Origin of the sequence: Rhizobium ruizarguesonis (assembly GCF_017357285.1) — a bacterium.
Classification (GTDB): domain Bacteria; phylum Pseudomonadota; class Alphaproteobacteria; order Rhizobiales; family Rhizobiaceae; genus Rhizobium; species Rhizobium ruizarguesonis.
Genome location: NZ_CP071678.1, coordinates 1866583 through 1981925, shown reverse-complemented (window position 1 = coordinate 1981925; position 115343 = coordinate 1866583). Strand labels below are relative to the sequence as shown.

General features: G+C 60.7%; 103 protein-coding genes, 3 tRNA genes, 1 pseudogene and 1 riboswitch (2 of these 108 only partly in view). Of the genes and pseudogenes, 45 read left to right on the top strand and 62 right to left on the bottom strand.

Annotation, left to right across the window (positions count from 1 at the left end; all coding sequences use genetic code 11):
- From J3P73_RS09775 to J3P73_RS09750, 6 genes are all read right to left on the bottom strand, one after another.
- On the bottom strand, nucleotides 1-855 hold the 5' portion of the coding sequence (locus J3P73_RS09775; protein WP_130688125.1) for a substrate-binding domain-containing protein. 132 nt of this gene lie to the left of the window's left edge; only the first 855 of its 987 coding nucleotides appear in the window; its start codon is at nucleotides 853-855; its stop codon lies off the left edge, out of view.
- An 88-nt stretch (nucleotides 856-943) separates the two neighbouring features.
- Nucleotides 944-1948 carry an ABC transporter permease gene (locus J3P73_RS09770; RefSeq protein WP_018069504.1) on the bottom strand — a complete coding sequence of 335 codons (1005 nt, stop codon included), beginning with the start codon at nucleotides 1946-1948 and terminating at the stop codon, nucleotides 944-946.
- Between the two features lie 43 nt (nucleotides 1949-1991).
- On the bottom strand, nucleotides 1992-3470 hold the full coding sequence (locus J3P73_RS09765) for a sugar ABC transporter ATP-binding protein (protein WP_024321093.1): 1479 nt from the start codon (nucleotides 3468-3470) through the stop codon (nucleotides 1992-1994).
- Nucleotides 3471-3960: 490 nt separating this feature from the next.
- A protein-coding gene (prfB, locus tag J3P73_RS09760; RefSeq protein ID WP_012756997.1) for a peptide chain release factor 2 occupies nucleotides 3961-5092 on the bottom strand; the annotation gives its coding sequence in 2 pieces (ribosomal slippage) (nucleotides 3961-5022 and nucleotides 5024-5092; 1131 coding nt in all).
- A gap of 102 nt (nucleotides 5093-5194) precedes the next feature.
- A complete protein-coding gene (locus J3P73_RS09755; protein ID WP_024321094.1) occupies nucleotides 5195-7654 on the bottom strand; it encodes a penicillin-binding protein 1A in 2460 nt (819 codons plus the stop codon).
- Nucleotides 7655-8029: 375 nt separating this feature from the next.
- On the bottom strand, nucleotides 8030-9286 hold the full coding sequence (locus J3P73_RS09750; protein WP_018069499.1) for an N-acetylmuramoyl-L-alanine amidase: 1257 nt from the start codon (nucleotides 9284-9286) through the stop codon (nucleotides 8030-8032).
- Between the two features lie 624 nt (nucleotides 9287-9910).
- Between J3P73_RS09750 and J3P73_RS09745 the strand changes: the two genes are divergently transcribed.
- Entirely contained in the window at nucleotides 9911-12772 is a 2862-nt protein-coding gene (locus J3P73_RS09745; protein ID WP_130655195.1) for an Rne/Rng family ribonuclease, read from the top strand.
- 169 nt (nucleotides 12773-12941) lie between these two features.
- Here the strand turns inward: J3P73_RS09745 and J3P73_RS09740 are convergent, their stop codons facing one another.
- Nucleotides 12942-14600: an acyl-CoA dehydrogenase family protein gene (locus tag J3P73_RS09740; RefSeq protein ID WP_029872820.1), complete on the bottom strand. Its 1659-nt coding sequence runs from the start codon at nucleotides 14598-14600 to the stop codon at nucleotides 12942-12944.
- Nucleotides 14601-14779: 179 nt separating this feature from the next.
- Between J3P73_RS09740 and J3P73_RS09735 the strand changes: the two genes are divergently transcribed.
- The 9 genes from J3P73_RS09735 (at nucleotide 14780) to rpmG (ending at nucleotide 26431) form a co-directional block, all read left to right on the top strand.
- On the top strand, nucleotides 14780-15736 hold the full coding sequence (locus tag J3P73_RS09735; RefSeq protein WP_018069495.1) for an aspartate carbamoyltransferase catalytic subunit: 957 nt from the start codon (nucleotides 14780-14782) through the stop codon (nucleotides 15734-15736).
- The gene (locus tag J3P73_RS09730; protein WP_130655194.1) at nucleotides 15733-17022 is read left to right on the top strand and encodes a dihydroorotase; all 1290 of its coding nucleotides are present in this window, start codon (nucleotides 15733-15735) and stop codon (nucleotides 17020-17022) included. Before J3P73_RS09735 ends, J3P73_RS09730 begins: the two co-directional genes overlap by 4 nt.
- A 78-nt stretch (nucleotides 17023-17100) precedes the next feature.
- Complete coding sequence (gene plsY / locus J3P73_RS09725) at nucleotides 17101-17721, top strand: glycerol-3-phosphate 1-O-acyltransferase PlsY (RefSeq protein WP_130655193.1); 621 nt, start codon at nucleotides 17101-17103, stop codon at nucleotides 17719-17721.
- Entirely contained in the window at nucleotides 17721-18863 is a 1143-nt protein-coding gene (gene dprA, locus J3P73_RS09720; protein ID WP_130691018.1) for a DNA-processing protein DprA, read from the top strand. Before plsY ends, dprA begins: the two co-directional genes overlap by 1 nt.
- Nucleotides 18864-19112: 249 nt before the next feature.
- Nucleotides 19113-21767, top strand: coding sequence for a type I DNA topoisomerase (gene topA / locus J3P73_RS09715; protein WP_130664418.1), 2655 nt, complete (start codon nucleotides 19113-19115; stop codon nucleotides 21765-21767).
- A gap of 1 nt (nucleotide 21768) precedes the next feature.
- Nucleotides 21769-24147: a ribonuclease R gene (gene rnr / locus J3P73_RS09710; protein WP_207579903.1), complete on the top strand. Its 2379-nt coding sequence runs from the start codon at nucleotides 21769-21771 to the stop codon at nucleotides 24145-24147.
- Between the two features lie 127 nt (nucleotides 24148-24274).
- Entirely contained in the window at nucleotides 24275-24727 is a 453-nt protein-coding gene (locus J3P73_RS09705) for a DUF983 domain-containing protein (RefSeq protein WP_024321100.1), read from the top strand.
- A gap of 259 nt (nucleotides 24728-24986) precedes the next feature.
- On the top strand, nucleotides 24987-26171 hold the full coding sequence (locus J3P73_RS09700) for an MFS transporter (protein ID WP_018069489.1): 1185 nt from the start codon (nucleotides 24987-24989) through the stop codon (nucleotides 26169-26171).
- A gap of 92 nt (nucleotides 26172-26263) precedes the next feature.
- On the top strand, nucleotides 26264-26431 hold the full coding sequence (rpmG, locus tag J3P73_RS09695) for a 50S ribosomal protein L33 (protein WP_003547442.1): 168 nt from the start codon (nucleotides 26264-26266) through the stop codon (nucleotides 26429-26431).
- A gap of 745 nt (nucleotides 26432-27176) precedes the next feature.
- On the opposite strand, the gene J3P73_RS09690 is transcribed toward rpmG, so the two are convergent.
- On the bottom strand, nucleotides 27177-28550 hold the full coding sequence (locus J3P73_RS09690) for a PleD family two-component system response regulator (protein WP_018069488.1): 1374 nt from the start codon (nucleotides 28548-28550) through the stop codon (nucleotides 27177-27179).
- Nucleotides 28551-28568: 18 nt separating this feature from the next.
- A complete protein-coding gene (locus J3P73_RS09685) occupies nucleotides 28569-28940 on the bottom strand; it encodes a response regulator (RefSeq protein WP_003547430.1) in 372 nt (123 codons plus the stop codon).
- Nucleotides 28941-29072: 132 nt separating this feature from the next.
- Between J3P73_RS09685 and J3P73_RS09680 the strand changes: the two genes are divergently transcribed.
- Both J3P73_RS09680 and J3P73_RS09675 read left to right on the top strand, forming a co-directional pair.
- Nucleotides 29073-29381 (top strand): DUF3572 domain-containing protein, encoded by a 309-nt coding sequence (locus J3P73_RS09680; protein ID WP_018494103.1) that lies wholly within the window; start codon nucleotides 29073-29075, stop codon nucleotides 29379-29381.
- A gap of 2 nt (nucleotides 29382-29383) precedes the next feature.
- Nucleotides 29384-30061 (top strand): hypothetical protein, encoded by a 678-nt coding sequence (locus J3P73_RS09675; RefSeq protein ID WP_018069486.1) that lies wholly within the window; start codon nucleotides 29384-29386, stop codon nucleotides 30059-30061.
- Here J3P73_RS09675 and J3P73_RS09670 read toward each other — a convergent pair.
- On the bottom strand, nucleotides 30036-30623 hold the full coding sequence (locus tag J3P73_RS09670; RefSeq protein WP_130655190.1) for a GNAT family N-acetyltransferase: 588 nt from the start codon (nucleotides 30621-30623) through the stop codon (nucleotides 30036-30038). The two genes, J3P73_RS09675 and J3P73_RS09670, sit on opposite strands and share 26 nt — an antisense overlap.
- Before the next feature lie 76 nt (nucleotides 30624-30699).
- Here J3P73_RS09670 and J3P73_RS09665 point away from each other — a divergent pair, with 76 nt between their 5' ends.
- Together J3P73_RS09665 and J3P73_RS09660 are read left to right on the top strand one after the other, a co-directional pair.
- Nucleotides 30700-31992: a DNA polymerase IV gene (locus J3P73_RS09665; protein WP_207580001.1), complete on the top strand. Its 1293-nt coding sequence runs from the start codon at nucleotides 30700-30702 to the stop codon at nucleotides 31990-31992.
- A 92-nt stretch (nucleotides 31993-32084) separates the two neighbouring features.
- A complete protein-coding gene (locus J3P73_RS09660) occupies nucleotides 32085-33341 on the top strand; it encodes a L,D-transpeptidase family protein (protein WP_018069483.1) in 1257 nt (418 codons plus the stop codon).
- 123 nt (nucleotides 33342-33464) lie between these two features.
- Here J3P73_RS09660 and dnaE read toward each other — a convergent pair whose 3' ends face one another.
- Nucleotides 33465-36959, bottom strand: coding sequence for a DNA polymerase III subunit alpha (gene dnaE, locus J3P73_RS09655; RefSeq protein WP_130691020.1), 3495 nt, complete (start codon nucleotides 36957-36959; stop codon nucleotides 33465-33467).
- A 501-nt stretch (nucleotides 36960-37460) separates the two neighbouring features.
- Between dnaE and J3P73_RS09650 the strand changes: the two genes are divergently transcribed.
- Nucleotides 37461-37925, top strand: a complete 465-nt coding sequence (locus tag J3P73_RS09650) for a DUF5680 domain-containing protein (protein WP_130691022.1) — start codon at nucleotides 37461-37463, stop codon at nucleotides 37923-37925.
- Nucleotides 37926-38235: 310 nt separating this feature from the next.
- On the opposite strand, the gene J3P73_RS09645 is transcribed toward J3P73_RS09650, so the two are convergent.
- Genes J3P73_RS09645 through proS form a run of 3 tightly spaced genes read right to left on the bottom strand, consistent with a single transcriptional unit; the run spans nucleotide 38236 to nucleotide 41576 of the window.
- The gene (locus J3P73_RS09645; RefSeq protein WP_075224175.1) at nucleotides 38236-38919 is read right to left on the bottom strand and encodes an ABC transporter ATP-binding protein; all 684 of its coding nucleotides are present in this window, start codon (nucleotides 38917-38919) and stop codon (nucleotides 38236-38238) included.
- Nucleotides 38920-38933: 14 nt separating this feature from the next.
- On the bottom strand, nucleotides 38934-40238 hold the full coding sequence (locus J3P73_RS09640) for a lipoprotein-releasing ABC transporter permease subunit (RefSeq protein WP_018069479.1): 1305 nt from the start codon (nucleotides 40236-40238) through the stop codon (nucleotides 38934-38936).
- Between the two features lie 15 nt (nucleotides 40239-40253).
- On the bottom strand, nucleotides 40254-41576 hold the full coding sequence (gene proS / locus J3P73_RS09635) for a proline--tRNA ligase (protein WP_012756974.1): 1323 nt from the start codon (nucleotides 41574-41576) through the stop codon (nucleotides 40254-40256).
- Here proS and J3P73_RS09630 point away from each other — a divergent pair.
- Nucleotides 41575-41763 (top strand): hypothetical protein, encoded by a 189-nt coding sequence (locus tag J3P73_RS09630; RefSeq protein ID WP_018069477.1) that lies wholly within the window; start codon nucleotides 41575-41577, stop codon nucleotides 41761-41763. The two genes, proS and J3P73_RS09630, sit on opposite strands and share 2 nt — an antisense overlap.
- 402 nt (nucleotides 41764-42165) lie before the next feature.
- Here the strand turns inward: J3P73_RS09630 and J3P73_RS09620 are convergent, their stop codons facing one another.
- The 22 genes from J3P73_RS09620 to J3P73_RS09515 form a co-directional block, all read right to left on the bottom strand.
- Complete coding sequence (locus tag J3P73_RS09620; RefSeq protein ID WP_018069476.1) at nucleotides 42166-42441, bottom strand: DUF1467 family protein; 276 nt, start codon at nucleotides 42439-42441, stop codon at nucleotides 42166-42168.
- A 114-nt stretch (nucleotides 42442-42555) separates the two neighbouring features.
- Complete coding sequence (gene mce / locus J3P73_RS09615) at nucleotides 42556-42960, bottom strand: methylmalonyl-CoA epimerase (RefSeq protein WP_018069475.1); 405 nt, start codon at nucleotides 42958-42960, stop codon at nucleotides 42556-42558.
- A 2-nt stretch (nucleotides 42961-42962) separates the two neighbouring features.
- Complete coding sequence (locus J3P73_RS09610) at nucleotides 42963-44633, bottom strand: ribonuclease J (RefSeq protein ID WP_018069474.1); 1671 nt, start codon at nucleotides 44631-44633, stop codon at nucleotides 42963-42965.
- Nucleotides 44634-44650: 17 nt separating this feature from the next.
- Nucleotides 44651-45415 carry a biotin--[acetyl-CoA-carboxylase] ligase gene (locus J3P73_RS09605; protein ID WP_130655189.1) on the bottom strand — a complete coding sequence of 255 codons (765 nt, stop codon included), beginning with the start codon at nucleotides 45413-45415 and terminating at the stop codon, nucleotides 44651-44653.
- Complete coding sequence (gene nuoN / locus J3P73_RS09600; protein ID WP_130691024.1) at nucleotides 45415-46860, bottom strand: NADH-quinone oxidoreductase subunit NuoN; 1446 nt, start codon at nucleotides 46858-46860, stop codon at nucleotides 45415-45417. The genes J3P73_RS09605 and nuoN overlap by 1 nt, the downstream gene beginning before the upstream one ends.
- Nucleotides 46861-46878: 18 nt before the next feature.
- Nucleotides 46879-48390 carry an NADH-quinone oxidoreductase subunit M gene (locus J3P73_RS09595; RefSeq protein ID WP_018069471.1) on the bottom strand — a complete coding sequence of 504 codons (1512 nt, stop codon included), beginning with the start codon at nucleotides 48388-48390 and terminating at the stop codon, nucleotides 46879-46881.
- Nucleotides 48390-50387, bottom strand: a complete 1998-nt coding sequence (nuoL, locus tag J3P73_RS09590; protein ID WP_130661359.1) for an NADH-quinone oxidoreductase subunit L — start codon at nucleotides 50385-50387, stop codon at nucleotides 48390-48392. The genes J3P73_RS09595 and nuoL overlap by 1 nt, the downstream gene beginning before the upstream one ends.
- Before the next feature lie 7 nt (nucleotides 50388-50394).
- Nucleotides 50395-50703, bottom strand: a complete 309-nt coding sequence (gene nuoK, locus J3P73_RS09585; RefSeq protein WP_003547388.1) for an NADH-quinone oxidoreductase subunit NuoK — start codon at nucleotides 50701-50703, stop codon at nucleotides 50395-50397.
- 23 nt (nucleotides 50704-50726) lie between these two features.
- A complete protein-coding gene (locus tag J3P73_RS09580) occupies nucleotides 50727-51341 on the bottom strand; it encodes an NADH-quinone oxidoreductase subunit J (protein WP_207579902.1) in 615 nt (204 codons plus the stop codon).
- A gap of 144 nt (nucleotides 51342-51485) precedes the next feature.
- Nucleotides 51486-51977, bottom strand: a complete 492-nt coding sequence (gene nuoI, locus J3P73_RS09575; protein ID WP_003547385.1) for an NADH-quinone oxidoreductase subunit NuoI — start codon at nucleotides 51975-51977, stop codon at nucleotides 51486-51488.
- A gap of 40 nt (nucleotides 51978-52017) precedes the next feature.
- On the bottom strand, nucleotides 52018-53061 hold the full coding sequence (gene nuoH, locus J3P73_RS09570; RefSeq protein WP_003547383.1) for an NADH-quinone oxidoreductase subunit NuoH: 1044 nt from the start codon (nucleotides 53059-53061) through the stop codon (nucleotides 52018-52020).
- 12 nt (nucleotides 53062-53073) lie between these two features.
- The gene (nuoG, locus tag J3P73_RS09565) at nucleotides 53074-55155 is read right to left on the bottom strand and encodes an NADH-quinone oxidoreductase subunit NuoG (protein ID WP_130691026.1); all 2082 of its coding nucleotides are present in this window, start codon (nucleotides 55153-55155) and stop codon (nucleotides 53074-53076) included.
- Nucleotides 55156-55373: 218 nt separating this feature from the next.
- The gene (locus J3P73_RS09560; protein WP_075224180.1) at nucleotides 55374-56057 is read right to left on the bottom strand and encodes an NADH-quinone oxidoreductase subunit E; all 684 of its coding nucleotides are present in this window, start codon (nucleotides 56055-56057) and stop codon (nucleotides 55374-55376) included.
- A 2-nt stretch (nucleotides 56058-56059) separates the two neighbouring features.
- Nucleotides 56060-57364, bottom strand: coding sequence for an NADH-quinone oxidoreductase subunit NuoF (gene nuoF, locus J3P73_RS09555; protein WP_003558451.1), 1305 nt, complete (start codon nucleotides 57362-57364; stop codon nucleotides 56060-56062).
- Nucleotides 57365-57374: 10 nt separating this feature from the next.
- Nucleotides 57375-58541 (bottom strand): NADH-quinone oxidoreductase subunit E, encoded by a 1167-nt coding sequence (locus J3P73_RS09550; protein ID WP_018069467.1) that lies wholly within the window; start codon nucleotides 58539-58541, stop codon nucleotides 57375-57377.
- A gap of 16 nt (nucleotides 58542-58557) precedes the next feature.
- A complete protein-coding gene (locus J3P73_RS09545; protein ID WP_003547374.1) occupies nucleotides 58558-58830 on the bottom strand; it encodes a hypothetical protein in 273 nt (90 codons plus the stop codon).
- Nucleotides 58830-60020 carry an NADH-quinone oxidoreductase subunit D gene (locus J3P73_RS09540; protein WP_018069465.1) on the bottom strand — a complete coding sequence of 397 codons (1191 nt, stop codon included), beginning with the start codon at nucleotides 60018-60020 and terminating at the stop codon, nucleotides 58830-58832. Before J3P73_RS09540 ends, J3P73_RS09545 begins: the two co-directional genes overlap by 1 nt.
- Nucleotides 60021-60085: 65 nt before the next feature.
- Nucleotides 60086-60688: an NADH-quinone oxidoreductase subunit C gene (locus J3P73_RS09535; RefSeq protein WP_018069464.1), complete on the bottom strand. Its 603-nt coding sequence runs from the start codon at nucleotides 60686-60688 to the stop codon at nucleotides 60086-60088.
- A gap of 18 nt (nucleotides 60689-60706) precedes the next feature.
- Complete coding sequence (locus J3P73_RS09530; protein ID WP_003547368.1) at nucleotides 60707-61291, bottom strand: NuoB/complex I 20 kDa subunit family protein; 585 nt, start codon at nucleotides 61289-61291, stop codon at nucleotides 60707-60709.
- A complete protein-coding gene (locus tag J3P73_RS09525; protein WP_010055493.1) occupies nucleotides 61282-61647 on the bottom strand; it encodes an NADH-quinone oxidoreductase subunit A in 366 nt (121 codons plus the stop codon). Before J3P73_RS09525 ends, J3P73_RS09530 begins: the two co-directional genes overlap by 10 nt.
- A 247-nt stretch (nucleotides 61648-61894) precedes the next feature.
- A tRNA-Asp gene (locus tag J3P73_RS09520) sits at nucleotides 61895-61971 on the bottom strand.
- Nucleotides 61972-62055: 84 nt separating this feature from the next.
- A tRNA-Asp gene (locus tag J3P73_RS09515) sits at nucleotides 62056-62132 on the bottom strand.
- Nucleotides 62133-62536: 404 nt separating this feature from the next.
- On the opposite strand from J3P73_RS09515, the gene J3P73_RS09510 reads away from it, so the two are divergent.
- Nucleotides 62537-62612, top strand: a tRNA-Val gene (locus J3P73_RS09510).
- Nucleotides 62613-62713: 101 nt separating this feature from the next.
- Nucleotides 62714-63112, top strand: a complete 399-nt coding sequence (locus J3P73_RS09505) for a hypothetical protein (protein ID WP_018069463.1) — start codon at nucleotides 62714-62716, stop codon at nucleotides 63110-63112.
- 59 nt (nucleotides 63113-63171) lie between these two features.
- On the opposite strand, the gene J3P73_RS09500 is transcribed toward J3P73_RS09505, so the two are convergent.
- A complete protein-coding gene (locus J3P73_RS09500) occupies nucleotides 63172-63720 on the bottom strand; it encodes a glutathione peroxidase (RefSeq protein ID WP_018069462.1) in 549 nt (182 codons plus the stop codon).
- 132 nt (nucleotides 63721-63852) lie between these two features.
- A complete protein-coding gene (locus J3P73_RS09495; protein WP_130661352.1) occupies nucleotides 63853-64206 on the bottom strand; it encodes a hypothetical protein in 354 nt (117 codons plus the stop codon).
- Between the two features lie 165 nt (nucleotides 64207-64371).
- Here J3P73_RS09495 and J3P73_RS09490 point away from each other — a divergent pair, with 165 nt between their 5' ends.
- Entirely contained in the window at nucleotides 64372-64977 is a 606-nt protein-coding gene (locus J3P73_RS09490) for a class I SAM-dependent methyltransferase (RefSeq protein ID WP_130691030.1), read from the top strand.
- 109 nt (nucleotides 64978-65086) lie between these two features.
- On the opposite strand, the gene J3P73_RS09485 is transcribed toward J3P73_RS09490, so the two are convergent.
- A complete protein-coding gene (locus J3P73_RS09485) occupies nucleotides 65087-65488 on the bottom strand; it encodes a (R)-mandelonitrile lyase (RefSeq protein ID WP_024321119.1) in 402 nt (133 codons plus the stop codon).
- Between the two features lie 236 nt (nucleotides 65489-65724).
- On the opposite strand from J3P73_RS09485, the gene J3P73_RS09480 reads away from it, so the two are divergent.
- Nucleotides 65725-66711 carry an aldo/keto reductase gene (locus tag J3P73_RS09480; protein ID WP_130691032.1) on the top strand — a complete coding sequence of 329 codons (987 nt, stop codon included), beginning with the start codon at nucleotides 65725-65727 and terminating at the stop codon, nucleotides 66709-66711.
- Between the two features lie 84 nt (nucleotides 66712-66795).
- On the opposite strand, the gene J3P73_RS09475 is transcribed toward J3P73_RS09480, so the two are convergent.
- The 6 genes from J3P73_RS09475 to clpP all read right to left on the bottom strand — a co-directional run bounded on the left by J3P73_RS09475 (nucleotide 66796) and on the right by clpP (nucleotide 75974).
- Nucleotides 66796-69006: an esterase-like activity of phytase family protein gene (locus J3P73_RS09475; protein WP_024321121.1), complete on the bottom strand. Its 2211-nt coding sequence runs from the start codon at nucleotides 69004-69006 to the stop codon at nucleotides 66796-66798.
- An 83-nt stretch (nucleotides 69007-69089) separates the two neighbouring features.
- Nucleotides 69090-69998, bottom strand: a complete 909-nt coding sequence (gene ribN / locus J3P73_RS09470) for a riboflavin transporter RibN (RefSeq protein WP_032989047.1) — start codon at nucleotides 69996-69998, stop codon at nucleotides 69090-69092.
- A 186-nt stretch (nucleotides 69999-70184) separates the two neighbouring features.
- Nucleotides 70185-70339, bottom strand: a riboswitch (FMN riboswitch).
- A gap of 122 nt (nucleotides 70340-70461) precedes the next feature.
- A complete protein-coding gene (gene hupB / locus J3P73_RS09465; RefSeq protein WP_003558438.1) occupies nucleotides 70462-70737 on the bottom strand; it encodes a DNA-binding protein HupB in 276 nt (91 codons plus the stop codon).
- Nucleotides 70738-70943: 206 nt separating this feature from the next.
- Complete coding sequence (lon, locus tag J3P73_RS09460; RefSeq protein ID WP_003547341.1) at nucleotides 70944-73361, bottom strand: endopeptidase La; 2418 nt, start codon at nucleotides 73359-73361, stop codon at nucleotides 70944-70946.
- 402 nt (nucleotides 73362-73763) lie between these two features.
- Nucleotides 73764-75041, bottom strand: coding sequence for an ATP-dependent Clp protease ATP-binding subunit ClpX (gene clpX / locus J3P73_RS09455; protein WP_003547337.1), 1278 nt, complete (start codon nucleotides 75039-75041; stop codon nucleotides 73764-73766).
- Between the two features lie 303 nt (nucleotides 75042-75344).
- A complete protein-coding gene (clpP, locus tag J3P73_RS09450; RefSeq protein ID WP_003547334.1) occupies nucleotides 75345-75974 on the bottom strand; it encodes an ATP-dependent Clp endopeptidase proteolytic subunit ClpP in 630 nt (209 codons plus the stop codon).
- Nucleotides 75975-76248: 274 nt separating this feature from the next.
- On the opposite strand from clpP, the gene J3P73_RS09445 reads away from it, so the two are divergent.
- Nucleotides 76249-77664, top strand: a complete 1416-nt coding sequence (locus J3P73_RS09445; protein ID WP_197726567.1) for a sensor domain-containing diguanylate cyclase — start codon at nucleotides 76249-76251, stop codon at nucleotides 77662-77664.
- 59 nt (nucleotides 77665-77723) lie between these two features.
- Nucleotides 77724-78968: a cytochrome P450 gene (locus tag J3P73_RS09440; RefSeq protein WP_130771335.1), complete on the top strand. Its 1245-nt coding sequence runs from the start codon at nucleotides 77724-77726 to the stop codon at nucleotides 78966-78968.
- A gap of 46 nt (nucleotides 78969-79014) precedes the next feature.
- Here the strand turns inward: J3P73_RS09440 and J3P73_RS09435 are convergent.
- The 3 genes and pseudogenes from J3P73_RS09435 to J3P73_RS09425 form a co-directional block, all read right to left on the bottom strand.
- Nucleotides 79015-79427, bottom strand: a pseudogene (locus J3P73_RS09435) (phosphate ABC transporter ATP-binding protein); the annotation flags it as partial.
- Nucleotides 79428-79439: 12 nt separating this feature from the next.
- The gene (locus J3P73_RS09430) at nucleotides 79440-81569 is read right to left on the bottom strand and encodes a bifunctional diguanylate cyclase/phosphodiesterase (protein WP_130691036.1); all 2130 of its coding nucleotides are present in this window, start codon (nucleotides 81567-81569) and stop codon (nucleotides 79440-79442) included.
- A gap of 221 nt (nucleotides 81570-81790) precedes the next feature.
- Complete coding sequence (locus J3P73_RS09425) at nucleotides 81791-82135, bottom strand: cupin domain-containing protein (RefSeq protein WP_018069453.1); 345 nt, start codon at nucleotides 82133-82135, stop codon at nucleotides 81791-81793.
- A 403-nt stretch (nucleotides 82136-82538) separates the two neighbouring features.
- On the opposite strand from J3P73_RS09425, the gene J3P73_RS09420 reads away from it, so the two are divergent.
- Together J3P73_RS09420 and J3P73_RS09415 are read left to right on the top strand one after the other, a co-directional pair.
- Nucleotides 82539-82832 (top strand): HdeA/HdeB family chaperone, encoded by a 294-nt coding sequence (locus tag J3P73_RS09420; RefSeq protein WP_018069452.1) that lies wholly within the window; start codon nucleotides 82539-82541, stop codon nucleotides 82830-82832.
- 197 nt (nucleotides 82833-83029) lie between these two features.
- On the top strand, nucleotides 83030-83287 hold the full coding sequence (locus J3P73_RS09415) for a hypothetical protein (protein ID WP_207579901.1): 258 nt from the start codon (nucleotides 83030-83032) through the stop codon (nucleotides 83285-83287).
- Between the two features lie 174 nt (nucleotides 83288-83461).
- Here J3P73_RS09415 and J3P73_RS09410 read toward each other — a convergent pair whose 3' ends face one another.
- Nucleotides 83462-84745, bottom strand: coding sequence for an O-acetylhomoserine aminocarboxypropyltransferase (locus tag J3P73_RS09410; protein WP_130691038.1), 1284 nt, complete (start codon nucleotides 84743-84745; stop codon nucleotides 83462-83464).
- A 118-nt stretch (nucleotides 84746-84863) separates the two neighbouring features.
- Nucleotides 84864-85292 carry a CoA-binding protein gene (locus tag J3P73_RS09405; RefSeq protein WP_130691040.1) on the bottom strand — a complete coding sequence of 143 codons (429 nt, stop codon included), beginning with the start codon at nucleotides 85290-85292 and terminating at the stop codon, nucleotides 84864-84866.
- Nucleotides 85293-85412: 120 nt separating this feature from the next.
- On the opposite strand from J3P73_RS09405, the gene J3P73_RS09400 reads away from it, so the two are divergent.
- Both J3P73_RS09400 and J3P73_RS09395 read left to right on the top strand, forming a co-directional pair.
- Nucleotides 85413-85736: a hypothetical protein gene (locus J3P73_RS09400; RefSeq protein WP_130686223.1), complete on the top strand. Its 324-nt coding sequence runs from the start codon at nucleotides 85413-85415 to the stop codon at nucleotides 85734-85736.
- Nucleotides 85737-86212: 476 nt separating this feature from the next.
- Nucleotides 86213-87049, top strand: a complete 837-nt coding sequence (locus J3P73_RS09395; RefSeq protein WP_130691042.1) for an EamA family transporter — start codon at nucleotides 86213-86215, stop codon at nucleotides 87047-87049.
- Here the strand turns inward: J3P73_RS09395 and J3P73_RS09390 are convergent, their stop codons facing one another.
- Both J3P73_RS09390 and J3P73_RS09385 read right to left on the bottom strand, forming a co-directional pair.
- Complete coding sequence (locus J3P73_RS09390; RefSeq protein WP_130691044.1) at nucleotides 87050-87880, bottom strand: enoyl-CoA hydratase; 831 nt, start codon at nucleotides 87878-87880, stop codon at nucleotides 87050-87052.
- Nucleotides 87881-87974: 94 nt separating this feature from the next.
- Nucleotides 87975-88205, bottom strand: coding sequence for a DUF1127 domain-containing protein (locus J3P73_RS09385; RefSeq protein ID WP_130691046.1), 231 nt, complete (start codon nucleotides 88203-88205; stop codon nucleotides 87975-87977).
- Between the two features lie 73 nt (nucleotides 88206-88278).
- Here J3P73_RS09385 and J3P73_RS09380 point away from each other — a divergent pair, with 73 nt between their 5' ends.
- The 7 genes from J3P73_RS09380 to J3P73_RS09350 all read left to right on the top strand — a co-directional run bounded on the left by J3P73_RS09380 (nucleotide 88279) and on the right by J3P73_RS09350 (nucleotide 95075).
- Complete coding sequence (locus tag J3P73_RS09380; RefSeq protein ID WP_197729674.1) at nucleotides 88279-89178, top strand: LysR family transcriptional regulator; 900 nt, start codon at nucleotides 88279-88281, stop codon at nucleotides 89176-89178.
- A 314-nt stretch (nucleotides 89179-89492) separates the two neighbouring features.
- Complete coding sequence (gene rplM / locus J3P73_RS09375; RefSeq protein WP_018069443.1) at nucleotides 89493-89957, top strand: 50S ribosomal protein L13; 465 nt, start codon at nucleotides 89493-89495, stop codon at nucleotides 89955-89957.
- 1 nt (nucleotide 89958) lies between these two features.
- The gene (rpsI, locus tag J3P73_RS09370) at nucleotides 89959-90426 is read left to right on the top strand and encodes a 30S ribosomal protein S9 (RefSeq protein ID WP_018069442.1); all 468 of its coding nucleotides are present in this window, start codon (nucleotides 89959-89961) and stop codon (nucleotides 90424-90426) included.
- A 308-nt stretch (nucleotides 90427-90734) separates the two neighbouring features.
- On the top strand, nucleotides 90735-91922 hold the full coding sequence (gene cml, locus J3P73_RS09365) for a CmlA/FloR family chloramphenicol efflux MFS transporter (protein ID WP_207579900.1): 1188 nt from the start codon (nucleotides 90735-90737) through the stop codon (nucleotides 91920-91922).
- A gap of 224 nt (nucleotides 91923-92146) precedes the next feature.
- On the top strand, nucleotides 92147-93109 hold the full coding sequence (speB, locus tag J3P73_RS09360) for an agmatinase (protein ID WP_018069440.1): 963 nt from the start codon (nucleotides 92147-92149) through the stop codon (nucleotides 93107-93109).
- Between the two features lie 60 nt (nucleotides 93110-93169).
- Nucleotides 93170-94102 (top strand): N-acetyl-gamma-glutamyl-phosphate reductase, encoded by a 933-nt coding sequence (gene argC, locus J3P73_RS09355; protein ID WP_130691052.1) that lies wholly within the window; start codon nucleotides 93170-93172, stop codon nucleotides 94100-94102.
- A 181-nt stretch (nucleotides 94103-94283) separates the two neighbouring features.
- Nucleotides 94284-95075, top strand: coding sequence for a sulfite exporter TauE/SafE family protein (locus J3P73_RS09350; RefSeq protein ID WP_018069438.1), 792 nt, complete (start codon nucleotides 94284-94286; stop codon nucleotides 95073-95075).
- Nucleotides 95076-95100: 25 nt separating this feature from the next.
- Here the strand turns inward: J3P73_RS09350 and J3P73_RS09345 are convergent, their stop codons facing one another.
- The gene (locus tag J3P73_RS09345) at nucleotides 95101-96204 is read right to left on the bottom strand and encodes a COX15/CtaA family protein (RefSeq protein WP_018483580.1); all 1104 of its coding nucleotides are present in this window, start codon (nucleotides 96202-96204) and stop codon (nucleotides 95101-95103) included.
- A 115-nt stretch (nucleotides 96205-96319) separates the two neighbouring features.
- Here J3P73_RS09345 and J3P73_RS09340 point away from each other — a divergent pair, with 115 nt between their 5' ends.
- The gene (locus J3P73_RS09340; RefSeq protein WP_018483581.1) at nucleotides 96320-96529 is read left to right on the top strand and encodes a DUF2842 domain-containing protein; all 210 of its coding nucleotides are present in this window, start codon (nucleotides 96320-96322) and stop codon (nucleotides 96527-96529) included.
- A gap of 223 nt (nucleotides 96530-96752) precedes the next feature.
- Nucleotides 96753-97991 carry a GNAT family N-acetyltransferase gene (locus tag J3P73_RS09335; RefSeq protein WP_207579899.1) on the top strand — a complete coding sequence of 413 codons (1239 nt, stop codon included), beginning with the start codon at nucleotides 96753-96755 and terminating at the stop codon, nucleotides 97989-97991.
- Nucleotides 97992-97995: 4 nt separating this feature from the next.
- Here the strand turns inward: J3P73_RS09335 and J3P73_RS09330 are convergent, their stop codons facing one another.
- A complete protein-coding gene (locus J3P73_RS09330) occupies nucleotides 97996-100176 on the bottom strand; it encodes a GumC family protein (RefSeq protein WP_130655165.1) in 2181 nt (726 codons plus the stop codon).
- Nucleotides 100177-100366: 190 nt separating this feature from the next.
- On the opposite strand from J3P73_RS09330, the gene J3P73_RS09325 reads away from it, so the two are divergent.
- Genes J3P73_RS09325 through J3P73_RS09310 form a run of 4 tightly spaced genes read left to right on the top strand, consistent with a single transcriptional unit; the run spans nucleotide 100367 to nucleotide 104973 of the window.
- Nucleotides 100367-100942 carry a polysaccharide biosynthesis/export family protein gene (locus J3P73_RS09325; RefSeq protein ID WP_130681477.1) on the top strand — a complete coding sequence of 192 codons (576 nt, stop codon included), beginning with the start codon at nucleotides 100367-100369 and terminating at the stop codon, nucleotides 100940-100942.
- Nucleotides 100943-100945: 3 nt separating this feature from the next.
- Nucleotides 100946-102115 carry a glycosyltransferase family 4 protein gene (locus J3P73_RS09320; protein WP_024321140.1) on the top strand — a complete coding sequence of 390 codons (1170 nt, stop codon included), beginning with the start codon at nucleotides 100946-100948 and terminating at the stop codon, nucleotides 102113-102115.
- Between the two features lie 57 nt (nucleotides 102116-102172).
- Nucleotides 102173-103735, top strand: a complete 1563-nt coding sequence (locus J3P73_RS09315; RefSeq protein ID WP_018069431.1) for an undecaprenyl-phosphate glucose phosphotransferase — start codon at nucleotides 102173-102175, stop codon at nucleotides 103733-103735.
- Nucleotides 103732-104973 carry an O-antigen ligase family protein gene (locus J3P73_RS09310; RefSeq protein ID WP_130691054.1) on the top strand — a complete coding sequence of 414 codons (1242 nt, stop codon included), beginning with the start codon at nucleotides 103732-103734 and terminating at the stop codon, nucleotides 104971-104973. The genes J3P73_RS09315 and J3P73_RS09310 overlap by 4 nt, the downstream gene beginning before the upstream one ends.
- Before the next feature lie 28 nt (nucleotides 104974-105001).
- On the opposite strand, the gene J3P73_RS09305 is transcribed toward J3P73_RS09310, so the two are convergent.
- From J3P73_RS09305 to J3P73_RS09295, 3 genes are all read right to left on the bottom strand, one after another.
- Nucleotides 105002-105835 carry a carbohydrate ABC transporter permease gene (locus J3P73_RS09305; protein WP_020397377.1) on the bottom strand — a complete coding sequence of 278 codons (834 nt, stop codon included), beginning with the start codon at nucleotides 105833-105835 and terminating at the stop codon, nucleotides 105002-105004.
- Nucleotides 105835-106728 carry a carbohydrate ABC transporter permease gene (locus tag J3P73_RS09300; protein ID WP_130665472.1) on the bottom strand — a complete coding sequence of 298 codons (894 nt, stop codon included), beginning with the start codon at nucleotides 106726-106728 and terminating at the stop codon, nucleotides 105835-105837. The genes J3P73_RS09305 and J3P73_RS09300 overlap by 1 nt, the downstream gene beginning before the upstream one ends.
- 125 nt (nucleotides 106729-106853) lie before the next feature.
- Nucleotides 106854-108191: an extracellular solute-binding protein gene (locus J3P73_RS09295; protein WP_018069427.1), complete on the bottom strand. Its 1338-nt coding sequence runs from the start codon at nucleotides 108189-108191 to the stop codon at nucleotides 106854-106856.
- A 177-nt stretch (nucleotides 108192-108368) separates the two neighbouring features.
- On the opposite strand from J3P73_RS09295, the gene J3P73_RS09290 reads away from it, so the two are divergent.
- From J3P73_RS09290 to J3P73_RS09275, 4 genes are all read left to right on the top strand, one after another.
- Complete coding sequence (locus tag J3P73_RS09290; RefSeq protein ID WP_020397376.1) at nucleotides 108369-108983, top strand: GNAT family N-acetyltransferase; 615 nt, start codon at nucleotides 108369-108371, stop codon at nucleotides 108981-108983.
- 551 nt (nucleotides 108984-109534) lie between these two features.
- Nucleotides 109535-110716 (top strand): ROK family transcriptional regulator, encoded by a 1182-nt coding sequence (locus tag J3P73_RS09285; RefSeq protein WP_130691056.1) that lies wholly within the window; start codon nucleotides 109535-109537, stop codon nucleotides 110714-110716.
- An 85-nt stretch (nucleotides 110717-110801) separates the two neighbouring features.
- Nucleotides 110802-111095, top strand: coding sequence for a helix-turn-helix domain-containing protein (locus tag J3P73_RS09280; RefSeq protein WP_018483592.1), 294 nt, complete (start codon nucleotides 110802-110804; stop codon nucleotides 111093-111095).
- Nucleotides 111096-111169: 74 nt separating this feature from the next.
- The gene (locus tag J3P73_RS09275) at nucleotides 111170-111319 is read left to right on the top strand and encodes a hypothetical protein (RefSeq protein WP_012756918.1); all 150 of its coding nucleotides are present in this window, start codon (nucleotides 111170-111172) and stop codon (nucleotides 111317-111319) included.
- Here J3P73_RS09275 and J3P73_RS09270 read toward each other — a convergent pair.
- Nucleotides 111316-111528: a hypothetical protein gene (locus J3P73_RS09270; RefSeq protein ID WP_003558379.1), complete on the bottom strand. Its 213-nt coding sequence runs from the start codon at nucleotides 111526-111528 to the stop codon at nucleotides 111316-111318. The genes J3P73_RS09275 and J3P73_RS09270 overlap by 4 nt on opposite strands.
- 196 nt (nucleotides 111529-111724) lie before the next feature.
- Between J3P73_RS09270 and J3P73_RS09265 the strand changes: the two genes are divergently transcribed.
- Complete coding sequence (locus tag J3P73_RS09265; protein ID WP_075224197.1) at nucleotides 111725-111958, top strand: DUF982 domain-containing protein; 234 nt, start codon at nucleotides 111725-111727, stop codon at nucleotides 111956-111958.
- Between the two features lie 6 nt (nucleotides 111959-111964).
- On the opposite strand, the gene J3P73_RS09260 is transcribed toward J3P73_RS09265, so the two are convergent.
- On the bottom strand, nucleotides 111965-112183 hold the full coding sequence (locus tag J3P73_RS09260; protein WP_018069421.1) for a hypothetical protein: 219 nt from the start codon (nucleotides 112181-112183) through the stop codon (nucleotides 111965-111967).
- A gap of 539 nt (nucleotides 112184-112722) precedes the next feature.
- Between J3P73_RS09260 and J3P73_RS09255 the strand changes: the two genes are divergently transcribed.
- The gene (locus tag J3P73_RS09255; RefSeq protein ID WP_130691060.1) at nucleotides 112723-113355 is read left to right on the top strand and encodes a class I SAM-dependent methyltransferase; all 633 of its coding nucleotides are present in this window, start codon (nucleotides 112723-112725) and stop codon (nucleotides 113353-113355) included.
- A 207-nt stretch (nucleotides 113356-113562) separates the two neighbouring features.
- Here J3P73_RS09255 and J3P73_RS09250 read toward each other — a convergent pair whose 3' ends face one another.
- The 3 genes from J3P73_RS09250 to J3P73_RS09240 all read right to left on the bottom strand — a co-directional run.
- Entirely contained in the window at nucleotides 113563-113970 is a 408-nt protein-coding gene (locus J3P73_RS09250) for a DUF2721 domain-containing protein (protein ID WP_245002722.1), read from the bottom strand.
- Nucleotides 113971-114025: 55 nt separating this feature from the next.
- The gene (locus J3P73_RS09245; protein WP_130691062.1) at nucleotides 114026-114685 is read right to left on the bottom strand and encodes a hypothetical protein; all 660 of its coding nucleotides are present in this window, start codon (nucleotides 114683-114685) and stop codon (nucleotides 114026-114028) included.
- Between the two features lie 84 nt (nucleotides 114686-114769).
- Nucleotides 114770-115343, bottom strand: the 3' end of a protein-coding gene (locus tag J3P73_RS09240; RefSeq protein ID WP_130717122.1) for an arylsulfatase. 1106 nt of this gene lie beyond the right edge of the window; the window shows 574 of its 1680 coding nt (coding positions 1107-1680); its start codon lies off the right edge, out of view; the stop codon is at nucleotides 114770-114772.

Below are 115343 nucleotides of genomic sequence, written 5' to 3'. Positions count from 1 at the left end.
GTAGTTGCCCTTCTTGGCATGGAAGATGGCAAGGTCGAGAGCGCCCTGAGCCTGAGCACGTGCGTCCTGCAGGATCGACGTCATCTCGCCGGCCTTGACGGCGCGAAGAGCGTCGGTGATGCCGTCGATGCCGGCGATCGCAAAGCTCTTCTCGTCGAGGCCCGCAGCCTTGATCGCCTCGATGGCGCCGAGCGCCATCTCGTCGTTCTGGCCGATCACGCCGTTGATCTGTTTCGGATGCGCGGTCAGCCAGTTCTCCATCAGCGTCTGGGCTTCGGCACGTGACCAGTTCGCCGTCTGGTCTTCGAGGACCTTCACCTCAGGGCATTCGGCGAGCGCCTTCTTATTGCCTTCCAGGCGCGAGATCTGTGCGGACTGACCGACCGGGCCTTCGAGGATGACGACATTGCCCTTGCAGCCGAGCTTGTCGAGGACGGTCTTGGCTTCCATGTAGCCCGAGATGGTATCGTCGGAACCGACATAGGAGGTCAGCAGGTCGGAATTGACGCGGGTGTTCGAACCGATCACCGGAATGCCGGCATCCGCCGCCGACTGTACGGCCGCCGCACCTGCATCGACGTCGATCGGTGCAAAGATGATCGCATTGTATTTCTGCGTGACCATCGTCTTGAACTGATCCTGCTGAACCAGCGCGTCATAGCGACCGTCGAAAACAGTCAGCTCGACCTCGCCGCTCTTGACGGCCGGGTGCTCCTGCATCGCTGCCGCCCAGATCTGCATGAACTCCGCATTGAGGCCGTAAGGGGCTGCCCCGATCTTGATCTTTTCCTGGGCCACGGCCGAGGAGGCCAGCAAGGCCGTTGCCGAAGCGAGCACAATCATAAGCTTTCTCATTTCAATTTCCTCCACTTTAAGTTTTAGCGGCCGGCATGGCTCGCCTCTGCAACGGGCCGGCAAGGGCCGGCACGGTTTCCGATGGGGCTCAGGCCCCGTAAGTTCGCTTCTGGTCGAGCATCACGGCGCCGACGATCAGGGCACCTTTCAGGACCTGCTGGTAGTAGGATTGGATCCCCATCAGATCGAGGCCGTTGTTCATGACGCCGATGATGAGCGCGCCGATCAGCGTACCCGTCACCCGGCCGACACCGCCCGACAGACTTGTGCCACCGATAACGACCGCCGCAATTGCGTCCAGCTCATAAGCAATGCCCGCCTGTGGCAGGGCCGATCCTGTACGGGCGCTGAGCAGCATGCCGGCCAGACCGGCAAGACCGCCGGAAATGACATAGACAATGAAACGGATGCGGCCGATGTCGATACCGGAGGTCTTCGCCGCATGCGGATTGCCTCCGACGGCATAGATGTAGCGGCCGAAGCGCGTCCGGCTGAGGATCCACCACGAAGCGGCGAAAACGACGGCGAGAATGATGACGGGGGCCGGAATGCCGATGACGTCGCCGGTGCCGATCCACCGGAAGGCCGGCGTCAGCGCGGGAACCGGGCGACCGCCGCCATAGATCAGCGTCAAGCCGCGCGCGGCCGAAAGCATGCCAAGAGTGGCGACGAAGGCCGGAACGGAAAATCGCGAGACGATCGCCCCCGATATCGCGCCGCAGGCAACGCCAACCAGAATGCCGACCGCAAGTCCGATGGCCACCGGATAGGGCGCACCGGCAATCGCCGCCGTGGCGGAGGTTGTCGAGAAGCTGGCGCTGACAATGCCGGCAAGCGCCACGACGGAACCGACCGAAAGATCGATGCCGCGCGTCAGGATCACGAAAGTCATGCCGATGGCAAGCACGCCGTTGATCGAAGTCTGCAGCAGCACATTGGAAATATTGCCGCCGGTCAGGAAGAACTCGTTCGAGAACGAAAGGACCACCACGAGAAGCAGAAAAGCGAGAAAGATACCGTATTCCTGAATCAACAGCCGCCGCCGATCCGAACTGAACCAGCCGCCGGCATTGCTATCGTCGCTCTCTGACACTCTTGCTCGCTCCTCTGGCGCCGTACGGATGACCTGATCCTGATCAGGTCGATAAGTGGACGAGTGATTGGGCATCCGTTTCCTCCCGGCTGTAAATTCCCGCGCTCCTGCCGGCGCGCATCACCATGATACGGTCCGACATGCCCAGAACTTCGTCGATTTCCGATGAGATCATCACGACCGTTCCGCCGGCCGCGGCAAAATCACAGATGATGCGGTAGATTTCGCGCTTGGCGCCGACATCGACGCCACGTGTCGGCTCATCGAGGAGCAGCACCTTCGGATTGCGCAGAAACCATTTTCCGAGCACCACTTTCTGCTGATTGCCGCCAGACAGGCCCGAGACCGGCATGGTGTCACGGGCGGCCTTGATCTGAAATTGCGCCTGTATCCGACGGCTGGCCTCGGCCTCGAGACGGCGGCTCATGGCAAAGGAAGGGCTCATCTCCGGTAAGCTTGCCATGCAGATGTTGGCACGAACGGAGTCGGAGAGATTGAGGCCCGTGAGCTTGCGATCCTCCGTCACCAGCGCCAGGCCATTTGCCATCGCATCCGCCGGCTTCGACACGGAGATGCGGGCACCGTCGACCACGATCCTGCCGTCGGAGGATTTTTCGAGGCCAAAAAGGCAATTGAAGATCTCGGTTCGCCCCGAGCCCATCAGCCCGTAGATGCCGAAGATCTCGCCCTTGCGGGCGGAGAAGGAAATGTCCTCGATCTTGTTCGGGCAACTCAGCGCCGTAACCTCGAGGCCGGTTTCGGATGTGGGCGTATTGGTCTTGACATATTCCTCGGCCAGCTCCCGGCCAACGATCATCCGGATGAGATCAGGACGGCTGATCTGCTTGAGGTCTCCGCTGCCGACATAGGCACCGTCGCGAAACACGGTATAGGAATCGGCGATCTGGAAGATTTCCGAAAGCCGGTGCGAGACATAGACGATGCCGCGTCCCTGCCCCTTCAGGCGCCGGATGGCCGCGAAGAGCTGCTGAGCCTCTTTCTCACCGATTGCCGAGGTTGGCTCATCCATGAAGATGACCTCGGCATCGTGGCTTAGCGCCTTGGCGATCTCGACGAGCTGCATCTGCGCAACGGAGAGGTTCATCATGTATTGGGTGGCGCGGATATCGAATTCGAGATCGTCGAGAAGCCCTTGGGCGGAGCGGTTCATCGTCCGGAAATCGATACCGCCGAAACGTGTCGAGGGCTCGCGGCCGAGATAGATGTTTTCCGCCACCGTCATGTGCGGAACCGGACTCAGCTCCTGCTCGATGATGGCAATGCCGGAGGCGAGGGCGTCGGCGGGACCGGCAAAGTCCACGTCCTTGCCACGACGGCGGATCGAGCCAGCATCGCGATTATGGATGCCCATGAGGATTTTGAGAAAGGTCGACTTGCCTGCGCCGTTACCGCCGCAAAGTGCGTGGACCGAGCCGGCGCGAAGTTCAAAGCGGCCGTCGCGCAATGCCGCGACACCACCAAAGGACTTCTTCAGCCCTTCCACATCCAGCAAAAGCTCCACCCTCTTCTCCTCCACACATGCACCGGCAACCGATTGGCGGGAGCCGATCGACATCGGTGATCTCCAGCCCCGATATCAATGATGACATTATTCGACACTGACTCGACAAATGTCAAGTCAGTGTCGAACATATAAATGCGAGGGCGGCCTCAGGGGCAAATCGCACCACGAGAATCCGCAGTGAGAAGACCTGCACTCACGGGCCAGGCGGAGGATCAATGAAAATCGGAAGACGCACAGGAAAGATCGCCATAGGCGCCGATAGCGCGGGCAAACCTCTTCTCGATGTCATTTATGCGCGTCTCGATGAGCTGAAGCGGTTGGTTATGCGTCGAGCAAGGGCTGTGATCGCCTCAACGATCTATAGCGCCGCGCGTCTTTTCAGACGCGCAAAGGACGCCCTTAACACTTTGAATGGACTTTCCAGGGCCTTTCAAAACAAAAGCCCCGTCTCCGGGGCTTTTGTTGTCTCAATCCATCGACAATCCGATCAGTCGACATCCTCGACGACCGCGTCGGCGGCGCCGCTGATCCGGTGGGCAAGGGCCGCTTCCATGAACTCGTTCAGATCGCCGTCGAGCACATCATCGGGCGCGCTGCTGGCAACGCCCGTGCGCAGGTCCTTGACCATCTGGTAGGGCTGCAGCACGTAGGAGCGGATCTGGTGGCCCCAGCCGATCTCGGTCTTGGAAGCGGCTTCGGCGCTGGCGGCATCCTCACGCTTCTTCAGTTCCGCTTCGTACATGCGGGCGCGCAGCATATCCCACGCCTTGGCGCGGTTCTTGTGCTGCGAGCGCTCCTGCTGGCACTGCACGACGATACCCGTCGGAATATGCGTAATGCGCACGGCCGAGTCGGTGGTGTTGACGTGCTGGCCGCCGGCACCCGAGGAACGGTAGGTGTCGATGCGGCAGTCGCTTTCGTTGATCTCGATCTGGATCGAGTCGTCGACAACCGGGTAGACCCAGATCGACGAAAAGGACGTATGACGACGCGCATTGCTGTCGTAGGGCGAGATGCGCACCAGGCGGTGTACGCCCGATTCAGTCTTCAACCAGCCATAGGCATTGTGTCCCTTGACGAGCAGGGTTGCAGACTTGATGCCCGCCTCTTCCCCGTCATGGACTTCGAGAAGCTCGACCTTGAAACGCTGGCGTTCGGCCCAGCGGGTGTACATGCGCAGAAGCATGTTCGCCCAGTCCTGGCTTTCAGTGCCGCCGGCGCCGGAATGGACTTCGAGATAGGTGTCGTTGCCATCGGCTTCGCCGGAGAGCATGGCTTCCACCTGGCGGCGCGCGGCCTCGGCCTTCAAGGCCTTCAGCGTATCCTCGGCTTCCTTGACGACGCTCTGGTCGCCCTCTTCCTCGCCAAGCTCGATCAGCTCGATATTGTCGTTCAGCTGCTGTTCGAGCTGCTTGACGCCGTTGATGCCGTCATCGAGCTGCTGGCGTTCGCGCATCAGCTTCTGCGCTTCGGAAGCGTCGTTCCAGAGGTTCGGATCCTCTGCCTTGTTGTTCAACCAGTCCAGCCGTCTTATCGCCTGGTCCCAGTCAAAGATGCCTCCTCAGCAGGGTGATAGCCTGCTTGGTTTCATCGACCACGTTTTCGATTTCCGCTCGCATTTTCCTGCTTCTCTGTCTCGGTCTTCTTCAGGTGCTGGTGACATAGAGACGCCCGCCGCGGATGTAAAGGGCCGCGGCGGGCGTGCAAAATTCAGGCCCCGGTCAGAACAGGCCGGGCGTGCCGGTCTGTACGGCCTGGTTCGCCTGCGGCGAGGTCTTCAGTATCTCTTCCGGCGCCATGGTGCTGTCCATGCCGATGACGGAGAAGCTGTCGGCCGGGCCGGTCCCCGGCTTGAAAGCCTCGATGATGGTGTTCGGATCGCCGTCGACGGCCGCCATGCCGGTCTTACGGTCGATCGAGATCAGATTCATGCCGGGCGGGATGACGAACTTCGATTCCGGCATGTCCTTGACGGCGGTCTGCATGAATTCGTTGAAGATCGGCGCCGAAAGTACGCCGCCGGTGCCGCCGCGGCCGAGCGGGGCCGGCGTATCGAAACCCATATAGAGGCCTGCGACCAGATCCGGCGTGAAGCCGACGAACCAGGCATCCTTCTCGTCATTGGTCGTGCCGGTCTTTCCGGCGACGTCGCGGCCGCCGAGATCGACCTTGCCGGCAGCCGTGCCGCGCTGGATAACGCCCTGCATCATCGAGGTGATCTGGTAGGCGGTCATCGGGTCGAGCACGGTTTCGCGGTTGTCGACGATATTCGGCTCTTCCTGGTTCTGCCAATCACCGGCATTGCAGCCCTCGCACAGACGCTCCTCATGCCTGAAGATGGTCTTGCCGTAGCGGTCCTGGATGCGGTCGATCAGCGTCGGCTTGATCTGCTTGCCGCCATTGGCAATGACCGAATAGGCCGAGACCATGCGCAGCACCGTCGTATCGCCAGCGCCGAGCGACATGGAGAGAACCGGCATCATGTGGTCGTAGATGCCGAAGCGTTCGGCATATTCTGCGACGATATTCATGCCGAGATCGTTGGCGAGGCGCACCGTCATCAGGTTGCGCGAATGCTCGATGCCCGAACGCAGCGTCGACGGGCCGCCGGATTCGCCGCCGTAGTTTTCCGGCCTCCAGACTTGGCCGCCCGAGACGATTTCGATCGGCGCGTCCATGATGACCGAAGCCGGCGTATAACCATTGTCCATTGCCGCCGCATAGACGAAAGGCTTGAACGAGGAGCCCGGCTGGCGCATCGCCTGGGTGGCGCGATTGAATTCGGACTGGGCATAGGAGAAGCCGCCGACCATGGCGAGCACGCGGCCGGTCTTCGGATCCATGGCGACCAGGCCACCTTGCACCTTCGGCGGCTGCTGCAGGCGATAGGAGGTCGACGCGTCGTCACCGAGCTTTGCGACATAGACAACGTCACCGGGGGACACGGCGCCGACCGGCGATTTCGTGGTCTTGCGGGCGCCGTCGGCCGAACGGAAGGCCCACTGCATGTTCTTGGCGTCGATTGTGCCGCGCTGGCGATCGGCCGCAACCTTGCCGCTGCCATCCTTGGCCGGCTGCAGGCCGATGTCGACGGTGCTGTCTGACACGGCGAGTACCACGGCAAGCCGCCATTCCGGCACATCGGACAGTGCGGGAATATCGGCAAGCGCCTTGCCCCAATCACCGCTCGCATCGATCTGCTTGATCGGGCCGTGGAAACCGCGGCGCTCGTCGTAAGTGACCAGACCGTCCTGCAGCGCCTTGCGGGCAGCGAGCTGCATCTGCGGATCGAGCGACGTGCGCACCGAAAGGCCGCCCTCATAGAGGACCTTTTCGCCGTACTGGTCGATCAGCTGGCGGCGCACGGCTTCGGCGAAAAAATCCGAAGCAAAGAGCGAGGGGCCGGTGGTGCGGGCGGTGACGCCGAGCGGCTGCTTCTTGGCTTCCTCGCCGTCAGGTTGGCTGACATAGCCGTTCTCGACCATCCGGTCGATCACCCAGTTGCGACGCTCGAGCGCTGCTTCCGGATGGCGGAAGGGATGATAATTGGCCGGGCCTTTCGGCAGCGATGCTAGATAGGCGGCTTCGGCGACGGTCAGTTCGGTGACGGACTTGTTGAAATAGGTGAGTGCTGCGCCGGCGATGCCATAGGAATTCAGACCGAAGAAGATCTCGTTCAGGTAGAGTTCGAGGATCTTGTCCTTGCTGTAGGCCTGCTCGATACGGAAGGAGAGGATCGCTTCCTTGATCTTGCGGTCGATCGTCTGGTCCGAGCTCAAAAGGAAGTTCTTGGCCACCTGCTGGGTAATTGTGGAGGCACCGACCGGGCGGCGGCCGGAACCGAAATTCTGCAAGTTGACGAGGATGGCGCGGCCGAGGCCGGTGAGATCAACGCCCGGATGATTGTAGAAATTCTTGTCTTCGGCCGACAGAAAAGCCGCCTTCACTCGGTCGGGAATAGCCTGGATCGGCAGGAAGAGACGCTTTTCCTTGGCGTACTCGGCCATCAGGGCGCCGTTGCCGGCATGGACGCGGGTCGTCACCGGCGGCGCATAGCTGTTCAGAACGGCATAGTCCGGGAGATCCTTCGCGACATTGGCGAGATAGATGGCAACACCCGCCGCCGCGACCAGAAACAGGACGCAGGCCATTCCGAAGAAATATCCAAAAAGTCTAACCATATTTCAGCTACCGGTCTCTTCGATCTTCAATCGGCGCAGCCGCAACGATTGCACAGATCAAGGCAATTTGCACGTTGCGCGGCTTACTCTATGAGCGCTACCGCCACAAGCCGATTTCGCGCCTCAGGCTGCGAAACATAAGCCGGAGTAACGGCGCGAATGTGAGCAAAATAGGGCTGTCTGCGCCGCATTCACCGCTGCGGCCGCGTTTCATTAGAACTGTCACATCCAAGCAACGCCCGTCCCCACCGCCAATCTGGGGTATCTTGCTCAGAATTTGATTCATGCGGCGCACTTAAATCTTTGTTTTTATGAATCTTTGTTTTTATGCGGGCCGCCGTGCCGCAACCGCTACAGATTTTTGGGCGGCGGCCGTCAGCCGCCATTCGCCATGACGGCGGCGCGGTATCGCTTCACTGCGTCGGTCAAGAGACCGGCGATCTTGCCGCGCCAGGCCTCGTCGAGCAGCAGCTTCTCGTCCTCGGCATTCGAGAGGAACCCGATCTCGAGAAGGATCGACGGCACGTCAGGGGCCTGCAGCACGCGGAAGCCGGCATGACGGTGCGGATTGTTGATGGTGCCGACCTGATCCTTGAAGGAATTCAGCACACTCTCGGCCAGTGAGATGGAGAAGGCCTGTGTCTCGCGCCGCGTCAGATCGAGCAGGATGTCGGCGACCTCGGGCGGCTCGGCAACCGTCTCCTTGCCGGCGATCTGGTCGGAGAGGTTTTCACGTTCGGCAAGGTCGGCGGCGAGCTTGTCGGATGCCCTGTCGGAGATCGTGTAGACGGTGGCGCCGCGGATATCCTTCTGCTTCAACGTGTCGGCATGCAGCGAAATGAAGAGGCCGGCATGGTTCTGGCGGGCGATCAGCACGCGCTGCGAAAGCGACAGGAACTCGTCATCCTCGCGCGTCAAGAAGGCCTTGATGCCTGGTTCCTTGTTCAGCCGGTCGGTCAAAGCCTTGGCGAAGGCAAGCGTCACCTGCTTTTCCTCGGTCTTGGTATCGACGCCGATCGCGCCGGTATCGATGCCGCCATGGCCGGCGTCGACGGCAATGACGAAATCGCCGGGAGCAGCTTTTTCCGGTGCCGGAATGGCGCTCGTCGTCTGCGCCGCCTCAGTCCGATCGCTCCAGGATTGCGTCTTCACCAATTCGGCAAAGGCCTCCTTGTCGATCATCTCGGCATCGAGCACGAGGCGATGGCCGTTGCCCGTCTCATCGGCCTGCACCTTGGCAAGCGCCAGCTTCACCGGCCCTGCCGTCGTCAGCACGATGCGGGCGCTCTCCTCGTCCATCTTGCCGTAGCGGATATCCTTGAACAGGCCGCGGGCGGCAAGATCCTTCGCCGGAAAACCGAAGGCGGTCGCCGGCAGGTCGACGACGATGCGTTCCGGATTGGCGATATAATGGACCGAGAAACGCGGCTCGCGATCGAAATCGATGACGATGCGGGTCCTTGCATCGTCGCCGACGATGCGCGCGCCATAGGCAAGCAGCGGATCCCTGGCCTCGACGGAGCTCGCAGCGACCGGCAGGAGACTGGCGGCCAAAAGCGCCGCCAGAACCCGCCTTGCGATTGTCGATCGCCGCGCTGCGGATTTCGCCGCGATCCGAGCCCTCTTAAACAATAAACCGCCACACCCTATTTGTATTGCAATGGACCCGACGCGGCTGCGGCGAACGTCGCTGTGACGAAACACCCGCTGCAGCCTGCCGAATCGCGATCACTTTATCCCCAGCTTCTATGCGTTGCGAAATCCATCAATATTATGGCACATTTGGCTTTTCCCTTGCTATTGTGACACAGAAAACATACAACGAATTTCAGGGTAAAGTGTTGACGGGATAGAGTCGCCGCAAAGGCTGCCAGCCAGATCAGGACCTGGCGCCACACCGGTCATCGTCCGCCGTCTCATGCGCTTAATCCCTAGAACTGGATCCTGATTTTCCGGCTTATTGTCGGAATTCATTGGTGGATCAGCCACCACGCTCTCAGGGAGCAAACTCATCGGACCCGAACGGGTCTTCGTATTTGTCGATCACGCTTGGTTGTTGATGGTTTCGCAGCAGGTTTTATCTGAAGTGTACAGGCCCCGGACCGAAATGGTTCCGGCTGCGGTCTGGCTGCTGCCCTCCCCCTCGCATCAGGCGCGACTTTCATTATCCGGCGCGGCCACTGCGGACCGCATTCTTTCTGTCTCAACAGCAGTCGGGAATGCGCTCTCGCGGCCACGCCGAGGAGCACAGCTTACATGGCAGACAAAATGCTTATCGATGCGTCTCACGAGGAAGAGACGCGCGTCGTTGTCGTTCGCGGGAACCGCATAGAAGAATTTGACTTCGAGTCCCAGCACAAGAAGCAGATCCGCGGCAACATCTATCTTGCAAAGGTAACGAGGGTCGAGCCCTCGCTGCAAGCCGCCTTCGTCGATTATGGCGGCAACCGGCACGGCTTCCTGGCCTTTGCCGAAATCCATCCCGACTATTATCAGATACCGCTTGCCGACCGTCAGGCGCTGCTTCGGGCCGAAGCCGAGGAGCATCGCCGCGACGAAGACGTCGAGCATGTCGAAACCGCACCGATGGTCGATCTTTCCAAGCAGGATCAGCCGGATGTCGGCATCGTTCCGGCGGAGGCGCCGGAAACGGCTGCCGTAACGGAAGAGACGGCAGCGGTAGAGACCGCGGCCGCCGAGGAAGCGCCTGCGAAGAAGGCAAGGCCGCGCCGCAGCCGCAAGAAGGTCGTAGAACCGGCCGCCGAAACGACCGCGACCGAGGACGCTGTTCCCACAGACGTCGAAGCCGAAGGCGCGTCGACTGTCGACAATGAGGATGACGGTTCGACCGGCGGCGCGATGGCCGCGATGGTGGAAACCGACTCGATCTCCGAAGACGTCGATACCAGCAAGCGTCGCCACGATGATGACGACGATGATGACGATCACGGCGAAGAGGAAGTCATCGAATCCGTCGGCGCCGAAGATGCGATGGAAGAAGTGCCGGACCGCGTGCAGCGCAAGCCGCGCAAGCAGTACCGCATCCAGGAAGTCATCAAGCGCCGCCAGATCCTGCTCGTGCAGGTTGCCAAGGAAGAGCGCGGCAACAAGGGCGCAGCCCTTACCACCTATCTTTCGCTCGCCGGCCGCTATTCAGTGCTGATGCCGAACACGGCGCGCGGCGGCGGCATTTCCCGCAAGATCACCAACCCTGCCGACCGCAAGCGCCTGAAGGAAATCGCGCGCCTGCTCGAGGTGCCGCAGGGCATGGGCGTCATCCTTCGCACCGCCGGTGCCAACCGCACCAAGGTCGAGGTCAAGCGCGACTTCGAATATCTGATGCGCCTGTGGGAGAATGTGCGCACGCTGACGCTGGCGTCCACCGCTCCCTGCCTCGTCTATGAGGAAGGCTCGCTGATCAAGCGCTCGATCCGCGACCTCTACAACAAGGATATCAGCGAAGTCATCGTTTCCGGCGAAGAAGGCTATCGTGAAGCGAAAGACTTCATGAAGATGCTGATGCCGAGCCATGCCAAGGTGGTTCAGCCCTACCGCGACATCCATCCGATCTTTTCACGTTCCGGCATCGAGGCTCAGCTCGACCGCATGCTGCAGCCGCAGGTGACGCTAAAGTCCGGCGGCTACCTGATCATGAACCAGACCGAAGCGCTGGTCTCGATCGACGTCAACTCCGGCCGCTCGACCCGCGAACATTCGATCGAAGACACCGCACTGCAGACGAATCTCGAGGCTGCAGACGAAGTCGCGCGCCAGCTTCGCCTTCGCGACCTTGCCGGCCTGATCGTCATCGACTTCATCGACATGGAAGAGAAGCGCAACAACCGCGCTGTCGAGAAGAAGCTGAAGGAATGCCTGAAGAACGACCGCGCTCGCATCCAGGTCGGCCGGATCTCGCATTTCGGTCTGCTCGAAATGTCGCGTCAGCGCATCCGAGCTTCGGTTCTCGAATCGACCACGCAGGTCTGCTCGCATTGCGGCGGCACCGGCCATGTGCGCTCGCAGTCCTCCGTCGCGCTGCATGTCTTGCGCGGCATCGAGGAATATCTGCTGAAGAATACCACGCACAACATCACCGTGCGCACCACGCCTGACATCGCGCTCTACCTGCTCAACCACAAGCGCCAGACGATCATCGATTACGAAAGCCGTTTCGGCGTCGCTATCGTCATCGATGCAGACGGTTCGGTCGGCGCACAGCATTTCGCGATCGATCGCGGCGATCCGGTGGAAAACCCGGTCAAGATCGAAACGCTCTTCAACTTCGCAGCCATTCCTGAGGACGACGACGACGATATCGTCATCGAAGTGGATGAGGAGGAAGACGAGGAACTCGAAGAAAAGACGGCCGTTGCCGAACGGCCCGTCGCAGCACGCTCGGAAGGCGAAGCTGACGGCAACCGCAAGCGCAAGCGCCGCAGGCGCCGCCGTGGCCGCAACGGCAATGCCGAGCAGCCGGCATCGGCAGCAGGCGAAGCCGGCGACGAGGATGAGGACGGTGACGACGAGGGCAGCGAAGGTGATGAAAACACCGAAGCTACGCCTGAGACACGCGCCGAAAGCGAGGAATCGCAGCGCCGCAAGCGCCGCCGTCGCGGCAAACGTGGCGGCCGTCGCAATCGCGCCGAGGATGGTTCCGAACTGACGGCTGGCGAAGCCGGTGAAGACAATGGCGGCGACGAGGACGATGGCGACGACGTTTCGAACGACGGCGCTCCGAGCGAAGCTGTAGCGGTCGAGGCGATTGCCGAGCAGGCTGACGAAGGTCAGGCCGCGATGGCAGCCGTCGAGAGCGTGGCTGTTATAACCGAAGAAGTGAAGCCCGCCCGTACCCGCGGCCGCCGCAAACCGGCCGCAGCGCCGGTCGAGGAACCAGTTGCAGAGACGGCACCTGTGGCCGAGGCCGAACCGGAATTGGTTGAAGCCTCCGCCGATCTCGAAACGCCAGTTCAGGAAGAGGCAAAGCCGGTTCGCGCCAACCGCGAATCCAACATCTCCTCCTCCGAGCCAACGGTGAAATCCACCCGCGTCGAGAATGGCGAAGGCGATGACGGCAAGCCGAAGAAAGCCGGCTGGTGGCAGCGCCGTGGCTTCTTCTGAACGCTGATTTTCGGACGTAAACACTGAAATCCGGCCGCGGCGACGCGGCCGGATTATTGTTTATGGCGAGGATTTGTCGCGACCGGCCCGATGATAAACGGTGATTATCGTCGACAGGTCAATCCGATGGCCGAGCAACTCGGCCTCAGGATCGCCTGACCCGCTGCGATCAGGCGGCTGGCGGATAGAGCAGGTCGACGATGTAGCTGGCGTCGAAGCGGGAATCGAGCATGCCGTAGGTGGAGCGCCAGCCGCCGGCAAGACGCGTTTCGATGAAGGCATCGGCAATGCGCCCTGCCCCAAGCCGATAGAGTTCGGCGGCACCGGCGGCGAGCGCCAGTTGTTCGACGAGCAGGCGCGCGGCGCCCTCATCCTGTTCACACAGCGCAATTGCGGCGCGCAGCACGTCGATCGTCTTCTTACCGGCGGGTCCGAGATCGCGGGCAAGGCCGGCAAAGACCGTTTCGAACAGATCCTTGCCACGGTTGAGCACGCGCAGCACGTCGAGCGCCATGACGTTGCCGGAGCCTTCCCAGATGGCGTTGACAGGAGCCTCGCGGTAATGGCGGGCAATCGGGCGTTCTTCGATGTAGCCATTGCCGCCGATGCATTCCATCGCCTCATAGATCAGCGCCGGCGCGATCTTGCAGCACCAGTATTTGGCGACCGGCGTCATGACGCGGGCATAGGCCGCTTCCTCGGCATTGCCGCGCGCCTTGTCGAAGGCGTCGGCCAGACGGAAGGACAGTGCCGTCGCGGCGGCAACATCGAGCGCCATGTCGGCGAGCACGCGCGTCATGATCGGCTGGTTGACGAGCATCTTGCCGAAGACGCTGCGGCCGCGGGTGTGGTGCACGGCTTCGGCGAGCGAGGCGCGCATCATGCCTGACGAGGCCAGCGCGCAGTCGAGCCGGGTCAGCGTCACCATGTCGAGGATCGTGCGGATGCCGGCATCCGGACCACCGAGCAGGAAACCAAACGTATCGGTGAACTCGACCTCGGACGAGGCGTTGGAGCGGTTGCCGACCTTGTCCTTCAGCCGCTGGAATTGCAGGCCGTTGGCGGAACCATCCTCCAGAAGGCGCGGCACGAGAAAACAGCCCATGCCCTCCTTCGTCTGCGCCAGCATGATGAAGGCATCGCTCATCGGCGCTGACATGAACCATTTATGGCCGGACAGCCGGTAGATGCCCTCGCTGACCTTTTCGGCAGCGCTCCTGTTGGCGCGCACATCTGTGCCGCCCTGTTTTTCCGTCATGCCCATGCCGATGGTCACGGCGGATTTCTGCATGGCGGGCTTGTTCGACGAATCATATTTGCGCGAGAGAATTTTTGGCGCCCAGTCCTTCTGGACCGCGGGCGAAGCCGAGAGCGCCGCAACGGAGGCGCTCGTCATCGTCAGCGGGCAGAGATGGCCGGATTCCAGCTGCGACGTCAGATAAAACCGCGCGGCACGAACCTTGTGGGCCTCGTCCTTGGCCTCGGTATCGGCCTGGGGATCCCAGACGGAGGAATGCAGGCCGACCGACATGGAGCGGCGCATCAATGCATGCCAGGCAGGATGGAATTCGACGACGTCGAGGCGCTCACCGCGCGGACCGTGGGTGCGCAGCTGCGGCGCGCCCTGGTTTGCCATGCGCGCCATCTCCTGCGCCTCCGGCGAGGTGACGTAGCGGCCCATGTTTTCCAGGTCTTCGCGGATGCCGCGCGGCAGGGCCGCCGTCAGATCGACGATCAGCGGATCGGATCGATAGGCATTGATGCCGGACCACAGGCTCGGCTGGTTGAGTTCTGCGAGTTTGTCGTCAGTCCGGTTGGCGGAGGTCATAATTCGCTTCTAGTGTAAGAACCCGGCAAAGGGAAACCGGAAGTTATGATTCGGTTCATTCTGCTCTATCGGAATTCGGGCGAAAATGCATGGGGACATAAGCCTTTGCCCACAGCACATGCTTGCCCCGGCGGGCAGCACTCTTTATAGACCCGCCAGAGACAGCAAGAGGCAGGGTCATGGTCTTTTTCCCCCACCGCCACCTCATCGGCATCAAGGGCCTCACCGAGCAGGATATCACCTATCTTCTCGACAAGGCGGACGAGGCCGTCAAGATCAGCCGCCAGAGAGAAAAGAAGACGTCGACGCTGCGCGGGCTGACGCAGATCAACCTCTTCTTTGAGGCATCGACTCGCACGCAGGCCTCCTTCGAGCTTGCCGGCAAGCGGCTGGGCGCCGACGTCATGAACATGTCGGTCGGCAATTCCTCGGTGAAGAAAGGCGAAACACTGATCGACACGGCGATGACGCTGAATGCGATGCGCCCCGATGTGCTGGTGATCCGCCATTCGAGCGCCGGTGCGGCCGCCCTTCTCGCCCAGAAGGTCTCCTGCTCGGTCGTCAATGCCGGTGATGGGCAGCATGAACATCCGACCCAGGCGCTGCTCGACGCGCTGACGATCCGCCGCGCCAAGGGCAAGCTGTCGCGCATCATCGTGGCGATCTGTGGCGACGTGCTGCATTCGCGGGTGGCGCGCTCCAATATCCTTCTGCTCAACGCGATGGGCGCCCGCGTGCGTGTCGTCGCGCCTGCGACCCTCCTGCCGGCCGGCATCGCCGAGATGGGTGTCGAGGTCTTCCATTCGATGCAGGAAGGGCTGAAGGACGCCGACGTCGTGATGATGCTGCGGCTGCAGCGCGAGCGCATGTCCGGCGCCTTCGTGCCTTCGGTGCGCGAATACTTTCACTTCTACGGTCTTGACGCCGAAACGCTGAAGGCAGCGAAGGACGATGCCCTGGTCATGCATCCCGGGCCAATGAACCGCGGCGTCGAGATCGCCTCGGAAGTAGCGGACGGGCCGCAGAGCGTGATCGCCGAACAGGTGGAAATGGGGGTCGCGGTGCGCATGGCCGTCATGGAGACGCTGCTCGTCTCGCAGAACCAGGGTCCCCGAAGCGAGGGAATGATGGCATGAGCAACCCAATCGTCCTCAAGAACGTCCGCATCATCGACCCGTCGCGCAATCTCGATGAGATCGGGACGATCATCGCCGAAAACGGCGTGATCATCGCCGCTGGCGGCAAGGCGCAGAACCAGGGCGCGCCTGATGGAGCCGTCATCCGCGACTGCACGGGCCTCGTCGCGACGCCCGGGCTCGTCGATGCGCGCGTCCATGTCGGCGAACCCGGCGGCGAACACCGTGAGACGATCGCCTCGGTGAGCCGGGCGGCGGCGGCCGGCGGCGTCACCTCGATCATCATGATGCCGGACACCGATCCTGTTATCGACGACATCGCGCTCGTCGAATTCGTCAAGAAGACGGCGCGGGATACGGCCGCCGTCAACGTCTATCCGGCAGCCGCCATCACCAAGGGCCTTGCCGGCGAGGAGATGACGGAGATCGGCCTGTTGATGCAGGCAGGCGCCGTCGCCTTTACCGACGCGCATTCCAGCGTCCACGACACGCAGGTGCTGCGCCGGATCATGACCTATGCGCGTGAATTCGGCGCCGTCGTCTCCTGCGAAACGCGCGACAAATATCTCGGCGCCAACGGCGTCATGCATGAGGGGCTTTTCGCCAGCTGGCTCGGGCTCTCCGGCATTCCAAAGGAAGCCGAGCTCATCCCGCTCGAACGCGATCTTAGGATCGCGCAGTTGACGCGCGGCCGTTATCACGCCGCGATGATCTCGGTGCCGGAATCGGTCGAGGCGATCGAGCGCGCCCGCAGCCGCGGCGCCAAGGTGACCTGCGGCATCTCGATCAACAATCTGGCGCTCAACGAAAACGACATCGGCGAATACCGCACCTTCTTCAAGCTCTATCCGCCGCTGCGCCCGGAAGATGACCGAGTGGCCATGGCCGACGCCCTTGCGAGCGGCGCGATCGATATCATCGTCTCCTCACACGACCCGCAGGATGTCGATACGAAGCGCCTGCCGTTCGGCGAGGCGGAGGACGGCGCGATTGGCCTCGAAACCATGCTGGCGGCAGCCCTCAGGCTTCACCATGGCGGCCAGGTGAGCCTGATGCGCCTGATCGACGCCATGTCCACCCGCCCCGCGCAAATCTTCGGTCTCGCGGCCGGCACGTTGAAGCCGGGCGCTGCGGCCGATATCGCGCTGATCGATCTCGATGAGCCTTGGCTTGTCGCTAAAGACATGCTTCTCTCCCGCTCGAAGAATACGCCGTTCGAGGATGCGCGCTTCAGCGGACGGGCGGTCGCAACATACGTCTCGGGAAAGCTTGTCCACGCAATTTAGGATCGACACCATCGCCGTCCATCCCGCAGCGGAAGAAGGTCGGACCTGAGGATAAGTCACGGAGGGGCTGAGGGGCATATGTTATCCAATCTCATGTCATGGCAGATCACGCTGCCGATCGCGCTTGCCGCCGCTGTTATCGGTTATCTCTTCGGCTCGATCCCTTTCGGCCTGATCCTCACACGTGCCGCCGGCCTCGGCGACGTGCGTAGCATCGGCTCCGGCAATATCGGCGCGACCAATGTGCTCAGAACAGGAAACCGGTCGCTCGCCGCGGCGACGCTGCTGCTCGATGCGCTGAAGGCATCGGCCGCGGCCTGGATCGTCGGCTATTTCCTCGGTGAGGAGGCCGCGATCATCGCCGGCTTCTTCGCCTTCATCGGCCATCTCTTCCCGGTCTGGATCGGCTTCAAGGGCGGCAAGGGTGTCGCCACCTATATCGGCACCCTGCTCGGCGTCGCGCCGATCATGGTCGTGCTCTTCGCTGCCGTCTGGCTGGCGGTCGCTTTCACCACCCGCTACTCCTCGCTGTCGGCGCTGGTCGCCATGCTTGTCATTCCGGTTGCGCTGTGGATACTGGGTAACGAAAAGGTTGCGGCTGTCATGGCGATCATGACCCTCATCTCCTACTGGAAGCACAAGGCGAATATTTCGCGCCTGATGGGCGGGACGGAAAGCAAGATCGGGGCAAAGGGATAATGGATGCGCTGAGCGCGGGACCAAAAGGCGTCGCGCTGACCGAACGGCAAAGAATTGCCTGGCTGCGCCTTATCCGTTCCGACAATATCGGCCCTGCCACCTTTCGCGACCTCATCAATCATTTCGGTTCGGCCGAGGCAGCGGTTGCCGCACTGCCGGAGCTTTCGGCGCGCGGCGGCGCCACTCGGGCAATCCGCATCGCCAGCGAGGCCGAGGCGCATCGGGAACTGGAGGCGGCGCATCGCTTCGGCGCCCGCTTCGTCGGCATCGGCGAGCCGGACTACCCGCAAGCGCTGAAACAGATCGACGGCGCGCCGCCGCTTCTGGCCGTCAAGGGCGCACTTGCCGCCGCCAAACGCCCGGCCGTCGGCATCGTCGGCTCGCGCAACGCCTCGATCGCAGGCGCGAAATTCGCGGCGATGGTGGCGCGCGACTGCGGTCGGGCGGGTTATACAGTGGTCTCCGGCCTGGCACGTGGCATCGACACATCAGCCCACCGGGCAAGCCTCGACACGGGCACGATCGCGGCGCTCGCCGGCGGCCTCGACCAGCCCTACCCACCGGAGAATATCGGCCTGCTCGATGAGATAACCGGCGGCAACGGCCTGGCGGTGAGCGAAATGCCTTTCGGTTGGGAGCCCCGCGCCCGCGATTTCCCGCGCAGGAACCGGTTGATCGCCGGTATCGCACTCGGTCTCGTCGTCATCGAAGCGGCATCGCGTTCGGGCTCGCTGATCACGGCACGGCTTGCCGGCGAGTTCGGCCGCCTGGTGTTTGCCGTGCCCGGCTCACCGCTCGATCCGCGCTGCCATGGCACCAACGGCCTGCTGAAGGAAAGTGCTTCGATCGTCACCGCGCCCGCCGATGTCATCGAGGCCCTGGCGCCGCTTACGCAATTCGACCTGTTCTCGTCATCGATGGCAGAGGAGCCTGCGCGTGACGGCAAGCCCATATCGGTGCCACCAGGCGATTCCGATCGAACCCGCATCATCGATGCGCTCGGGCCGACCCCGGTTGAGATAGACGACGTCATCCGTCATACCGGCCTCTCGGCATCCGCAGTCTATCTCATCCTTCTGGAACTCGATATATCAGGCAGACTGCACCGGCATCAGGGCGGCCTTGTCTCGCTTTCCGATTGAACCTTGCGCGACATCAGGCGGTGGCTTTGCGAATTGCCGAACCCTGTGTCGAAAAACCTTTGCCAACCCATCTAAAATTGTATTTTCCCGACAATCTCCTCTCGGCTGCAACAGATGCAAGAGGTAAAATTGTAGCAAACCCCTTGACCGCGGCGATTTCCCTGTCCATGTCGAAGGGCCGGTATCCAAGTTGCGGTGTGTGTTGCGCTGGTTTCAACGCTGGCGTCCTTTCCTTTTTAGAGAATCATGATGAATGTTGTAGTGGTGGAATCGCCTGCCAAGGCTAAGACGATCAACAAGTATCTGGGTCCGGGATACAAAGTGCTCGCCTCCTTCGGCCATGTGCGCGATCTGCCTGCCAAGGATGGCTCAGTCCTCCCCGATCAGGATTTCGAAATGCTTTGGGAGGTCGACAGCGCCTCCGCCAAGCGGATGAAGGACATTGCCGACGCGGTGAAATCTGCCGATGGCCTGTTTCTCGCGACCGACCCGGATCGCGAAGGCGAAGCGATTTCCTGGCACGTTCTCGACATGCTGAACAAGAAGCGCGTGCTGAACGGCAAGCCGGTCAAGCGCGTCGTCTTCAATGCGATCACCAAGAAGGCGGTGCTCGACGCGATGGCCGATCCGCGCGATATCGACGTGCCGCTGGTTGACGCTTATCTCGCGCGCCGCGCGCTCGATTATCTCGTTGGCTTCAATCTTTCGCCGGTGCTGTGGCGCAAGCTGCCCGGCGCACGTTCGGCCGGCCGCGTCCAGTCGGTGGCGCTTCGCCTCGTCTGCGACCGCGAATCCGAGATCGAGCGCTTCATTTCGGAAGAGTACTGGAACATCTCGGCGCTTCTGAAGACGCCGCGCGGCGACGAGTTTGAGGCAAGACTGGTTTCGGCGAATGGCAAACGGCTGCAGCCGCGCGCAATCGGCAACGGCGAGGATGCCGGCCGGCTCAAGGCCTTGCTCGAAGGTGCGAGCTATGTCGTCGATACGGTCGAGGCGAAGCCGGTCAAGCGCAACCCGGGACCGCCGTTTACGACCTCGACGCTGCAGCAGGCGGCTTCCTCCAATCTCGGCTTCTCCGCCTCGCGCACCATGCAGATCGCCCAGCGGCTCTATGAGGGCGTCGATATCGGCGGCGAGACGGTCGGTCTCATCACCTATATGCGAACCGACGGCGTGCAGATGGCGCCCGAGGCGATCGACGCGGCGCGCAGTGCCATCGTCGACCAGTTCGGCCAGCGCTACATGCCGGAAAAGCCGCGCTTCTACTCGACCAAGGCGAAAAACGCCCAGGAGGCGCACGAGGCGATCCGTCCAACCGATTTCTATCGTTCGCCCGACCGTGTCCGCAAATTCCTCGATGCCGACCAGATCCGGCTCTACGAGCTGATCTGGAAGCGCGGCATCGCCAGCCAGATGGCGTCGGCCGAGATCGAGCGCACGACGGCTGAAATCACCGCCGACAACAAGGGCGAGAAGGCCGGGCTTCGTGCCGTCGGTTCGGTCATCCGCTTCGATGGTTTCATCGCCGCCTATACCGACCAGAAGGAAGATGGCGAGCAGAGCGACGATGGCGACGAGGATGGGCGCCTGCCGGAGATCAATGCGCGCGAGGCGCTCGCCAAGCAGAAGATCAATTCGACGCAGCATTTCACCGAACCGCCGCCGCGCTATTCGGAAGCGACGCTGATCAAGAAGATGGAAGAGCTCGGCATCGGCCGCCCCTCCACCTATGCTGCGACGCTCGCAACGCTACGCGACCGCGACTATGTGACGATCGACAAGCGCAAGCTGATCCCGCAAGCCAAGGGCCGGTTGGTGACGGCTTTCCTCGAGAGCTTCTTCACCAAATATGTCGAATACGATTTCACCGCCGATCTCGAAGAGAAGCTTGACCGGATTTCCGCCGGCGAGTTGAACTGGAAGCAGGTGCTGCGCGATTTCTGGAAGGATTTCTTCGCCCAGATCGAGGACACCAAGGAACTGCGCGTCACCAACGTGCTCGATTCGCTGAACGAGGCGCTGGCACCACTCGTCTTCCCGAAACGAGAGGACGGCAGCGATCCGCGCATCTGCCAGGTCTGCGGCACCGGCAACTTGTCGCTGAAGCTCGGCAAATACGGCGCCTTCGTCGGCTGCTCGAACTATCCGGAATGCAATTACACGCGCCAGCTCTCCTCGGAAAATGGTGGAGAAGCGGACGGTGCTGCCCTCAACGAGCCGAAGAACCTCGGCACCGATCCGACCACCGGCGAGGAGCTGACGCTCCGTTCCGGCCGCTTCGGCCCCTATATCCAGCGCGGCGACGGCAAAGAAGCCAAACGCGCTTCGTTGCCGAAGGGCTGGAAGCCCGAGGACATCGATTATGAAAAGGCGATGGCGCTGATCTCGCTGCCGCGCGATATCGGCAAGCATCCTGAATCGGGCAAGATGATCTCGTCCGGCATCGGCCGCTATGGACCGTTCCTCCTGCATGACGGCTCCTATGCCAATCTGGAAACCGTCGAGGACGTGTTCTCGGTCGGCCTCAACCGCGCCGTGACTGTCATCGCCGAAAAGGCGAAACAGGCACCGGGCCGGGGTGCGCGCGGCACGCCAGCGGCACTGAAGACGCTCGGCGATCATCCTGATGGTGGCGCGATCACCGTTCGCGACGGCAAGTACGGCCCTTATGTCAACTGGGGCAAGGTCAACGCCACACTGCCGAAGGGCAAGGATCCCCAGGCGATCACCGTCGAGGAGGCGCTTGCGCTGATCGCCGAAAAGGCAGGCAAGGCACCTGTGGGCAAGGCGGCCAAGGCGAAAGCCAAGCCAAAGGCCGCAGCCGCCGAAACCAAGACCACCAAGACAGCCGCCAAGCCGAAGACAACGAAGGCGAAAGCGCCCGCGAAATCGAAAAAGAGCTGACGTGAGCAGAATACCACGTGAGAGAACGAACCCTGCGGGCAAGCGCCCGGGCAAGATCGGCCGCGCCGGCAAGGATGCTCCCGCCGTCGAGCCGCTGAACATCGTCCACGGCGCGCTGCCTTCGCGCGAGGTGATCTTGCGCTTCATCGCCGATCATCCACAGAAAGCGTCCAAGCGTGAACTCGCCAAGGCTTTCGGCCTGAAAGGCGACAACCGCGTCGAGCTCAAGCACATGTTGCAGGAGCTCGAGCAGGAAGGCATGCTGCAGAAGAACCGCAAGTCGCTGATCCGTCCCGGTGCGCTGCCGCCCGTCACGGTTCTCGATATCACCACGCGCGATAAGGATGGCGATCTGATCGGCCGGCCGGCGGAATGGCCGGAGGATCAGGGCGTGGCACCCGCCGTCGCCATCCGCCAGCAATCTCCAGCAGGCCGGCAGGGCAAGGGTAAGGCGCCGGTCGCAGGCCTCGGCGACCGTATCCTGGCGAAGATCTTCCCGGCTGTCGATCGCGGCGGGCCGGCCTATACGGCGCGGATCATCAAGGTGATCGACAGGCGCCGCGGCGCCTCGATGGGCGTCTTCCGCACAGCACCCGGCGGCGGCGGCCGGCTGCTGCCGATCGAACGGCGCGGCGAGGAGATGGTGATCGATCCCGAGTTCACCGGCGGCGCCACGGATGGCGACCTGGTCGAAGTCGAAGTCGAAATCGCCCGTCTCGGCCGTTTCGGTCTGCCGCGCGCCAAGGTGCTTTCCGTCGTCGGTTCCGTCGGTTCGGAAAAGGCGATCTCGATGATCGCGATCCATGCGCACGGCATCCCGCATGTCTTCCCGCCGGCTGTCATCGCCGAGGCGGAAGCCGCAAAACCGGCCAGCATGTCGCATCGCGAGGATTGGCGCGACGTGCCGCTGATCACCATCGACCCGGCCGATGCCAAGGATCATGACGACGCGGTTTATGCCGAGCTCGACCCCTCGCCCGACAATCCTGGCGGCGTCGTCGTCACCGTCGCGATTGCCGACGTCTCCTGGTATGTCCGCCCGAATTCGCCACTCGACCGCGAAGCGCTGAAACGCGGCAACTCGGTCTATTTCCCGGATCGCGTCGTGCCGATGCTGCCGGAGCGCATCTCCAACGATCTCTGCTCGCTGAAGGAAGGCGTCGACCGCCCGGCGCTCGCCGTGCGCATGAGCTTTTCTGGCGAAGGCCGCAAGATCGGCCACATTTTCCACCGCATCATGATGAAGAGCGCGGCCAAGCTGTCCTACCAGCAGGCGCAGGCGGCGATCGACGGCAAACCGGACGATCAGACCGGACCGATGCTCGAGCCGATCCTGAAGCCGCTCTGGCACGCCTATGAGGTGATGAAGCGCGGACGCGACAGGCGCCAGCCGCTGGAACTCGACATGCCGGAGCGCAAGATCCTGCTGAAGTCCAACGGCACGGTCGACCGGGTCGTCGTGCCGCCAAGGCTCGACGCGCATAAGCTGATCGAGGAGATGATGATCCAGGCAAACGTCTGCGCCGCCGAGACGCTGGAAAAGAAACGTCAGCCGCTGATCTACCGCATCCATGACGGCCCGACGCTTGCCAAGCAGGAAATCCTGCGCGAGTTCCTGGCCACGCTCGGCATCTCGCTTGCCAAGGGCGGCAACATGCGCGCCAACAACTTCAACGGCATTCTGGCGAAGGCGGACGGCACACCGCATCAGACCATGGTGAGCGAGATGGTGCTGCGTTCGCAGAGCCAGGCGATCTACGGTCCCGAGAATATCGGCCATTTTGGCCTCAACCTGATGAAATATGCCCACTTCACCTCGCCGATCCGCCGCTATGCCGATCTCATCGTGCATCGCGCCCTCGTCGGCTCGCTCGGCTTCGGCGAAGGCGGCATCACGCCCGACGAAGAGGCAGCGCTCGATGATATCGCCGCTGAAATCTCGACCTTCGAGCGCCGGGCCATGGCAGCCGAGCGCGAGACCGTCGACCGGTTGATCGCCCATCACCTCAGCGGCCGCGTCGGCGAAGAATTTGCCGGGCGGGTCTCGGGCGTGACGAAATCGGGACTTTTTGTCTCTCTGCCGGACTATGGCGCCGACGGTTTCGTCCCTATATCTACGCTCGGCAGCGATTATTTCATCTATGACGAGGCGCATCAGGCACTCTCGGGTGAACGAACAGGGCTCGGTTATCGCCTGGGCGATAGCGTCACCGTGAAACTTGCCGAAGCGATCCCGCTTGCCGGTGCGCTGCGTTTCGAGATGATCAGCGAGGGCCGCGAGATGCCGGCGGCGGTGCGCTCCTTCCACAAGGCGGGCCGCCGCGACAGGGGCCAGGTTCGCAAGAAGCCCGGAACGAGGCCGCCGCGCGGACGGCACTAAAGCGCGTCGCAATCGTTCAGATTGGCCCCCCGCGCTGTAGGTCCTTGTTTTTACGCATGTCGTTACCGCGAAACCGCTGCACAGTTTCGCGATAACGACATGTTTTAGATCCGAAGAGGAACATGCGATGAGCACACCGACCGATCCGGTTGCCCGCTACGGGGATACGCCCGAGGTCGAGCGTCCGCTTGGGCGCTCCATCATGCGCGGGCTGATGAACCGCTGCCCGGCCTGCGGCAGCGGTAAGCTCTTTCGCGCCTTCCTGAAGCCGGTCGATCATTGCGCGGCCTGCGGCGAGGCGATGCATCACCAACGCGCGGACGATCTGCCGCCCTATATCGTCATCCTCGTCCTCGGCCACGTCGTGGTCGGCGGCTATATGCTGACCGACATGACCTTCGTGCTGCCGGTTTGGGTCCATCTTGCCATCTGGGCGCCAATCACCATCATCACAGCGCTTGCCTCGATCCAGCCGATCAAGGGCGGAGTCATCGGCCTGCAATGGGCGCTGCGCATGCACGGCTTCGGTGGAGAGAGCGATGGCCCGGACGATTATGACATCCCCAGCCGGCCGGATTAACGCCTTCACCTTCCAGACATATTTAACGTGTAGTGCCAGCGTTCCACCGACCACCACCCACCCGAACGCGGCAGCCGACGATCCTCAACGACTTGACATGGTAAGCTTTTCTTGTCTGAACAGGCTTTACATTCCGTAGGTGGTCACTCACATCGGAAATACTGCGAAACGCTGCCCGTCACCTGGATTTGGCACGCCTGTGTCTTTCTGTGTGAGGTGACCGGCCGTTTCGCTCGCTTAGCTTTCTAAGGATGGATAAATGTCTCAGCCGAGAACCGGCACACCGGGCGATGTCGAAGAAATCCATTGGCCTTCTCTGGTGGCAGCCATCTCGTCCATATCAGCCGTTGGCATAGCAATTGGCCTCGGTCTGCCCCTCCTCAGCATCATCCTCGAAAAACGCGGCATCTCCTCCACCCTGATCGGGCTCAACACGGCGATGGCCGGGGTCGCGGCGATGGCGGCCGCACCTGTTACCACCAAGCTTGCCCATAAATACGGTGTTGCGCCGACAATGCTCTGGGCCGTGCTGATTTCGGCGCTGAGCGCGCTCGGTTTCTATTACGCCCAGGATTTCTGGATGTGGTTCCCGCTGCGTTTCGCCTTCCATGGCGCGACGACGACGCTGTTCATCCTCTCCGAATTCTGGATCAATGCGGCTTCGCCGCCTTCCAAGCGCGGTTTCGTGCTCGGCATCTATGCGACGGTGCTTTCCCTTGGCTTCGCGGCCGGACCCCTGCTCTTTTCGGTCCTCGGCAGCGACGGCATCTTCCCCTTCCTGATCGGCGCCGCCGCCATCCTGCTTGCGGCCATCCCGATCTTCATCGCCCGCGACGAGAGCCCGGTGCTCGAGGAAAAACCGGAGCTGCATTTCATGCGCTACGTTTTCCTGGTGCCGACGGCGACGGCGGCGGTCTTCATCTTCGGCGCGGTCGAAGCGGGCGGGCTGTCGCTTTTCCCGATCTTTGCCGTGCGCGCCCATTTCACCGAATCGCAGGCAGCACTTCTGCTCACCATGATGGGCGTCGGCAACGTCATCTTTCAGATCCCGCTCGGCCTGCTTTCCGACCGCATCGCCGACAAGCGGCCGCTTCTGGCCGGCATGGCGCTGATGGGCTTCATCGGCTCGATGATGTTACCGCTGTTGCTCAACAACTGGCTGCTAATGGCCGGGCTCCTGCTTTTCTGGGGCGGCTGCGTCTCAGGTCTCTATACGGTCGGCCTCAGCCATCTCGGCTCGCGGCTGACGGGCTCCGATCTTGCAGCGGCCAATGCTGCCTTCGTTTTCTGTTATGCGATGGGAACGGTGGCCGGGCCGCAGGCGATCGGCGCGGCGATCGATGTCGCTGGAAATAACGGTTTTGCCTGGGCGATTGCCGCTTTCTTCGGTCTTTACGCCCTACTTTCCGGCATCAGACTGATGTTCATTCGAAAACGGGCTTGACTTTTCGGGCGGGATTCGTAGTTTCGCGCCAGGATTTGCCGTGGAGCCCATCCGGCTTCCACGGCTTTCATTTTCTTAAAGGCAGGACGACCATGGCCAAGGCTACAACAATCAAGATCAAGCTGCTGTCGACAGCCGACACCGGTTTCTTCTACGTCACCACGAAGAACAGCCGTACGATGACGGACAAGATGACGAAGACGAAGTACGACCCGGTTGCAAAGAAGCATGTCGAGTTCAAGGAAACCAAGATCAAGTAATCACTTGGCCTGACGGATTTCACAAAAGCGCGCGCCTTCGGTGCGCGTTTTTCATTGCCGGTTTGTGGTCTTTGAAAAATGATAGCGCAAACAGACAAAACGCCGCCCTTCCATCTTCGGGAAGTGGCGGCGTTTTCTTGAAAGGGGGTCGGCCAGCATGCAAAACGGCACGAGGAACCGCTATAACTTGCCTACTAGCCGACCGACCCCACGACCCAGGAGATGCGGCGGACCTGAGCATCATGGGGTATCGACAACTCCTCAACGGGAGCGCTTCTCTTATGAGCCGATAATTTGCGCAAAAATGAAAGAAAATCAACAAATTCTTAATGATGAATTTTCTTATCTTGATTCTATGGTTAAAAGTCCAGATTTGGGACATACAAAGATTGATCGGCTCTGCTTGAGCTTGAAGCGTAGCGCTTCACCCCTCGAAGAAATTCGACAATATAACTTAACAACTTACGCCTGCCCTCCCCTTACGTGAGGTGACGTCGCCGCAATCTATTTGACCCGGTTGGCGGCAGGCATTTTTTATAGTCTTCGTTTCATTTTGAGCTACGGCCTGACGCTCTCAAGACTATCTAGCGCCAACACATCCGCAGCAACGCGGCGAGTCCATTTTTGGGCTATTGAATTCCAAATTTTTTGCCCCGCGTTGCACAGGCGAAGATTAAAAATCGGTAACAATTCGCTTACCGCAGTGGAAAACCCGCAAATGGCGCGTATGGCCGCAAGTGATTCGTCACGCCGCCGCGGCGACCACACGGTTGCGGCCGGTATTCTTGGCCTCGTAAAGAGCCAGATCCGCCTGCTTCATCAGCTGGTCCGGGGTCAGCACCGATGCAATACGCGAGGCGATGCCGAAGGAAGCAGTGACATTTAGCGCTTCACCGGAGTGTTTCAGCATAAAGGGAGCGCTTTCGATCGCCGCGCGCAGGCGCTCGGCGACAGTAGCGGCAATTTCCGGCGAGGTGTCGGGCATCACGACGACGAATTCCTCCCCACCATAGCGGCAGGCAAGATCGGCACCGCGGATGGTCGAACGGACGCGATTTGCGAATTCCCGCAGCACCTCGTCGCCGCCGTCATGGCCGTAGGTGTCGTTCACTTGCTTGAAGCGGTCGATATCGGTGATCAGCACCGAAAGCGGCCTGCCCCGCGCCATCGAACGGTTGAAGAGCACGTTCAGGTGATTGTCGAGATAGCGCCGGTTATAAAGGCCGGTCAGCGGATCGGTCACGGCAAGCTCGATCGTCTGCTTGACGCTGGCGCGCAGGCGGTCGTTGTAGCGCTTGCGGCGGATCTGCGTCAGGCTGCGGGCAACCAGTTCGTTGGGATCGACCGGGCGGATGATGTAGTCGTTGACGCCGAGATCGAGCGCGCGCACGACCATCTCGTCAGCGCCCTGCTCTGTGATGATCAGAATCGGCAGGAAACGGGTGCGCTCCAGCGAGCGCAGCTGCGAACAGAGGCGAAGCGGATCGTAATCGTCGAAGTTGGCGTTGACGATGACGAGATCAAACGCGCTTTCGGCCGCCTCGAACAGGGCGGCCTGCGGATCGGAGAGGGCAAGGACGTCGGCGACGGGCTTCAGCGCCTTGATGATGCGCTCCTGCGAATTGGCGCGGCCGTCGACGAGCAGGACCTGAGCGGTCTCGTCGGCGCGACCCTCCCCTGCCCGCGTGAGGTCGTCGATGCCCATCGTATGGGCGGTGTCGGCGCGGATGCGCAGCTCATCGCTCAACGTCTTCAGCCGTAGCAGGCTCTTCACCCGGGAAATCAGCTGCAGATCGTTGACCGGCTTGGTGAGAAAATCGTCAGCGCCAGCCTTCAGGCCGCGTACGCGATCGGTCGGCTGGTCGAGCGCGGTGACCATGACGACTGGAATATGGGCGGTCTTCTGGCTGGCCTTCAGCCGCTCGCAGACCTCGAAACCGTCTATGCCAGGCATCATGATGTCGAGCAGAATGAGATCGACCTGGTTGCGCTCGCAGATCGCCAGTGCCGTGTAGCCGTCTGCTGCGGTCATCACGTCGAAATACTCCGCAAGCAGCCGCGCTTCGAGCAGCTTCACGTTGGCCGGAATATCGTCAACCACCAGTATTCGCGCAGTCATAAGCGTCTTTCCGATGCGTCAGGCATCGCCCAGATAGGTCTTGATCGTCTCGATGAATTTCGGAACCGAGATCGGCTTTGAAACATAGGCCTCGCAGCCGCCTTGGCGGATCCGCTCCTCGTCCCCCTTCATCGCGAAAGCCGTCACGGCGATGACGGGAATCACGTGCAGCTCGTCGTCCTCCTTCAGCCATTTCGTAACTTCGAGGCCGGAGACCTCGGGAAGCTGAATATCCATCAGGATGAGGTCGGGGCGATGCTTGCGCGCCAGATCGAGCGCCTCCATGCCGTTTCTGGTCTGGATCGTCGTATAGCCGGACGCCTCGATGAGGTCGCGAAAGAGCTTCATGTTGAGCTCGTTATCTTCTACAATCATCACCTGTTTGGGCATGACAAGCTGTCCCTACGTCCGTTCGCGCAGCGGTTCGTCCCATGACAAAGGCACATGCGGACAAAAGCTGCGTGAAACCGATAGTGCACGCTACCGGTATTTGGTTGAAGAAAAGGTAACTTACCCAGCGAAATGCAAAGCAACTTCAAGACTTCGAAACAACAGGCTGCCGACCCGCACGAGACGGCGATCGCCGTGCTCGGCTGGCTTGCCGGTGATCCCGAAATGTTCGGCCGCTTTCTTGCCCTGACGGGTGTAGCGCCTGGCCAGGTGCGCAACGCCGTCAACGATCCGGGATTCCTCGCCGGCCTGATGGATTTCCTGATGAACCATGAACCGACGGCGATGGCCTTCTGCGCGGCGAGCGGGATCAGCCCAGAGACGGTGACGGCGGCCTGGCAACATTTCTCGTCGCCGGGCCTCGATTCCGGAGAATACTGACCGTGGCCTCCGCTCCAGAACTCGACATCTCGCATATCCGCCTCGGCGAACGGCCGTTGATCGTCTGTGACGTCGACGACGTCGTGCTGCAGTTCATCGGTCCCTTCCAGCTTTTCCTTCAGAGCCAGGGCCACGCGTTTCTGCCGCGATCGTTCCGGCTTCACGGCAACATCGTCTCGCAAGCGGACGGCGTGGAGATCGAGGATCAAGAGGTCAGCCGGCTGATCGAGGAATTCTTCGAGGCCCAAGAGCTGTGGCAGACGCCGCTCGACCGCGTCGTCGAAACGCTCGACCGGCTTTCGGAAGAGGCCGATATCCTTTTCCTGACGGCCATGCAGCCACGGTTCCAGGACCAGCGCCGTCGCCTTCTCGACAGGATGGGCCTGCTTTTTCCGCTGCTTGCCACCGAGCAACCCAAGGGGCCGATCGTTCACGCATTGCATGCCAGCCGCTCCCTTCCCGTCGTCTTCATCGATGATATGGCGCGCAATCTGCATTCCGTTAGGGATCACGTCACCGATTGCCTGCTGATTCACCTGATGCCGAACTCGCCCGTCCATCGTTTCGCACCGGCGGCCGCTGACGACATCACGCGCGCCACCGACTGGACGCATGCGGCCGCCCTCATCGAGGCGCATTTTGTTTCCGGCACTGTCACGCGCGCAGCTCCAGCCGCATGAGCGGACGGCCATCCTTACGCCGTGCTACAGTCTCGAAACCGGCGGCATCGAAGACTGCCGTCGAGCCGATGCAGAGCGTCACGGATTTCGACTGCTTCACATGATCGATCGGACAGGCTTCGAGCAGCCGCGCTCCCTGGCGCCGCGCGTAGTCGATCGCGCCGGCGAGCAGACGGTGGGCCATTCCCTTGCCACGCAGTTTGGGCAGCAGGAAGAAGCAACTGACGGCCCAGATGGATGGATCATGCGCATCGCCCTCATCCAGCGGCCGCGAGACGGTGCGCGGCGAATTGAACTGCGGCACGTCGTGGCGCGGCCCGACCTGCACCCAGGCGACCGGCACGCCGTCGGCATAACAGAGGATGCCAGGCGGCGGACCCGCCTCGATCCGCTCCCGCATATGCGCCTTGCGTTCGTCGGCCGCCATCTTCGTCCGTATCGCATGCGGCAGGCGCAATGCGACGCACCAGCAGTTATAGAAGGCACCCTGCGGCCCGAACACGATTTCGAAGTCGTCCCAGCGTTCTGGCGTTACCGGCTCGAAACGAAGATCGTTATCCAAAGGCAAAGCTCCCGGCCTCTCTTGAGACTCGGAAGCTTAAGGCGTAATGTCCGATCGTTCAATCTTTGTTCTCATCATGACGCCCGCGCCTGACAAGACACCCGGCTTCTGTCGCGACTGCCTTGCCGAGCAGAAGGGCGAGGCGCGCCGGTGCGTTTCCTGCGGCAGTCCCCGCCTCGTGCGCCATCGCGAACTCTATGCATTGACGCTGGCGCATATCGATTGCGACGCCTTCTACGCAGCGGTGGAGAAACGCGACAATCCTGATCTTGCCGACAAGCCTGTCATCATCGGCGGCGGCAAACGCGGTGTGGTTTCCACTGCCTGCTATATCGCCCGTATCCACGGCGTGCGTTCGGCCATGCCGATGTTCAAGGCGCTGGAGGCATGCCCTCAAGCGATCGTCATCCGCCCCGACATGGAGAAATATGTCCGGGTCGGGCGGCAGGTGCGCGCAATGATGCAGGATCTGACGCCGCTGGTGCAGCCGCTATCGATCGACGAGGCCTTCCTGGAGCTCGGCGGCACCGAGAGGCTGCATCACGATCCGCCGGCGCGCACGCTCGCCAAATTCGCCCGTCGCATCGAAAGGGAGATCGGCATCACCGTTTCGGTCGGGCTTTCCTATTGCAAATTTCTCGCCAAGGTCGCCTCCGATCTGCAGAAGCCGCGCGGCTTTTCGGTCATCGGCCGCGAGGAAGCGGTCGAGTTCCTGGCGCCGCGTCCCGTCACCACGATCTGGGGCGTCGGCAAGGCCTTTGCGGCGACGCTGGACGCGGACGGCATCCGCACCATCGGCCAGCTGCAGCAGATGGAGGAAAACGATCTGATGCGCCGCTACGGCAGTATCGGGCAGCGGCTCGCCCGGCTGTCGCGCGGCGTCGACGACCGCGAGGTGCATCTCAACGATGCGGCCAAGAGCGTATCGGCCGAGACGACCTTCTTCGAAGACATATCGCGCTACGACGATCTGGTGCCGATCCTGCGCAACCTTTCCGAAAAGGTGTCCTGGCGGCTAAAGAAAAACGGCATTGCCGGCCATACCGTCGTCCTGAAGATGAAGACCGCCGATTTCAAATCGCGCACCCGCAACCGCAAGCTCGAAGACCCGACCCAGCTTGCCGACAAGATCTTCCGCACCGGGCTCGAGCTTCTCGAAAAAGAGACAGACGGTACGAAGTTCCGCCTGATCGGCATCGGCGTCACCGATCTCGGCGATGCCGCCCGCGCCGATCCGCCCGATCTGATCGACCGGCAATCGGGCCGGCGGGCGGCAGCCGAAGCGGCGATGGACAAGCTGCGTGACAAGTTCGGCAAGAAAACGGTCGAGACCGGCTACACCTTCGGCAGCGGCAAGCGCGATCACTAACGCGTGAGGGCAGCCGGCGATCCAGCCTATAAAATCTTCCTTAAACTTCGTCTCATAATGTGCCGGGCAAGTATTGCGTATGGTTGGGTCTCATGTTCTCGCGTCTCGTCTTCGGCCTCGGCTTGCTGTCGGCCACCGCACTCGTGCACCCCGCTCTTGCCGCGGATGCGCGCACGCTGCAGATCATCGTCTCCAAGGACAAGCAGTCGCTTGTGGTCTATGACGGCACCGAGGTCGTCGCGACCTCGAAGGTCTCGACCGGCAAGGACGGCCACACGACGCCGAGCGGCATCTTCTCGGTGCTGGAAAAGCAGAAATACCACGAATCCAACCTCTATTCGGCGGCGCCGATGCCGTTCATGCAAAGGCTGACCTGGTCCGGCATCGCGCTGCACGAATCCAATTCGGTCCCGCGTTATCCGGCCTCACATGGCTGCGTGCGCATGCCGGGCGCTTTCGCAAAAATGCTTTATGGGATGACCGATCCCGGTGTCCCCGTCATTATCAGCGACGGTGAACTGGTGCCGCAGCCGATCGATCATCCGACCCTTTTCCATCCGGATGCACCGGCGGCGATGCCGCTGCTTTCGGATGTCGAACTGCGGCCCTCTATGCCCGACAGCCCCGAAAAGCCGGTGCAGGTGGCGATGAACGATACCGCTGCCATGCCGATGCCGGTAGCGCAGCCGATTGCAGCGCCCGAACCCGAGCCGCCGTCCGAGCCGATCAGCATGCTGATTACGCGCCGGACGCTGCGCGAGACGGTGATCGACATCCAGACCCTGCTCAACCAGCTCGGTTTTCCCGCCGGCAATCCGGACGGCTTGCTCGGTTCGTCGACCGTACAGGCGATAAAGGCTTTCAAGACGCTACGGCCGGCGGAATTTGCCGGCGACAGGAGCCTGGTCTCCGACACGCTCCTCAGAGAAGTCTATGCCGCGGCTGGCAAGGGCGAGCCGCCGAACGGCGTCATCATGGTGCGGCAGGCCTTCAAACCGATCTTCGAAGCGCCGGTGACGATCGCCGATCCGGGACTGGCGCTCGGCACACATTTCTTCACGCTGCATGCGGTCGATGAAAAGGCCGGCACCGCCGACTGGCTCGGCATCACGCTTGAGAACAATCTCTCCCGCGAGACGATGAAGCGGCTTGGCATCACCAATCAGGAAAGCTCGATCATTACAGGCAAGCCGATCGCCCGTTCGCTCAACAGGATTGCCATCCCCGACGAGACCCGCCACAAGATTGACGCCCTCATCGCGCCCGGCTCGACGCTGACGATCTCCGATACCGGCCTCGGCCGGGAGACCGGCGAAGGCACGGATTTCATCACGATCACCCGCGGGTGATGGCCATCACGCTAATGCGTGTCGCCCAAAAGTGCGCAGCGGTTTTGGGATAACGAAATGCATAAAACAAAGACTTAAAGCGCGGCGCATGAATCCTGATTGACGCGACGCGCTTTAGGCTGATCAGACAAGCTCGACGTCGATGACGCCGGGGGCGGCGCGAAGGGCGGCGGCGATCTCCGGTGTGATGCGGTATTTCTCCGGCAGTGCTACTTCCACCTCGCGTTTGCCCTCCTCCTTGATGACGATGAAGGAAACGAGGCCATCGCCCTTGGCGTTCAAATGGCCGGCAACCATTCTCAGCGGTCCGGAATCGCGAACATAGACGCGCAGCGCCTTCTGCATCTGCAGCGACTTTTCCTCCAGCGACTGGATCGTCTGGATGCGCAGGCCGATGCCCTCCGGCCGCTCCTCGCCCGTCGCGGTCAGCACGAAGGATTTGCCTGACTCCAACACGTCGCGATACTGGTTGAGCATCTCCGAAAAGAGCACCGCTTCGAACTGGCCCGAAGAATCGGAGAAGACGATGATGCCCATCTTGTTGCCGGTGCGAGTCTTGCGCTCCTGCTTCGAGATGACGGTACCGGCAAGGCGCGCATTGGCCGCGCCCTGCTTGATGGCGGCGGAAAACTCGGCAAAGGTCTGCACCCGCATCTTCTGCAGGATATTGTTGTAGGAATCGAGCGGGTGGGCTGTGAGATAAAAGCCCAGCACCTGGAACTCCTTGAGCAGCCGCTCGGAGGGGAGCCAGGGCGAGAACGGCGGCAGGGAGATTTTCTCAGGCCCCGACGTCAACGTACTGCCGAAAATGTCCGACTGGCCGCTCAGTTTGTTCTCCTGGGCGCGCTGGGCATAACCGAGAATGCGGTCGAGGCCGGCTGCTAGCTGGGCGCGGTCCATGTCGAAACAATCGAAGGCGCCGGCATAGATCAGGCTTTCGAGCACGCGACGATTGACCTGACGCGGATCGATACGCAGGCAGAAATCCTCGATGCTGGCAAAGGGCTTGTCGCCACGCACCCCAACAATATGGTCGACGGCGGATTCGCCGACGCCCTTGAGAGCGGCGAGCGCGTAATAGATGCGGTTGTCGCCGGTCTCGAAATGGCAGAAGGAGGTCTGCACCGAGGGTGCGATCACCTCAATGCCGAGGCGCTTGGCATCCTGACGGAAATCATTGACCTTTTCCGTGTTGGACATGTCGAGCGTCATCGAGGCGGCGAGGAATTCGACCGGGTAATGCGCCTTCATGTAGGCGGTCTGGTAGGAGACGATGGCATAGGCGGCGGCATGCGACTTGTTGAAGCCGTAATTGGCGAACTTCGCCAGCAGCTCGAAGATATTGTCGGCCTGCGGCTTCGATACACCATTCTTGACGGCGCCTACGACGAAGCGTTCGCGCTGCTGGTCCATCTCGGCCTTGATCTTCTTGCCCATGGCGCGACGCAGAAGGTCGGCTTCGCCCAGCGAGTAGCCGGACAGCACCTGGGCGATCTGCATCACCTGTTCCTGATAGACGATGACACCCTGGGTTTCCTTGAGCAGGTGGTCGATCATCGGATGGATCGATTCCAGCTCTTCGTCGCCGTGCTTGCGAGCGTTGTAGGTCGGGATGTTCTCCATCGGGCCGGGACGATAGAGCGCCACCAGCGCGATGATGTCCTCGATGCAGTCCGGCTTCATGCCGATCAGCGCCTTGCGCATGCCGGCACTTTCCACCTGGAACACGCCGACCGTCTCGCCGCGCGACAGCATCTCGTAGGTCTTCTTGTCGTCGAGTGGAATGGCCGCGAGATCGACCTTGATACCAAGCTTGGCGACAAAATCGACCGCGACCTTCAACACGGTCAGCGTCTTCAGGCCGAGGAAGTCGAACTTGACGAGGCCCGCCTGCTCCACCCATTTCATGTTGAACTGGGTGACCGGCATGTCCGAGCGCGGATCGCGATACATCGGCACCAGCTTGGAAAGCGGCCGGTCGCCGATGACGATGCCGGCGGCATGGGTCGAGGCATGGCGGTAGAGCCCCTCGATCTTCTGGGCGATGTCGAGCAGGCGCGCGACAACAGGTTCTTTCGCCGCCTCCTCCTGCAGCTTCGGCTCCTCCTCGATCGCCTTGGACAGCGGCGTCGGATTGGCGGGGTTGTTCGGCACGAGTTTGCAGATCTTGTCGACCTGGCCGTAGGGCATTTCCAGCACACGGCCGACGTCGCGAAGGGCGGCACGCGCCTGCAGCGAACCGAAGGTGATGATCTGCGCCACCTGCTCGCGGCCATACTTGGCCTGGACATAGCGGATCACCTCTTCGCGGCGGTCCTGACAGAAGTCGATGTCGAAGTCGGGCATCGAGACGCGTTCCGGATTGAGGAAGCGCTCGAAGAGCAGCGAAAAACGTAAGGGATCGACGTCGGTGATCGTCAATGCATAGGCGACCAGCGAACCAGCGCCCGAACCGCGGCCGGGACCGACCGGAATGTCGTGCTGCTTGGCCCATTTGATGAAGTCGGCAACGATCAGGAAGTAGCCGGGGAAACGCATGCGCTCGATGACGCTGAGCTCGAAATCCAGCCGTTCGCGATAATCCTCTTCCTCGTAACCCGGCGACATGCCGAGCGTCGAAAGCCGCATGTCCAGCCCTTCGACCGCCTGGCGGCGCAGCTCGCTCGCCTCGGCGCGTTCGGCCTCCTCGGCATCGTCGGTCGCACCGGTGAAGCGTGGCAGGATCGGCTTTCGCGTCTTCAGCACGAAGGAGCAGCGCGTGGCGATCTCGATCGTATTTTCCAGCGCTTCCGGCAGGTCGGCGAAGAGCTTGACCATCTCGGCCCGGCTCTTCAGATAGTGATCCGGCGTCAGGCGAAAGCGGCTGTCGTCGGAGACGATGGCGTTGTGCGCGACCGCCATCAACGCATCATGAGCGTCGTAATCGTCGCGTGTCGGAAAGAAAGCCTCGTTGGTCGCAACCAGCGGCAGCTCGTGGGCACAGGCGAGCCCGATGATCTTCTGCTCGTGCCGCTTGTCGTAGGTGCCGTGCCGCTGCAGTTCGACATAGAGCCTGTCGCCGAAGAGACGTTTCAGCGTGAGCAGCCGGGCTTCCGCCTGAGCGGGATGGCCTTCCTTGATCGCCACGTCGACCGGCCCGGTCAAGGCGCCGCTCAATGCGATCAGCCCTTCCGTGCCCGCCTCCTCCAGCCAGGAGGCGCTGATATGAACGGCCTGGTTGCTCTCGCCGCCGAGATAGGCCCGGCTGACGAGATCGACCAGCCGTTCGTAACCGGCATCCGTCGCAGCGAGAAGAACGATCGCCGGCAGCTTGACCAGGGCCTGCTGACCGCCGCGCTTTTCGGTTTCCAGCCCGTCTTCCATGTCGATCGAGACCTGGCAGCCGATGATCGGCTGCAGGCCTTCCTCCATCGCCTTCTGGGAGAATTCGAGGGCGACGAACAGATTGTTGGTGTCGGTAATCGCAATCGCCGGCTGGCTGTCGCCGGTCGCCTTGTAGAGGATCTTCTTCAGCGGCAGCGCGCCCTCGAGAAGCGAATAGGCGGAATGGACCCTCAGGTGGATGAAACCCGGCGTGCCGGTCGCCTCACCCGTTGAACCCTTTGCCGTATCCGCCATGACATGCCTTCCCAATCACCCGAATGAATCGGACGCATTGTCGGCATAGAGGGCGATGATGTCCAGAAGAAGTCCCGCGTCCGGACCGCATGACTGCCATGCGATCCCCTGAAAACTTTAGAACGCCATGACGATAAGCGAGAAGCTGGCAACGAACATTGCGATGGAGGTGAATGCTGCGATATCACGGATCATGTCAGTCATCGGGCTCTCCTTTACTCGTTATGTTTTCAATTTGTTCCATGTATGTTCTGTTGTCAACAGGAATCTTTTCCTCCTTTCTTGTGTTTGAAAAATGCCGGGATGCGCACCTGCGAATCGCTGGGAGCCAGCACCCGATGAGATGGGCAACAGCTTTGCCTTCTGGGCTGCCACAGATCGGTCATGGCGCCTAGACGGCTACCCCCCTCGAGGCGACCCGTTTATTTCGAGCCAATGTTCTCTTTTTGTTCTTTACACATCGCGGCATATTTGCCAGCATCGGGCTGAGAGGAGAATGAGATGTTGAATATTGCGATGCTGAACGAATTCGTCGTGGAGGCGAAGGCTGCGACCTATGTCGGCGGCGGCGTGGCGCGCGCGCCCTGCCGGCCGGGTTCCCACGATATCGGTTACGAACGCGGCGACTGGCGCTATCTCGACAGCTATTTCGGCGGCACCGATTTTGCCGGACAGGAAGTGGTGTGGCTTGCCGACGAGCCCGTCTGGGCGATGAATTATTTTGGCTGCGTCATTGCGCCTGATCTCATCGACGGCGCAGCAGCCGGGACGGTGATCAAGACAGCACTTTCGGCGATGTATCGAGAGGGCCGGTTTCTTGGCGGAATGGAATTCGACCATCCGTTCGGCCGCTATATCGACCGCAGCGAAGGCCACTGCGAGCGGTTCAGCGGCCACGAATGCATCATGGTCGATGGCCAGAAGGCCTATGTGCTCGACTACCGCGGCGGGCTGATCATCCCCTGATCGCTGCCCACTGCTGTTCTGTCAAAAGTGCATAATGTCCCGCCAGGGGTTGGCGAGATCAGCCCCCATCCGGCTGCCGCCACCGACCGGGGTCGAGCCACACGTGTCGACCCGTCCTTCGGACCCCGGCTCGCGGGGCGAAGGGACATACCGCACCCGCTTTCCCTACCCTCGACGCTGCGTTTGGCACGTCCCCTCGCCCCGTTTTTTACGAGGGTCCGCAGGACGGGTCGAGACGAGTGGCTCGACCCCCGGTAGGTTACGGTGAGGGGCAGCCATCGGCGCAAACCGGACACCGTGGACCGCAGTCTCAGAAATCGACGATCTTGCCGTCGGAGATCGTCACGCGCCGATCCATGCGGCGGGCGAGCTCGTGATTATGGGTGGCGATGAGGGCAGCAAGGCCGGACTGGCGCACGAGCGCCTCCAGCGCGTCGAAGACATAGCTTGCCGTTTCCGGGTCGAGATTGCCTGTCGGCTCGTCGGCAAAAAGCAGGGTCGGCGCATTGGCGACGGCGCGGGCAATCGCGACGCGCTGCTGCTCGCCACCGGAAAGCTCGCCCGGGCGATGCGAGCCACGATGGCCGATGCGCATATAATCGAGAAGCTGGCCGGCCCGCTCTCCGGCTTCCTTCCAGGAAAGCCCGGCGATCAGCTGCGGCATCATGATGTTCTCGAGTGCCGAGAACTCCGGCAAGAGGTGGTGGAACTGGTAAACGAAGCCGATTTCGCTCCGGCGGATCGCGGTGCGCTTCTCGTCGCTAAGGCCGTCACAGGCATGACCGTTGATGTTGACTTCACCACCGTCCGGATGCTCCAGCAGGCCGGCGATATGCAGCAGCGTCGATTTGCCGGTGCCGGATGGAGCGACGAGAGCGACGATCTCGCCCTTCGACATCGAAAAATCCGCGCCCTTCAGGATCGAGAGCAGCGTATCGCCCTGCCCGTAATGGCGTTCGACGCCGGTAAGCTTGAGAACGACGTTGCGTTTCATAGATGCGGCATTCCTTATTCGTAGCGCAGGGCCTGCACCGGATCGAGCCTGGAGGCACGCCAGGCCGGGAAAATGGTCGCGATGAAGGAGAGCGTCAGCGCCATGACGACGATCGACATCGTTTCGCTGAAATCCATTTCGGCCGGCAGCTGGCTGAGGAAATAGACCTGCGGATTGAAGAGAACGGTGCCTGATACCCAGGAGAAGAATTGGCGGACGGATTCGATGTTGACGCAGACAAGAACGCCGAGCAACACACCGCCAATTGTGCCGACGATCCCGATCGCCGCTCCGGTCATGAAGAAGATGCGCATGATCGCACCGGCGCTGGCACCCATGGTACGCAGGATGGCGATATCGCTGCCCTTGTCCTTCACCAACATGATGAGGCCGGAGATGATGTTCAGCGCCGCGACAAGCACGATCAGCGTCAGGATCATGAACATGACGTTACGCTCGACCTGTAGCGCCGAGAAAAAGGTCTGGTTGCGCTGGCGCCAGTCGGTGAGGTTGATCTGGCGGCCGGCCGCCTCCACTACCTTAGGCTTCAGATTGTCTATATCGTCGGGGTGGTCGACGAAGAGTTCGATCGACTGCACCAGTCCCTCGGCGTTGAAATAGAGCTGCGCCTCCTCCAGCGGCATGAAGATGATCGAGGAGTCGTATTCCGACATGCCGATCTCGAAGAGGCCGGAAATCTTGTAGGACTTGACGCGCGGGCTGACGCCCATTGGCGTAATGTCACCATCTGGCGACGTCAGCGTAATAAGGTCGCCGACGCTAAGACCCAACTGGTCGGCCATGCGCGTGCCGATCAGCACGCCCTGGCCGGAGGCAAAGCCTACCATGTCTCCCGGTTTGATATTCTCAGAAACCGCTTTGAGCTTGGTCAGGTCCTCCGCGCGGACGCCGCGCACCAGCGCGCCCGTGCTGCCGCCCGCCTGGGCGGAGGCAAGTACCTGGCCCTCCACCAACGGCAGCGCCATCTTGACGCCAGGCACGGCGGCAAGCCTGCTGGCGAGGTCGGCATAATCGGTGAAAGGGCCATCGGACGGCTGGACGATCATGTGGCCGTTGATGCCGAGAATGCGCGAGACGAGCTCTGTGCGAAAGCCGTTCATCACGGCCATGACGATGATCAGTGTCGCAACGCCGAGCATGATGCCGACAAAGGAGAAGCCGGCGATCACCGAGATGAAGGCCTCCTTGCGGCGGGCGCGCAGATAACGCCACGCCACGAGGCGTTCGAAGGTGGAAAATGGCTTGCCAGCCGGACCCAAGCCGGATTTTGAACTCCGGTCCACTGCTGCCTCTGCCATTTCGCCTCCGTTTCCTTAAGCCACGAACCGGTTGATCGCCGCTTCGATGGTCATCGTTTCGCGGGCGCCGGTCTTGCGGTCCTTCACTTCAACTTCGCCGTTGGCGACCGCGCGCGGGCCGGCGATGATCTGGACGGGCACACCGATCAGGTCGGCGGTCGCGAATTTCGTACCGGCCCGATCGTCGGTATCGTCGTAGAGCACATCCTTGCCGGCCTTGGTCAGCGCGGCATAGATCAGCTCGCAGGTATCGTCACAGGCCTGATCGCCCGCCTTCATGTTGATCACAACGATATCGAAGGGCGCGACCGATGCCGGCCAGATGATTCCGTTGTCGTCATGCGATGCTTCGATGATGGCGGGAACAAGGCGTGTCGGGCCGATACCGTAGGAACCCATGTGAACGAAGTGTTCCTTGCCATCAGGTCCCTGCACTTTCGCACCCATCGGCTCGGAATATTTCGTGCCGAAATAGAAGATATGGCCGACCTCGATACCGCGCGCCGACAGGCGGTCGCCCTCGGGAACGGCGTTGAAGGCCGCCTCGTCGTGCATTTCCGAGGTCGCAGCATAGAGCGAGGTCCATTTGTCGAAGATCGCCTGCAGTCCCTCGACACTGTCGAAATCGGTGTGTGCACCAGGAATATCGAAATCGACGAAATCCTTGTGGCAGAAGACTTCGGATTCACCGGTGTCAGCAAGGATGATGAACTCATGGCTGAGCTTGCCGCCGATCGGGCCGGTGTCGGCGCGCATCGGAATGGCGCGCAGGCCGAGCCGATCGAAGGTGCGCAGGTAGGCGGCGAACATCTTGTTATAGGAATGCTCCGCCCCTTCGCGCGTCAGGTCGAAGGAATAGGCATCCTTCATCATGAATTCGCGCGAGCGCATGGTGCCGAAGCGCGGGCGGATCTCGTCGCGGAACTTCAGCTGGATGTGATAGAGATTGAGCGGCAGGTCCTTATAGGATTTGACGGAAGAGCGGAAAATATCCGTCACCATCTCCTCATTGGTGGGACCATAGAGCATCGGCCGATCCTGGCGGTCCTTGATGCGCAGCATCTCCTTGCCGTAGGCGTCGTAGCGGCCGCTTTCCTGCCAGAGTTCGGCCGACTGCAGGGTCGGCATCGACAGCTCGATGGCGCCGGCGCGGTTCTGCTCGTCGCGGATAATGGCGTTGACCTTGTCGAGCACGCGCTTGCCCAGCGGCAGCCAGGAATAGATGCCCTGCGACTGCTGGCGGATCATGCCGGCGCGCAGCATCAGCCGGTGGGAGACGATTTCCGCCTCCTTGGGGTTTTCCTTGAGGATGGGCATGAAATAGCGGGACAGACGCATGGCGGATTCCGGAGCAGTTGAGATCCCGCAGCAGGCGGAATCGAAGGCAATTGTTGATGTGGGAGCGTTCATAGCCGCTTCGCGGCAGGAAGGAAACCCGCAACGGATGCCGGCAACCTCCCGGAAGCGCATGTTCGAACCTACAAAATGGAAGGGCGTGAAAAAGCGCGTGTTTATAAGGACTTGAACGAAAATCTTGTCAACAGAAAAATTTTGCTAGAGTGTAGCAAAAATGCAAAAAAAGCTGATGACAAAGCCCAATGTTTGAGCTAGTTTTAGCTCACAAAACAGGCAGGAAGTTAAATTCTTGCCGAATTCGCGGTCAAGTCTTGGGAGGATCAGATCTTAGGCGCGCTCGTCGCAGCCCCGGCAACGGTTACAGATCACGCGATACTTAAAACAAGGCTTTTAGCCTTGTTTTTTTTTGGCTTTTCGACCTCCGTCCCATCCAGAAATCCGACCGACTTCCGTAAGGGAATAGCGCTCATTCCGTTACGCGAGCTCTTTGCCGCAACAGCATGACGCTGGTATGACGAAACTCGAATTCAATAAGCTTACATCTGCCCAAAGTTTGAGCAAAAGCCACGATTCAATAGAAGCTAGGGCCGAGTTGCGGCAGGGCGTCGAAGCCCCAGCCGAAATAGGTGTCGCAGACGTACCAGAGGCCATAGACCAGGGCCGAAATCAGCGTCGTCAGCGAAAACACGAAGGCGGCGCGAAACCGGGTGGGCGCGCTCGGAACGGTGCCGAGCACGACATCATCGTCTTCCGCCTGCGTACGCAGACCGACCGGCAGGACGGCAAAAAGCGTCATCCACCAGATGATGAAGTAGACGGCAAATCCCTGAAGAAAGATCTGGAGCATTATGGTTCCCGTTGGTGTCGCGCCGGTATCGCGTCCTTATACGGCGGAATGACGACCACTCAAAGCGGACGAACGGTTTTGGCCGGTCTTCGGGTCACTCTGCCGCAGCAGGGCTCAGGCCTGTTCGAGTTCGATCAGCGTGCCGAAGAAATCCTTGGGATGCAGAAAGAGCACCGGCTTGCCATGGGCGCCGGTCTTCGGCTGGCCGTCGCCGAGCACCCTTGCGCCCGCCTCTACCAGCCGGTCACGGGCGAGAAGGATATCGTCCACCTCGTAGCAGATGTGGTGCATGCCGCCGGACGGGTTCTTTTCGAGGAAGGCTGCGATCGGCGAGGCAACCCCGAGCGGCTGCAGCAACTCGACCTTGGTGTTCGGCAATTCGACGAAAACAACGGTGACGCCATGCTCTGGCAGGGCCTGCGGCTGCGATACGGCAGCACCCAGCGTATCGCGATAGGCCGCCGTCGCCGCGGCCAGATCGGGCACGGCGATGGCGATATGGTTGACCCGGCCGAGCATGGTCAGACCTTGGTGACGAAAGCGGTGACAAGAGGTTTCTTGCCCCAGGTGTTGTTCGCGGCCGAGCGGATGGCGCGGCGCACGGCCTCCTGCAGCATGTCGATATCCTTGCGGCGGGCGCGCGGAATGCTCTCGATGGCGCTGACCGCCGCGTCGAAGAGCGTATCCTCCATATCCTCGCCCTCGTCATCGTAGGTCGGCAGGCCGATCGAAATGAGGTCGGGTTCGCCGACGATGTCATAGCGGGCGTCGAGCACGACATTGACCGCGACATGGCCGACATAGGAGAGCTTCTTACGCTCGCCGATACCCATCTCGTCGAAATCGCCGATCAGCGTGCCGTCCTTATAGATCCGGCCATGCGGTGCCTCGCCGATCACCTCGACCGGACCGGGCGCCAGCCGCAGGATATCGCCGTTGCGCACCCGCGGCACCAGTGCGATGCCGGATTGCTCGGCAAGTTCCTTGTGCGCCGTCAGATGCGTTGCCTCGCCATGCACCGGCACGACGATCTTCGGTCGCGTCCACTCATACATCCGCTGCAACTCGTTGCGGCGAGGATGGCCGGAAACGTGGACCAGCGCCTCGGTATCCGTGATGATGTGCACACCTTGCTCGACGAGGCCGTTCTTGATGTCCTGGATCGCCTTCTCGTTGCCGGGAATGGCGCGAGAGGAAAAGACGACGATATCGCCTGCCGCAAACGCCACATTGCGCATCTCGTCGCGCGAGAGCTTGGCAAGGGCTGCCCGCGCCTCGCCCTGGCTGCCGGTCAGGATGACGACGACCTTATCGCGCGGGATATAGCCGTATTCGTCCTCGGAGATGAAAGGCTTCACACCTTCCATCAGGCCGATATCCTGGGCGACGTCGACGACGCGCTTCAGCGAACTGCCGAGCAGCAGCACTTCGCGGCCGGCCGCCTCGGCAGCCTCGGCAACGGTGCGGATACGCCCGACATTCGACGAGAAGGTGGTAATCGCCACCCTGCCCTCGGCATTCTCGATGATCTTGCGCAGGCTTTCGGACACGTCCTTCTCGGAGGGCGAAACACCGTCGCGCAGCGCATTGGTGGAATCGCACATCAGCGCCAGCACGCCCTCGTCGCCGAGCTGGCGGAAACGTGTCTCGTCGGTCAGGGGCCCGAGCGAAGGCTCGTGGTCGATCTTCCAGTCGCCGGTATGGATGACATTGCCGACCGGCGTGCGGATCATCAGCGACATCGGCTCGGGGATCGAATGGTTGACGGCGACGCCTTCGATGCTGAAGGGGCCGACATTGATCGTATCGCCGGCCTTGAACGGCGTCACCGGCACTTCGCCGATCTTAGCCTTCTCGAAATTGCGCTTGGCTTCGAGCAGACCGGCGGTAAAACCAGAGGCATAGACCGGCACGTTGAGACCGGGCCAGAGGTCGGCGAGCGCACCATAATGGTCTTCATGCGCATGGGTGATGATGATCGCCTTGAGGTTCTTTCTTTCGCTGGCGAGGAAGCGGATATCGGGCAGCACGAGGTCGACACCCGGCAGATCGGGCCCAGGAAAAGTGACGCCACAATCGACCATGATCCACTGGCGATGCTCGGGCGGGCCGTAGCCATAGAGAGCGAGATTCATGCCTATCTCGCCAACGCCGCCCAGAGGCAGGAATACCAGTTCGTCCTGTTTCGCCATAATTTTCGTTTTTTCCGCTATCCAAAAAACACATCACCGGCAGCAATGGGCATTATCCTGCCAGTGCCGGTATCGAGCATCAACAAGCCATTATCATCAATTCCGGCGAATTGTCCGGAAATCGATCGGTCCGGCAAATTGACCGTAATCTTTTCGCCGATGCCGCAGGCGATTGCGCGCCAGAGTGCCGTGATGTCGCCGATGCCGCGGCCCTGGTCCCATATTTCAAGCACTTCCGCCGTGGTGGCGAAGAGGTGCGCGAAGAGTTCCTCCGGCGAAGCCGCACTTCCCTGCTGGCGCAGACAGGTGACGGGGTAGAGCGGATTGTCCGGCATCACAGAGATATTGATGCCGATGCCGACGATCAGCGCGTAACGTCCGTCCGGCAGCCCCTCGCCTTCGACGAGAATGCCACAGGTCTTCTTTCGGCCGATGAGAATATCGTTCGGCCATTTGACCTCGAGCGGTTCGGCACCAAGTGGCAGCACCCTGCGGATCGCCTGATGCACGGCAACGGCGATCGCCAACGGCAGGGAGCCAAGGCGCTCCATCGGGGCCGGGTCGATCAGAAGAAGAGAAGCGTAGAGATTGCCGCGCTCGGAAACCCAGAGCCTGCCGCGGCGGCCGCGGCCGCCAGTCTGCTTTTCGGCGGTCACCCAGAGATTACCGCCATCGCCCGCCCGAGCCCGGGCGAGGCATTCGCTATTGGTAGACGATGTTTCCGACAGAGCCTCGTGCCTGAAATCGCCGAGCGACATCCGGCGCCGCCCGTCGGAAGCCATCAAAAGAGCGTCGCGGCGGCAAGCTCTGCCGCACCGCCGATCGGGCCGCCGATGAGGACATAGGCGGTGACGAAGAGACCGGAGAGACCGAAGACCAGACGCAGCGCACCGGAGACACGGGCGAATTCCCCGGTCGCCTCATCGAACCACATCAGCTTGATGACACGCAGATAATAGTAAGCGCCGACGACCGAGGCGAGAACGCCGATAATGGCAAGCGCATAGAGCTTGGCTTCGATGGCGGCAACGAAGACGAAGTATTTCGCGAAGAAGCCGGCAAGCGGCGGGATGCCGGCGAGCGAGAACATCAGCGCCGTCAGCACCACGGCCATGAACGGGTTCGTTGTGGAGAGGCCGGCAAGATCGTCGACATTCTCGACGACGGTGCCGTCCTTGCGGCGCATCGACATGATGATCGCAAAGCTGCCGAGCGTCATGACCATGTAGATGACCATGTAAAGCATGACACCAGTGACGCCGGTCTGGTTGCCGGCGGCAAGGCCGACCAGGGCATAACCCATATGGCCGATCGAGGAATAGGCCATCAGCCGCTTGATGTTCTTCTGGCCGATTGCGGCAAACGAGCCGAGCAGCATCGAGGCGATTGAGATGAAGACGACAACCTGCTGCCAGTCCGCCAGAACCGGCTGGAAGGCGGTGATGACGATGCGGGTCATCATCGCCATGGCGGCGACCTTGGGTGCTGCGGCAAGGAAGGCGGTGACCGGTGTCGGCGCGCCTTCATAAACATCCGGTGTCCACATATGGAAGGGAACGGCGGAGATCTTGAAGGCGATGCCGGCGAGGATGAAGACCAGGCCGAAGATCAGGCCGAGCGAACGCGCGCCCTCGACGGACAGCGCCTGGGCGATCTCGGAGAAGTGGGTGTGGCCGGTGAAACCATAGACCAGCGACATGCCATAGAGCAGCATGCCGGAGGAAAGCGCGCCGAGGACGAAATATTTCAGGCCGGCTTCGGTCGACTTCAGGCTGTCACGGTTGATCGCGGCGACGACATAAAGCGCCAGCGACTGCAGTTCCAGCGCGAGATAAAGCGAGATCAAGTCATTGGCCGAGATCATCAGCAGGATGCCGAGGGTCGCAAGCACCAGGAGAACCGGGAACTCGAACTTGTCGAGCTGATTTTCGCGGGCGTGGCCGATCGACATAAACATGGCGACCAGCGAACCGATCAGCGCCACCAGCTTCATGAAGCGCGAGAAGCCGTCGGCCATGTAGACCCCGCCATAGGCAAGGCCTTCTGCCGGCACGAAGAGCAGCCACAGGCCGGAGGCCAGGAGCAGGACGATGGCGAGGCCGGTGACGACAAGGCCCGACCGCTCGCCTGAGAAGACGCCGACCATCAACAGGGCAAGGGCGCCGACCGCGAGGATGAGCTCCGGCGCGGAAAGATGCAGACTGAGGAGAATTGTTTCAGCGGTCATGTCCAATAAGTCCCGTCATCATTTCATAGACAGCGCAACATTCTGCGCTGCGTGCACGGCGGCCGTGTAGTTGTTGACCAGCAGATCCACCGAGGCGGCTGTCGCATCGAAGACCGGAGCCGGATAAACGCCGAAGAAGATGGTCAGCGCAACCAGCGGATAGAGGATCAACTGTTCGCGTGGTGAAAGATCGAGCAGCGCCTTCAGCTTCTCCTTCTCCAGCGCGCCGAAGATCACCCGGCGATAAAGCCAGAGCGCGTAGGCGGCCGAGAGGATGACGCCGGTGGCGGCAAAGAGCGCTACCCAGGTGTTGACGCGGAAGACGCCGATCAGCGTCAGGAATTCGCCGATGAAGCCCGACGTGCCGGGAAGCCCGACATTGGCCATGGTGAAGACCATCATCGCCACGGCATATTTCGGCATATTGTTGACGAGGCCGCCATAGGCGTTGATCTCGCGGGTGTGGGTACGGTCATAGACGACGCCGACGCAGAGGAAGAGCGCGCCGGAGACGATGCCGTGCGAGAGCATCTGGAAGATCGAACCCTGAACGCCCTGCATGTTGGCGGCAAAGATACCCATGGTCACGTAGCCCATGTGTGCCACGGAGGAATAGGCGATCAGCTTCTTGATATCGTCCTGCATCATCGCCACCAGAGAAGTATAGATGATGGCGATGACGGACATGGCGAAGACGAGCGGCGCGAAATAATCGGATGCCACCGGGAACATGCCGAGCGAGAAACGGATGAGACCGTAGCCGCCGAGCTTCAGCAGCACGCCGGCCAGGATCACCGAGCCTGCCGTCGGCGCCTGAACGTGGGCATCGGGAAGCCAGGTATGGACCGGCCACATCGGCATCTTGACCGCGAAGGAGGCGAAGAAGGCAAGCCATAACCAGGTCTGCAGCGCCGGCGGGAACTTGTAGGCGAGCAGCGCAGTGATATCCGTCGTGCCGGCCTGCCAGTACATCGCCATGATGGCGAGCAGCATCAGCACCGAGCCGAGCAGCGTATAGAGGAAGAACTTGTAGCTCGCATAGACGCGGTCCTTGCCGCCCCAGACGCCGATGATCAGGAACATCGGAATGAGGCCCGCCTCGAAGAAGACGTAGAACAGCACGATATCGAGCGAGACGAACACGCCGATCATCATCGTTTCGAGGATGAGGAAGGCGATCATGTATTCCTTCAGGCGCTTCTCGATCGAGAGCCAGCTCGCCAGCACACAGAAGGGCATGAGGAAGGTCGACAGGATGACGAACAGCATCGAGATGCCGTCGACGCCGACGTGGTAGCCGATGCCGGTGCCGAGCCAGTCATGCTTCTCGAGCATCTGGAAGCCCGGATTGGCATTGTCAAAGCCGGTCCAGATGAAGAGCGAAACGACGAAGGTGAAGACGGTGGTGATCAGCGAGATCCACAGCACGTTCTTCCGGCCGGTTTCGCTCTCGCCGTTCATCAATAGCAGGAGCACCACGCCGACGAGCGGCAGGAAGGTGACCGTTGAAAGAATAGGCCAATCGGTCATCAGAAGGAACTCCCGAGCATCATCCAGGTAACGAGCGCCGCAATGCCGATCAGCATGGCGAAGGCGTAGTGATAGAGGTAACCGGTCTGCAGGCGGACCACGCGATCGGTGACGGCGACGACGCGAGCGGCGACGCCGTTCGGGCCGTAGGTGTCGATGACGCCAACATCACCTTTCTTCCACAGGAAGCGGCCGAGTGCCTTGGCGGTGCGGACGAAGAGGAAGTCATAGAGTTCGTCGAAATACCACTTGTTCAACAGGAACTGGTAGAGCACGCGGTGCTGCTGCGCGAGGATGCGCGGCGTCTGCGGCGAGCGGATATACATGTACCAGGCGGTGACGAAGCCGAGAACCATGGCGATGAAGGGGCTCAAGCCGACGAGCGCCGGAACATGGTGGAACTCTTCGACGAGTTCGTTCTCGGCGCCGGTAAAGAGCGCACCCTTCCAGAACTCGGCATATTCCTCGCCGTAGAACCGGCCTTCGAAGATCACGCCCGCAAGCACCGCGCCGATCGCCAGGAGATAGAGCGGCACCAGCATGACCTGCGGCGACTCGTGGACGTGGTGCATCACCTCATGGGAAGCGCGCGGCTTGCCGAAGAAGGTCATGAAGATCAGGCGCCAGGAATAGAAGCTCGTAAAGAGAGCCGCGATGACCAGCAACGCGAAGGCGAAGCCCGCGACCGGCGAATGCGATGCATAGGTCGCCTCGATGATCACGTCCTTGGAGAAGAATCCGGCAAAACCGATCGGCGTGAAGGGAATGCCAAAACCGGTGATCGCCAGCGTGCCGATGATCATCAGCACGGCAGTAACTTTAATATGCGGCCACAGGCCGCCCATGTAGCGCATGTCTTGCTCGCCATCGACGGCATGGATGACCGAGCCGGCGCAGAGGAAGAGCAGCGCCTTGAAGAAGGCGTGCGTGAAGAGATGGAAGATCGCCGCGCCATACGCCCCGGCTCCGAGTGCCACGAACATGTAACCGAGCTGAGAGCAGGTGGAATAGGCGATGACACGCTTGATGTCGTTCTGCACGAGAGCGACTGTTGCCGCGAAGAAGGCGGTGATCGCGCCGATGACGGTGACGACAACCAGCGCATCCGGCGACAGTTCGAAAAGCGGCGACATGCGGGCGACGAGAAAGACGCCTGCGGTGACCATGGTGGCGGCATGAATGAGGGCCGAGACCGGGGTCGGGCCTTCCATGGCGTCCGGCAGCCAGGTGTGCAGCAGGAACTGCGCCGACTTGCCCATCGCGCCCATGAAGAGCAGCAGGCAGATGCCGGTCAGCGCATGCGCCTTGTCGAGCTGCATGCCGAAGAGATTGAGGATCACCTCGCCCGCTTCGCCGCCTTCATGCGGGGCGAAGTTCGAGGCATTGGCGAAGATCGTGTCGAGGTTGATCGAGCCGAACAGCACGAAGACACCGGCAATGCCGAGCACGAAGCCGAAGTCGCCGACGCGGTTGACGATGAAGGCCTTCATCGCCGCAGCCGTCGCCGACGGCTTCTTGAACCAGAAGCCGATCAGCAGATAGGAGGCGAGACCGACGCCTTCCCAGCCGAAGAACATCTGGGCAAGGTTGTCAGCTGTCACCAGCATCAGCATGGCGAAGGTGAAGAGCGAGAGATAGGCGAAGAAGCGCGGGCGATGCGGATCGGTATGCATGTAGCCGATCGAATAGACATGCACCAGCGTCGAGACCGTGTTGACGACGATCAGCATCACTGAGGTCAGCGTATCCACACGCAGCGACCAGGAGACGTCGATGCCGCCGGACTGGATCCAGCGCAGCACCTCGACCTTGATCGGGCCGCCTTCGGCATGACCCATGCCGACGGTGAAGAAGACGACCCAGGACAGGATGGCGGCGATGATCATCAGGCCGCTGGTGACATATTCCGAAGCCTTGGCGCCGATGGCGCGGCCGAAAAGGCCGGCGACAATCGCACCGATCAAGGGAAGAAAGACGATAGCCTTATAGAGGAACATGAGCCACTCAGCCCTTCATCATATTGACGTCTTCGACCGCGATCGAGCCGCGGTTGCGGTAGAAGACAACGAGAATTGCAAGACCGATCGCCGCTTCGGCAGCCGCGACCGTCAGGATGAACAGCGCGAAGACCTGGCCGACGATGTCGTTCAGGAACGAGGAGAAGGCGACCATGTTGATGTTGACGGCAAGCAGGATCAGTTCGATCGACATCAGGATGACGATGACGTTCTTCCGGTTCAGGAAGATGCCGAAGACGCCAAGCGTGAAGAGGATGGCGCTGACCGTCAGGTAGTGGGAAAGTCCGATGACCATGTTCTTTGTTCCTTGACCTGCCTTTAGACGCCCTGCCCGGGCTTGACCGAAACCGCCTCGACGGCGGTGGCGGGCGTACGGGCAACCTGCCTGGGAATATTCTGCCGCTTGATGTTGGTGCGGTGTCTCAATGTCAGCACGATCGCGCCGATCATGGCGACCAGGAGCACCAGACCGGCGATCTGGAAGAAATAGACGTAGTTGGTGTAGAGCACGTCGCCGAGAGCGGCGGTATTGGTGCGCTCGCTCAGCGCCGGGATCGGCATGGCGACTGATTTGGCGATCTCCGGCGAGATGACGCTGCCACCGATGACGACGATCAGTTCGGCTGCGAGGATCACCCCGATCAGCCCGCCGATCGGCGCATATTCGAGAACGCCGGCCCTCAGTTCGGTAAAGTCGATATCGAGCATCATCACCACGAAGAGGAAGAGCACGGCGACGGCGCCGACATAGACGACAAGCAGGATCATCGCCAGGAATTCGGCACCGAGCAGCAGGAAGAGGCCAGCCGCATTGAAGAACACCAGGATCAGGAAGAGAACCGAGTGAACCGGGTTCTTCGCCCAGATGACCATGAACGCCGACGCCACCGCGACAAAGGCGAAAAGATAGAAAAATAGAGCCTGCAGACCCATGTTGGTGCCTTTTTCATCTTCCCCCGGGCAGCCGGGAGTTTCCCTGCCCGATGGAGCTTTCGCTGGCGCTAACCGGCAAAGCTCCTGTGCATATTGACCGCGACAAGAGCAACTGCGCTCCACCACGGCATTTCAAAATCTCAATCAGCGATACGGCGAGTCGATCGCGATGTTGCGAGCGATTTCCCGCTCCCACCGGTCTCCGTTGTCCAGAAGCCGCGCCTTGTCGAAATAGAGCTCTTCGCGGGTTTCCGTCGCAAATTCGAAATTCGGGCCTTCGACGATCGCGTCGACCGGGCAGGCTTCCTGGCAGAAGCCGCAATAGATGCACTTCACCATGTCGATATCGTAGCGCACCGTGCGGCGCGTACCGTCATTGCGGCGGGGACCCGCCTCGATGGTGATCGCCTGGGCAGGACAGATCGCCTCGCAAAGCTTGCAGGCGATGCAGCGCTCCTCGCCGTTCGGATAACGGCGCAGAGCATGCTCGCCGCGGAAACGCGGGGAAACCGGACCCTTTTCGAAGGGGTAGTTGATCGTCGCCTTCTGGCGGAAGAAATAGCGCATCGACAGAAAGAACGCGCCGACGAATTCCTTGAGAAACAGCGAGCTGATGGAGCCGGACAAGCTTGCCATCTTCAACCTCCAATTTTGCCGAAAACGAGAGCAGGCATGATCATGCCCAACCCATCAGTTTCAGCACGAATGCAACGATGACGACCATGGCGAGTGACAGCGGCAGGAAGACCTTCCAGCCGAGGCGCATGAGCTGGTCGTAGCGGTAGCGCGGAACGAAGGCCTTGACCATCGCGAACATGAAGAACACGAAGCAAGCCTTCAGCGTGAACCAGATGATGCCGGGGACCCAGTTGAGGATCCAGATATCGACCGGGGGCAGCCAGCCGCCGAGGAAGAGGATCGTCGTCAGCGCGCACATCAGGCAGACGGCCGCATATTCGCCGAGCATGAACATCATGTATGGCGAGGAGCCGTATTCGACCATGAAGCCGGCAACGAGTTCCGATTCAGCTTCCGGAAGGTCGAAGGGCGGGCGGTTCGTCTCGGCAAGTGCCGAAATGAAGAAGATGATGAACATCGGGAAGAGCGACAGCCAGTGCCAGTCGAGGAACGAGGCCGGCAGGCCGAGCATGGTGCCGAGGCCGGTATGCTGCGCATTGACGATATCGGTCAGGTTCAGCGAGCCGACGCAGAGAAGCACGGTGACGATGACGAAGCCGATCGAGACTTCATAGGACACCATCTGTGCCGCCGAGCGTAGCGCGCCGAGGAACGGATACTTCGAGTTCGAAGCCCAGCCGCCCATAATGATGCCGTAAACTTCGAGCGAGGAAATCGCGAAAATATAGAGGATGCCGACATTGATGTTGGCGATCACCCATCCGTCGGCCAGCGGTACCACCGCCCAGGTGGACAGCGCCAGAAGCACCGTCACCAGCGGAGCAAGCAGGAAGACCGCCTTGTTGGCGCCGGCCGGAATGATCGGCTCCTTGAAGACGAATTTCAAAAGGTCGGCGAAGGACTGGAACAGGCCGAAAGGACCGACGACGTTCGGGCCGCGGCGCAACTGTACGGCCGCCCAGATCTTGCGGTCGGCGAGCAGCACATAGGCGATGAAGACGAGCAGGCAGACGAGAAGCAGCAGTGACTGACCGATCATGATGATCGCCGGCCAGACATAGGTCGAAAAGAAAGAATCCATAGTCCCCTGCCCTTACTCTGCCGCGACTTTGAAGTTGTTGCGGGCCAATGCCGAGCACTCCGCCATGACAGCCGAGGCACGCGCTATCGGGTTCGTCAAATAGAAGTCTTTCACCGGCGACGCAAACCCGGATTTGTTCATCTTGCCGGCTTTTTTCGCAACTGCGGCAATTTGGGCGCTATCGGTTTCGGCGATCTCGTCGATGGCGGCAAAATGCGGGAAAGCGGCATAGAGCCGGGCGCGCAATTCGCTGAGCGAATCGAATGGAAGCTTCTTGCCGAGCACGTCGGAAAGGGCACGGATGATCGCCCAGTCCTCGCGGGCGTCACCCGGCGCAAAACCTGCGCGGTTGCCCATCTGGACGCGGCCTTCGGTGTTGACCCAGGTGCCGGACTTTTCGGTATAGGCTGCGGCCGGCAGGATGACGTCGGCATGGTGCGCGCCATTATCGCCATGCGAGCCGATATAGACGGTGAGCTTGGCTTTCTTGGCGGTGAAGTCGAGTTCGTCTGCACCGAGCAGGAAGAGCACGTCCATCGCCGTCAGCATCTCGGCGGCATTGACACCCTTGGCGCCCGGCACGAAGCCGAGATCGAGGCCGCCGACACGCGCGGCAGCGGTATGGAGGACGGCAAAGCCGTTCCAGCCTTCGACGACTGCGCCGACCGAGCCGGCGAGCTTGGCAGCACTGGCGAGTACGCCGGCGCCATCGGTGCGCGACAGCGCGCCCTGGCCGATGATGATCATCGGCTTGGCGGCATTCTTCAGCACGTCCGCGAAGGCGTGGGTGCCGTCGATCAGATCCTTCAGCGTGTCGGGACCGCCGCCGAGGTAATCATAGCTGTAGCGCAGTTCAGCACGCTCGCCGATCACCCCGATCGGGAACTTGCCGCGACGCCAGCGCTTGCGGATGCGGGCGTTGAGGATGGCGGCCTCGAAGCGCGGATTGGCGCCGATTATCAACAGCGCATCGGCCTGGTCGATGCCCGATATGCTCGGGTTGAAGAGGTAGCTTGCGCGGCCGAGCGACGGATCGAGTGCCGCCCCATCCTGGCGACAGTCGAGATTGACCGACCCCAGCGACTTCACCAGTTCGGAAAGCGCATACATTTCCTCGACGGAAGCGAGGTCGCCTGATATCGCGCCGATCTTGTCGCCCGAGGTGACGCCGACGGCGGCCTTGATGGCGCCGAAGGCTTCGGCCCAGGTGGCGGGCTGCAGGCGGCCATCGCGGCGAACATAGGGCCGGTCGAGGCGCTGGGTCTTCAGGCCGTCCCAGATGAAGCGGCTCTTGTCGGAAATCCACTCCTCATTGATCGCCTCATTGACGCGCGGCAGGATGCGCATGACTTCGCGGCCGCGGGTGTCGACGCGGATCGCCGAACCGACGGCATCCATGACGTCGATCGATTCGGTCTTGTTCAGCTCCCACGGGCGCGCGGTAAAGGCGAAGGGCTTCGAGGTGAGCGCGCCGACCGGGCAAAGGTCGACGACGTTGCCCTGCAGCTCGGAGGTCATCGCCTGTTCGAGATAGGTGGTGATCTCGGCATCCTCGCCGCGGCCGATCAGGCCGAGTTCGGAAATGCCGGCGACCTCGGTGGTGAAGCGGACGCAGCGCGTGCAGTGGATGCAGCGGTTCATCACCGTCTTGACGAGCGGGCCGATATACTTGTCCTCGACGGCGCGCTTGTCTTCCTGATAGCGCGAGGTGTCGATGCCGAAGGCCATCGCCTGGTCCTGCAGGTCGCATTCGCCGCCCTGGTCGCAGATCGGGCAATCCAGCGGATGGTTGATCAGCAGGAATTCCATCACACCTTCGCGGGCCTTCTTGACCATCGGGGTGTTGGTGAAGACCTCGGGCAGTTCGCCGTTCGGGCCGCCGCGGATGTCGCGCACGCTCATGGCGCAGGAAGCCTGCGGCTTCGGCGGGCCGCCCTTCACCTCGACAAGGCACATGCGGCAATTGCCGGCAACCGACAGACGCTCGTGGAAGCAGAAGCGCGGAACCTCGGCACCGGCATCCTCGCACGCCTGCAATAGCGTGAAATGATCCGGAACTTCGATCTCGTTGCCGTCAATCCTCAGTTTTGCCATCGTCGCTCAGTCCTGTTTCCCGTTTGCCTGATGACGGCAAACAAACCTATTTTTGCAACACTCTCATTGCCAAGCCGGATCTTTCGTCCTGCCGACATCTGATGTCGCCCAAATTCTCTGTCGCGCATTCCAGATCCGGAACCCGCACCGGCATCTTGAGGCCCCCGCCCGTCCGCCGACCTGCCCATCTTTCCGGCCGATTGACACGGCCGGACAGTTCATTTCTTTCTGCGGCCCCGTCCTGCCAGAACCTTCGCCTGGCCGGTCCAGTCGTCACGCGCAATGCGGCCATTGAAGCCGAGTTCGACGTCAAGCCTGGCGATTTCCTCGTCGGTCCAGGCGGCAATCTTGGCAAAGCTGCGAATGCCCTTGGCGTTCAGCACCTGCTCCAGCTTCGGGCCGATGCCGGCGATCAGCTTGAGATCGTCGGCCTTTCCAGCCCGCGCAACCGGTTTTGCCTTCACTGCCGGCTTAGGCTGGCTGGCCTTCGTTTGGCTGGCTGGGATCGGCGCGCTGACCGGCTTGACCACAGTCAGTGTCGGCCTTGCCTTCTTCTCGGCCGGCGGCTTGGTGAAAGCCTTGACCTCCGAGCGAATATTCTCCGGCCGGATATCGACATCGGGCGCCGGCTCGTCCGGCGGCGTGTCATCGAGGGCGGCAGCGACCTTGCTGGTGGTTTCCAGGGCGCTCTGCCAGGCCCCGAAGAAAGCACCGGCCATTTGGGTCGAGAAACCGAAGCCGATCGCCGTTGCGGCGGCAAAGGCTGCAGCCGGATGCGCCATCAGCGGATGCACCGGCATTGCCTGTGCATTTTCCAGCATCTCGGCGGCAAGACGGCCGAAACCCGCCGCGAAATCGGCGGCTTCTTCCTTTTTCCTACCCTTGGATGCAATGTCCGCCATGATTATTCAGCCGCCTCCAGAACCGCGCCGTGATCGAGCGCGCTTGCCGTATACTGGTCGATGCGCTTTTCGATCTCGGGACGGAAGTTACGGATCAGACCCTGCACCGGCCATGCGGCGGCATCGCCGAGCGCACAGATGGTGTGACCTTCAATCTGCTTTGTCACCTGGAACAGCATGTCGATTTCGCGCTTCTGGGCATTGCCCTTGGCCATGCGCTCCATCACACGCCACATCCAGCCCGTGCCTTCGCGGCAGGGCGTGCACTGGCCGCAGCTCTCATGCTTGAAGAAGGCGGAGATACGGGCGATCGCCTTGATGACGTCGGTGGACTTGTCCATGACGATCGCGGCGGCCGTGCCGAAGGAAGAGCCGACGCCGCGCAGGCCGTCGAAATCCATCGGGCAGTCGATGATGTCCTTGGCCGGAACGATCGGGCAGGATGCGCCGCCCGGAATGACGGCAAGCAGGTTGTCCCAGCCGCCGCGAATGCCGCCGGCATGGCGATCGACCAGTTCGCGGAAGGTGATGCCCATTTCCTCTTCGACGGTGCACGGCTTGTTGACGTGGCCGGAGAGCATGAACAGCTTGGTGCCGACATTGTTCGGACGGCCGATGGCCGAGAACCAGCCGGCGCCGCGGCGCAGGATCGTCGGCGCGACAGCGATCGATTCGACGTTGTTGACCGTCGTCGGGCAGCCGTAGAGACCCATATTGGCCGGGAACGGCGGCTTCAGACGCGGCTGGCCCTTCTTGCCTTCGAGGCTTTCGAGCAGCGCGGTTTCCTCGCCGCAGATGTAGGCGCCGGCACCGTGATGGACGAAGATGTCCATGTCCCAGCCGAGCTTGTTGTTCTTGCCGAGCAGGCCATAATCATAACATTCGTCGATCGCCGCCTGCAGCGCTTCACGCTCGCGGATATATTCGCCGCGCACATAGATGTAGGCCGCATTGGCGCCCATCGCAAAGCTGGCGACGACGCAGCCTTCGATCAGCGTATGCGGATCGTGGCGCATGATGTCGCGGTCTTTGCAGGTGCCGGGCTCGGATTCGTCGGCGTTGACGACGAGGTAGTGCGGACGGCCGTCGCTTTCCTTCGGCATGAAGGACCATTTGAGGCCTGTGGGGAAGCCGGCGCCGCCACGACCGCGAAGGCCCGACGCCTTCATCTCGTTGATGATCCAGTCGCGGCCCTTTTCGAGGATCTGCTTGGTGCCGTCCCAATGGCCGCGGCTCATCGCGCCCTTCAGGGATTTGTCCTTGAGGCCGTAGATGTTGGTAAAGATGCGGTCTTTATCTTGTAACATGCTTCACCTCTTACCGCGGCTTCTTGCCGAAGACCTTGATATATTCCGCTTCCCCGCCCTTGGCGAGCGCCTTGGCCTGCTTGACCCAGTCATCGCGCTCGATGCGGCCGCGGAAGTTCAGGTAGCCGTCGACCCATTCGCGTTCGGCCTTCTTCCAGCCTGCGACCTGCGCGAAGGTGAAGATGCCGATTTCGTTCAACGTCGCCTCGATCTTCGGGCCAACACCCGAGATCATCTTCAGATCATCCGGTGCGGCGGGCTTTTCGACGCCCGCCGGACGGTTCTTGTCGGTCAGGGCAGGCTTTGCCGCCGGGGCAGCCTCGGCCTTGACGGCAGCTTTCGGCGCCGGTTCGGCGGCTGCAGTGCCTGATATCGGCTGCTGCTCGGCTGCCTTTGCGTTTTTCGCAGCCGCCTTCGGCGCCGTTGCCGGCGTCTTCAGGGCAGCATTGGTCTCGGCATCGGTGCTCTTCGGGCGGGCCGCCTCGGAGGGCGGAACCGGAGCGCGGTCGACCGGAGCCGACACGGTTTCGGCGTCGGCCTTCTTGGCGCGCGTCCTTGCCTTCGGCTCTTCCGTCGTCAGCGACGTCAGGCCGCCTTCAGGCGCCGAAAACACCCGGTCGATCTGGGTGCCGGGCTTGATGCTGGCGCCATTGCCGGCGGCAAAGACGTCGATGATTTCTTCGAGACGCTCGGGCGTCAGGTCCTCATAGGTGTCCTTGCCGATCATCACCATCGGGGCGTTGACACAAGCCCCGAGACATTCGACCTCTTCCCAGGACAGCGTGCCTTCGGCATTGCGCTCGAAGGCATGGGCATGGATCTTGCTCTTGCAGACCGACATCAGCGCTTCCGAGCCGCGCAGCATGCAGGGCGTCGTGCCGCAGACTTGGACATGGGCGCGCGTTCCCACAGGATGCAGCTGGAACTGCGTATAGAAGGTCGCGACCTCGAGCACTCTTATATAGGCCATGTCGAGCATGTCGGCGATCTTTTCGATCGCCGCGCGCGTGACCCAGCCGTCCTGCTCCTGCGCCCGCATCAACAGCGGAATGACCGCCGATTGCTGGCGACCGGCGGGGTATTTCTGGATCGTCTTGTCCGCCCAGACCGCATTGTCATCGCTGAAGGCGAATGCGGCAGGCTGGAATTGATCTTCGGCTAATCGACGAACGGACATTCTTCCTCACGCCTTGTCAGTTTAGGGTTCCACACCGCGAAGCGGTCAAAGACTGCATTTCGCAGGCATAGGCCGACTGGTCTTTTTGCATAAATACTACGAATTTGCTGCCGTTCGGAATGGCAGCCTTGATCTGATAGCCCTTGGACAAAAGCTCGCCCATGGATGATTGCTGCGCCGGCGGCGTCTCTTCCTTATGGCCCAGCGGCGTGCCGAGGTTATCGGACTCCTGAGCCGAAACCCCGGATGCCGAAAGAAGGATTGCGACGGCCAGCGGCAGAAGCTGCATCAGCGATCCACCTCGCCGAAGACGATGTCGAGCGAGCCGAGCACGGCCGCCACGTCGGCAAGCTGGTGACCGCGGCACATGAAGTCCATCGCCTGCAGATGGGCATAACCCGGGGCGCGGATCTTGCAGCGATAAGGCCTGTTGGTGCCATCCGAGACGAGATAGACGCCGAACTCGCCCTTCGGCGCCTCGACGGCGGCGTAAACCTCGCCGGCCGGCACGTGGTAGCCTTCGGTATAGAGTTTGAAGTGGTGGATCAGCGCTTCCATCGAGCGCTTCATCTCGCCGCGCTTCGGCGGCACGACCTTGCCGTCGATCGACGAGAATGGACCGGTCTTGGCATCCGAGAGCAGCCGGTTGACGCATTGCTTCATGATGCGGACCGATTCGCGCATCTCGATCATGCGGATCAGATAACGGTCGTAGTTGTCGCCATTCTTGCCGATCGGGATGTCGAATTCGAGATCGGAATAACATTCATAGGGCTGGGCGCGACGCAGATCCCAGGCAGCACCCGAACCACGCACCATGACGCCGGAGAAGCCCCAGGCCCAGCATTCCTCCAGCGAGACAACGCCGATATCGACGTTACGCTGCTTGAAGATACGGTTGCCGGTCAACAGGTTGTCGATGTCGTCGAGCGCCTTCAGGAACGGATCGCACCAGGCGCCGATATCCTGCACGAGCTGTTCGGGCAGATCCTGGTGGACGCCGCCCGGACGGATATAAGCGGCATGCATGCGCGAGCCGCTGGCGCGCTCGTAGAACACCATCAGCTTTTCGCGCTCTTCGAAGCCCCAGAGCGGCGGCGTCAGCGCGCCGACGTCCATAGCCTGCGTCGTGACGTTCAGGAGGTGCGAGAGGATACGGCCGATTTCCGAATAGAGAACGCGGATCAGCTGGCCGCGAATCGGGATCTCGATGCCGAGCAGCTTTTCGACCGCCATCGCATAGGCATGTTCCTGGTTCATCGGCGCGACGTAATCGAGGCGATCGAAATAGGGCACTGCCTGAAGATAGGTCTTGGTCTCGATCAGCTTCTCGGTGCCGCGATGCAAAAGGCCGATATGCGGATCGACACGCTCCACAATTTCGCCGTCAAGCTCCAGGACAAGACGAAGAACGCCGTGCGCCGCCGGATGCTGCGGTCCGAAGTTGATATTGAAGTTGCGAACGTTGTGTTCTGTCATGGCGATGGGCTCGCGTTCTCAGATAACCAGTGAATGGCGGGCCAAGCCCACCAGCCGCCTTGAATTTATTGTTTCGCTTTTTCATCGCCGGGCAGCACATACTCCGTGCCTTCCCAGGGCGACATAAAGTCGAAGTTGCGGAATTCCTGCTTCAGTTCCACCGGCTCGTAAACGACGCGCTTTGCCGCATCGTCATAGCGAACCTCGACGAAACCGGTCGTCGGGAAGTCCTTGCGCAGCGGATGGCCTTCGAAGCCGTAGTCGGTCAGGATGCGACGCAGGTCCGGATGGCCGGTGAAGAGCACACCATACATGTCCCAGGTCTCGCGCTCGAACCAGTCGGCGCCCGGATAGACGGGGCAAGCCGACGGAACCGGCGTATCCTCGTCGGTCGCGACCTTGACGCGGATACGCAGGTTCTTCTTCGGCGACAGCAGGTGATAGACGACGTCGAAACGCAGCTCGCGCTGCGGCCAGTCGACCCCGCAAATATCGATCAGGTTGACGAAACCGCATTTGGCGTCATCACGCAGGAAGGTCAGCAGCGCGATCAGGTTCTCACCCGTCGTCGTCACCGTCAGTTCGCCATACTTCATCTGCGATGCGGCGATCAGATTACCGCGCGCTTCGCCAAGGTAGGACGCAAGCTCAGTCAGGGCTTCACTCATATGCCTTGTCCTTAACCCTTAGCGTTCGATCGTGCCGGTACGCCGGATCTTCTTCTGCAGCAGAAGCACGCCATAAAGCAGCGCCTCTGCCGTGGGGGGACAGCCCGGCACGTAGATGTCGATCGGCACGATGCGGTCGCAGCCGCGCACCACCGAATAGGAATAGTGATAATAGCCGCCGCCATTGGCGCAGGAGCCCATCGAGATAACATAACGCGGCTCGGGCATCTGGTCGTAGACCTTGCGGAGCGCCGGCGCCATCTTGTTGGTCAGCGTACCGGCGACGATCATCACGTCGGACTGGCGCGGCGAGGCGCGCGGCGCAAAACCGAAGCGCTCGACGTCATAACGCGGCATCGACAGCTGCATCATTTCGACGGCGCAGCAGGCAAGACCGAAGGTCATCCACATCAACGAGCCCGTGCGGGCCCAGTTGATCAGTTCGTCGGTCGAGGTGACGAGAAACCCCTTGTCGGCAAGCTCGTTATTGATCTCGCCAAAAAATGGGTCGTTGCTGCCGATCGGCTTGCCGGTCGAGGGATCGATGATCCCCTTCGGCTGCTGGGCCACAAGCGGCTGATTGCTCACAGGGGCTACTCCCATTCCAGGGCTCCCTTCTTCCATTCATAGATAAAGCCGATGGTCAGCACGAGAAGGAAGACCATCATGGACCAGAAGCCGAACCAGCCGATAGCGCCGAAAGACACGGCCCAGGGAAAGAGGAAGGCGACTTCGAGGTCGAAGATGATGAAGAGAATCGACACGAGATAGAAGCGGATGTCGAACTTCATGCGGGCGTCATCGAAAGCGTTGAAGCCGCATTCGTAAGCCGAGAGCTTTTCCGAATCGGGCGCTTTGAAAGCCACGGCGAACGGCGCAATGAGCAGCGCCAGGCCGATAACGAGCGCAATAGCAATGAAGATAGCGATCGGAATATAAGAACTGAGCAGTTCAGTCATCATGTTCATCCCTGCTTGCCGGAGACGCCAGGCGGCGCATTTGGGCAAATGCCCGGCAAGCGAACGTGCGTTGCAACAAGCCGTGGTTAGCGCAGCCGACGCCCCGGCGCAAGACTTTTACAGAGGCAATTCGACGAGTATCCGAGGGACACTATCAAGCACATACAACGATGTCGCGACAAATCCGCGCAAGCCGCTTCAGCGCGCATGGCTGACCACTGGAAACTGCATGGCTTTCAAGAGAGAATGGCGCGAGTGACGGGGCTCGAACCCGCGACCTCCGGCGTGACAGGCCGGCACTCTAACCGACTGAGCTACACCCGCGCATTAATCGGCCATTTTGCGGCCGCGAGGATGAAGACAACCGGACAAACGACAAATCGCATTTGCGTTTTACAAGACTTGAAATGGCGCGAGTGACGGGGCTCGAACCCGCGACCTCCGGCGTGACAGGCCGGCACTCTAACCAACTGAGCTACACCCGCAATTCATTTCAAGCAGTCCGGATGCCTTCGCACCCTCTCCAAAACGGCTGCCCGTTTCGATGAGCGGCTAACTACGGGGTTCGCCTTTTAGTGTCAAGCAGGTTTGGAGACAAAACAATGACAGTCCGCGAATTGTTTCGGCGGGTTGGGTGCCAGACGAACAAAAGCCGGCACTTCCGTCTTCGGCAGCAATGCTCAGCCGCAGACGCAACGCCTTCGAAACGGGGATGCTCGCCGCCCTCCCCTCACTTTTCCACAGCCGAGCCGAGCCTAAGCGTCATTGCAAGACACGGGACCACCACCAAAAAAATCAAAAAATCTTCACAAACACTCTTGCGGTTTTGCCGCGATCCGCATAGATCACGGCCACCAACGCGGCAGGCCGATCCGGCTTCGTTTGCGATGGGCGATTAGCTCAGTTGGTAGAGCGCCTCGTTTACACCGAGGATGTCGGCGGTTCGAGTCCGTCATCGCCCACCATTTCTAGAGTTTCCTGCTGCTTGTTCATCAGAGTTAGGCTCCCGAATTAGCTCGCTAATCCGGCCACGATCTGCGCAAGGTGTTTTGTCAGGAGACACCTCATGAAAACCGTTGCCATCATCTCTACGCTGCTTCTCGCCAGCGTGGCTGCGCCGCCGTGCATTGCCAGAGAGCCGGCGCAAGAGGTGTTCCTGTCTGCCGGGGATCAGGCGATTACAACCTCGGGAGAAACTCCGGCACGTGAAGCCAGAACATATCTCCTGAGAATGCCGTCAGATCTTCCGATTAATTTTTCGGTCGATGCAGACAATTCAGCCTGCAGCCTGGAAATCAGCAAAGCCAGCCAGCGCGGCGTCTTAAGCACAATCAGCCGATTCCCCGCGTCTTTCAGAGACAGCGGTCAAAGTGGCGATAAATATACGTTTTCGTTTTTCCAAAACCGCGTTTCATTTATGAGCGGCGCCCGATGCGCCTTCTCATTTTCTCTGACGCAGATGTGACGGCGTGATCGGGGCAATGGGCATGCCTCGCTGTTTGGAGGATGCCCATCCCCTACTATTCATGCCTTCGCCAGTTCTTTCTCCACCGCCGAAACCAGCCGCGAATCATCCGCCGTCACGTCAGGCGCGAAGCGGGCGGCGACTTTGCCGTCGCGGCCGATCAGGAATTTTTCGAAGTTCCAGAGGATGTCGTCCTCATCGCTGCCGGTCATCCCGTGGGATTTCAAGCGTTCGCGCATCGGGCCGTCGCCCGTCGTCTTCACGCCCGACTTGGTCAGTTGGCGGTAAAGCGGGTGCTGGGCTTCGCCCTTGACCGAAATCTTCGAGAAGATCGGGAAGGTGACGTCGTAGGTGCTGGTGCAGAAATCGAGGATCTCGGCGTCGGTGCCGGGCTCCTGGCCCTTGAAGTCGTTGGCGGGAAAGGCGGCGATGACGAAGCCGCGCTCGCGCTTTTCCCCATAGAGCTTTTCCAGCCCCTCATATTGGACTGTCAGCCCACATTTCGAGGCCACATTGACGACCAAGAGCACCCTGCCCTTGTATTCGTTGAGCGTGGTCTCACGACCATCCACTGTTTTGACCGGGATATCCAGCACGTTGCCCGTCACGGGAACCTCCAATTTCGTAAGGATATGTTTCGCTAAGCTTAGCGATATCGCCGCTGTTGTCATCAGCGTCGGGATCAACTTGGCTTCCACAGGACGCCGGTGCGGCTTCCGGCCGCACCGGGCCTCAGCACCTCAGGCGGGAGACGTTTCCTTCACGTCGTCGAGCAGGAAGTGCACGACGAGATAATCCGTCTTGTAATGGCGGCCACTGTCCGACACGGAATCGACGCTGCCGCCGTCCTTCGGGTGCCAGGGATGATAGTGGGGGTTGGTGGTGATCAGCGTGATGGCCTTGCCATCTCTTTCGCCAAGCCGGAAGCGCATCTCGGCGAGCGGCCAGATCCGCTCGTAATCCTGCATGGTGATTCGCGCCTTCAGCGCCTTGCGCTGCAGCGGCGCTTCGCCGGCCTCGGCTGGTGTTTCCAACATCACCTCCTCAGCTCCGCTGATGATGGTGTTGAATTCTTCAGGCCACATGCGTCTCATGAAATCGCTCCTCCCGAGGCTTTTTCGTCAGTTCACAGATGGAACTTAGCGGTTTGTTCGAAAGAAGCAAATTCCTGTCATGCGGTTGTCATCGGTGCCGGCTGCTCCTACCTTCCCGTCAAACCGCATCAGGGCCGTCAGTCGCCCGCAATCCCGAGATCAGAGATGAAGACACGTGAAGAAAGGCAGGCGCTCCGGGCGAGCATGCCGCGCACCCCGCTCAACGCCCATCATATGGAAAACGCCCGATTGCTGCCGGATCGTGGCGAGCTGCTCTACCGGATTCCGAACGGTGGCATCGGTGTCGAGGTGGGAGCCGCCTTCGGCGAATACACGGCGGAGATCCTGGAAAAGAATCGCCCGGCGCAGCTCTACCTCATCGATCCCTGGTCGATGGATCGCTACAGCTCCGGGCTTGACGCGATCCACACGAATTTCGCGGCCGAGATCGAGGCCGGCCGGCTGCATCTGATGCAAGGCACATCGCTCGAGAAGCTTGCCGAATTCGAGGACGATTTCCTCGACTGGGCCTATATCGATACCGATCATTCCTTCGAGCTCACCTGGCAGGAACTGCTGCTCTGCGAAAAGAAGGTGAAGCGGACGGGGCGCATTGCCGGGCATGATTTCTGCACCGGCAATACGGTCAAGCCGATCGTCTATGGCGTCGTCGAGGCGGTCACCAAATTCTGCAAGGATTACGGCTGGCAATTCGAGTTCCTGACGGTCGAATCGCACGCGCATTTTTCCTATTGCGTGAAGCGGCTCTGATCAGTCTAAAGCGCGGCGCGATCTTTCAGATTCGCTTCACGCGCTTTAGGTCTTTGGTCTTGCGCATGTCTTCACCGCAAAACCGCTGCACACTTTTGCGTGACATGCTTTACGCATGGCCGGAATATTGCTCGTCGCTGACTTTTTCCATCCAGTCGACGTGGCTGCCGTCCAGCGCTTCATGGATGGCGATGTGCGTCATCGCCGTATCCGGGGCAGCACCATGCCAATGTTTTTCGCCCGGCGAGAACCAGACGGTATCGCCGGCGCGGATCTCGCGGATCTCCCCGCCCCAGCTCTGGGCGAGGCCCTTGCCTGATGTCACGATCAGCGTCTGGCCGAGCGGATGCGTATGCCAGGCCGTGCGGGCGCCGGGTTCGAAGGTGACGGAGACCGCCCTCGCCCGTGCCGGCGCCGGCGTCTCCATCAGCGGATCCTGGCGAACGGCGCCGGTGAAATAGTCGGCCGGTGGCTTCGTCGAGGGGCGAGAGCCGGCGGGTTTGATCTCCATGATCTTTCCTTTTCCATCCATGCGGTTGAAGCCTTGTAGCAGAACGATATTTCATCGGGGCGACCAATCAAAGCCGGATCGACAATTGCCGCGGTGTCACCTGGCTGATAGTGCCATTGCCTTTCATCAGCGCGTCGCATCTTGCTTGAATCATGCGACGTGCTTTGGCTCTTTGTTTTTATGCATGTCGTTGTCCCCGCACACTTCCGGGCGACATGCAGTAGGGAGGATTTTTCATGAAACACCATGCTTTTGGCCGCATGGCCTTCACCGTCACCAATGTCGGCTTCGGCGCCTGGCAGATCGGCGGCTCCTGGGGCGATATCAGCGAGGCCGACGGACGCGCGGCGCTGAATGCCGCGCTCGATGCCGGCATGACATTCATCGACACGGCGGACGTCTATGGCGACGGCCGCTCGGAAAAGATCATTGCCGACGTGCTGAAGTCGCGTGGGGGCAAGCGCCCGATGGTCGCCACCAAGGCGGGCCGCCGCCTCAACCCGCATGTCGCGGAAGGTTACACCAAGGCTAATCTCGAAGGTTTCATCGACCGCAGCCTGACGAATCTTGCCGTCGACAGTCTCGACCTCGTGCAGCTCCACTGCCCGCCCCGCGACGTGCTTTACCAGCCGGAGGTCTTCGAGGGCCTGGACGCGCTGCAGAAGGCCGGCAAGATCAAGTGTTACGGCGTCAGCGTCGAAAAGGTCGAGGACGGGCTGAAGGCGATCGAATATCCCGGCGTCGTCAGCATCCAGATCATCTACAACATCTTCCGCCAGCGCCCCGATCACCTGTTCTTCCAGGAAGCACGCCGCAGGAATGTGGCGATCATCGCCCGTGTGCCGCTCGCAAGCGGTCTTCTCTCCGGCAAGATCACCCCGGACACACATTTTGCCAGCGACGACCATCGCAATTTCAACCGCAACGGCGAAGCCTTCGATGTCGGCGAGACCTTTGCCGGCGTGCCCTTCGAGGTCGGCCTGCAGGCGGTGGAAGAGGTGCGCAAGCTGGTGCCCGCGGGCGCGACCATGGCAGCCTTGGCGCTCCGCTGGATCCTGATGAGCGATGCCGTCACCGTCGTCATCCCCGGTGCCCGCAATGGCGAGCAAGCCAGGGCCAACGCGGCCGCCGCCGACCTTGCGCCGCTGTCGGCCGATGTCATGGCGGCAACACACGAGATCTACGAGCGGCTGATCGCGCCGCATGTGCATCAGCGCTGGTAGGCGTCCAACACTCCAAAATGCAAATGGCCGGGTTTTCGCCCGGCCATTTGCATATTATCGATCCGTCAAGGTCAGTTGGTGGGCTCAGTTGGTGCCGACCAGGTCAACCGGGAAGAACAGGGTCTCGCCGGAGGATTCGCTGACGCCGTCATTGTCGGTGACCGCGTAGGGCTTGCCCGACGCGTCGAAGGTGAAGCCTTCAAGCTTGTCCAGCACATAGCCATTGGTCGCGGTCTTCAGTTCGCCGAGGAAGTCATGGGCTTCAGTCTTCTTGACGACCGGCAGTTCACCGCCGAGCTTGGCGGGCTTCAGGTCCGATATCGCGACCTTGTAGAGCTTCTTCAGCCTGGCGGCATCACCGACGAGGTTGTCGCGCTCGATGATGAAGACGCTGTCGCCCTGAGCCGAGATTTCCGACAGACCGACCCAGCCGCTTTCCGTCCTGTCGAGCGGATAGCGCACAGCACCCCATTCCTTCTTCTTCGGATTGTAGGAGACGAGCTTGACGAAACCCTTCTCGTCGTCGCTCCACTCGCGCTGGACCGCCATCCACAGCGTCGCATCGTCGCCGGTGCCGACAATGGTCACGCCTTCGAAGCCGTAACGGATTTCGTTGGCGACGAGCTCCTTCGGCAGGGCGACCTCGGCCTTGATTTCGCCCTTGGCATTGACGTTGTAGAGCGCGTGCGGGACGAGACGCTCACTGTAACCTTCCGAGGCGAGCCAGAAGGAGCCATCGGCAGCAGCCGCGATGCCTTCGATGTCGAGCTTCTGGGCCGGGGCGCCGTCACGCTTGACGACGAGGGCGTCGGTGATGACGGCCGGCTTCTTGCTGGCATCGATCGTGTAGATCGTCGGCTGCGAGCCCAGAACGCTGTCGCTGACGGCGTAGAGCATGCCCGGCTTGCCCGGAACGGCGGCGAGACCCGAAAGGGCTGCGAAGCCAATCGGATTGCCGTCCTTTTCGGCAGAGACGATCTGCGGATAGGCCTTTTCGCCTTCCGAGCGCTCGTAGATCATCACATGCGAGCGCGCGCCGCCGTCCTTGCCGAGGTCGAGCTCGTTGGCGGTCGCAAAAAGATTACGCGCGGGAATGGCGATCGCGCCTTCCGGCGAAATGCCCGACGGCAAGAGCTGGATGAGTTCGGGATCGGCGCCGGTATCCTTGAAAACGCCGACGACCGAAGCACGCTCGGCGAGCAGGAAGAAATACTGATCGTCGCCGAACTTGGCGGCTTCAAGGCCTTCCGGCTCGACGCCCTTCGATCCCGAACGGCTTTCCGGATAGTGGCCGATATGGGCAACGGCGCGTTCGAAGGAGGCGCCTGATTCGTAGAGAAGTTTGCCCGTCTTGTCGAAGATGGTGAAACCACGCGAGCCGCCCTGGTAGTCGCCTTCATTGGCGACGACGAGGCGGTTGTCGTCCAGCCACTTCACGGCGTCGGGCTCGCGCAGCACGCCCTTGGCTTCGCCCGAGAATTTCAGGGCGCCGTCACGCTTGGTGTCGATGCCGGAAAGATCGACGCTGCCGGCGGAGAAATGCGTCTTCACGTCAGCCGTGTTGGCGTCGATGATGACGATCTCATTGTTCTCCTGCAATGTCAGAGCAATTTCGTTCAGGCCGTTGAAGGCGACGAATTCCGGCTCCGGATCTTCAGGGGCGACGCCGCCAAGCCCGGTCAGCGCCACGTGCTTGATAGTGCCGCAATCGACGGTGCCGTTCTTGACCTGGAAGACGACGAGGTCGCCGGGCGGCATTTGCGGGATCTTGCCGTCATTGACGTCTTCGTCGCGCTCGTTTTCGATTGCGATGGCGCCGAGCATCTTGTCCTTGTTGAGGGCGATCGAATCCGGCTGGCCGCCGAGATCGCAGGTGTTCTCGATCTTCTTGGTCGCCACGTCGACGATCGCGAGACGGCCCGAGGGCTTCGCCTTGCTTTCGGAGGTGTTGACAGCAACGAGCGCCTTGCCGGCGCTGGAGGTGACCGATGTCGGCTCGCCGTCCATCATCACCGCGCCGCCGGCCTTCGGTGCCTTGGCATCGGTAATATCGATGAAGCCGATCGCGCCGAGCGGGCTGTCGCTATAGATCAGCGTGTTGCCGTCGTCGGTCGCGGTGATGATTTCGGCGGAGCTCACCGACAGCTTGTCCTTGTCAGCCGGCAGGTTCTCTGCGACCGGGAAGGAAGCGATGCGGTTGAAAACCGGTTCGGCCGCGGCCGGAAAAGCAACGGATGCGAGAAGCACGGCAGCGAGCACTGCCTTGCGCGATGAAATTGTCATGAAATCCCCCATGTGTCGAACATTCGAAACAGGAGTTTTCTGCGCGCGCGGCATGACAGAGGCATGACAGATGCGGCATTTTGCACCTGATCACGTCAGGCTGGTTTGCGCTCCCGGCGCATCTCGTTTCGCATGATGAACAGCGAAGCAGACAGGATGAGAGCCGCTCCCAGCCAGAGATAACCCGCCGGCGCATAACCGAAGAACAGCCAACCCGCCAGTACGTTCAACGGCAGCTTCAGATCGTCGAACGGCTGGACATAGGCGGCATCAGCGGCTGCATAGGCGAGCGTCAGGAAATACTGCGCTGCGGCAGTCAGCAGCCCCGCCAGCAGGAACAGGGCAAGGGTTGCGCCCGTCGGCACTGCAAAGCCTGCCGCAAGCGCCAGCCCGCCATTTATCGGCGTCAGCAGAACGAGCAGCCAGACGGTGATCGTCTCCGGTCGTTCGATACCCGTCAGGCTCTTGGTGATCAGCGACGAGGCGCCCCAAAGCAGCGCCGAAAGCACAGGCAAGAGAGCCGCCCAGCCAAAGCCGTCCGACCATGGCTGCAGGATGATCATCGCTCCGGTGAAACCCGCAGCCGTCGCAGCCCAGCGGGCCGGGCCGACGCGCTCACCCAGGAAAAGCCGGGCGCCCAGAATGATGAAGAAGGGCGAGGTCATCACCAGTGCGATCGCCTGCCAGATCGGCACCGCGGCAAGGCCGGCGACCCAAGCTTCGACGCCGAGCGCGGCAAGCGCGACGCGCGCGAGGTGACGCCAGGGATAGTCCGTGCGCATCGCCGCAAGGCCGAGCCTCTTAAGGAACGGCAGCGAAAACAGGAAGGCGAAGCCATATTGCCAGAAAGCTGCCGACGCCGAGGGAAAGGCAAGCTTCATCGTCAGCCATTGGGTGACGACGTTGAGAAGCGAAAAGGCAATGCCGGCAAGCACCATCCAGATGGCACCGACAACGGCGCGGGACGGCGAGACTGCAAGGGAAGTCTGATTCATGTCTTTCATCCAAACTACAGCGCCGCGCGTCTTTTCAGACGCGCAAAGGACGCTGTAGCACTTTAAATCGCTGCATAATTTTATCTTTAAATCGATTCCGATTTAAGGAATTATGCAGTGGGACCAACATAAATCAGGACGCATGAGGCACGGACACGAGCGACATGGCGGATCCCCGCCCTTTGCACGACCGACACTCATTCTCTTCCATCCGGACTTTTACCGTCGGCTCCGGAATCGCACCGGATCTGCTGGCCCTTCCCCCGCTTGGACACGAGAGCAGGCGCTCGCGGGCTCGAGCCGAAACCCTTACCGCCGGTGGGGAGTTTCACCCCGCCCTGAGAACAGAAACGTCGTAGATCAAAGCCCGGGCGACAGCAAGGCTAGCCAAAGCAAAAGGGGTCCGGCAAAGCCGAACCCCTCTCAAATCCTGCACAACCGGTCTCGTTTCCGGCTGACGGATAATATCAGATCAGCCGTTGACGGCGTCCTTCAGGCCCTTGCCGGGCGTGAATTTCGGCACGTTGCGAGCCGGAATGTCGACTTCAGCGCCCGTCGACGGGTTACGGCCCTTCGTTGCGGCACGATGAGAAACGGTGAAGCTGCCGAAACCCGCGAGGCGAATGTCGCCCTTGTTCTTGAGTTCAGCCTGGACAACGTCGAAAACCGCGTCAACAGCGGAAGCCGCGTCAGACTTCGTCAGTCCTGCCTTTTCGGCTACTGCGGACACGAGTTCATTCTTGTTCATGTTTCCACCCCTTTCTAAATGGTATGAAACGACTCAAAAGTAAGCTAGGCGCAGAATAGGTTTCATCAGGCCCGCCGAAAACCCAAAAGCCCTGCAAATCAAGGAAAAGCAAGCGTCTACATGACGTTTTCACAAAAAAGGCTGGCGTTTTCGCCAGCCTTTTTCCGTGTTTTGCGCCAATTGGGCATAAATGTGGCAAAGGCCACTCAATGCGCTATGGTTGCGCCCGTCTCATCGAGGCCTTCGACCGATGTGATGACCGGCGTTTCCACCGTGCCGTCCCATTCGATCGGCTCCGGCCGCCGGATCAGCGCATGCTTGATCACCTCGCCCATGCGGGATACCGGGATGATCTCCATGTTGTTCTTCACGTTATCAGGAATCTCCGCCAGGTCCTTGGCGTTTTCCTCCGGAATCAGCACCTTCTTGATGCCGCCGCGAAGCGCTGCGAGCAGCTTTTCCTTGAGACCGCCGATCGGCAGCACACGGCCGCGAAGGGTGATTTCACCGGTCATGGCCACATGCCTGTCCACCGGGATGCCGGTCATGATCGAGACGATCGCGGTTGCCATGGCGACGCCGGCCGAGGGGCCATCCTTCGGCGTTGCGCCTTCCGGCACGTGCACGTGGATGTCGCTCTTGTCGAAGCGCGGCGGCTCGATGCCGAAATCGACGGCGCGCGAGCGGACATAGGACGCCGCTGCCGAGATCGATTCCTTCATGACTTCCTTCAGATTGCCGGTGACCGTCATGCGGCCCTTGCCCGGCATCATCACACCTTCGATGGTCAGCAGCTCGCCACCAACTTCCGTCCAGGCAAGACCGGTCACGACGCCGACTTGATCCTCGCCCTCGGCTTCGCCATGGCGGAAGCGCGGGACGCCCAGATAGTCGGAGATGTTGGCAGCCGTCACGTGAACGGCCTTCGTCTTGCCCTTGATGATCTCGGTGACCGCCTTACGGGCGAGTTTCATCAGCTCGCGCTCGAAGTTGCGGACGCCGGCTTCACGGGTGTACTGCTGGCTGATTGCCATCAGGGCGTCGTCGCTGACCGAGAATTCTTCCGGCTGCAACGCATGTTCCTTGATGGCCTTCGGCAGCAGGTGCCGCTTGGCGATTTCGCGCTTTTCATCCTCGGTGTAGCCGGCGATACGGATGATCTCCATGCGGTCCATCAGAGGCGCTGGAATATTCAGCGTATTCGCCGTCGTGATGAACATCACATCCGACAGGTCGTATTCGACTTCCAGATAGTGATCCATGAAGGTCATGTTCTGCGCCGGATCGAGCACTTCGAGCAGAGCCGAAGACGGATCGCCGCGATAGTCCTGGCCGAGCTTGTCGATTTCGTCGAGCAAGAACAGCGGGTTGGACTTCTTCGCCTTCTTCATCGACTGGATGACCTTGCCGGGCATCGAGCCGATATAGGTGCGGCGGTGACCGCGGATTTCGGCTTCGTCGCGAACGCCGCCAAGCGCCATGCGGACATACTCACGGCCGGTCGCCTTGGCGATCGACTGGGCGAGCGAGGTCTTGCCGACGCCCGGAGGGCCGACGAGGCAGAGGATCGGGCCTTTGATCTTGGTGGCACGGGCCTGCACGGCCAGATATTCGACGATGCGCTCCTTGACCTTGTCGAGACCGAAGTGATCAGCTTCGAGGATCTTCTCGGCATTGTTGAGATCAGCCTTGATCTTCGACTTCTTGCCCCAGGGAATGCCGAGCAGCCAGTCCAGATAATTGCGCACGACGGTGGCTTCCGCCGACATCGGGCTCATCTGGCGCAGCTTCTTCAGCTCCGCATCGGCCTTTTCACGGGCTTCCTTGGACAGCTTGGTCTTGGAGATGCGCTCTTCCAGTTCGCTCATCTCGTCGCGGCCTTCTTCGCCGTCGCCGAGTTCCTTCTGGATCGCCTTCATCTGTTCATTGAGGTAGTATTCGCGCTGGGTCTTCTCCATCTGGCGCTTGACACGCGAGCGGATGCGCTTTTCGACCTGCAGAACCGAGATCTCGCCTTCCATGAAGCCGAGGGCCTTTTCGAGGCGCTGCTTGACGCTGGTGGTCTCCAGCATCTCCTGCTTCTCGGTGATCTTGATCGACAGATGCGAGGCGACCGTATCGGCGAGCTTGGAATAGTCGTCGATCTGGCTGGCGGCGCCGACCACTTCGGGCGAAATCTTCTTGTTGAGCTTCACGTAGCTCTCGAATTCGGAGACGACCGAACGCGACAGGGCTTCCAGTTCGACCGGATCGTCATGCGGCTCCTCGAGCACATGGCCGAGCGCCTCATAGAAATCCTCGCGGCTGGTATAAGTGTCGATCTCGGCGCGGGCGCGACCTTCGACCAGAACCTTCACGGTGCCGTCGGGCAGCTTCAAGAGCTGCAGCACGTTCGCCACGGTGCCGACATTGTGGATCGCGGAAGGATCCGGATCGTCGTCGCTGGCGTTGATCTGCGTCACCAGCATGATCTGCTTGTCGGACCCCATGACCTCTTCGAGCGCACGGATCGACTTTTCCCGTCCGACGAACAGCGGCACGATCATATGCGGGAAAACCACGATGTCGCGCAGGGGCAGAACAGGGTAGGCAGTGCTGCTCGCTACAGACGTTTTCTTCGTCATTTTATGTCCTTTCCATCGTCCCGTTGCCGGGCTCTCTGCACGGCCGCTTGGGACCGGCCGGCACTCTCACTTGTTGCTACAAGTGGAGGTTCTGACTACGCTTTTCAAGCCACGCTAACGCCCGCGTCCCTCGGATGTGACAGCTTTATTACAACGGAACGCCAACACTATGAAGCGCGTGGCTGGACCGGCGCTTACCACTTCCGACCCGGCTAAAATGCAAACGCCAGCAAGAGACTTACGGATCATTGCATCATTGCCAAGCACGACCCCTTGCGCAACATCGGCAAAGGCAATTTCGGTTCCCACCGGCAAATACTAACAGCGCTTCGCATGGATTTTCAAATAGAAAGGGGCCTGCCTATGGCAAGCCCCCAAAATAATCACACAAAAGCCATAAGCTCACGCCGAAGCGTTGGCTTTTTCTTCCTGGCGATCGGCATAGATGTAAAGCGGACGGGCCGAACCGCGCACCACTTCCTCGGAGATGACGACCTCGCGCACGCCTTCCAGCGTCGGCAGTTCGAACATCGTGTCGAGCAGGATCTTCTCCATGATCGAGCGAAGGCCGCGAGCGCCGGTCTTGCGCACGATCGCCTTACGGGCGATTTCGCGCAGAGCATCCTCGTGGAAGTTCAGTTCCACATCCTCCATCTCGAACAGGCGCTGATACTGCTTGATCAGCGCATTCTTCGGCTCGGACAGGATCTGGATCAGCGCGTCCTCATCGAGGTCCTCGAGCGTCGCCAGAACGGGCAGACGGCCGATGAACTCAGGGATGAGGCCGAATTTGACCAGGTCTTCCGGCTCCAGTTCGCGCAGGACCTCGCCGACGCGGCGGTCATCCTGCGACTTGACGCTAGCGCCGAAGCCGATCGAGGTCTTCTCGCCACGGGCAGAGATGATCTTGTCGAGGCCGGCAAAAGCGCCGCCGCAGATGAACAGGATGTTCGTCGTGTCGACCTGCAGGAATTCCTGCTGCGGGTGCTTGCGGCCGCCCTGCGGCGGAACGGAAGCGACCGTGCCTTCCATGATCTTCAGCAGCGCCTGCTGCACGCCCTCGCCCGAGACGTCACGGGTGATCGACGGGTTGTCGGACTTGCGCGAAATCTTGTCGACTTCGTCGATGTAGACGATGCCGCGTTGCGCACGCTCGACGTTGTAGTCGGCCGACTGCAGCAGCTTCAGGATGATGTTTTCGACATCCTCGCCGACATAACCGGCCTCGGTCAGCGTCGTCGCATCGGCCATGGTGAAGGGAACGTCGATGATGCGGGCGAGCGTCTGGGCAAGATAGGTCTTGCCGCAGCCGGTCGGGCCGACGAGCATGATGTTCGACTTCGCCAGCTCGACTTCGCCGTTCTTGGAGGCGTGCGCCAGGCGCTTGTAATGGTTGTGAACGGCAACCGACAGGATCTTCTTCGCCTGCCGCTGGCCGATAACGTATTCGTCGAGGACCTTGATGATGTCCTGGGGCGTCGGAACGCCGTCGCGGGACTTGACCATCGAGGACTTGTTTTCCTCACGGATGATGTCCATGCACAATTCGACGCATTCATCGCAGATGAAGACGGTCGGTCCGGCAATCAGTTTCCGGACTTCGTGCTGGCTCTTTCCGCAGAACGAACAATAAAGAGTGTTCTTGGAGTCGCCGCCGTTGCTGCCGCTGACCTTGCTCATATCACTTTCCTTCCAGCACGCCGCATTTCAAGGCGAAATCGCGGTCCACTCTATCAGCTCCTGGCGGCACTCCGTTTCCGGAGCCTTTGCCGAGAAGGGCTTCAGGGGGTACGAACCGGGCCCAACCAATCATGTCCTGGTCCCGGCGGCAACGAACTCCCCTTCGAATGCCGAATGCTATGTCATAAAAATTCAACATAGCATTAATAGTTACTATTAGCGTCTTCGTCGCCGCATGAAAGCCCTTGTTCAATCACAAATGGGATAGAACTGTGGCGAGGAAAACACCATCCCTATTAATTACTAGGCCTGTTCGCCTTCCATTTCGAGGCGCGACGTCAGGACCTTGTCGATCACGCCCCAGCTCTGGGCTTCGTCCGCATCCATGAAATGGTCACGATCGAGCGTCTTTTCAACTTCCTCGTAGGTGCGGCCGGTGTGCTTGACATAGACCTCGTTCAGGCGGCGCTTCATCTTGAGGATGTCGCGGGCATGGCGCTCGATGTCCGAAGCCTGGCCCTGGAAGCCGCCCGAGGGCTGGTGCACCATGATGCGGGAATTCGGCGTCGCAAAGCGCATGTCCTTGTGGCCGGCAGCCAGCAGCAGCGAGCCCATGGATGCGGCCTGGCCGATGCAGAGCGTCGAAACCGCGGGCTTGATGAACTGCATCGTATCGTAGATCGCCATGCCGGCGGTGACGACGCCACCGGGCGAATTGATGTAGAGGGCGATTTCCTTCTTCGGGTTTTCGGCCTCGAGGAAGAGCAGCTGGGCGCAGACGAGCGTCGCCATATGGTCTTCGACGGCACCCGTCAGGAAGATGATGCGTTCCTTCAACAGGCGGGAATAGATGTCGTAGGAGCGTTCACCGCGGTTGGTCTGTTCCACGACCATCGGCACGAGGGCCATTGCGGTATCGACTGGGTTTCTCATGTGCGTCCTTTGTCAACGTCTCGCCGGCCGGCGCCGGGAATCAAAGAAAAATATCTTACCCCTACATAGAGTGTCCCGGCCCTCCTCTTCAAGACACGCATGAGGATAACGTTAAGAAGGCGGGGCAAGGCGGCTAAGCTCCTTCTTTTCATGCATGTCGTTATCTCGGAACCGCTGCACACTTCCGGGCGACATGCATTGGGCCTCTTTCCCCCAAACGCCTGTTAACGGCGAGCCCTTGGTACGGCCTCCCCCCGTTTTTCTCCATGACAGGATGAAGGAAGGCTTACTCTATTCGACAATACTCATACACGTTTACCCAACGGAAAGCCTACCGGCAGATATCGGCCTAAAACAATGCCGCAGCGCAGCGACATTAAGGAACTGGCGAGCTTCCTCGGCAAGGATGCGAACGGACAGACAAGGGGTTGCTGCCGTGTTCAATATTGCTACAGGTCTCGCCATCTGGTGTTCAGAGGCCATGACGCTCGCTTTGGTGCTGTTCGTCGCCTGGCGCCATAACGTCAGGAACGAGGCCTATCTCTATTGGGGCTTGGGCTTCCTCCTGACCGGCGTTGGCTTTGCGATGGTCGCGCTGCGCGGCGAAATCCCCAGCGTGCTTTCCATAGAAGCGGGCAATGCCATCGCCCTGCTCGGCCAGAGCGCCTGGGTGGCGGGTTTTCTGGCGCTCGACCGCAAGCGGATCGAATGGTGGGCGCTGCTGCCGCCGGTCATCTGGCTCGCCGGGGTCTTCCTGCCCTGGGTCAACAGCGATTATTCAAACCGGGTGGTGCTCTATAACCTTGCTTCGGCGACGGGTGCGACGGCACTTGCCATGGCAGTCGCCGCCGGTGACATGCGCCGCGAGCGTACCCGCGTCAAGCTGATGGGCGTGTTCGTCATCCAGGGCTGCCTGTGCTTCGGCTCGGCGCTGATGATGGCGCTGACGCTGCCGAGCGATATCGAGGCGACCAATCTCGGCGGCGCCTCCGCCATGGCCAGCGCGTTCCTGCTGACCATCGCCTTCGCGTTCACTTGCCGGCTGATCATGGAGCGTTCCGAACGGCACCTGCGTGCCCTCACCCTGACCGATTCGCTGACCGGTGTGCTCAACCGTCGCGGCCTGCTCGGCTATTTCGACGGCATCCAGGAAAGAGCTCATAACGAGGAGCGCCAGGTCGCGGTGATTCTCTTCGACCTCGACCATTTCAAGCGCGTCAACGACCGTTTCGGCCACCAGTCCGGCGATGCCGTGCTGACCGCCTTTGCGCGCATGGCCCGCCAGTATATTCCGAACAACATCTTCGGCCGCATGGGCGGCGAGGAATTCGCCGCCTTCGCCGCGGTTACGGACCAGACGGAAGCCGAGGCGATCGCCGAAGCGATCCGCACCGAATTCTGCCGTCTTCCCGTCAGCACCGGCGAAGCGATCGTTCCGGTCACGGTCAGCATCGGCATCGCCCTCGCCTCGTCGATCGAAGCCAATATCGACAAACTGATCTCGGCCGCCGACCGGGCGCTCTATGCGGCGAAGGCCGCCGGCCGCAACTGCACGGTCACCTTTGGCGAAGCGGAGGCCGCAGCCCCTGCACCGGCCACGCCGACCAGCACCGCCGGCGAACTCGTGCCGACGGTCGACGACCAGGTCGAGGCGCTGCGACGCATGGGGACGCTGTCACGGGCGGGGTAGTCCGGGATCCCTCACCCCGCATCTTTCCGAGGTTCGGCAAATCCGCTAAGCCTCGGGGCATGATGATCCCATCCTTTCTCTCGATCGACCGCGCCAACCGTCATGTCTCGCTTGATAGTCGCAACCCGGCCTTCTATAGCAACCCGAATGCCGTCTATGACGCACTTCACGCCCATTGCCCGACCTTCTACTGGAGCGAGCAAAAGCAGTGGTTCTTCACGGGTTACGACCATGTGAACGGCCTGCTGCGCGACCGCCGCTTTGGCCGGCAGATCCTGCATATCGCCAGCCGCGAGGAACTCGGCCTTGCCGAGCCGATGCCGCATCTTGCCAGTTTCGATCTCTCGGAACGTTATTCCCTGCTCGAACTCGAACCGCCGGAGCACACGCGGCTGCGCACGCTCGTCAACCGCGCCTTCGTTTCCCGCCATGTCGAGAAGATGAAACCGGAGCTTGCCGAACTCGCCAATCGGCTGATCGACGGCTTCGCGGAGAAACGTGAGGTCGAGCTGCTCTCGGCCTTTGCCGACATCATCCCGGTGACGATGATCGCCCGGATGATCGGCATTCCCGAAGAGGTGGGACCGCAACTGCTTACCTGGTCGCACGCCTATGTCCGCATGTACATGTTCGGCCGCACGCGCGAGCAGGAGGAAGAGGCCGAACGGGCGGCCAAGGAATTTTCCGACTACGTCAAGACGGTCATCACAGAACGCCGCGCCGAACCACGCGACGACCTGCTGACCCACATGATCCATACCGAGCACAAGGGCCAGTATCTGACCGAGGAGGAGCTCGTCTCGACGACGATCGTGCTGCTCAATGCCGGGCACGAGGCAACCGTGCACCAGATCGGCAATTCCGTACGCACCATCCTCGACAGCGGCTGCGATCCGGCGGAACTCTTTCGGGACGAGGCGACGACGGAGCGCACCGTCGAGGAAACCTTGCGCATCTGCGCGCCGGTCCACATCTTCCAGCGCTGGGCCCTGGAACCTGCCGAAATCGACGGGGTCTCCTTCAAGCGCGGCGACAAGGTGAGCCTCATCCTCGCCGCCGCCAATCTCGACCCGGCAAAATTCACCGATCCGCTGACCTTCAAGCCCGACCGCAGCGAGGCGGCGAACCTCTCCTTCGGCGCCGGCATTCATTTCTGCATCGGCGCGCCGCTGGCGCGGCTGGAGCTCAACGTCGTGCTACCGATCCTGTTCGAGCGCCTTGCTGGCCTGAGGCTGGCGAAGACACCGGTGGTCAAGGATGTCTACCATTTCCACGGGCTGGACCGGTTGGATTTGCAGTGGTGATCCATTCCTCCTTCGGGCATCGCTGAAGCGATCCCGGGACTGCGGATCAGCCGTAACGGCCGGTGATGTAGTCTTCCGTGCGCTTGACCTTCGGCGACTGGAAAATCTCGGCGGTCGGGCCGTATTCGATCAGCTCGCCCAAATACATGAAGGCGGTGTTGTCGGAGATGCGGCTTGCCTGCTGCATGTTGTGAGTGACGATGACGATGGTGAAATCCGCCTTCAACTGAGCGACCAGCTCTTCCACCTTGGCGGTCGAGATCGGGTCGAGGGCGGAGGTCGGCTCGTCGAGAGAAGCACCTCGGGGCGAAGTGCTACGGCACGCGCGATGCAGAGACGCTGCTGCTGACCGGCGGAAAGGCCGAGGCCACTGCCCTTCAGCTTGTCCTTGACCTCGTCCCAGAGCGCTGCCGAGCGCAGCGCCTGCTCGACGCGGACGTCCATCTCAGGCTTGGAGATGCTACGACGGCATCACGCGGCTGACTCTTCTTCCAGCTTGCTGGATATGTCATGTGCCGACATAGGTCTTCCGATCAGATATCCTTGAAGCTGATCACAGCCGGCATCGCGCAGGATCGTCGCCTGGCGGGTGTTCTCGATACCTTCCGCGGTAACGGGAATCTGCAAAGCGGTTGCCAGCGAAATGGTTGCCCGAAGCACATCGGCGCCATTTCCGCCTTCGTCGAGAGCAGACACGAGCGAGCGGTCGATCTTCATGCGATCGAACCCAAACTGCCGCAATGCACCAATGCTTGCGTAGCCGCAGCCAAAGTCATCAAGCGCGAATTTGATGCCGACGCGCTTGAGTTGGTCTATCGACCGCCGCGCCTGGTCCGGATTCGTCATCAGGACGCCTTCGGTGATCTCCAATGTCAGACGCCTTGGACTGAAATCGAGCTCCCGCAGGACCGAGATCACTTCGGCGGCAAATTCCGGATTGCACAGCTGGATCGGCGAAACGTTCACCGACAATGCCAGATCGGGCCAGCTCTTGGCGTGCTCGATCGATGTTCTCAACATATGAACGCCGAGTGCATCGATGAGGCCGCACCTCTCGGCAAGAGGGATGAAAATCTCCGGGCTGATGTTTCCCGTTGCAGTGCGCCAGCGCGCCAGTGCCTCAAGACCGGTCACAGCGCCGGTCGTGGCAGAGACAAGAGGTTGGAAAACGGCTTCAATTGCGCCACTGCTGATAGCGCTCTTCAACAGGCCTTCCAGTTCGGCGACCCGTTGGCGTTCCCGGTCCAGTTCGGGGTCGTATTCGATCGCCTGGCCTCGGCCATTTGCCTTGGCACGATAAAGGGCCATGTCCGCTCTGCGGAGAAGCTCCAAGGGCGGGACGTCGCCGTTGCGAACAGCAGCCCCGATGCTTGCGCCAACTTCGATCGTTCGTCCGTCGATTTTGAAGGGCTCGGCAAACAGCGCCAAAATCGTCTTTTCCATCTCTCCGCACATGGCGGAACCGACGTGCACCAGCGCAAATTCATCGCCCCCGAGCCGCGCCGTGGCAATGATTTCGGGGTGGCAGCCGGTTAGCGCCTTCGAGACCAGCCGGATCAAATCGTCCCCCACCGCATGGCCCCAGGCATCGTTGACGGCCTTGAAGCCATCAAGGTCGACCAGATAAAGCCGATGTGGCGAAGAGCTCGAATTATCCAGCTCTTCCAATAGGTTGAGAAGCCCGTGTCTGTTCAACAGACCGCTCAGGTTATCGTGGTCGGCTTCGAAAATCGCTGTTTGCGCCAATTGGCGCAGGCGCCGCGCCTCGGAAGCGCCAACCAGCAGAACGCCGATCAGGAACAGTGCGAGGATGACGATAGCGGCCGCGACATAGGGGTAGACCTGATGAAACACGGCGGTTCCCGGCGCTTTGCTGGGCCAGACGAGGTAGCCGATGACAGCTCCCTTCAGGTCGGTGATCGGCGTGTTCAGGAATTCCGGCTTAGGCGTCGTCTCAAGGTGTAAGCCTTCAAGTTCATGTTCGTTCGAGAGCGTGTCGAGAACTTCCGATGTAAATTCCTTGTAGAAACTCAGCGTGCTAGGTTTCGGAAGCTCGGCGGTCGCCTCGAAAGGCTGGATTGCCTGCGATGCGATCAGCGCGATACCGCTTTCGGTCTTGATGAAATTGACCACTGGCGCCCGCCCCGGATCGGCAGCCACATTGATCTGCTGATAAAAGCCTTCTCCGAAAAACGCGCTCGGCTGAAAGGGCTTGCCTTTGGCATATGCGGATACGATCGAAGACCGGTCAGGGCCGATCACGATCGCTCCATCATAGAGCGCGTAATCCTCGCTGGTTTTTCCCCAATTCTCATAGGCCCAATCCGCGGCAGCCGAAGATGAGACAGCGCTGTAGGCATCATCCCATACCGCATTATCCGTCGTTGTCGCGCTCAGGCGACTGACAAACGCACCGATTGCCGCGCGGGCGGCGCGACTGGCCCTGGCATCATCGATTTCGTTCGCCGACCGGGTCATCGTAATGACAACATGTGCCACCAGGCCGGTCAGTACGAGGGCGACGACAAGGAAGAAGACGGTTGTCGCAATGATGGAAGACGTCTGGGTCCGAACGTATCTACCTGCAAGATTCGACGACATGCAAATTCCGAAAAGATCGATTGCAAGGCCATGTCTGTGTGACGGCAGGAGACTTCATGTCCGCAATGCGCTGCAGACAAGGTTTAGCATTTGACGATGTAGGCACGATTAATGGGAATGGTTAAAAGCATTCTATCCGGGAAAGAAGCGCAGCCATATGGGCTATCATCGCCGCAAATCGGGACAAACCCGGAATCGCCAACGTCGGTTTGCTGGCCCGCTTAAACCTTGATCACATAGTCCTTGCGAGTCGTTTCAACGACTTCCCACGTTCCCTTGAAGCCGGATCTGAGGATCATCCGGTCGCCCGTCTTGAGATGAACTGGCTCGCCGCCATCCTCCGTCACGATCGAATGGCCGGACAACAGGCTGAAATATTCCCATTCCTCATAAACGATCCGCCATTTGCCTGGTGTCGCCTCCCAGACGCCGGAATAGAGGCCGCCTTCGGCTTCCTCCAGGCTCCAGGTGCGGAAATGCGGATCGCCGGAGATGATACGGCCGGGCTCCGGAGCGCCGAACTCGGGTTCGACGCCGTCGATGCTGAAGGAAATGAAATTTGCCATCTCAGTTGCGGTTCGTCACATACATTTAGCAATCCACCGTTTGAAATCATAAGGTTTTCAGGTGCTCAACAACAAAATAGGTTCATCGAATACCCATAACCAAGCACCAAATGTGCAGGGCTCTTCTTGCACTACTCCCGCGCCGACGAACGGACTGGACGCTTCAGGGCTCTGGGAAATTGCACGAAGCAACTGTTTTCACCGTCACCCATCGCATCTATCGTAACGCTTAGATTTTTGCGTGCATCTGTGGCAGGATCGCGCTATTATTAGCTGCCCCTAAACTGCGCGGTTCTGACCGTGATCGGTCCTGATCACGGCATTGGCCCAGTTTTCTAGCGCAAATCCACACATGCACAAGCACTTGTCCCGGTCAGGGCCAAGGCTCTTTGGGAGGACGACCATGAAGCGCTTTTTTTCAATCGCACTCGCAGTTGCAAGTATCGGGTTGGCTGGCCAGGCGGCGGCCGCTGAAATGGACATGTCGAAGCTCACCTGCAAGGAAGTGGGCGCCATGCCTGCCGCCAAGACCATTGGCGTGGCCATGTGGGTGAACGGCTATGTCCACGGCAAAGCCGGCAACGCCATGGTGGACGGTGACAAAGCCCATGCCAACGCGGAGAAAATCGCCGGCTATTGCAAGACTAACGCTGATTCTACGCTGGCGAACGCGATAGAAGCAGTCTCCAAGTCTTAGCAAAGCTGCCATGGCGGCGGCATTGAGCCGCTGCCAAGGGCACTCATGCCACCATGGTGGCGTGAGTGCCTGAACGGGAAACCCCTGCCTAGAAACGTATGACCGCGAACAAATGCCGAGCATCCAGAATGCTCGCGAGTTCGCGTGCCGCATGTAGCGGCATAGGCTTCCCAAGATCTTCAATGGGAGGACGGACAATGCTTGAATTCAAGCCTTTACTCACTGCTTTGGTGGCTACGATATTCCTTGCAGGTTTGCCAGGAGTGCCGTGGGCGACAGAACAAGCGCAACGCCGCCGCGCAGGGCGCGACGTCAAACAGGAGACGCGTCAGAATTCACGACAAACAAAGCAGGCATGCCGCGCCGACAACGAGAAGAGCAACTCGGCGTGCCGTCAGGACAAGCGGGCTGCCAAGCAGCAAGGACGCAAGACTTCGCGAGACATCAAATACTAAAGCGTGTCGCAATCTTTCAGATTCGCTTATCGCGCTTTAGGTCTTTGTTTTTACGCATATCGTTATCGCAAACCGCTGCACACTTCTGCGCGACATGCTTTAAACAGCGAGCGCGGATTGCGTCCTGCGCCCGCTTCTATCCCAAAGCAAAGCCGTCGTTTGCGACGAACGGCATCACACCTTCGAGAGTGCCTGTTCGAGATCGGCGATGATGTCCTTGACGTCCTCGATGCCGACGGAGAGGCGCACGACGTCAGGCCCGGCGCCGGCGGCGATCCTCTGCTCGTCGCTCAACTGCCGATGCGTCGTCGAGGCCGGATGGATGACGAGCGAGCGGGTGTCGCCGATATTGGCGAGATGGGAGAAGAGCTCCAGACCCTCGACCAGCGTCTTGCCCGCCTCGTAGCCGCCCTTGAGGCCGAAGGTGAAGACGGAGCCGGCGCCCTTCGGCGAGTAGCGCTGCTGCAGGGCGTAGTTCGGGTCGTCGTCGAGGCCTGCATAATTCACCCAGGCGATCTTGCTGTGCGCCTTCAGCCATTTGGCGACGGCGATCGCATTGTCGCTGTGGCGCTGCATTCTGAGCGGCAGCGTCTCGATACCGGTCAGGATCAGGAAGGCATTGAAGGGCGAGATCGCCGGCCCGAGGTCGCGCAGGCCAAGCACGCGGGCGGCGATCGCGAAGGCGAAATTGCCGAAGGTCGCGTGCAGCACCATGCCGTTATATTCCGGCCGCGGGCTCGACAGCATCGGGTAATTGCCGGATTTCGACCAGTCGAAGGTGCCGCCGTCGACGATGAGGCCGCCCATGGAATTGCCGTGGCCGCCGAGAAATTTCGTCAGCGAATGAACGACGATGTCGGCACCGCGCTCTATCGGGCGGATGAAATAGGGTGTCGCCATCGTATTGTCGACGATCAGCGGCAGGCCGTGGCGATGGGCGACGTCGGCAATCGCCGCGATATCAACGAAGGTGCCGCCGGGATTGGCCAGGCTTTCGATGAATATGCCGCGCGTCTTCTCGTCGATCTGGCTTTCGAAGCTTGCCGGATCGGCGGCATCGGCCCAACGCACCTGCCAGCCATAATTCTCGAAGGCATGGCCGAACTGGTTGACCGAGCCGCCATAGAGCTGGCGGGCAGCGATGAAATTCTCGCCGGGGCGCATGATGTTGTGGAAGACGATCACCTGCGCCGCATGGCCGGAAGCGACGGCAAGGGCTGCCGTGCCGCCCTCGAGCGCTGCGACGCGCTCCTCAAGCACCGCCTGCGTCGGGTTCATGATGCGGGTGTAGATGTTGCCGAAGGCCTGCAGACCGAAGAGGGCGGCGGCATGATCGGAATCATTGAAGACGAAAGCGGTCGTCTGGTAGATCGGCGTTACCCGCGCACCGGTCGTCGGGTCGGGCTGCGCACCCGCATGGATCGCCAGCGTGTTGAATCCCGGATCATTCTTGGCCATGCCGTCCTCCCGTTATTGTTGAACGGGGGGGATCATAGCCGCTCGCGGACGAAAGTTAACCGCGATCCGTTTCAACCCATGGGCGTTCGGTGGAAAATCCGTCTCAGCGGACCGCAACTCAGGCAATAAGACGAGGATACTCGATCGCAGGGCAGCGGTTCATCACTACCTGGATGCAGGCGGCCTCCGCTTTTGCCGCAGCCGCATCGTCGCGGACACCAAGCTGGGCCCAGATGATCTTCGGCAGCGGTCCCAGCGCCAGTGCCTCCTCGACCACCCCATCCAGATATTCTGAGGCGCGAAATACGTCGACCATGTCGATCGGCACGGGAATGTCGGCGAGCCGGGCATAAGCGGTACGGCCTTGGATCTGTTTGCCCGCCTGCCCCGGATTGACAGGAATGACCTCGTAGCCGCGCGACAGCAGATAGCCCATGACGCCGTTGCTCGGCCGGGCCGGATTGGGCGAAGCGCCGGTCAGCGCGATGGTTTTTACCGAATGCAGAATTCCGGCGAGGTATTCATCCGTGTAGGCGTCGTGATTCATGTCCGCTTCTCCATTCCCGAAAGCCCTTCGGCACAGCCGACATGTTTTCTTGCGTTTTCGTGAAACCGGCGGCGTGTCTCTTTCGTATATATGAATTAGCTACTCCCTGAGGATGATTCGATGAAAAAAATCGCTCTTGCCCTCATGCTCGTGCTCGCCGCATCCCCGGCGCTGGCGATCTCGCGTTACAATCCGCTCGCCATGAGCTGTGCCAGCGTGCGCGCTGCCATCCACAATCAAGGCGCCGTCATCTTCCGCTACCAGTCTCCGCGTGGCTTGCCGCTCTATGATCGCTATGTCCGCAACAGCAATTATTGCGACGCGACCGATTATGCGGAATGGACGCATATCCCCTCGAAAGACAATCCCCGCTGCCAGGTACTGAACTGCCAGAGCATAGACAACCTTGACGGGATGCTCTTCGTTCCGCATCATCAGCTTTGATTTTTTCGCCGTCGTGACAGCCGCCGAAACTGTACGTCTTTCGCGTTTGCGAAAGGTTTGAGCGCAATTCCGCGCTGCGATCTCTTGAAGATTGCACAACCAAAAGCTTCAATTTTCCCGTATGTCAAAGCTATAGAATAATATCTATATTTCAGCAGCATAGAATAATCACCCCCCGAATTCCCGCAGATATTTTCTCTTTTTGTTCGTGATAATGCCGCCCTTTGTTCCCTCGTCCATTAGAAACATCTCATAGTTGAAAGCTTCGCGTGGATTGAACGTATGTCGCGCGCACGTAAAAATTGCTCCAATGCCCCACCATTGTTCACATACTGAAAGGATGCTATTCGGCATATCAACGCATAAGCGACCGCAGCCGTACGTTTTCGTGCAAATCCCAGTTGTCTTTTCAGGAATTTGAGACGCCGAAGGCGAGGCGTATTCCGCTTCCTCTCATCCTATCCGGACTTACTCCCTTGCCTCTCGACGTTATCCTGCTTGTTCTCTTCGGCGCACTGCTGCACGCGACATGGAACGCCATCGTCAAGGCAGGGAGCGATAAATCCCTGGATGCGGCGCTGATCTCTGCCGGCGGCGCCGTTTCGGCACTGCCGTTCCTGGCGTTCCTGCCGCTGCCACACGCCTCGGCATGGCCGTTCATCGGCGCCTCGGCCATCCTGCAATTCGCTTATTTCCAGCTGGTCGCCGCCGCCTATCGGGCCGGCGATATCGGCCTCGTCTATCCGCTGATGCGTGGCTGCGCTCCTCTCCTGATCGCCGCGACAAGCGGTTTCATCCTCAAGGAAAATCTTTCCGGCGGCGCGCTTGCCGGCACGATGACGATCTGCGCCGGCGTCCTGACGCTCGCCCTGGAGGCGCGGCGCGGCAGCCGCCGCGCTGTCGTCCTCTCGCTTGCCAATGCCTGCGTCATCGCCAGCTACACCTATGTCGACGGCATCGGCGCGCGCATCTCCGGGAATGCGGTTTCCTACACTTTGTGGATGTCGCTGCTGCCGCCGGGGCTGCTGTTTTCCTGGGCGGTGTCGCAGCGCGGCGCTTTCGCAGTCGTGCGTCACGTTCGCCGCAACTGGTGGCGCGGCCTCATCGGCGGCGCCGGCTCGATCGCCTCCTACGGGCTGGCGCTCTGGGCAATGACGAAAGCCCCTGTCGCGACCGTTGCAGCCCTGCGCGAGACCGCGATCCTCTTTGCGCTGGTGATCTCGATCACCGTCTTCAAGGAAAAAGCCAGCATCTGGCGCTACGTCGCCGGCGTCGTCATCGCGATCGGCGGGCTGGTTCTGAAGCTTGCGTGATTACTCGCCGTTCCATTCAGGTTTACGCTTGCCGAGGAAGGCGCCGATCCCTTCCTGCGCATCCTGCGTCAGCATGTTCTCGACCATCACCCTGGCGGTATAATCATATGCCGCCTCCACCGGCAGTTCGAGCTGCCGGTGGAAGGCTTCCTTGCCAATCTTCAGCGTCAGCGGTGACTTGCTGGCGATCACAGCCGCATATTTGGAAACCACCTGCGCCAGATACTGCTTCGGCACGATACGGTTGACGAGGCCGAAATCCTTGGCAGTCGAGGCGTCGATCGTCTCGCCGGTCAGCAGCATCTCCATCGCCTGCTTGCGGTGCGCGGCACGGGAAACGGCCACCATCGGCGTCGAACAGAACAGGCCGATGTTGACGCCCGGCGTGCAGAATGTCGAACTATCCGTGCAGATCGCCAGATCGCAGGAGGCAACGAGTTGGCAGCCTGCAGCCGTCGCCAGCCCATCGATCTCGGCAATGACGGGCTTCGGCAGATGCGCGATCTTCAGCATCAGATCGGCGCAGAGCCGAAAGGTCTTTTCGAAGAAACCGGCACCCTGATCTTCATCGGCGCGATGGGCCGTCAGCTCTTTCAGATCATGTCCCGCGGAAAAGACGTTGCCGGTCGAGGCGATGACGACGACACGCACATCCGGCTCCGCCCCGGCCGTCTCGAGCTCTTCCATCAGCGCTTCGAGAAGCGCGATCGAAAGCACATTGGCCGGTGGGTTGTCGAGCACCAGCCGCAGCACGCCGTCGCGCAGCGAGCGGGTCAGCAATCCGCCCCCCTCCGCTCTGGCTGCGTCCGGGAAGGATACGATTTCGGCCATGATGCTCTCCCTGCCTCGATTCCAGGCAGACGTTTTGCCACAAGGCGCCGGCAATTTCGAGCAGGATCCGCTCTTCACGCATGGGCCGCTGACGTCAGGACCAGAACCATGACTTCGATGTCTCGGCCCTCGCCTGCGCACGAGTCAGACCAACATCGCAAAGCTCGTCGTCGGTGAGTTCTAAGAGCGTGCGGCGGCTGCGGCGCTTTTCGAGGTGATGTTCGATGGCCGCCAGCAGCCGCAGGCACCAGCGCGCCATCCCGCGAAGTTTCGACCGAATGATATCGCGAGGTGTTTCGAAGATCCCGCTTAATTCCAGAGCCATCGCTTCGTCCTTTCTTGAACGGGTGAAAGATGCGCTGGAAGATGCCGCGAAAGAAGCTTATGGATATTATGCTATGCATAAGGATCTCTTTGGTATGCCTCTCCACCTCGAGCAGCTCGCCACCTTCGTCAATGTCGCCGATCTCGGAAGCTTTACGGCTGCGGCCGACAAGGAAGGCCTGACGCAACCGGCCGTCAGCCTGCAGGTCAAGGGGCTCGAGCAGCGGCTCGGCGTCCGGCTGATCGAACGCGTCGGGCGGCGGGCGCAGCCGACCGCGGCAGGCCTCGACCTGCTCGTGCATGCAAGGCGGCTGCTCCAGGAATCGGCCGCTGCGGAAGAAGCGATGATGCCGTACAGAGATGGCGCTAGCGGCCGCGTGCGCATCGGCAGTGGCGGCACGGCATCGATCCATCTGCTTCCTCGCGCCATCGCCGTTGCCAGAAAATCCATGCCCGGCCTCGAAATCACCGTCCGCATCGGCGATGCCGACGACATTCTGCGCGATCTGGAGGCCAATAGCCTCGATATCGCCGTCGTCGCCCTGCCCGCCTCGGGACGCAACTTCGAGATCGAACCGTTCTACGAGGAGGAATTGCTGGCCGTCGCTCCGGCAGGCAGCCTTATGCCCGAAGGCGGACCGGACGCCGCCTTCATGCGCGACAGGACACTACTGCTTTATGAGGGAGGCAATACCAGGCGGGCAATCGACGCATGGCTGGCCGCCCCGGATACCAGGATCCGACCTGCGATGGAGTTCGGCAGCATCGAGGCGATCAAGGAGCTGGTGGCCGTGGGGCTCGGCTGGTCGATCCTGCCGGGGCTGGCGCTGAAGCGCGACCGCGCCGGCCTCGTCACGACATCATCGCTGAACCCGCGGCTCACGCGCCGCCTCGGCATGGTTCTGCGCCGGGACAAACATCTGACGCGCGGCCTTCGCGAAATGATGAAATGCCTGCGCGCGTTCAAAGGTTAAGAGCCGCTTTCGACCGTGGGACGCGATTTCAACCGGCAGAGACGACGTGAAAAACGTCAGGCGTAGCAGTCCGCGACCGCGGAAATATGAGGTATCAAAATACCACATATTTAAGTATTTGTTTTTACTTCATAATTTTTCCAAACCTTCGGGAAGTCGATATTGACCTAATGTCATATTCCCTTTATACACCGCGCCAGAACGCAGCCTATCCGGGCTGCTTTCTTTTTGGCATGCCTTTAGCCTGCCAATCCAAGCAACAAGAAACGCCCTTCAAGCCCTCGGGCCAAGGGTCCCAAAAGAGAGTATTCACTATGGCAACCTTCTCCCAGAAGCCTGCAGAGGTGGAGAAGAAGTGGGTGATCATCGACGCCGAAGGGCTGGTCGTTGGCCGTCTCGCTTCCATCATCGCTATGCGCCTGCGCGGCAAGCACAAGGCAACCTTCACGCCTCACGTTGACGACGGCGACAACGTCATCGTCATCAATGCCGACAAGGTCGTTTTCACCGGCAAGAAGTATTCCGACAAGGTCTACTACTGGCACACCGGTTATGCTGGCGGCATCAAGGAACGCAGCGCACGCCAGATCATCGAAGGCCGCTTCCCGGAGCGCGTCCTCGAAAAGGCCGTCGAACGCATGGTTCCGCGTGGCCCGCTCGGCCGTCGCCAGATGAAGAACCTGCGCGTTTACGCCGGCTCCAACCACCCCCATGAAGCCCAGCAGCCGGTCGCCCTCGACGTTGCCGCGCTCAACAAAAAGAACGTAAGGAGCGCCTGATATGGCTGACCTCTCCTCCCTGAAGGATCTCGGCACAGCTTCCGAAGCTGCTGCTCCGGCCCACGTCCGCAAGGTCGACTCGCTCGGCCGCTCCTACGCGACTGGCAAGCGCAAGAACGCTGTCGCCCGCGTCTGGGTCAAGCCGGGCTCCGGCAAGATCATCGTCAACGGCAAGGAATTCGCGGAATATTTCGCCCGTCCGGTGCTGCAGATGATTCTGCGTCAGCCGATCGTCGCGGCTGCCCGCGACGGCCAGTTCGACATCGTCGCAACCGTTGCCGGCGGCGGCCTGTCCGGCCAGGCCGGTGCGGTTCGCCACGGTCTGTCCAAGGCGCTCACCTACTTCGAACCGGGCCTTCGCGCGGTGCTGAAGAAGGGTGGCTTCCTGACCCGCGACAGCCGCGTCGTCGAACGCAAGAAGTACGGCAAGGCAAAGGCCCGCCGCTCGTTCCAGTTCTCTAAGCGTTAATCGCTTCGGACAGACGGAATTTACGAAGGCCGGGGCAACCCGGCCTTTTTGTTTTGCGCTGTTTAAACCAATCGGAAGCGTGCCGGCATGCCATTGTCGCATTCCAGCTCTGCTGGTAGATACTTGGCAAAGCGCTTCGGGAATGAGCGAAGCCACATTTACGGGTCGAATCATGGGAACAACCAAGTCCGCAGACAAATAGGCCGCAACAACTCTGCCCTGTTGTTGCGGCGTCTGTCCGGCCAATCCCGATACTGATGAAGAGACAGATCGCCGCCGAATGAAATCATTTGAGCGGGTTCTTTCCCATGTCTTATCCCAAAATCCAGCCCTGGACCTATTCGCTGCCGGCAGCCTTGCTGCTGATGGCACCGTTCGACATCCTGGCTTCGCTTGCCATGGATATCTATCTGCCGATCGTGCCGGTCATGCCGGAGGCGCTCGGCACTTCGCCGTCCGTCATCCAACTGACCCTCAGCCTCTACATGCTCGTGCTCGGTGTCGGCCAAATGGTCTTCGGCCCAATTTCCGATATTGTCGGACGACGGCCCGTCCTGCTTGGAGGTGCTGCACTCTTTGCCGCTTCATCCTTCCTGCTTGCCGGCTCCTCGTCGGCGCCGATCTTTATGGTCTTGAGATTGCTGCAGGCAGTCGGCGCGTCGGCGACCCTCGTCGCAACTTTCGCCACAGTGCGTGACGTCTACGCCGGGCGTCCCGAAAGCAGCACGATCTATAGCGTTCTCGGCTCCATCCTCTCTTTCGTGCCCGCACTCGGCCCGATCATCGGAGCCCTGATCGCGGATCGCTTCGGCTGGCGCGCCATCTTCCTCGTCATCGGCCTCCTTTCGGTTGCCACCCTTTTCAACGCCAGCATGCGGTGGCACGAAACCCGCCCTGCCGTCACCGCGAAGATCGCTCTCCGCCCGATCCTTACAAGCCTTCCCTTCTGGGTTTATACGGGCGGCTTCAGCACGGCGATGGGCGCCTTCTTCGTCTTCTTCTCGACGGCACCCCGTGTCCTGATCGATAGAGCGGGTTTCTCCGGCATCGGCTTCAGCGTCGTCTTTGCCACGGTGGCGCTGGTGATGATCGTGACGGCGCGTTTCGCCAAACGCTTCGTCATGCGCTGGGGCATTGCAGGCAGCCTTGCCAGAGGCATGGCAGTGCTGCTTTTCGGCGCCGTGCTGCTTGTCTTCGGAGAGTTGTTTCTGCAGCCTTCCCTCGTCAGCTTCGTCGTGCCGATGTGGATCATCGCAATCGGCATCGTCGTTGCGACGGCGGTCACCGCCAACGGCGCGCTCGACGCCTTTGGCGACACGGCAGGAACTGCGGTCGCGCTCTATTCCTGCGTCGCGAGCATCATCGTCGGCTTTGCCGGAACCTTCTTCGTGATTCTGCTCGGCAGTGACAGCGCCTGGCCGCTCGCGGGCTATGTCTCAGCGACGGCGCTGACGACGCTGGCTGGATTGTGGTGCCTGCGGGGGCCGGCCAGATAGGCAGCGGACAAATGACGGTCGCTCGATGATAACGAGCGGCCGTCGTCCGAACGATTGCTTGAAATCTGTTCCCACCTCGCCTACCCCTTTCTGCGCGCGGGAGATCGGCCAATTTCTTCGCGAGAGACCCGCCGCCCAACGCTCTGGCGTCGAACGGCGATCCTGCAATGCAGTGTCCGTATCGGACGCGACTATGGTTTTGCGACCGGAAAAAGGAGCATGACTTGGCGAACAGATCGATTGACCACGCCTTCACGGCAACCAGCCTCACCTCCGCCGCCAGCGATCCGACCTTTGCCGGTGCCCTGTCCTTCATGCGCCGCCGCTTCACCAAGGAGCTCACCGGCGTCGACGTCGCCGTCTGGGGCATTCCCTTCGATGCCGCGACCTCGAACAGGCCGGGCACACGTTTCGGGCCACAGGCGATCCGGCGCGCCTCGGCGATCTTCGACAATGATGCGCAATATCCCTTCAACCGCGACCTCTTCGCGGAAATGGCGGTGATCGACTACGGCGATTGCCTGCTCGATTATGGCAATCATCAGGACACTCCAGCCGCTATCGAACGCCAGGCGAATGTCATTCTCGACAGCGGCGCCTTCCTGCTGACGCTCGGCGGCGATCATTACGTCACCTGGCCGCTGCTGAAAGCCCATGTGGCAAAACATGGGCCGCTGGCGCTCGTGCAGTTCGACGCCCATCAGGACACCTGGTTCGACGAGGAACGTCGCATCGACCATGGCTCTTTCGTGGCGCGGGCCGCCCGCGAAGGCATTATCGATCCCGACCGCTCGATCCAGATCGGCATCCGCACCCATGCGCCGGAGGATTGCGGCGTCAATATTCTCTACGGTCACCAAGTCGAGGAGATGAGCGCCAGCGATATCGCCTCGGCGATCATCTCCCATACGCGCGGGGCGCCGGCCTATCTCACCTTCGATATCGATTGCCTCGATCCTGCCTTTGCGCCGGGCACCGGCACGCCGGTTTCAGGCGGACCGTCAAGCGCCAAGATCCTCTCGGTGCTGCAGCGTCTGCACCAGCTCGATATCCGCGGCGCCGACATCGTCGAGGTATCGCCGCCCTACGATCATGCCGATATCACCGCCATTGCGGGGGCAACGGTCGCAATGTATATGCTGGGGCTTCATGCGGAGCGACGCGCCATCGCCGTGTCACAAGGCTGACCTATTATCCTCAAACTGAATCCGGAAACCTTCAGAACCCATTGAAAGCGCAGGTTTAACATGGCACCGAAAATCTTCATCGACGGCGAACACGGCACGACGGGTCTGCAGATCCGCACGCGCATGGCCGGCCGCCGCGATGTCGAGCTTCTGTCCATACCCGAAGCCGAGCGGCGCAACGCCGCCATGCGCGAGGACATGCTGAACAGCGCCGATATCGCCATTCTCTGCCTGCCCGACGATGCATCGAAGGAAGCGGTGCAGATGGTTTCGGCCAACAACAATGTGCGCGTCATCGACACCTCGACCGCCTTCCGCGTCAATCCCGGCTGGGCCTATGGCTTTGCCGAAATGGACGGTGCGCAGGCCGACAGGATCCGGGCCGCCCGTTTCGTCGCCAATCCCGGCTGCTATCCCACGGGAGCGATCGGCCTCATCCGGCCGCTGCGCGCCGCCGGCATTCTGCCGGACGGCTATCCGATCACGGTCAACGCGGTCTCCGGCTATACCGGCGGCGGCAAGCAGATGATCGCGCAGATGGAAAACCCGGATCACCCGGATGCGATCACCGCGCCGCATTTCCTCTACGGCCTGCCGCTCACCCATAAACACGTGCCCGAGATGACCGTGCACGGCTTGCTCGATCGCGCACCGATCTTCTCGCCGTCGGTCGGCAAGTTCGCGCAGGGCATGATCGTGCAGGTGCCGCTGCATCTCGACGTTCTCGCCGAGGGCACGACGATGGAAAGCATTCATGCCGCACTCGTCGCCCATTATGCCGGCCAGGATATTGTCAGTGTCGTGCCGCTGGCCGAAAGCAAGGCCCTGTCCCGCGTCAACGCCGTCGAGCTCGAAGGCAAGGACACGATGAAGCTCTTCGTCTTCGGCACATCAGGTGCATCGCAGGTGAACCTCGTGGCGCTGCTCGACAATCTCGGCAAGGGTGCCTCGGGCGCTGCTGTGCAGAACATGGACCTGATGCTCGCGTCGTGAGGCGCGACCGGCAGCCGCGTGGATGCCGCTTGAGCTTGTGTCGATGTCTTCATCAGGATCTTTCTAGCGGCCGTTTGCCTCGGCGGCCGTTGCATGGCTTTCGGCTCGATCATCGATGATGATTGGGCTATGAGAGCGAGACCCTCCTCGCTGCCAATCCCGAATCACGGAGCCTGACGTCATGACGCTCGATGCGCTTATCGCTGGCGTAAGCGCATGGTTTGCCGCCGCCCTGCCCGATCATGGCATCTATGCGCTGATGACGTTTGCCTTCATCGCCGGGCTTGCCCGCGGCTTTTCGGGCTTTGGCGCCGCATTGATCTTCATTCCGCTCGGCGGCGCGATCGTTGGGCCGAAGCTGATCTCGCCGATCCTGCTCGTCATCGACGGCATTGCGGCGCTTGGGATGATCCCTTCCGCCTGGCGCGGCGCCAACCGACCCGAGGTCTTCGTCATGGCGGCGGGGGCCGCCCTCGGCGTGCCGGCCGGCACGGCGATGCTGGCGCTGCTCGACCCGATGCTCTTGCGCTGGAGTATCACGATCATCGCCATCTGCCTGCTTGCGCTACTGGTATCGGGATGGCGCTATCACGGGGAGGCGTCCGCACCGCTCACCAGCGGCATCGGCCTGATCGCCGGGCTTTTCAGCGGCGCCGCGCAGCTCGGCGGACCGCCGGTCGTCGCCTACTGGCTTGGCGGCAAAAGCGACTTCACCCGCGTCAGGGCGAATGTCGTTCTCTATTTCTCGATCTCGTCTGTTTTCAGCGCCATCAGCTATTATGTCGGCGGACTGTTCGTGCCTGCCGTCTTCGCGCTCACCGCCGTCATCCTGCCGAGTTATGCGGTCGGGCTTTACGGCGGCTCGAAACTGTTCGGGCTTGCCGAGGAGCGGACCTTCCGCATCGCCTGCTACATCCTGATCGCCGCCGCCGCGATCATCGGCATGCCGCTGCTCGACAGCGTGCTGCGGTAGATCCGCCCCGAGAGGGCCGCTCGCTTCAGTCGCGTTCGGCGATCATCGTCCCGTGCGGATATTCGCCGTAAAAGCCGCGCCAGTTGGCGACGGCGAAGCCGAAAACCACAAGCGCACCGGCCTGGTGCAGCAGGCCCCAGTGAAGCGGCACCTGCATCAGCAGCGTGGCTATGCCGATCGCTGCCTGCAGCGTCACCAGCGCGAAGAGCAGGACGGCTCGGCGTGCATGGGTGGTCCAAGGTGCTGCGCGAAGGGCGATCACCATGTTGATCAGCGTCAGTGCGAACAGCGTATAGGCGCCGATGCGATGGATGAACTGCACCGTCTTCGGGTTCTCGAAGGCATTGATCCAGAAGGGCTGCTGGATCAGCAGATCGGAGGGAATGACGGCGCCATCCATCAGAGGCCAGGTATTGTAGGAAAAACCGGCGTCGAGGCCCGCCACCAGCGCGCCAAGATAGATCTGGAACAGCGCAAAAATGGCGATCGCGGCGGCAAAACCGCGCGAGCTTCGTGCCGGCGCCGGATCGTCGGAATGTCTGGAGAGACCGCGCATGATCCACATGCAACCGGCAAAGATCAGGCAGGCCATGACAAGATGCGTTGCGAGCCTGTACTGGCTGACGTCGGTGCGGACGGACAGGCCCGAGGATACCATCCACCAACCGATAAAACCCTGCAGGCCGCCGAGCGCCAGGATGCCGACGAGCGGCCAGCGCAGACGTTTTTCGATCCGCCCCGTCAGCCAGAAATAGATGAGCGGCAGCGCGAAGATCACGCCGATGCCGCGGGCGATCAGCCGGTGCGCCCATTCCCACCAGAAGATGCCTTTGAACTCATCGACGGTCATGGAGTCGTTCAGCTGCTGAAATTCGGGAATGCGCTGGTAGAGGCGGAATTCCTCCTCCCATTCAGCAGCCGACAGCGGCGGGATGACGCCGTGGATCGGCTTCCATTCCGTGATCGACAGACCGGAATTGGTCAGCCGCGTGGCGCCGCCGACGAGCACGAGACAGAAGAGCGCCAAAAGCACGAAACCGAGCCAGAGGCGCAAGGCGCGGCGGTCGCGGTTCTGCTTGCGCACTTCGCTCAGGATCGCCTGTTCCGTGGTCGGGTTTGCGACGGCCATGATGTCTCCTTCTATCCGGCAGTTGATTTGCCCCACCGGCTCATGCAAAACAAGCCCCGAACCTTTGCGGCATGCCGTCGCGCCGGTTCGACCCGTCCATGCCGAGAGATAACCGATGCCCGTACGCCTCCGCAAATTCATCGGCACGATCCTCATCATCGTGCTCGTGCTCGTCTATGCGCTGGTGGCGAATACGATCGCGGTGGCAACGCTTGGCAATGCGCCCTGGTGGGGACATCTGCTCTACTTCCTGCTCACCGGCCTGCTATGGGTCTTGCCGGCGATGGTGATCATCAAATGGATGGCCGGCCCCCCGCAGCGCTAAAGCGCGTCGCGATCTTTCAGATTCGCTTGTCGCGCTTTAGGTCTTTGTTTTTACGCATGTCGTTGTCGCAAAACCGCTGCACACTTTTGTGCGACATGCTTTAGGGCCATTAACGGCCGAATAACCGTGATCTGCGGAAAACCTCGCCCATCGGGTGCGGTTAAACCAAATATACGTCTGCCATACCTACCTTCCCGTTCAGCATTCTTGACCGGAGAAAACCGTGCAGACGCAAAAGCTCGATGTCCATGAACAGCCGTCCGACAACGCGCTGGCCGATACGGCCATTTCGCGCCTGCGCCAGCTGAGCATGAAACTCGCCATGGCTGAAATCGACATCGAAGTCTTCGACACGATGCAGCCGCTTGAGGACGAGTGGCGGGCGCTGGAGCGCGACAATCTCCAATCACTCCATCAGAGCTACGACTGGTGCGCCGCCTGGGTGAGCGCTTTCCAGCGGCCGCTGGCGATCCTCAAAGGCATCCACGCAGGCCAGACGGCTTTCATTCTGCCGGTCGAAATCGTCAAGTCCCGGGGGCTCGCCATCGCGAAGTTCATCGCCGCCGATCACAGCAACATCAATACAGGCCTTTTCTCCGAGGATTTTGCAGAAAGCGGCGGGACCATCGATACCGGCAAGTTCGCCGGCCAGCTTCAGCAGGCGCTCAAGGGCCGGGCCGATCTGCTACTGCTGCAGAACATTCCGCTGGAATGGCGCGGGCGAGAGAGCCCGCTTAAGGGGCTGCCGATGGTGCAGAATCAGAATCACGCCTATCAGCTGCCGTTCCTTCCCGCTTTCGAGGACACACTGAAGCAGCTCAATGCCAAGAACCGGCGCAAGAAATTTCGTGTTCAGTCGAAGCGCCTCGAGGCGGCCGGCGGCTTCGAATATGTCGTTCCCGAGACATCGGAAGAACAACACGGTCTGCTCGATATCTTCTTCCGCCTGAAGAGCGCCCGCTTCGCCAGCCTCGGCCTACCCGACGTCTTCGCCAACAGGGAAACGCAGGCTTTCCTGCACGGCCTGCTCGACAAGCTGGATGACAGCAAGCAGTATTTCGGGCTGCAGATGCATGTGCTCCGGCTCAAGGGCGCGCATGAGGGTAAGATCGCCGCGATATCAGGCATCTCGCGCAAGGGCGACCACATCATCTGCCAGTTCGGCGCGATCGACGAAGAGCTCGTGGCGGATACGAGCCCCGGCGAATTCCTCTATTGGCAGACCATTTCGGGATTGCATGGCAAGGCTATCGCGCTTTTTGATTTTGGCCTCGGCGACCAGACCTACAAGCGCTCCTGGGCGCCGATCGAGACCGCACACTACGACGTGGTGCTGCCGGTTTCGCCGTTCGGTGTGATCGCCGGCGCCGCACACCGGATCGTCACCCGCGGCAAGGCGCATATCAAGGCGCGCCCGAAGCTCTATAAATTCGCCCAGGGCATCCGGGCACAGATCGGCTAACCGTTCAAGCAGCCCGGCCGAGTGTCTGCTCGACCCCTTCGCCGCCCGACATCAGCACGACGCGCCCATAGCCTGCAGCCTGGAATTCCGTCATCAGCGCAACGAAGATGGTCTCCTCGACCTCAGGCAGCGAGAGGATGATCTCGACGTCCCGGCTGCGCGTCAGCCGCGAGACGCCGGCGACATCGGCCGAACCGCATTCGACCACCACGAGGTCGTAGGCGGCGGCGAGTGCATCGAGCAGCAACGACAGCCTGTCGACACCGCGCATAGCGCGGCGCACATCGCTCTGGCCTTGAGGGATGAGATGGGCATCGGAAAGGCGGTCGCCGTGGATCGTATCGCCGAAGGCGGCCTCGCCGCAAAGCAGATCGGTGACACCGAGAGCGGCCTGGTCCTCGGCCATCAGTTCTGTGGGGTAGCCGGAACCGGTCATGTCGATCAGGATGACGCGACGGCCGGCGTCGGCGAGCATGCGGGTCAGCGAAACCGTCGCCGCCGAGCCATTGTCGCCGGTCGGAGATATTGCGATTGCCAGCGGCGCGCGGCTGCCGGTGAGATAGTCTGCAACTGAGGCGACGGAGAATTCATTCTCGTCCTCCGGCTCGTCCTCTGGCACCTCCTCGGCGGCCTTCACGTCCTCGATCGTATCCTCTCCGTCCGCGACAACGGCAAGCATGCTCGGCTGGACGGGCTTTCTGGCGGCAGCGGCGGTCGGAGCGGCCTTAGGCACATGCTTCTCCTCGACGACCGCTTCTGCCTCGATTGCCTCCAGGGCCGCATCTGTCGGGCGGAGCGCCCGGCCGCTGAAGAGTTCGGACAGCATGATGACGATGGCGCTGATGATCAGCGTCGCGACGGCAGCGACGACGACGATCGGCACTACCTTCGGGAAATAGGGATCGACCGGCTCGACGGCCCTGGAAACGATACGGGCGTCCGCTGGGCTCGAATTGCTGTCGGCGCGGGAGGCGGCCTCGCGGTAGCGCACCAGATAGGTTTCGAGCAACTGGCGCTGGGCGTTCGCCTCGCGCTCCAGCGCATTCAGACCGACCTCGTCCTCGCCGGCGCGGGCGCTGTTGGCTTGCGCAGTGTCGGACTGGCGTTCCAGTTCGTTCGCCCTCAGATCCGCAACCTTGGATTCATTCTCGATGCTCGCCAGGATCTTCTGCGTCTCCTGACGGATCTGGGTGCGGATATCGGAGAGCTGAGCGCGCAGGCTTTTCAGCCGCGGATGGTTGTTGAGAAGGCTGGTCTGCAGATCGGAGATCTGCGACTGCAGGCCGGATTCCGTCCCCTTCAGCCGCTGGATCGCCTGTGAGGACATGATGTCCGGCAGCGTATCGAAGGCCTCGCCCGAGGACAGTGCGTTTCGCACCGCCTGCGCCCGCGCCTCGGCATTGGCCTTGTCGCCCCGCACGCGGGTCAGCTCGGCGGAGATATCGTTCAATTGCTGGGCCGGAAAAGTGGTCGTGCCGTTCGTCTGCAACAGCCCGTGCGACGTGCGATATTCGGCGACCTTCTTCTCGGCTTCGCTGACCTTCTGGCGCAGGCCCTCGATCTCCGGCTCCAGCCAGCGGGTCGCCTCGGAGTTGGAATCGAGCTTGGCGCCGCTCTGGGTCGAAAGATAGACGTTCGCCATGGCGTTCGGGATGGCGGCCGCGAGCTTCGGGTCCTTGGAGGTGAAATTGATGCCGATGACGCGTGAACCCGGCACCTGATAGACCTGCAGGCGTTCGACGAACGCGTCGATGACGCGCTCTTCCGGCGGGTTCTCCAGCGGGTTCTTCTTCAGATGCAGCTTCACCAGGATACTGCTCATCGCCGAGCCGCTGGCGGCATCGTCGAATTCCGGCAGGTTATAAAGCTTCAGGTCGTTGATGACCTTCTTGAGGAGATCGGCCGATTGCAGAAGCTGCACCTGGCTGGCGATGTTCAGTTCGTCCATCAGCGGACCGGCGCTGGCGTCGTTGATCTGCTGGGTGCTGGCGAAGGCCGGCGCACGGGGTTCGATGAGGATGCGTGTTTCGCTGCGATATTGCGGCGACATGATTTTGGCGCCGGCAAAGGCGACGCCCGCGCCCACGAGCGTGATTGTCAAAATCCGCAGACGGCGCGCCCAGACCGCACGGACCAACTGGCCAAGGTCTATGTCCACATCCTGATCACGAGCTACGCCGGACATGCTCTTACTCCACAACAAAGGTGCCGTAAGCGTAAACGACCATGGTAACTCAACGGTTAATGACAAGCTTGCCAAGAAATGAGCGATGATCGATCAAGGAAACCCGGAAATTACAAGCGCCCTTTACCGGGCATTAACCCTAACGGATCGATAACGACTTCACCGAGTTCATTTTTGTGAGCACAAACGGATGTCTTTCGTCCAGCCCAAGATCCTTTTGGCCCTGAGCCTTGCAGCCATGACGGCAGCACTGGGCGGCTGCACGACGTACAAGCCGGCGCCGAAGGCTTTCAACGAAGCCACTATCCAACCCTATACGCTGGACAGTGGCGATCGACTGCGCATCACCGTTTTCGACCAGCAGAGCCTGACCAACACCTATACGGTGGATCAGGCCGGCTATGTCGCCTTCCCGCTCATCGGCCAGGTCCCTGCCCGCGGGCGAACCCTGCAGCAACTCTCGGGGCAGATCGCCCAGAAACTGCAACAGGGCTATCTTCGCGATCCCGATGTCACCATCGATGTCGATCGCTACCGTTCGGTCTTCATCATGGGTGAAGTCGGCCAGCCCGGCCAGTACGCGTATGTTCCCGGCATGACGGTGCAGAATGCCATCGCCGTTGCCGGCGGCTTCAGCAGCCGCGCCAACCAGCGTATGGTCGATGTCACCCGCAAGATCAATGGACAGGTGCTGACCGGCCGCATCAACATATCGGGGCCGATCATCGCAGGTGACACGATCTACGTTCGCGAACGGCTTTTCTGAGCGATGGCAAATCAGCAGCCGCTCCGCATCCTCCATTGCTTCAGGTCGCCGGTCGGTGGAATTTTCCGCCATGTTCGCGATCTCGTCGAGGAGCACAGCAAGGCGGGTCATGAAATCGGCATCCTCTGCGACAGCTCGACCGGCGGCGAGTACGAGGACAGCCTGTTCGACGATATCCGTCCCTATCTCTCGCTCGGCCTGACACGCGTCCCGATCCGGCGCTCGATCAGCCCGTCCGACATTGCGACGATGTGGGATACATATAAGAAAATCAAAAGTTTGCGGCCGGATGTGCTGCACGGACACGGCGCCAAGGGCGGCGTGCTCGCGCGACTTGCCGGCTCAGCGTTGCGGGTGAACAGGTATCGCGTAGCCCGCCTCTATACCGCGCATGGCGGAAGCCTGCATTATTCGCGCTCCACGTTCAGTGGACAGTTCGTCCTCAGGATGGAGCGCCTGCAGGAATATTTCACCGATGCGCTGGTCTTCATCTGCGAATACGAGCGTGACATCTATGCGCGCAAGGTCGGCCGACCGCGGACGAAGACAAGACTAATCTACAACGGCATCGGCGAGCGCGATTTCGAGCCGATCCCGACCCGCTCGGATGCCGTGCATTTCATCTATGTGGGAATGCTTCGGGACCTCAAGGGTCCCGATCTGTTTGTCGATGCCTTTGCCAAGACCGAACGGCTGCTCGGCAGGCCGCTGTCAGCGCTGATGATCGGCGACGGACCGGACCGCGACCGCTACCGCGAGATGATGGTCGAACGCGGCCTTGGCAAACGCATCGGCATGCTGCCGGCAATGCGGGTCCACGAAGCCTTCTCCATGGCGCAGAACCTCGTCGTTCCCTCACGCGCCGAAGCCATGCCCTACATCGTGCTCGAGGGGCTCGGCGCCGGCAAGACGATCATCGCAAGCCGTGTCGGCGGCATTCCCGAGGTGCTCGGCGCGGACAGCGCGGCGCTGGTGGAGCCTGGCAATTCCGATGATCTCGCCCGCGTCATGGCGGAAACGCTGAGCACGCCCGACTGGCACGCCAGGACGATGCCGAAGCCCGAAGCGGTGAAGGCGGTGTTTTCTTCCGCCGTCATGGCACGCGATGTCCTGAAATTGTACCACGAGTTGGTCAATCCCGCTGCCGACCAAGCAATGCCCGCCGCCTCGTAAATATTTCTTAGGGGCTTTCTGCTATTTCGCTTGGGTAACAACGAGCGATGAAACCCCATGAACAAGCTGGAAAAAGGCGATCAATTCGACGTGGACGCACTGCGCAAGCAGGTTTCCGACATCGAGGTGCGCGGCGAAGCGGGTCAGGAGAAGCCTTCTGATCCGACTGAGATCAACCCCTACGCCCGGCAGATCGCCGAACAGTTCCGTGACGGAACCCGTTCGCCAACGATCATCATCGGGCAATTGCGGCTGCTCGAATTCCTGGCGCTCTTTGCGATAGCTCTGATCACCTATTGTTTCAGCCCCGGCGACGGCGGCGATTCCCCGTTGATGCGGGCGGGCATGGCGGCGATTGCCTCGGCCTTGACCGTCATCAGTCTGCAGCTTGCCGATACCTACACAATTCCGGCACTTCGCTCCAAGCTGCGGCTGATACCGCGCATCCTCGTTGCGTGGACGATCGCGTTTGTCCTCACCACCGGCCTGTTCGTACTTCTTCGCGGCACGACATCGCCGATGGTCGATGCCTATATCGTCTGGTTCGCTGCGGGCGCTCTCTTCCTCGCTGCCGAGCGCTTCCTCGTCGCCTACGGCATCCGCAACTGGGCGCGCAACGGCATCATGGAACGCCGTGCCGTCATCGTCGGCGGCGGCGAGCCGGCCAAGGATCTGATCCGCGTCCTCGAACAGCAGGCCGATAACGACATCCGCATCTGCGGCATCTTCGACGACCGCGGCGAGAAGCGCTCGCCGATCATGGTCGCCGGTTATCCGAAACTCGGCACCGTCGCCGAACTCGTCGAATTCGTACGGCTGACGCGCATCGACATGCTGATCATCGCCCTGCCGCTGTCGGCCGAGGCCCGTATCTACGACCTTTTGAAAAAGCTCTGGGTTCTGCCGGTCGATATCCGCCTTGCCGCGCATGCCAACCGGCTTCGCTTCCGGCCGCGCGCCTATTCGCATGTCGGCTCGGTGCCGATGCTCGACATTTTCAAGAAGCCGATCCGCGATTGGGATTCCGTCGCCAAGCGCGGCTTCGACATCTTCTTCACGCTCGTCGCACTGGCGTTGCTCTGGCCGATCATGGTCGCGACCGCGATCGCCATCAAGGCGACGTCGGAAGGCCCGGTCTTCTTCATGCAGAAGCGCCACGGCTTCAACAACGAAATCATCAACGTCTTCAAGTTCCGCTCGATGTACACCAACATGGCCGACCCCACGGGCAAGGCCGCAGTCACCAAGGGCGATCCGCGCGTCACCCGCGTCGGCCGTTTCATCCGCAAGACCTCGATCGATGAACTACCGCAGCTTTTCAACGTGCTGAGAGGCGATCTCTCGCTCGTCGGCCCGCGTCCGCATGCCGTTCTCGCCCAGGCGCGCGACCGCGCCTTCGGCGATGTCGTCGAGGGTTATTTCGCCCGCCACCGGGTCAAACCCGGCGTCACCGGCTGGGCACAGATCAACGGCTGGCGCGGCGAAGTGGACAATGACGAGAAGATCAAGTTCCGCACCGCTTACGACCTCTATTACATCGAGAACTGGTCGCTCTGGTTCGATCTCAAGATCCTGTTCCTGACGCCGATCCGGCTGCTCAACACGGAAAACGCCTATTGAGCGCGATCGAGGCGACATATCCCCGTGTCGCCCAACCGCAGCGGATGACGCTGCGCCTGATCGGCTCGGCTTTTGTCGCCTTCGGTGTGTTCCTCTCCGGTTTCGTGATCGACGAGCCGGCGCCCTATGAACTCTGGATGGCCGGGCTGATCGGCCTCTGGTTCATCCTGGGCCTCCGGATATCGCGCGGCGTGGCGCCGCTGCTCGCCCTTTTGCTCACCTTCAATATTGGCGGCATGCTGTCGCTGACGCAGATGAAGGACCTGGCGACGGCGCCGATTTATATCGCGGTGTCGACCTTTCTGGCGCTGACGGCGGTGTTCTACGCGGCGATCATCGAAGACAGCCACAAGCGGCTGCCGCTGATCTTCAACGCTTGGACCTTCGCCGCCGTCGCCACCTCCGCGCTCGGCATACTCGGCTATTTCCACGCCTTTCCGGGCGCGGAAATCTTCACACTCTACGACCGCGCCAAGGGCGCCTTCCAGGATCCGAATGTTTTCGGCCCCTTCCTGGTGCCGCCATCGCTCTATCTCGTCCACGGTATCCTGGTCGGCGACCTGAAGAGATCGCCGCTGAAGGCTGCCGCCCTGCTCGTGCTTGCGCTCGGCATCTTCCTCTCCTTTTCCCGCGCCGCCTGGGGGCTCTTCGCGCTTGGCGTGGTGCTGCTGATCTTCATCATGCTGCTGAAGGAGCGCAGCGGCGCTTTTCGCCTGCGAGTCCTGGTCCTGTCGCTGGCGGCGATCATCATGTTGGTCGCCTCGCTGCTGGTGGCGCTGCAGATCCCAAAGGTCGCCGAACTGTTTTCGGCGCGCGCCCAGCTGGTGCAGCAATATGACGGCGAACATCTCGGCCGTTTCGAGCGCCACCGGATCGGCTTCACCATGATGATGGAGCGCCCGCTCGGCATCGGCCCGCTGGTGTTCGGCACGATGTTTCCCGAGGACGAGCACAATATCTGGCTGAAATCGCTTACTTCCTATGGGTGGCTCGGCTTCATCAGCTATGTCGGCATGCTTCTCTGGACGCTGGCTCTCGGCTTTCGAAACCTGTTGCTCGACCGGCCGTGGCAGCCCTTCCTGATGATCGCCTGGATCTCGGTTCTCGGCCATGCGACAATCGGCAACGTCATCGACATCGACCACTGGCGCCATGTCTATCTGTTGCTTGGCACGGTCTGGGGCTGCGCGGCGCTGGAAGTGCGCCACAAGCGCGAGCGAAGACGTGGAGCGGTGTGAGACTTTGCCCGCCGACCGCATCGGCTGTCTATTTCGTCGCTCCTGCCGTCAGGCCAGCAATGAACCGTCGCTGGAAAACCAGATAAGTCACGATGAGCGGGAAAATCACGATCACCGCGCCGGCGGTCAGAACCGGTGTGTTGACGGTATAACGCCCTTGGAAAAACAGCATGCCGAGGGGCAGCGTCCGATAGGCGTCGTCGTTGACCAGAATGAACGGAATGAGAAACTCGTTCCAGGTCCATATGAACAGAAACAGCGCCAGTGTCGACATTGCCGGCACCATGAGCGGGATAACGATCTTGCGCAGGATATAGAAGCGTCCGGCGCCATCGAGAACTGCCGCTTCGAGAACTTCTTCCGGCAGTTGCTGCATCGCGCTGGCGAGGAAGATCGTTGAGAATGGAATCGACATGGCGATCTGCGGCACAATCAGAGCCGCATAGGTATTGATCAATCCGAGATACCGCATTTCATAATAGAGCGGGATGATGAAGGCTTCCGCCGGCACCATCATGCCGAGGGTCAGGATAGCGAACAGCGTACGCCGCAGCGGAAATGACAGGTATGCGAAGGCAAAACCGGTCAGCAGGCCTAAAAAGACGCTTGCAGCAACGACGGGTATGACAACGATGATCGAATTCCAGAAGTAAATGTTGAAATGTCCGGCATTCCAGGCATCGACGTAATTTTCGAAATGTGGGTATGCCGGCAACGCGAATGCACCCTGCAGAACGTCAGCCTTGCTCTTTATTGAGGTTAGAAGCAGGAGCAGGAAGGGGATGATCGTGACGAATGCCAGAAGCCAGAGGACAATGCGGAGGAATAGCGGACCGGCGGAAATGTTAGATGAACGGCTCATCAAGCCAATCCTTTATGCTTCGATCCTACAAATCGGTGAATTGCATAGTTGATTACGAATGTGAGTATCGCGCCGACAATGGCGATGGCCGCCGCGGCGCCGAACCGATTGAGCTCGAAGCCGAGCTGATACATGTAGATATTCGGCACGAGCGTAGCGTTGGCGGGTCCGCCCCGGGTCATTGTAAAAATCAGGTCGAAGCTTTTGATCGACGCTATGACCGTCAAAAGCAAAACCACCCTTATTTCCGGCAACAGAAGCGGCAGCGTTATCCAGAAAAAGGTTTTTCGCGCCGACGCACCATCGACCTTGGCAGCGTCGAAAAGAGACGGGTCGATGCGCTGGATTCCGGTCAGGAAAATGACCATACAAAAACCAAAGAAATACCAGGTGGCAACGATCCCGACGGCGGGAAGAACAAAATTGAAATCTCCCAGCCACGGGAGTGCGAAGGCGCCTAACCCTACTGCTCTGAGAAACTGATTGAACGGGCCGAATGCAGGATTGTAGAGCCACGCCCAGATGATGCCCAACACGGCAGTCGGCATGATATAAGGCAGGAACAAGAACGTACGCAGGGCGAGTTGTTCGCGTTGCTTCAGATTCCAGACGCAAGCAGCAAGAGCGATACCGAGCACGAGCGGCAGGACACAGTAGAAGATCATAAGCTCGGCATTGTTACGCAAGGCAATATAAAAACGACTGTCAGAAAAGAGATCGGCGTAATTGCCCAAACCAACCCATTTGGGCATGGTCAAGCCGTCCCAGCTGGTCAGGCTCAAACCCAAAGCCGCGAGGATCGGTCCAAAGACAAAAGCCGCGTAGAACAGCAATCCAGGCAATAAATAGATAAAATTGGTATGTTGCGAGCCATCAAGTGCGGAGCGTTTCATCCAGTACTCCATAAAGCCAAAGCGGTGGTCATCGCGCAGCAAGCCGATCGCAATGTTCATTTGTTTGGATCGACGAGACGCAGGTCACGACCGCGGGGGACGGCCGTGACCTGCGCCCGCAATCTTTATTTCTTGTCCTTCAGGTAGGCCTGATAATCCTTGTCCATAGTATCGACAAAGGCTTCGGGCGTGATATTGCCGGACAGAAGAAGCGGCGTGTTGTCGTCTATAGTCTTCAGCATCGTTGGGCTCGACCAATCGGGGTAATGGCCGAGAGCGTCGTTTGCGTTGAGTGTCTTCCACATTTCGATGCCGGAGCTGAGGAGCGGCGTGAGCTTTGGCTTTGCGTCAGCCGCGAGCGAAGTTGCCGGGAGATAGCCAGCATTGGCCCAGGTTTCAGCAGCCTTTTCTGAGACCATATAGTCGATATATGCGCCGGCTACGTCCTGTGTCGGCTTAGTTTTGGCAAGGCTCGTTATCGCCCAGGCAAGATCCACGCCCCCGACACTCATGGGCTTGGAAATACCTTTCGGGGCGGGAATGGCCATAAAGCCGATATCCGGATTGTGCTGCATGTCACCGAAATACCAGGTCCCGGAGATAAGGAACGCGCCCTGCCCGGAAATGAAAAGCTGGACGGCGTCGTCACCCGAGATGCCTTCGAAACCGGGGAAAAAATAACCGCCCTGTGCCCACTGCTGCACGAGTTTGGCGGATTCGATGTTCCCCTTGGTGTTCCAGGAGCCGCCCCGGCCGTAAATCAGGTCGTCAAGCTCGGCGCGATTGCTCGCGTCGATATGTGCTTGGTCGATGGCGCCGATCATGTGCAGGGCCAGATGCTGCTTTGCCGAGCCCATCATGAAGGGCGGAATGCCCTTTTCCTTCAGCTTGTCGAGATCGGCCAGAAGCTCCTCGAAGGTTTGCGGCAGCGCTACTCCCGCATCGCCGAGGATCTTTTTATTGTAGTAGAGGCCAACGATCTCGCCGAGGCCCGATATGCCGTAGGTCTTACCGACCCCAAATTTTCCATCCTCCCAGCGATCTCGAGCAAGCACGGAATCCGACTGGAGCTTATCCCAGCCATATTGTTTGATGTAGTCGTCGACCGGCAGGAGCAATCCCTCCTTGACCATCGCCCCCATGTCACCGGCACCCTGGTTGACTTTCGTGATGACCGGGCCATCACCTGCCGAAACCGCAAGCTTCAACGTCAACTTCATGTCATCAAAGGTGCGGGCGGTGCGTTTGATCGTGACGCCGGGATGGGCAGCTTCGAACTCCTTGTTAAGCTGCTCTATAACCGCACTCTGGCCTTCATAGGTTTGGTCATCCCACACAGCCAGGTCGTCAGCGCGCGCAGCTGCCGAAAGGCCAAAACTCAAAAGCGCCGCGCCAGCAAGCGCGACAGCTGCTTTCAATCGGTATGCCGGCAGTATGCTGATCGATTTCACGGTTCTGTTCATCTGCTCCACCTCATCTGGTTTATTCTCCACTCTCCGCCCAGGCCTTGTGCTAAGCACCGGCCGAACGTTTTCTTCCCCCAGAGCTTTGCCTGGCTGGCGAATCTGAGGTAATCGTCAATGCATCTGCTCCTCTCGCGACCTAAAATGACCAAGCGCCACGCAGGAGGTGGCAAAGTGATGGACACCAGCTGCTTCATCCGCCCCGCGATTGAAGCGGATATCGACGCTCTTTTCGACATCTGCCTGAAAACCGCGAATGGCGGTCAGGATGCCAGCGCGCTTTATAGCGACCCGCGTCTGCCCGGCTACATCTGGTCGGTACCCTACCTCAAGTTCGCCAAAGACTTTGCCTTTGTTCTCGTTCAGGACGGCCGGCCGGTCGGCTACGTTGTAGGGGTGCCGGACACCGGCGGATTCGACAAAGACTTGCAAACAAACTGGTGGCCGTTCGTCCGCCAGCAGGTTGCGGGACTGGCACCCACCCGTCTGCGCGACGCCGACGTGATGGAACGAATTCAAAATCCGCGCAGCGGAACGGCGTGGCTTCAAGACGAGTATCCGGCGCATCTTCACATCAACATCCTTCCCGGACTTCAGGCAAGCGGTTGGGGGCGCAGGATGATCGACACGGAGCTTCAAGCGCTTCGGAATCACGGGGTCGGAGCCGTGCATCTCGGGGTCGACCCAAACAACGAACGCGCCAAGGGTTTCTACCGTCACCTTGGCTTTTCCGAATTCGAGCGAGATGGCTCCGTCGCCTTTGCCATGCGGATTGATCAGGGATTGGGTTGAAGCATTTCCTGGTTTCTCCGAGGCACGGAAAGGCCCTATCTCATAAGTATGAGAGCCCTTGATTGGCGAAAATCTCACACGCCCAAAGCTGCCTGCCCCGCACAAGGCGAGATCAGCGGACCCGGCTGGATGAACGTCCGCCTGAAGGCCTGGTGCCATTGTCGGCAGTAAAACAGGTTGCTCGTCGGAAAGCTGTCCATCAATCGAGGGCTTCATCATGAGCAGATCCCCGGCAGCCAGGTTCAAGGAGTCGGCGGAACGCGAGAAAGGAAATAGCCGGGTAAGCCTAGGCCAGTTCCTCTTCGAGCGATCTTGACGGGTGCACGGCTAACCAGACGATACGTATGGCGCATACTCTACTCGACCCTCTTTATTTCATCGCGCATTTTCATCGCACGTTAATCCAAAGCCTACAGCTGGCCTCCCATTTGTCAAGGACATAGACAAATTGTCTGCTTCGATGTATTGAATTCCGATTAGTCGCGATAGTTGTGAACTCAATATCGCCCCATTAAGTATGTGCTCCGAACTAATTGGACTGAGCTAGCCGGATGGCAATGACATCTTCTGTCGCACAGACTCCGATCGCACGAAAAATTTCAACCAATGCCGTCATCCGAACCGTGTTCGCGAACGGGTCGATCTCTCGCGCCGATATTGCCAAGCTAACCGGCCTATCAAAGCAGACGATTTCCGATGTCGTGCGCGACCTTGAGGATGACGGCTGGCTGAAGCCAGTCGGGCAGACTGACGGTCGCCCGGGCCGGAATGCGATCACCTATGAAATCAATGCCAGGGCGGGACTGGCCATCTCTATCGATCTCGGGAGCACCAAGATTGCCGCGGCTATTTGCGATCTGTTGGGGAATGTGGTTGCTGAAACCAAAGTATCCACCGACCCGCGCGGTGGAATGCATCTCGTCAATCAGTTCAGCGATCTTATCATGGAACTCGCGTCTGCGGCCGGGACGAGTGCCGACAAACTGCGTCTCGTCGTTCTAGGCAGTCCCGGTGTGCTCGATCCGGCCACCGGACATATCAATGTAGCGCCAAGCATCCCCGGCATCGACGCAATCAATCTGCGGCAAGTCTTCAGCGACAGAATGGGTATACCCGTGATCGTTGAAAATGATGTCAACCTGGCCGCGCAAGGGGAGAGATGGCGGGGACACGGTGTCGAAACCAGCAATTTTGCTTTCGTTGCTCTCGGAACGGGTGTCGGCATGGGCATCATCGCCAACGGAGCTCTATTGCGCGGCGCGCGTGGGGCGGCCGGCGAAATCGCCTATCTTCCGATCGGCGGAGATGCTTTTGATCCTGGCGGATTTACGCTTGGAACCTTTGAGAGTGCGGTCGGCAGCGTCGCGATGTTGCGCCGCTACGTCGGTTTCGGCGGGCGTAACGCATCCACCGTGGCCGATCTCTTCGCCGCGTTTAATGCAGGAGAAACAAGCGCGGCGGCTGCAATAGAAGAGACGGCAAGGCTGGTCGCAGTCGCCATTGCGGCAATCGGAGCAGCCCTCGATCCTGAACTGGTGATCACCGGTGGCAGCATCGGCGCAAGACCGGAACTCGTAAACGCCATCCGCGGTTTCCTGCCGCGTTGTACACCTTATCCGCCGCGCATCGAGATCAGTCGCTTTGGGAACCGGGCCGCCCTGATGGGAGGAATGGGGATCGCGGTCGAGCGCATGCATGACGATCTATTCGGTGTAAAATTGAGGGAAGTTTGAAGAGCGCGTGCCTTAGGCACCAAAACCGCCCAGCGTGAGAGCGTGGCCACTTGAGAAGCGCTGGAAATGCGCTAGATTTTCCATCATGATAACAGCAACGCAGATACGCGGCGCGCGCGCCATGATCGGAATGAGCATCGAAGAGCTCGCCGCCGCCAGCGGCCTGCCGGTCGAGACCGTGAGAGCGCTGGAAAACGGCGAATTCGCCGGCGAGCCGCACGCGCTGTTCGATGTGCGCAGCACGCTCGAGGCCAACGGCATCATTTTCCTGTCAAGCGGCAATCAGGATGAAGGCGGCCCCGGCATCCGGTTGCGCGCCCGCACCTCCAGCGATGACGGCATCCGGCCCGAAAACCTCAACGCCGCCAACGACGACTGACGGAACCAATCGGCCGCCCGGGCGTTTCACCGTCCCACAACATATCGGGCCTATAACATATCGGGGACAGTCTCTTGAACCGCAGCAATGGTCTCTACGTCATCATCGGCGTACTTGTCGTCGCCGTCATCGGCCTCGGCGCCTATATCTTCCACGAGGAAAGCAAGCCGCAGGGAATCGAGATGAGCATCGGCAAGAACGGTGTCTCGATCGAGCAGAACTAGAGATAGGTTTTTGCAAGATCCGCGAGTTTGCCGCCATCCTTCACGCCCTGCCTGTAGAGCTGAATGATGACCGCACCGATCCGCTCGGCCTCCGGCGTCGTTTTGACGAGGCCGCGTTCGTCGCAGACCTTGTCGAGCACCTGCGAAAGCAGATCGAGATCTTCCGAAAATAGCGGTAAATCATGCGGATGAATTGATGATCGTAACATCACGCCGCATATCCTCCGAGGGCAAACGCATCCACGCTTGCATCGCCGGCCGCCCTCCGCAACCGGCATAAAGCCATTATGCGCGAGGGCCTGAACTTTAGCAACTGCGCAAATTTCAGCGGGACAAAATTATGGAACAAAATTTTTTCCCGCGCGTTTTGACCGCGTTTTGTGGCAGGAATCAGTGAGTGCAGACGTGAGTGAAAAACGCTTTCCCTCCCCCGTCCGGGTCCTTTCTCCAAACAGCAGCCTGATCGTTTCGACTGTCTGGGAGGCCGTCGAATATCTGAAAAAGTGGCCGAGCAAGCGTGGGCGCGATTATCGCATTGCGCGCCAGCACTGCCTGGATGCGCTCGACGGACTGCGCAGCCCGCGCGCAGCACAGGCTTCCTTCGTCACGGCAGCGAAAACGGCAGGATTGCTGGTTTAAGACCGATTAGCCGCTACGGCCGCCGGCGGCGATGAGCTGGGGATGGATGGAACCTTCCATGATCACCTTGGCGGTAACCTCGATCACCCGCTCCTCGGCGAGTTCGGCGAGCGCGAGGGCGACATCGCCCTCCGACCAGCCGGCTTTGACGGCCTCGTCCGACAGAGCCTGGAACGCGTTGGCGAGGCTCTGCCTGCAAGTTAGATTGTGCTTCATATCCGCCATGCGCTCGCACTAGGCTATCTGTGACAGGGATGATGTTAATCTACACAAGTTCGCGAGAATGCGAAGAGGTTTCAGATTTTTTTCAATTCAAAATTGGTTTATTCACTTCTAATCTTGGTATAACCTTAACAAAAATCAGCAAATACCGTCCATCCCAACTGATGGAGTACCAAAAAGAACTAAAGGATTTATTTGCGATGCACCTTCAAAGGGTATTTCATCGCTTTATTTAGTTTAAATGGTCGAAACGAGCGGAGCCGGATGCAACGGGCCTTTGAACCACGAGAATGCGGCAAACCTGATCGCGGGCCGTTTTCAGCATCTTCAGGGCACCCTGTCAATCAGCTTCGGGATCCGGCGGGCGAGCGTCGGGCGTGCTGGAGAATGTCTCGCGCTGTCGGTGCTGGCAATCGGCAGTGACGCTTAGTCGCCACGAACGCCTTCGGCGTTAATCACCGTAATACCACAACGACACCACACTCCCGTCAAAGTCCGCCGTACCATTGGCGGCTCACTTCTTCAGGTTTTCAGGAGGTAAAATGTCTATCGAACTGGACGCTACTACCTATATACACGCCAAACCGGCGACCGCCCATTCCTATATTCTGCCGGCCGTTGTCGATGTTCTCGAGAACAGTTTCCAGGAGGCAAGAGAAACAGCGGTCTTCGACCTCGGTTGCGGCACCGGCGGTGCTGCAGCCGTGCTTGCGGAAAAGGGCTATGACGTCGTCGGTGTCGATCCCTCGAAGGACGGTATCGCGAAAGCGAGAACGGCCCACCCCGATCTTCCGCTGGAAATCGGTTCCGGCTACGAAGATCTTTCCAGCCGGTATGGGACCTTCGACGCGGTGATCAGCCTTGAAGTGGTGGAACATGTCTATGATCCCAAGGCTTTCTCGACCACCATTTATGATCTGGTGAAGCCTGGCGGCATCGCGGTCGTATCGACGCCTTTTCACGGCTACTGGAAAAATCTGGCTTTGGCCGTGAGCGGAAAAATGGATGACCATTTTATGCCTCTGAAGGACCATGGCCATATCAAATTCTGGTCTCCCGAAACGCTCAGCACACTGCTCGTCGAAACAGGCTTCGAAGGCGTCGACTTCGAATATGTCGGGAGGATTCCGCTCCTTGCAAAATCGATGATCGCGATCGCTCAGAAACCGCACTGAAAGCGATCGAAGGCCCACCGTCCTTTGCAATGGCGGCGCTATAGCCTCGCCTGCAACATGAACAACTGACATTTCGTTCGGCACGTTCGGCGCCCGTTTTAGCATTTCTGCCGATGCCTCGTTCCGTTTTCCGCCGCTAATTTAGATTAGTGAAGGCGAGAGGGCCTTGAGCAATTCGGCGATCAGCGCAACTGACGGTCGTCGTGCTCACCTTGCGACAGCCGGATGTCCTGCAGGAATCGGACGAGCGACCCCCGCCAGGAAGCAGAGTGCCGCAACAAATAGTACGGCGGCGCCTGGTTCGTGACGGTATCCCAAAAAGGCTACGACGAAGCCGAATAGGAGTAGGAGCGTCACGCCTATCCCTGACAGGACAGCCAGGTGCAATGCACTGTTCAATAGGCGCTCACGCCGCCTCAGCTCCCCGATTCCCTTCTTCAGCGGGGCTCGGGCGACGTCACTCTCGTGGATCTCACGGAGGTTTCTGATCCGCTCGGTGACGCCGGAAATCCGATTGACCAAAACCGCCACCATCGCCGCGGCGCCATTGAGCATGAACGCCGGCGCGACCGCGTGATTGATCATTGTTGAAAGCTGATCGGCTTCCACTGACATACGGGCACCTTCGATCCTTTCGGCACGAATGGACGACCGCGGCGCCGGCGAGGCGCTACGGAATGACATTGACTGCACGCGCAGCCACGAGCACGAGCGTCAGCAATGAAATGGCACTTTCGAGCATCATCAGCCCCTTCGCACGTCGGGCGAGTGGCAGCACGTCGGTCGGACTGAACGCGGTCGCCGTATTGAATGCGAGGGAAAGATAATCGATGTAGAGCGGCCGCCAGTCTGGCGACGCTAGTTCGGGAGCCGACGCCTGGGGAAACAGCCAGTCGGGTTTTCCCGCCATGCCACGCGCGATGCGCGAGGGGCCGCCCGCGTCGATCTGCCAATAGAGCAGCGAAAAGGTGAGAACGTTGGTGATCCAGATGGTAAATGACGACGTCAATAGCGACACTGATCGCGTCTCGGGCGGATGCACGGTGATGATTCCGACCATATCTCCGAGTTCCGCCGCCGTATTGCCTGCGTAGACACTGGCAAGCAGCATGATGGCGACATGCTCGATGCGCAGCCACATGGCCTTGTCGGTCGACACCGTCACCATGATCATTGGAACGATAGCTGCTACTAGGACCGCGTATGACACCCATCGCGGCATGGCATAGACGTGGTGCGGTAGCACCTCCAAAAGGGCGAACACCGCCAGGATCGCCATCACCGGAGGCCAGCGTGCTTCGTCACGACCTGCTTGGATGACATCGCTCATCGTCCCGCCCTTCGTCGGATATCGGATTTTGTCTTGAGAGGCGGCCTTTCCGGCCGCCCCTCCGTCTCGCACGCCAGGTGGCGGTCAGTCGGTGCCGCCAGAGGTCTTCATCTCCTTTACCTGCTGCATAACTTGCTCCAGATTGTAGCTTGCAGGGTTCTGCAGTGGCGGGAAGTCGATGTAGCTCTCGAGGTGTTTCAGCCACAACTGTTGGCCGATGGGCAGGATATTCCAGTCATAGACATAGGCGGTGGACGGTGATGCAATGGCGCCGCCCATGCCGAAGAGTGTCTTGATCTGTGTTCCGACCGAGGTCTCGAACGGATCGCGCTTGATGTTGACGACCTGCGTCCACGAGTACGGCTGCACTCCGTGAATGAAGCCCGCCGGATCGTCGGACACCATTGCGAAGTACATCTTCCAGTTCTTGAAGCGGACCGCCGACGGGTCCTTGCCGGAATAGTACAAGAAAGAGTCGCGCTTGGATGGCGCCTTGCCTTCCAGGAAGTCGCGCTGATCCATCCCGTCAAGCGTGGTCTTGACGATCCCAGGATACTCACCCGCCTCGATCTCTTTCTTCAGTCCATCACCCTTGGGTCCACCAGCGATGTCGACCAATGTCGGCATCCAGTCGAGCGAGGCGAAGATGTCGTTCTTG

Coding starts and splice junctions, on each gene's coding strand:
- J3P73_RS09320 (WP_024321140.1), top strand. CDS start 100,946: ATGGCAAATCAGCAGCCGCTCCGCATCCTCCATTGCTTCAGGTCGCCG.
- clpP (WP_003547334.1), bottom strand. CDS start 75,974: ATGAGAAACCCAGTCGATACCGCAATGGCCCTCGTGCCGATGGTCGTG.
- J3P73_RS09540 (WP_018069465.1), bottom strand. CDS start 60,020: ATGACAGAACACAACGTTCGCAACTTCAATATCAACTTCGGACCGCAG.
- J3P73_RS09390 (WP_130691044.1), bottom strand. CDS start 87,880: ATGGCCGAAATCGTATCCTTCCCGGACGCAGCCAGAGCGGAGGGGGGC.
- J3P73_RS09680 (WP_018494103.1), top strand. CDS start 29,073: ATGCAAAGCAACTTCAAGACTTCGAAACAACAGGCTGCCGACCCGCAC.
- argC (WP_130691052.1), top strand. CDS start 93,170: ATGGCACCGAAAATCTTCATCGACGGCGAACACGGCACGACGGGTCTG.
- J3P73_RS09420 (WP_018069452.1), top strand. CDS start 82,539: ATGAAGCGCTTTTTTTCAATCGCACTCGCAGTTGCAAGTATCGGGTTG.
- J3P73_RS09730 (WP_130655194.1), top strand. CDS start 15,733: ATGAGCAACCCAATCGTCCTCAAGAACGTCCGCATCATCGACCCGTCG.
- nuoI (WP_003547385.1), bottom strand. CDS start 51,977: ATGGCAAGCTTGTCCGGCTCCATCAGCTCGCTGTTTCTCAAGGAATTC.
- topA (WP_130664418.1), top strand. CDS start 19,113: ATGAATGTTGTAGTGGTGGAATCGCCTGCCAAGGCTAAGACGATCAAC.
- J3P73_RS09545 (WP_003547374.1), bottom strand. CDS start 58,830: ATGCAGCTTCTGCCGCTGGCCGTCGCAATCCTTCTTTCGGCATCCGGG.
- J3P73_RS09705 (WP_024321100.1), top strand. CDS start 24,275: ATGAGCACACCGACCGATCCGGTTGCCCGCTACGGGGATACGCCCGAG.
- J3P73_RS09255 (WP_130691060.1), top strand. CDS start 112,723: ATGTCTATCGAACTGGACGCTACTACCTATATACACGCCAAACCGGCG.
- J3P73_RS09700 (WP_018069489.1), top strand. CDS start 24,987: ATGTCTCAGCCGAGAACCGGCACACCGGGCGATGTCGAAGAAATCCAT.
- J3P73_RS09690 (WP_018069488.1), bottom strand. CDS start 28,550: ATGACTGCGCGAATACTGGTGGTTGACGATATTCCGGCCAACGTGAAG.
- nuoH (WP_003547383.1), bottom strand. CDS start 53,061: ATGGATTCTTTCTTTTCGACCTATGTCTGGCCGGCGATCATCATGATC.
- J3P73_RS09475 (WP_024321121.1), bottom strand. CDS start 69,006: ATGGGGGATTTCATGACAATTTCATCGCGCAAGGCAGTGCTCGCTGCC.
- nuoG (WP_130691026.1), bottom strand. CDS start 55,155: ATGGCAAAACTGAGGATTGACGGCAACGAGATCGAAGTTCCGGATCAT.
- J3P73_RS09425 (WP_018069453.1), bottom strand. CDS start 82,135: ATGGCAAATTTCATTTCCTTCAGCATCGACGGCGTCGAACCCGAGTTC.
- dprA (WP_130691018.1), top strand. CDS start 17,721: ATGGATGCGCTGAGCGCGGGACCAAAAGGCGTCGCGCTGACCGAACGG.
- J3P73_RS09560 (WP_075224180.1), bottom strand. CDS start 56,057: ATGGCGGACATTGCATCCAAGGGTAGGAAAAAGGAAGAAGCCGCCGAT.
- J3P73_RS09290 (WP_020397376.1), top strand. CDS start 108,369: ATGGACACCAGCTGCTTCATCCGCCCCGCGATTGAAGCGGATATCGAC.
- J3P73_RS09650 (WP_130691022.1), top strand. CDS start 37,461: ATGTTGAATATTGCGATGCTGAACGAATTCGTCGTGGAGGCGAAGGCT.
- J3P73_RS09295 (WP_018069427.1), bottom strand. CDS start 108,191: ATGAACAGAACCGTGAAATCGATCAGCATACTGCCGGCATACCGATTG.
- J3P73_RS09740 (WP_029872820.1), bottom strand. CDS start 14,600: ATGACCTCCGCCAACCGGACTGACGACAAACTCGCAGAACTCAACCAG.
- nuoL (WP_130661359.1), bottom strand. CDS start 50,387: ATGTTCCTCTATAAGGCTATCGTCTTTCTTCCCTTGATCGGTGCGATT.
- hupB (WP_003558438.1), bottom strand. CDS start 70,737: ATGAACAAGAATGAACTCGTGTCCGCAGTAGCCGAAAAGGCAGGACTG.
- J3P73_RS09410 (WP_130691038.1), bottom strand. CDS start 84,745: ATGGCCAAGAATGATCCGGGATTCAACACGCTGGCGATCCATGCGGGT.
- J3P73_RS09550 (WP_018069467.1), bottom strand. CDS start 58,541: ATGTCCGTTCGTCGATTAGCCGAAGATCAATTCCAGCCTGCCGCATTC.
- J3P73_RS09610 (WP_018069474.1), bottom strand. CDS start 44,633: ATGGCGAAACAGGACGAACTGGTATTCCTGCCTCTGGGCGGCGTTGGC.
- cml (WP_207579900.1), top strand. CDS start 90,735: ATGTCTTATCCCAAAATCCAGCCCTGGACCTATTCGCTGCCGGCAGCC.
- J3P73_RS09525 (WP_010055493.1), bottom strand. CDS start 61,647: ATGACTGAACTGCTCAGTTCTTATATTCCGATCGCTATCTTCATTGCT.
- J3P73_RS09630 (WP_018069477.1), top strand. CDS start 41,575: ATGGCGGATTCCGGAGCAGTTGAGATCCCGCAGCAGGCGGAATCGAAG.
- J3P73_RS09245 (WP_130691062.1), bottom strand. CDS start 114,685: ATGAGCGATGTCATCCAAGCAGGTCGTGACGAAGCACGCTGGCCTCCG.
- J3P73_RS09440 (WP_130771335.1), top strand. CDS start 77,724: ATGATGATCCCATCCTTTCTCTCGATCGACCGCGCCAACCGTCATGTC.
- J3P73_RS09445 (WP_197726567.1), top strand. CDS start 76,249: ATGAAGGAAGGCTTACTCTATTCGACAATACTCATACACGTTTACCCA.
- J3P73_RS09745 (WP_130655195.1), top strand. CDS start 9,911: ATGGCAGACAAAATGCTTATCGATGCGTCTCACGAGGAAGAGACGCGC.
- J3P73_RS09315 (WP_018069431.1), top strand. CDS start 102,173: ATGAACAAGCTGGAAAAAGGCGATCAATTCGACGTGGACGCACTGCGC.
- nuoN (WP_130691024.1), bottom strand. CDS start 46,860: ATGACCGCTGAAACAATTCTCCTCAGTCTGCATCTTTCCGCGCCGGAG.
- rplM (WP_018069443.1), top strand. CDS start 89,493: ATGGCAACCTTCTCCCAGAAGCCTGCAGAGGTGGAGAAGAAGTGGGTG.
- J3P73_RS09345 (WP_018483580.1), bottom strand. CDS start 96,204: ATGGCCGTCGCAAACCCGACCACGGAACAGGCGATCCTGAGCGAAGTG.
- nuoF (WP_003558451.1), bottom strand. CDS start 57,364: ATGTTACAAGATAAAGACCGCATCTTTACCAACATCTACGGCCTCAAG.
- J3P73_RS09330 (WP_130655165.1), bottom strand. CDS start 100,176: ATGTCCGGCGTAGCTCGTGATCAGGATGTGGACATAGACCTTGGCCAG.
- J3P73_RS09645 (WP_075224175.1), bottom strand. CDS start 38,919: ATGAAACGCAACGTCGTTCTCAAGCTTACCGGCGTCGAACGCCATTAC.
- J3P73_RS09485 (WP_024321119.1), bottom strand. CDS start 65,488: ATGGAGATCAAACCCGCCGGCTCTCGCCCCTCGACGAAGCCACCGGCC.
- rpsI (WP_018069442.1), top strand. CDS start 89,959: ATGGCTGACCTCTCCTCCCTGAAGGATCTCGGCACAGCTTCCGAAGCT.
- J3P73_RS09340 (WP_018483581.1), top strand. CDS start 96,320: ATGCCCGTACGCCTCCGCAAATTCATCGGCACGATCCTCATCATCGTG.
- J3P73_RS09640 (WP_018069479.1), bottom strand. CDS start 40,238: ATGGCAGAGGCAGCAGTGGACCGGAGTTCAAAATCCGGCTTGGGTCCG.
- J3P73_RS09305 (WP_020397377.1), bottom strand. CDS start 105,835: ATGAGCCGTTCATCTAACATTTCCGCCGGTCCGCTATTCCTCCGCATT.
- lon (WP_003547341.1), bottom strand. CDS start 73,361: ATGACGAAGAAAACGTCTGTAGCGAGCAGCACTGCCTACCCTGTTCTG.
- J3P73_RS09620 (WP_018069476.1), bottom strand. CDS start 42,441: ATGCTCCAGATCTTTCTTCAGGGATTTGCCGTCTACTTCATCATCTGG.
- J3P73_RS09530 (WP_003547368.1), bottom strand. CDS start 61,291: ATGGGAGTAGCCCCTGTGAGCAATCAGCCGCTTGTGGCCCAGCAGCCG.
- mce (WP_018069475.1), bottom strand. CDS start 42,960: ATGCTCGGCCGGGTCAACCATATCGCCATCGCCGTGCCCGATCTGGCC.
- J3P73_RS09380 (WP_197729674.1), top strand. CDS start 88,279: ATGCATAAGGATCTCTTTGGTATGCCTCTCCACCTCGAGCAGCTCGCC.
- J3P73_RS09755 (WP_024321094.1), bottom strand. CDS start 7,654: ATGGTTAGACTTTTTGGATATTTCTTCGGAATGGCCTGCGTCCTGTTT.
- nuoK (WP_003547388.1), bottom strand. CDS start 50,703: ATGGTCATCGGACTTTCCCACTACCTGACGGTCAGCGCCATCCTCTTC.
- ribN (WP_032989047.1), bottom strand. CDS start 69,998: ATGAAAGACATGAATCAGACTTCCCTTGCAGTCTCGCCGTCCCGCGCC.
- clpX (WP_003547337.1), bottom strand. CDS start 75,041: ATGAGCAAGGTCAGCGGCAGCAACGGCGGCGACTCCAAGAACACTCTT.
- J3P73_RS09505 (WP_018069463.1), top strand. CDS start 62,714: ATGAAAACCGTTGCCATCATCTCTACGCTGCTTCTCGCCAGCGTGGCT.
- J3P73_RS09665 (WP_207580001.1), top strand. CDS start 30,700: ATGACGCCCGCGCCTGACAAGACACCCGGCTTCTGTCGCGACTGCCTT.
- J3P73_RS09480 (WP_130691032.1), top strand. CDS start 65,725: ATGAAACACCATGCTTTTGGCCGCATGGCCTTCACCGTCACCAATGTC.
- J3P73_RS09285 (WP_130691056.1), top strand. CDS start 109,535: ATGGCAATGACATCTTCTGTCGCACAGACTCCGATCGCACGAAAAATT.
- J3P73_RS09270 (WP_003558379.1), bottom strand. CDS start 111,528: ATGTTACGATCATCAATTCATCCGCATGATTTACCGCTATTTTCGGAA.
- J3P73_RS09595 (WP_018069471.1), bottom strand. CDS start 48,390: ATGACCGATTGGCCTATTCTTTCAACGGTCACCTTCCTGCCGCTCGTC.
- J3P73_RS09300 (WP_130665472.1), bottom strand. CDS start 106,728: ATGAAACGCTCCGCACTTGATGGCTCGCAACATACCAATTTTATCTAT.
- J3P73_RS09325 (WP_130681477.1), top strand. CDS start 100,367: ATGTCTTTCGTCCAGCCCAAGATCCTTTTGGCCCTGAGCCTTGCAGCC.
- rpmG (WP_003547442.1), top strand. CDS start 26,264: ATGGCCAAGGCTACAACAATCAAGATCAAGCTGCTGTCGACAGCCGAC.
- J3P73_RS09490 (WP_130691030.1), top strand. CDS start 64,372: ATGAAGACACGTGAAGAAAGGCAGGCGCTCCGGGCGAGCATGCCGCGC.
- J3P73_RS09605 (WP_130655189.1), bottom strand. CDS start 45,415: ATGGCTTCCGACGGGCGGCGCCGGATGTCGCTCGGCGATTTCAGGCAC.
- J3P73_RS09385 (WP_130691046.1), bottom strand. CDS start 88,205: ATGGCTCTGGAATTAAGCGGGATCTTCGAAACACCTCGCGATATCATT.
- J3P73_RS09580 (WP_207579902.1), bottom strand. CDS start 51,341: ATGGGTCTGCAGGCTCTATTTTTCTATCTTTTCGCCTTTGTCGCGGTG.
- J3P73_RS09660 (WP_018069483.1), top strand. CDS start 32,085: ATGTTCTCGCGTCTCGTCTTCGGCCTCGGCTTGCTGTCGGCCACCGCA.
- J3P73_RS09430 (WP_130691036.1), bottom strand. CDS start 81,569: ATGTCGTCGAATCTTGCAGGTAGATACGTTCGGACCCAGACGTCTTCC.
- J3P73_RS09415 (WP_207579901.1), top strand. CDS start 83,030: ATGCTTGAATTCAAGCCTTTACTCACTGCTTTGGTGGCTACGATATTC.
- J3P73_RS09280 (WP_018483592.1), top strand. CDS start 110,802: ATGATAACAGCAACGCAGATACGCGGCGCGCGCGCCATGATCGGAATG.
- J3P73_RS09735 (WP_018069495.1), top strand. CDS start 14,780: ATGGTCTTTTTCCCCCACCGCCACCTCATCGGCATCAAGGGCCTCACC.
- J3P73_RS09405 (WP_130691040.1), bottom strand. CDS start 85,292: ATGAATCACGACGCCTACACGGATGAATACCTCGCCGGAATTCTGCAT.
- J3P73_RS09400 (WP_130686223.1), top strand. CDS start 85,413: ATGAAAAAAATCGCTCTTGCCCTCATGCTCGTGCTCGCCGCATCCCCG.
- J3P73_RS09260 (WP_018069421.1), bottom strand. CDS start 112,183: ATGGCGGATATGAAGCACAATCTAACTTGCAGGCAGAGCCTCGCCAAC.
- J3P73_RS09250 (WP_245002722.1), bottom strand. CDS start 113,970: ATGTCAGTGGAAGCCGATCAGCTTTCAACAATGATCAATCACGCGGTC.
- J3P73_RS09535 (WP_018069464.1), bottom strand. CDS start 60,688: ATGAGTGAAGCCCTGACTGAGCTTGCGTCCTACCTTGGCGAAGCGCGC.
- proS (WP_012756974.1), bottom strand. CDS start 41,576: ATGCGTCTGTCCCGCTATTTCATGCCCATCCTCAAGGAAAACCCCAAG.
- J3P73_RS09495 (WP_130661352.1), bottom strand. CDS start 64,206: ATGAGACGCATGTGGCCTGAAGAATTCAACACCATCATCAGCGGAGCT.
- J3P73_RS09685 (WP_003547430.1), bottom strand. CDS start 28,940: ATGCCCAAACAGGTGATGATTGTAGAAGATAACGAGCTCAACATGAAG.
- plsY (WP_130655193.1), top strand. CDS start 17,101: ATGTTATCCAATCTCATGTCATGGCAGATCACGCTGCCGATCGCGCTT.
- J3P73_RS09350 (WP_018069438.1), top strand. CDS start 94,284: ATGACGCTCGATGCGCTTATCGCTGGCGTAAGCGCATGGTTTGCCGCC.
- dnaE (WP_130691020.1), bottom strand. CDS start 36,959: ATGGCGGATACGGCAAAGGGTTCAACGGGTGAGGCGACCGGCACGCCG.